At 37.1% G+C, this 115,343-nt stretch carries 106 protein-coding genes, 2 pseudogenes and 1 other annotated feature (1 of these 109 running past the window's edge); of the genes and pseudogenes, 9 read left to right on the top strand and 99 right to left on the bottom strand.

The features are described from left to right. From ACODS7_RS01705 to ACODS7_RS01510, 40 genes are all read right to left on the bottom strand, one after another. A protein-coding gene (locus ACODS7_RS01705; RefSeq protein ID WP_088115011.1) for a PolC-type DNA polymerase III crosses the window boundary here: on the bottom strand, positions 1 to 2,245 show its 5' portion. 2,057 nt of this gene lie to the left of the window's left edge; 2,245 of the gene's 4,302 nt are visible here — the first part of the coding sequence; it begins with the start codon at positions 2,243 to 2,245; its stop codon lies off the left edge, out of view. A 124-nt stretch (positions 2,246 to 2,369) separates the two neighbouring features. After that, positions 2,370 to 4,070 carry a proline--tRNA ligase gene (locus ACODS7_RS01700; protein ID WP_050844449.1) on the bottom strand — a complete coding sequence of 567 codons (1,701 nt, stop codon included), beginning with the start codon at positions 4,068 to 4,070 and terminating at the stop codon, positions 2,370 to 2,372. A gap of 109 nt (positions 4,071 to 4,179) precedes the next feature. Beyond that, complete coding sequence (gene rseP / locus ACODS7_RS01695; protein WP_016080533.1) at positions 4,180 to 5,436, bottom strand: RIP metalloprotease RseP; 1,257 nt, start codon at positions 5,434 to 5,436, stop codon at positions 4,180 to 4,182. Between the two features lie 17 nt (positions 5,437 to 5,453). After that, positions 5,454 to 6,596 carry a 1-deoxy-D-xylulose-5-phosphate reductoisomerase gene (dxr, locus tag ACODS7_RS01690; protein ID WP_000790358.1) on the bottom strand — a complete coding sequence of 381 codons (1,143 nt, stop codon included), beginning with the start codon at positions 6,594 to 6,596 and terminating at the stop codon, positions 5,454 to 5,456. A gap of 23 nt (positions 6,597 to 6,619) precedes the next feature. Continuing rightward, on the bottom strand, positions 6,620 to 7,411 hold the full coding sequence (gene cdsA, locus ACODS7_RS01685; protein ID WP_000813592.1) for a phosphatidate cytidylyltransferase: 792 nt from the start codon (positions 7,409 to 7,411) through the stop codon (positions 6,620 to 6,622). Between the two features lie 17 nt (positions 7,412 to 7,428). After that, positions 7,429 to 8,205: an undecaprenyl pyrophosphate synthase gene (gene uppS, locus ACODS7_RS01680; protein ID WP_000971296.1), complete on the bottom strand. Its 777-nt coding sequence runs from the start codon at positions 8,203 to 8,205 to the stop codon at positions 7,429 to 7,431. Between the two features lie 85 nt (positions 8,206 to 8,290). Further along, positions 8,291 to 8,848 (bottom strand): ribosome recycling factor, encoded by a 558-nt coding sequence (gene frr / locus ACODS7_RS01675; RefSeq protein WP_000531505.1) that lies wholly within the window; start codon positions 8,846 to 8,848, stop codon positions 8,291 to 8,293. Between the two features lie 2 nt (positions 8,849 to 8,850). Beyond that, positions 8,851 to 9,573 (bottom strand): UMP kinase, encoded by a 723-nt coding sequence (gene pyrH, locus ACODS7_RS01670; RefSeq protein ID WP_000042669.1) that lies wholly within the window; start codon positions 9,571 to 9,573, stop codon positions 8,851 to 8,853. A 66-nt stretch (positions 9,574 to 9,639) separates the two neighbouring features. Next, complete coding sequence (tsf, locus tag ACODS7_RS01665; protein ID WP_016080531.1) at positions 9,640 to 10,527, bottom strand: translation elongation factor Ts; 888 nt, start codon at positions 10,525 to 10,527, stop codon at positions 9,640 to 9,642. A 103-nt stretch (positions 10,528 to 10,630) separates the two neighbouring features. Beyond that, the gene (rpsB, locus tag ACODS7_RS01660; RefSeq protein WP_000111485.1) at positions 10,631 to 11,332 is read right to left on the bottom strand and encodes a 30S ribosomal protein S2; all 702 of its coding nucleotides are present in this window, start codon (positions 11,330 to 11,332) and stop codon (positions 10,631 to 10,633) included. Positions 11,333 to 11,681: 349 nt separating this feature from the next. Continuing rightward, complete coding sequence (gene codY, locus ACODS7_RS01655) at positions 11,682 to 12,461, bottom strand: GTP-sensing pleiotropic transcriptional regulator CodY (RefSeq protein WP_000421290.1); 780 nt, start codon at positions 12,459 to 12,461, stop codon at positions 11,682 to 11,684. A 77-nt stretch (positions 12,462 to 12,538) separates the two neighbouring features. Next, positions 12,539 to 13,930 (bottom strand): ATP-dependent protease ATPase subunit HslU, encoded by a 1,392-nt coding sequence (gene hslU, locus ACODS7_RS01650; protein ID WP_000550084.1) that lies wholly within the window; start codon positions 13,928 to 13,930, stop codon positions 12,539 to 12,541. A 22-nt stretch (positions 13,931 to 13,952) separates the two neighbouring features. Further along, a complete protein-coding gene (gene hslV / locus ACODS7_RS01645) occupies positions 13,953 to 14,495 on the bottom strand; it encodes an ATP-dependent protease proteolytic subunit HslV (protein ID WP_000526274.1) in 543 nt (180 codons plus the stop codon). Positions 14,496 to 14,537: 42 nt separating this feature from the next. Then, on the bottom strand, positions 14,538 to 15,437 hold the full coding sequence (xerC, locus tag ACODS7_RS01640) for a tyrosine recombinase XerC (protein ID WP_048564394.1): 900 nt from the start codon (positions 15,435 to 15,437) through the stop codon (positions 14,538 to 14,540). 65 nt (positions 15,438 to 15,502) lie between these two features. After that, positions 15,503 to 16,807, bottom strand: coding sequence for an FADH(2)-oxidizing methylenetetrahydrofolate--tRNA-(uracil(54)-C(5))-methyltransferase TrmFO (gene trmFO / locus ACODS7_RS01635; protein WP_016080528.1), 1,305 nt, complete (start codon positions 16,805 to 16,807; stop codon positions 15,503 to 15,505). Between the two features lie 48 nt (positions 16,808 to 16,855). Continuing rightward, entirely contained in the window at positions 16,856 to 18,934 is a 2,079-nt protein-coding gene (gene topA / locus ACODS7_RS01630) for a type I DNA topoisomerase (RefSeq protein ID WP_243168094.1), read from the bottom strand. A gap of 144 nt (positions 18,935 to 19,078) precedes the next feature. Beyond that, complete coding sequence (dprA, locus tag ACODS7_RS01625) at positions 19,079 to 19,948, bottom strand: DNA-processing protein DprA (RefSeq protein ID WP_016080526.1); 870 nt, start codon at positions 19,946 to 19,948, stop codon at positions 19,079 to 19,081. Between the two features lie 87 nt (positions 19,949 to 20,035). After that, positions 20,036 to 20,938, bottom strand: a complete 903-nt coding sequence (sucD, locus tag ACODS7_RS01620) for a succinate--CoA ligase subunit alpha (RefSeq protein WP_000115178.1) — start codon at positions 20,936 to 20,938, stop codon at positions 20,036 to 20,038. Positions 20,939 to 20,957: 19 nt separating this feature from the next. Further along, positions 20,958 to 22,118: an ADP-forming succinate--CoA ligase subunit beta gene (gene sucC, locus ACODS7_RS01615; protein WP_001020790.1), complete on the bottom strand. Its 1,161-nt coding sequence runs from the start codon at positions 22,116 to 22,118 to the stop codon at positions 20,958 to 20,960. A gap of 193 nt (positions 22,119 to 22,311) precedes the next feature. Next, positions 22,312 to 23,085, bottom strand: coding sequence for a ribonuclease HII (gene rnhB / locus ACODS7_RS01610; protein WP_029443116.1), 774 nt, complete (start codon positions 23,083 to 23,085; stop codon positions 22,312 to 22,314). A gap of 56 nt (positions 23,086 to 23,141) precedes the next feature. Then, complete coding sequence (gene ylqF, locus ACODS7_RS01605; RefSeq protein ID WP_000236702.1) at positions 23,142 to 24,032, bottom strand: ribosome biogenesis GTPase YlqF; 891 nt, start codon at positions 24,030 to 24,032, stop codon at positions 23,142 to 23,144. A 20-nt stretch (positions 24,033 to 24,052) separates the two neighbouring features. Further along, on the bottom strand, positions 24,053 to 24,604 hold the full coding sequence (gene lepB, locus ACODS7_RS01600; protein ID WP_000711853.1) for a signal peptidase I: 552 nt from the start codon (positions 24,602 to 24,604) through the stop codon (positions 24,053 to 24,055). Between the two features lie 101 nt (positions 24,605 to 24,705). Continuing rightward, positions 24,706 to 25,050 carry a 50S ribosomal protein L19 gene (gene rplS, locus ACODS7_RS01595; protein ID WP_001186516.1) on the bottom strand — a complete coding sequence of 115 codons (345 nt, stop codon included), beginning with the start codon at positions 25,048 to 25,050 and terminating at the stop codon, positions 24,706 to 24,708. Between the two features lie 146 nt (positions 25,051 to 25,196). Beyond that, positions 25,197 to 25,931, bottom strand: a complete 735-nt coding sequence (gene trmD, locus ACODS7_RS01590) for a tRNA (guanosine(37)-N1)-methyltransferase TrmD (RefSeq protein ID WP_016080524.1) — start codon at positions 25,929 to 25,931, stop codon at positions 25,197 to 25,199. Further along, on the bottom strand, positions 25,931 to 26,446 hold the full coding sequence (gene rimM, locus ACODS7_RS01585; protein WP_000170272.1) for a ribosome maturation factor RimM: 516 nt from the start codon (positions 26,444 to 26,446) through the stop codon (positions 25,931 to 25,933). Before rimM ends, trmD begins: the two co-directional genes overlap by 1 nt. A 120-nt stretch (positions 26,447 to 26,566) precedes the next feature. After that, on the bottom strand, positions 26,567 to 26,794 hold the full coding sequence (locus ACODS7_RS01580) for a KH domain-containing protein (protein ID WP_000737399.1): 228 nt from the start codon (positions 26,792 to 26,794) through the stop codon (positions 26,567 to 26,569). 14 nt (positions 26,795 to 26,808) lie between these two features. Next, positions 26,809 to 27,081 (bottom strand): 30S ribosomal protein S16, encoded by a 273-nt coding sequence (gene rpsP, locus ACODS7_RS01575; protein WP_243168095.1) that lies wholly within the window; start codon positions 27,079 to 27,081, stop codon positions 26,809 to 26,811. A gap of 101 nt (positions 27,082 to 27,182) precedes the next feature. Next, positions 27,183 to 28,532, bottom strand: coding sequence for a signal recognition particle protein (gene ffh, locus ACODS7_RS01570; protein WP_002173106.1), 1,350 nt, complete (start codon positions 28,530 to 28,532; stop codon positions 27,183 to 27,185). Positions 28,533 to 28,544: 12 nt separating this feature from the next. Continuing rightward, on the bottom strand, positions 28,545 to 28,877 hold the full coding sequence (locus ACODS7_RS01565; protein WP_000891061.1) for a putative DNA-binding protein: 333 nt from the start codon (positions 28,875 to 28,877) through the stop codon (positions 28,545 to 28,547). Positions 28,878 to 29,009: 132 nt separating this feature from the next. Then, positions 29,010 to 29,999, bottom strand: coding sequence for a signal recognition particle-docking protein FtsY (ftsY, locus tag ACODS7_RS01560; RefSeq protein ID WP_000007655.1), 990 nt, complete (start codon positions 29,997 to 29,999; stop codon positions 29,010 to 29,012). A gap of 15 nt (positions 30,000 to 30,014) precedes the next feature. After that, positions 30,015 to 33,584, bottom strand: coding sequence for a chromosome segregation protein SMC (smc, locus tag ACODS7_RS01555; protein ID WP_029443117.1), 3,570 nt, complete (start codon positions 33,582 to 33,584; stop codon positions 30,015 to 30,017). A 146-nt stretch (positions 33,585 to 33,730) separates the two neighbouring features. Next, a complete protein-coding gene (gene rncS / locus ACODS7_RS01550) occupies positions 33,731 to 34,468 on the bottom strand; it encodes a ribonuclease III (protein WP_016080522.1) in 738 nt (245 codons plus the stop codon). 58 nt (positions 34,469 to 34,526) lie between these two features. Beyond that, a complete protein-coding gene (acpP, locus tag ACODS7_RS01545) occupies positions 34,527 to 34,760 on the bottom strand; it encodes an acyl carrier protein (RefSeq protein ID WP_000786062.1) in 234 nt (77 codons plus the stop codon). Between the two features lie 69 nt (positions 34,761 to 34,829). Continuing rightward, positions 34,830 to 35,570 (bottom strand): 3-oxoacyl-[acyl-carrier-protein] reductase, encoded by a 741-nt coding sequence (fabG, locus tag ACODS7_RS01540; protein ID WP_016080521.1) that lies wholly within the window; start codon positions 35,568 to 35,570, stop codon positions 34,830 to 34,832. After that, complete coding sequence (gene fabD / locus ACODS7_RS01535) at positions 35,570 to 36,514, bottom strand: ACP S-malonyltransferase (protein ID WP_029443118.1); 945 nt, start codon at positions 36,512 to 36,514, stop codon at positions 35,570 to 35,572. Before fabD ends, fabG begins: the two co-directional genes overlap by 1 nt. Before the next feature lie 14 nt (positions 36,515 to 36,528). Beyond that, complete coding sequence (gene plsX / locus ACODS7_RS01530) at positions 36,529 to 37,521, bottom strand: phosphate acyltransferase PlsX (protein ID WP_016080519.1); 993 nt, start codon at positions 37,519 to 37,521, stop codon at positions 36,529 to 36,531. Further along, positions 37,518 to 38,111, bottom strand: a complete 594-nt coding sequence (gene fapR, locus ACODS7_RS01525) for a transcription factor FapR (protein ID WP_000747349.1) — start codon at positions 38,109 to 38,111, stop codon at positions 37,518 to 37,520. The genes plsX and fapR overlap by 4 nt, the downstream gene beginning before the upstream one ends. Positions 38,112 to 38,199: 88 nt before the next feature. Further along, on the bottom strand, positions 38,200 to 40,248 hold the full coding sequence (gene recG / locus ACODS7_RS01520; RefSeq protein WP_029443119.1) for an ATP-dependent DNA helicase RecG: 2,049 nt from the start codon (positions 40,246 to 40,248) through the stop codon (positions 38,200 to 38,202). A gap of 290 nt (positions 40,249 to 40,538) precedes the next feature. Next, complete coding sequence (locus ACODS7_RS01515; RefSeq protein ID WP_000027131.1) at positions 40,539 to 42,215, bottom strand: DAK2 domain-containing protein; 1,677 nt, start codon at positions 42,213 to 42,215, stop codon at positions 40,539 to 40,541. A 22-nt stretch (positions 42,216 to 42,237) separates the two neighbouring features. After that, positions 42,238 to 42,600 (bottom strand): Asp23/Gls24 family envelope stress response protein, encoded by a 363-nt coding sequence (locus tag ACODS7_RS01510; RefSeq protein WP_000021109.1) that lies wholly within the window; start codon positions 42,598 to 42,600, stop codon positions 42,238 to 42,240. Between the two features lie 376 nt (positions 42,601 to 42,976). On the opposite strand from ACODS7_RS01510, the gene rpmB reads away from it, so the two are divergent. Beyond that, positions 42,977 to 43,165, top strand: a complete 189-nt coding sequence (gene rpmB, locus ACODS7_RS01505; RefSeq protein ID WP_000124776.1) for a 50S ribosomal protein L28 — start codon at positions 42,977 to 42,979, stop codon at positions 43,163 to 43,165. Positions 43,166 to 43,238: 73 nt separating this feature from the next. Here rpmB and spoVM read toward each other — a convergent pair whose 3' ends face one another. The 17 genes from spoVM to ACODS7_RS01420 all read right to left on the bottom strand — a co-directional run bounded on the left by spoVM (position 43,239) and on the right by ACODS7_RS01420 (position 61,318). Then, positions 43,239 to 43,319 carry a stage V sporulation protein SpoVM gene (gene spoVM / locus ACODS7_RS01500; RefSeq protein WP_001213599.1) on the bottom strand — a complete coding sequence of 27 codons (81 nt, stop codon included), beginning with the start codon at positions 43,317 to 43,319 and terminating at the stop codon, positions 43,239 to 43,241. Between the two features lie 66 nt (positions 43,320 to 43,385). Then, positions 43,386 to 44,066, bottom strand: coding sequence for a thiamine diphosphokinase (locus ACODS7_RS01495; protein WP_029443120.1), 681 nt, complete (start codon positions 44,064 to 44,066; stop codon positions 43,386 to 43,388). A gap of 206 nt (positions 44,067 to 44,272) precedes the next feature. Continuing rightward, positions 44,273 to 44,917, bottom strand: coding sequence for a ribulose-phosphate 3-epimerase (gene rpe / locus ACODS7_RS01490; protein WP_000589974.1), 645 nt, complete (start codon positions 44,915 to 44,917; stop codon positions 44,273 to 44,275). Between the two features lie 2 nt (positions 44,918 to 44,919). Beyond that, complete coding sequence (gene rsgA / locus ACODS7_RS01485; protein WP_001113932.1) at positions 44,920 to 45,801, bottom strand: ribosome small subunit-dependent GTPase A; 882 nt, start codon at positions 45,799 to 45,801, stop codon at positions 44,920 to 44,922. Positions 45,802 to 46,047: 246 nt separating this feature from the next. Next, positions 46,048 to 48,021, bottom strand: coding sequence for a Stk1 family PASTA domain-containing Ser/Thr kinase (pknB, locus tag ACODS7_RS01480; protein WP_088115007.1), 1,974 nt, complete (start codon positions 48,019 to 48,021; stop codon positions 46,048 to 46,050). An 8-nt stretch (positions 48,022 to 48,029) separates the two neighbouring features. Further along, on the bottom strand, positions 48,030 to 48,782 hold the full coding sequence (locus ACODS7_RS01475; protein ID WP_016080515.1) for a Stp1/IreP family PP2C-type Ser/Thr phosphatase: 753 nt from the start codon (positions 48,780 to 48,782) through the stop codon (positions 48,030 to 48,032). 4 nt (positions 48,783 to 48,786) lie between these two features. Next, positions 48,787 to 49,875: a dual-specificity RNA methyltransferase RlmN gene (gene rlmN / locus ACODS7_RS01470; RefSeq protein ID WP_000450550.1), complete on the bottom strand. Its 1,089-nt coding sequence runs from the start codon at positions 49,873 to 49,875 to the stop codon at positions 48,787 to 48,789. A gap of 4 nt (positions 49,876 to 49,879) precedes the next feature. Beyond that, positions 49,880 to 51,214 (bottom strand): 16S rRNA (cytosine(967)-C(5))-methyltransferase RsmB, encoded by a 1,335-nt coding sequence (gene rsmB, locus ACODS7_RS01465; RefSeq protein ID WP_016080514.1) that lies wholly within the window; start codon positions 51,212 to 51,214, stop codon positions 49,880 to 49,882. After that, positions 51,211 to 52,155 (bottom strand): methionyl-tRNA formyltransferase, encoded by a 945-nt coding sequence (gene fmt / locus ACODS7_RS01460; RefSeq protein ID WP_088115006.1) that lies wholly within the window; start codon positions 52,153 to 52,155, stop codon positions 51,211 to 51,213. Before fmt ends, rsmB begins: the two co-directional genes overlap by 4 nt. 23 nt (positions 52,156 to 52,178) lie before the next feature. After that, the gene (gene def / locus ACODS7_RS01455; RefSeq protein ID WP_000279455.1) at positions 52,179 to 52,649 is read right to left on the bottom strand and encodes a peptide deformylase; all 471 of its coding nucleotides are present in this window, start codon (positions 52,647 to 52,649) and stop codon (positions 52,179 to 52,181) included. Between the two features lie 11 nt (positions 52,650 to 52,660). Further along, positions 52,661 to 55,066 (bottom strand): primosomal protein N', encoded by a 2,406-nt coding sequence (gene priA / locus ACODS7_RS01450; RefSeq protein WP_048564398.1) that lies wholly within the window; start codon positions 55,064 to 55,066, stop codon positions 52,661 to 52,663. Further along, positions 55,063 to 56,268, bottom strand: coding sequence for a bifunctional phosphopantothenoylcysteine decarboxylase/phosphopantothenate--cysteine ligase CoaBC (gene coaBC, locus ACODS7_RS01445; protein ID WP_043937038.1), 1,206 nt, complete (start codon positions 56,266 to 56,268; stop codon positions 55,063 to 55,065). The genes priA and coaBC overlap by 4 nt, the downstream gene beginning before the upstream one ends. Before the next feature lie 172 nt (positions 56,269 to 56,440). Then, positions 56,441 to 56,653, bottom strand: a complete 213-nt coding sequence (rpoZ, locus tag ACODS7_RS01440) for a DNA-directed RNA polymerase subunit omega (protein ID WP_000933961.1) — start codon at positions 56,651 to 56,653, stop codon at positions 56,441 to 56,443. A gap of 2 nt (positions 56,654 to 56,655) precedes the next feature. Then, positions 56,656 to 57,273, bottom strand: a complete 618-nt coding sequence (gene gmk / locus ACODS7_RS01435) for a guanylate kinase (RefSeq protein ID WP_001257742.1) — start codon at positions 57,271 to 57,273, stop codon at positions 56,656 to 56,658. A 13-nt stretch (positions 57,274 to 57,286) separates the two neighbouring features. Then, entirely contained in the window at positions 57,287 to 57,550 is a 264-nt protein-coding gene (remA, locus tag ACODS7_RS01430; protein ID WP_001251456.1) for an extracellular matrix/biofilm regulator RemA, read from the bottom strand. A gap of 68 nt (positions 57,551 to 57,618) precedes the next feature. Next, on the bottom strand, positions 57,619 to 58,494 hold the full coding sequence (locus ACODS7_RS01425; RefSeq protein ID WP_016080510.1) for a YicC/YloC family endoribonuclease: 876 nt from the start codon (positions 58,492 to 58,494) through the stop codon (positions 57,619 to 57,621). Positions 58,495 to 58,594: 100 nt separating this feature from the next. Continuing rightward, on the bottom strand, positions 58,595 to 61,318 hold the full coding sequence (locus ACODS7_RS01420) for a calcium-translocating P-type ATPase, SERCA-type (RefSeq protein WP_048564399.1): 2,724 nt from the start codon (positions 61,316 to 61,318) through the stop codon (positions 58,595 to 58,597). Between the two features lie 105 nt (positions 61,319 to 61,423). On the opposite strand from ACODS7_RS01420, the gene ACODS7_RS01415 reads away from it, so the two are divergent. Then, positions 61,424 to 63,133 (top strand): Rqc2 family fibronectin-binding protein, encoded by a 1,710-nt coding sequence (locus tag ACODS7_RS01415; RefSeq protein ID WP_243168096.1) that lies wholly within the window; start codon positions 61,424 to 61,426, stop codon positions 63,131 to 63,133. Positions 63,134 to 63,183: 50 nt separating this feature from the next. Here ACODS7_RS01415 and ACODS7_RS01410 read toward each other — a convergent pair whose 3' ends face one another. Beyond that, positions 63,184 to 64,365 (bottom strand): lysozyme inhibitor LprI family protein, encoded by a 1,182-nt coding sequence (locus ACODS7_RS01410; protein ID WP_243168097.1) that lies wholly within the window; start codon positions 64,363 to 64,365, stop codon positions 63,184 to 63,186. 306 nt (positions 64,366 to 64,671) lie between these two features. Between ACODS7_RS01410 and ACODS7_RS01405 the strand changes: the two genes are divergently transcribed. Together ACODS7_RS01405 and ACODS7_RS01400 are read left to right on the top strand one after the other, a co-directional pair. Then, complete coding sequence (locus tag ACODS7_RS01405) at positions 64,672 to 65,742, top strand: M24 family metallopeptidase (RefSeq protein ID WP_016080506.1); 1,071 nt, start codon at positions 64,672 to 64,674, stop codon at positions 65,740 to 65,742. An 82-nt stretch (positions 65,743 to 65,824) separates the two neighbouring features. Further along, a complete protein-coding gene (locus ACODS7_RS01400; RefSeq protein ID WP_016080505.1) occupies positions 65,825 to 66,349 on the top strand; it encodes a DinB family protein in 525 nt (174 codons plus the stop codon). Positions 66,350 to 66,381: 32 nt separating this feature from the next. On the opposite strand, the gene ACODS7_RS01395 is transcribed toward ACODS7_RS01400, so the two are convergent. Together ACODS7_RS01395 and ACODS7_RS01390 are read right to left on the bottom strand one after the other, a co-directional pair. Then, on the bottom strand, positions 66,382 to 66,750 hold the full coding sequence (locus tag ACODS7_RS01395) for a YoqO family protein (protein ID WP_016080504.1): 369 nt from the start codon (positions 66,748 to 66,750) through the stop codon (positions 66,382 to 66,384). Positions 66,751 to 66,765: 15 nt separating this feature from the next. Next, positions 66,766 to 67,128, bottom strand: coding sequence for a YoqO family protein (locus ACODS7_RS01390; protein ID WP_029443125.1), 363 nt, complete (start codon positions 67,126 to 67,128; stop codon positions 66,766 to 66,768). Between the two features lie 166 nt (positions 67,129 to 67,294). Between ACODS7_RS01390 and ACODS7_RS01385 the strand changes: the two genes are divergently transcribed. From ACODS7_RS01385 to ACODS7_RS01375, 3 genes and pseudogenes are all read left to right on the top strand, one after another. Continuing rightward, positions 67,295 to 68,680, top strand: coding sequence for a hypothetical protein (locus ACODS7_RS01385; protein WP_224980686.1), 1,386 nt, complete (start codon positions 67,295 to 67,297; stop codon positions 68,678 to 68,680). 167 nt (positions 68,681 to 68,847) lie between these two features. Next, positions 68,848 to 69,102, top strand: coding sequence for a YbeF family protein (locus tag ACODS7_RS01380; RefSeq protein WP_088115001.1), 255 nt, complete (start codon positions 68,848 to 68,850; stop codon positions 69,100 to 69,102). A gap of 16 nt (positions 69,103 to 69,118) precedes the next feature. Further along, positions 69,119 to 69,796: pseudogene (locus tag ACODS7_RS01375) on the top strand (HAD family hydrolase). A gap of 38 nt (positions 69,797 to 69,834) precedes the next feature. Here ACODS7_RS01375 and pyrE read toward each other — a convergent pair. From pyrE to panE, 39 genes are all read right to left on the bottom strand, one after another. After that, positions 69,835 to 70,467: an orotate phosphoribosyltransferase gene (gene pyrE / locus ACODS7_RS01370; protein ID WP_243168098.1), complete on the bottom strand. Its 633-nt coding sequence runs from the start codon at positions 70,465 to 70,467 to the stop codon at positions 69,835 to 69,837. After that, positions 70,464 to 71,180, bottom strand: coding sequence for an orotidine-5'-phosphate decarboxylase (gene pyrF / locus ACODS7_RS01365; RefSeq protein ID WP_000083496.1), 717 nt, complete (start codon positions 71,178 to 71,180; stop codon positions 70,464 to 70,466). Before pyrF ends, pyrE begins: the two co-directional genes overlap by 4 nt. After that, positions 71,165 to 72,094, bottom strand: a complete 930-nt coding sequence (pyrD, locus tag ACODS7_RS01360; protein WP_001081057.1) for a dihydroorotate oxidase B catalytic subunit — start codon at positions 72,092 to 72,094, stop codon at positions 71,165 to 71,167. Before pyrD ends, pyrF begins: the two co-directional genes overlap by 16 nt. Next, positions 72,091 to 72,870, bottom strand: coding sequence for a dihydroorotate oxidase B electron transfer subunit (pyrK, locus tag ACODS7_RS01355; protein WP_243168099.1), 780 nt, complete (start codon positions 72,868 to 72,870; stop codon positions 72,091 to 72,093). The genes pyrD and pyrK overlap by 4 nt, the downstream gene beginning before the upstream one ends. Beyond that, complete coding sequence (gene carB, locus ACODS7_RS01350) at positions 72,867 to 76,085, bottom strand: carbamoyl-phosphate synthase large subunit (protein ID WP_029443130.1); 3,219 nt, start codon at positions 76,083 to 76,085, stop codon at positions 72,867 to 72,869. Before carB ends, pyrK begins: the two co-directional genes overlap by 4 nt. Beyond that, positions 76,070 to 77,167, bottom strand: a complete 1,098-nt coding sequence (locus ACODS7_RS01345; RefSeq protein WP_243168100.1) for a carbamoyl phosphate synthase small subunit — start codon at positions 77,165 to 77,167, stop codon at positions 76,070 to 76,072. The genes carB and ACODS7_RS01345 overlap by 16 nt, the downstream gene beginning before the upstream one ends. After that, entirely contained in the window at positions 77,164 to 78,450 is a 1,287-nt protein-coding gene (gene pyrC, locus ACODS7_RS01340) for a dihydroorotase (RefSeq protein WP_016080487.1), read from the bottom strand. Before pyrC ends, ACODS7_RS01345 begins: the two co-directional genes overlap by 4 nt. Beyond that, positions 78,434 to 79,348: an aspartate carbamoyltransferase gene (pyrB, locus tag ACODS7_RS01335; RefSeq protein ID WP_243168101.1), complete on the bottom strand. Its 915-nt coding sequence runs from the start codon at positions 79,346 to 79,348 to the stop codon at positions 78,434 to 78,436. The genes pyrC and pyrB overlap by 17 nt, the downstream gene beginning before the upstream one ends. Positions 79,349 to 79,496: 148 nt before the next feature. Then, positions 79,497 to 80,780, bottom strand: a complete 1,284-nt coding sequence (gene uraA / locus ACODS7_RS01330) for a uracil permease (protein ID WP_029443132.1) — start codon at positions 80,778 to 80,780, stop codon at positions 79,497 to 79,499. A gap of 146 nt (positions 80,781 to 80,926) precedes the next feature. Next, entirely contained in the window at positions 80,927 to 81,469 is a 543-nt protein-coding gene (gene pyrR, locus ACODS7_RS01325) for a bifunctional pyrimidine operon transcriptional regulator/uracil phosphoribosyltransferase (RefSeq protein ID WP_243168102.1), read from the bottom strand. Positions 81,470 to 81,673: 204 nt separating this feature from the next. After that, the gene (locus tag ACODS7_RS01320) at positions 81,674 to 82,582 is read right to left on the bottom strand and encodes an RluA family pseudouridine synthase (RefSeq protein ID WP_016080485.1); all 909 of its coding nucleotides are present in this window, start codon (positions 82,580 to 82,582) and stop codon (positions 81,674 to 81,676) included. A 4-nt stretch (positions 82,583 to 82,586) separates the two neighbouring features. Beyond that, positions 82,587 to 83,045: a lipoprotein signal peptidase LspA gene (lspA, locus tag ACODS7_RS01315; protein ID WP_000642180.1), complete on the bottom strand. Its 459-nt coding sequence runs from the start codon at positions 83,043 to 83,045 to the stop codon at positions 82,587 to 82,589. A gap of 124 nt (positions 83,046 to 83,169) precedes the next feature. Continuing rightward, positions 83,170 to 83,499 (bottom strand): TraR/DksA C4-type zinc finger protein, encoded by a 330-nt coding sequence (locus ACODS7_RS01310; protein ID WP_001002956.1) that lies wholly within the window; start codon positions 83,497 to 83,499, stop codon positions 83,170 to 83,172. A 158-nt stretch (positions 83,500 to 83,657) separates the two neighbouring features. Beyond that, entirely contained in the window at positions 83,658 to 86,423 is a 2,766-nt protein-coding gene (gene ileS2 / locus ACODS7_RS01305; RefSeq protein WP_016080483.1) for an isoleucine--tRNA ligase, read from the bottom strand. 71 nt (positions 86,424 to 86,494) lie between these two features. Further along, positions 86,495 to 86,717, bottom strand: a binding site (T-box leader). 51 nt (positions 86,718 to 86,768) lie between these two features. Further along, positions 86,769 to 87,275, bottom strand: coding sequence for a septum site-determining protein DivIVA (gene divIVA / locus ACODS7_RS01300; protein WP_001131611.1), 507 nt, complete (start codon positions 87,273 to 87,275; stop codon positions 86,769 to 86,771). Between the two features lie 89 nt (positions 87,276 to 87,364). Beyond that, positions 87,365 to 88,132, bottom strand: a complete 768-nt coding sequence (locus tag ACODS7_RS01295) for a YlmH family RNA-binding protein (RefSeq protein WP_016080482.1) — start codon at positions 88,130 to 88,132, stop codon at positions 87,365 to 87,367. Between the two features lie 15 nt (positions 88,133 to 88,147). Next, positions 88,148 to 88,411 (bottom strand): YggT family protein, encoded by a 264-nt coding sequence (locus ACODS7_RS01290; protein ID WP_000214324.1) that lies wholly within the window; start codon positions 88,409 to 88,411, stop codon positions 88,148 to 88,150. A 6-nt stretch (positions 88,412 to 88,417) separates the two neighbouring features. Further along, complete coding sequence (locus ACODS7_RS01285; protein WP_000119129.1) at positions 88,418 to 88,888, bottom strand: cell division protein SepF; 471 nt, start codon at positions 88,886 to 88,888, stop codon at positions 88,418 to 88,420. Positions 88,889 to 88,907: 19 nt separating this feature from the next. Further along, positions 88,908 to 89,582 carry a YggS family pyridoxal phosphate-dependent enzyme gene (locus ACODS7_RS01280; RefSeq protein WP_016080481.1) on the bottom strand — a complete coding sequence of 225 codons (675 nt, stop codon included), beginning with the start codon at positions 89,580 to 89,582 and terminating at the stop codon, positions 88,908 to 88,910. Next, positions 89,579 to 90,397: a peptidoglycan editing factor PgeF gene (gene pgeF, locus ACODS7_RS01275; protein ID WP_029443134.1), complete on the bottom strand. Its 819-nt coding sequence runs from the start codon at positions 90,395 to 90,397 to the stop codon at positions 89,579 to 89,581. The genes ACODS7_RS01280 and pgeF overlap by 4 nt, the downstream gene beginning before the upstream one ends. 119 nt (positions 90,398 to 90,516) lie before the next feature. Further along, positions 90,517 to 90,798 carry a YlmC/YmxH family sporulation protein gene (locus tag ACODS7_RS01270; protein ID WP_016080480.1) on the bottom strand — a complete coding sequence of 94 codons (282 nt, stop codon included), beginning with the start codon at positions 90,796 to 90,798 and terminating at the stop codon, positions 90,517 to 90,519. Positions 90,799 to 90,961: 163 nt separating this feature from the next. Beyond that, positions 90,962 to 91,741 (bottom strand): RNA polymerase sporulation sigma factor SigG, encoded by a 780-nt coding sequence (gene sigG, locus ACODS7_RS01265; protein ID WP_000197753.1) that lies wholly within the window; start codon positions 91,739 to 91,741, stop codon positions 90,962 to 90,964. 157 nt (positions 91,742 to 91,898) lie between these two features. Beyond that, complete coding sequence (gene sigE, locus ACODS7_RS01260) at positions 91,899 to 92,618, bottom strand: RNA polymerase sporulation sigma factor SigE (protein WP_000976947.1); 720 nt, start codon at positions 92,616 to 92,618, stop codon at positions 91,899 to 91,901. A gap of 19 nt (positions 92,619 to 92,637) precedes the next feature. Then, entirely contained in the window at positions 92,638 to 93,555 is a 918-nt protein-coding gene (spoIIGA, locus tag ACODS7_RS01255; protein WP_000261975.1) for a sigma-E processing peptidase SpoIIGA, read from the bottom strand. 260 nt (positions 93,556 to 93,815) lie between these two features. Continuing rightward, positions 93,816 to 94,970, bottom strand: a complete 1,155-nt coding sequence (gene ftsZ / locus ACODS7_RS01250) for a cell division protein FtsZ (RefSeq protein WP_000888984.1) — start codon at positions 94,968 to 94,970, stop codon at positions 93,816 to 93,818. Between the two features lie 39 nt (positions 94,971 to 95,009). After that, positions 95,010 to 96,323, bottom strand: coding sequence for a cell division protein FtsA (gene ftsA, locus ACODS7_RS01245; RefSeq protein ID WP_243168103.1), 1,314 nt, complete (start codon positions 96,321 to 96,323; stop codon positions 95,010 to 95,012). A 400-nt stretch (positions 96,324 to 96,723) separates the two neighbouring features. Beyond that, positions 96,724 to 97,494, bottom strand: a complete 771-nt coding sequence (divIB, locus tag ACODS7_RS01240) for a cell division protein DivIB (protein ID WP_043937055.1) — start codon at positions 97,492 to 97,494, stop codon at positions 96,724 to 96,726. A gap of 98 nt (positions 97,495 to 97,592) precedes the next feature. Continuing rightward, the gene (gene murB, locus ACODS7_RS01235; protein WP_016080478.1) at positions 97,593 to 98,498 is read right to left on the bottom strand and encodes a UDP-N-acetylmuramate dehydrogenase; all 906 of its coding nucleotides are present in this window, start codon (positions 98,496 to 98,498) and stop codon (positions 97,593 to 97,595) included. A 212-nt stretch (positions 98,499 to 98,710) separates the two neighbouring features. Next, positions 98,711 to 99,805 carry an undecaprenyldiphospho-muramoylpentapeptide beta-N-acetylglucosaminyltransferase gene (gene murG, locus ACODS7_RS01230; protein WP_043315791.1) on the bottom strand — a complete coding sequence of 365 codons (1,095 nt, stop codon included), beginning with the start codon at positions 99,803 to 99,805 and terminating at the stop codon, positions 98,711 to 98,713. Between the two features lie 105 nt (positions 99,806 to 99,910). Continuing rightward, on the bottom strand, positions 99,911 to 101,002 hold the full coding sequence (gene spoVE / locus ACODS7_RS01225) for a stage V sporulation protein E (protein WP_016080476.1): 1,092 nt from the start codon (positions 101,000 to 101,002) through the stop codon (positions 99,911 to 99,913). Between the two features lie 90 nt (positions 101,003 to 101,092). After that, positions 101,093 to 102,445: a UDP-N-acetylmuramoyl-L-alanine--D-glutamate ligase gene (gene murD / locus ACODS7_RS01220; protein WP_016080475.1), complete on the bottom strand. Its 1,353-nt coding sequence runs from the start codon at positions 102,443 to 102,445 to the stop codon at positions 101,093 to 101,095. Next, positions 102,446 to 103,420, bottom strand: a complete 975-nt coding sequence (mraY, locus tag ACODS7_RS01215) for a phospho-N-acetylmuramoyl-pentapeptide-transferase (protein ID WP_000893060.1) — start codon at positions 103,418 to 103,420, stop codon at positions 102,446 to 102,448. 22 nt (positions 103,421 to 103,442) lie between these two features. Continuing rightward, positions 103,443 to 104,918, bottom strand: a complete 1,476-nt coding sequence (gene murE, locus ACODS7_RS01210; protein ID WP_224980670.1) for a UDP-N-acetylmuramoyl-L-alanyl-D-glutamate--2,6-diaminopimelate ligase — start codon at positions 104,916 to 104,918, stop codon at positions 103,443 to 103,445. Positions 104,919 to 105,103: 185 nt separating this feature from the next. After that, complete coding sequence (locus ACODS7_RS01205; protein ID WP_016080473.1) at positions 105,104 to 107,020, bottom strand: stage V sporulation protein D; 1,917 nt, start codon at positions 107,018 to 107,020, stop codon at positions 105,104 to 105,106. Between the two features lie 81 nt (positions 107,021 to 107,101). Beyond that, the gene (locus ACODS7_RS01200; RefSeq protein ID WP_080117117.1) at positions 107,102 to 109,252 is read right to left on the bottom strand and encodes a penicillin-binding protein; all 2,151 of its coding nucleotides are present in this window, start codon (positions 109,250 to 109,252) and stop codon (positions 107,102 to 107,104) included. A 21-nt stretch (positions 109,253 to 109,273) separates the two neighbouring features. After that, positions 109,274 to 109,636: a cell division protein FtsL gene (gene ftsL / locus ACODS7_RS01195; RefSeq protein WP_016080471.1), complete on the bottom strand. Its 363-nt coding sequence runs from the start codon at positions 109,634 to 109,636 to the stop codon at positions 109,274 to 109,276. A 15-nt stretch (positions 109,637 to 109,651) separates the two neighbouring features. Beyond that, positions 109,652 to 110,584: a 16S rRNA (cytosine(1402)-N(4))-methyltransferase RsmH gene (gene rsmH / locus ACODS7_RS01190; protein WP_000472508.1), complete on the bottom strand. Its 933-nt coding sequence runs from the start codon at positions 110,582 to 110,584 to the stop codon at positions 109,652 to 109,654. Between the two features lie 370 nt (positions 110,585 to 110,954). Next, positions 110,955 to 112,571 (bottom strand): bacillithiol biosynthesis cysteine-adding enzyme BshC, encoded by a 1,617-nt coding sequence (gene bshC, locus ACODS7_RS01185; RefSeq protein WP_098640930.1) that lies wholly within the window; start codon positions 112,569 to 112,571, stop codon positions 110,955 to 110,957. 79 nt (positions 112,572 to 112,650) lie between these two features. Then, positions 112,651 to 113,535, bottom strand: coding sequence for a 2-dehydropantoate 2-reductase (panE, locus tag ACODS7_RS01180; RefSeq protein WP_050844872.1), 885 nt, complete (start codon positions 113,533 to 113,535; stop codon positions 112,651 to 112,653). 295 nt (positions 113,536 to 113,830) lie between these two features. Between panE and ACODS7_RS01175 the strand changes: the two genes are divergently transcribed. Together ACODS7_RS01175 and ACODS7_RS01170 are read left to right on the top strand one after the other, a co-directional pair. Then, positions 113,831 to 114,304, top strand: coding sequence for an N-acetyltransferase (locus tag ACODS7_RS01175; protein ID WP_000506690.1), 474 nt, complete (start codon positions 113,831 to 113,833; stop codon positions 114,302 to 114,304). Between the two features lie 135 nt (positions 114,305 to 114,439). Then, positions 114,440 to 115,343 (top strand): annotated as a pseudogene (locus ACODS7_RS01170) (IS1182-like element ISBth7 family transposase); the annotation flags it as partial.

Here is a 115,343-nt window from a genome sequence, read left to right as displayed (position 1 = left end):
TAACTAAAATTTTACGATACATTGCATCTTCTGGATCTAAGTAATGCACGTTCCCTGTAGCGACAACTGGTTTATCTAACGTCTCACCTAGTTTTACTAAGTTAGAGATAATTGTTTTTAATTGTCCTTCATCTCGAACGAGTTCACGCTCTACTAAATGACGCAACACCTCTGGAGGCATTACTTCAATGTAATCATAGAACTGTGCAATTTCTTCTACCTCTTCAGGAGCTTTTTGCATCATCGCCTCAAATACTTCACCTTTATCACAAGCCGTTCCTACTAAAATTCCTTCACGGTATTTTTTTAATAGCGACCTCGGTACTCGTGGTACACGGTAAAAGTAATTAAGGTGAGAATATGAAACAAGTTTATATAAATTTTTCAACCCAACATCTGATGTGGCAAGTAACGTCATATGACTTGGACGGCCACGCTTATACGCATCCCCTTGTCCCATGCTATCATTTAATTGATCGTGATATTCAAATCCCTTTTCAATTACATCTTTCAACATTTTCACAAGCAAATATCCCGTCGCTTCTGTATCATAAATCGCACGGTGATGTTGCGTTAATTCAATATCAAGTTTTTTACACATCGTATTTAATCGATGATTCTTCATTTCCGGGAATAAGAATCGTGCAAGTTCTAACGTATCAATAACTGGGTTATTCGTTTTTTCTATCCCAGCCTTTTTAAAACCTACATTAATAAAGCCCATATCAAAGCTTGCGTTATGGGCAACAAGTGTATGGTCACCCATCCATTCTTCAAACTTTTTAAACACTTCGTCCACTTCTGGCGCATCAGTTAACATATCATCTGTAATACCTGTTAATTCAATAATCGTCGCTGATAATGGTTGATGTGGATTTGCGAAAGATTCAAAGCGATCAATGATTTCGCCACCCTTTACTTTTACGGCAGCCAACTCAATGACTGTATCGTATACAGCTGATAAACCTGTCGTCTCAACGTCGAAAACAACATACGTTTCCTCCGCAAGTAAACGATGCGCTTCGTTATATGCTATCGGTACACCATCATTAACTAAATTCGCTTCTACACCGTATATAACTTTAACTCCAGCTTTTTTTCCCGCAGAATATGCCTCTGGAAACGACTGAGCCACAGCATGGTCTGTAACCGCAATAGCTTCATGTCCCCATTTACCTGCTTGGGCAACAAGCCTAGAAACAGGAGTAACAGCATCCATTTGGCTCATCGGAGTGTGCAGATGAAGTTCTACACGCTTTTCACCTTCTGGCGCTTTATCTTTACGAGACGGCCCTGTTATTTCATTAATATCATTTGCAATCATTACTAAATCTCGAACGAATGTATCGTTTTGAACAGAACCACGTGCTTTCACCCACATTCCTTTTTTCAAGGATTGCAGCATTGGAATATCTTCTTTGTCACGTGAGAACATTTTAATCATAATAGAATCCGTATAATCTGTTATTTTTAAAGTTAATAACGTACGGCCACTACGAAGCTCTTTTGTCTCTACATGGAAGACATATCCTTGAACCGTTTTTCTTCGTTCTTCATCTTGAATTTCTCGCATCGGTGTAATCTCTTCATCCGGCTTAATAAGATACCCGAGTGTAATCGGTCCTTCATACACAACGCTACTTTCTTCAGCTTGCTTCTTCGCCATTTCTTCCATAGCTTGTATAACACGCTCGCGGTCTTCTTGCTGAGTTTGCTCACGAAACTTTTGCATTTCTTCTGCATTTTGCTGTATATGTGTGTCTAACTGGAAACGCGGGAATCCAAAAACTTCGTATTGATCCCCCACTGGTTTCGCAACGTTTTTCTTTAAAGCAGTAGACTCCAGCTCATTATTCACATTTATTAGCAACTTCACTCCATTCACCTGCGGAAGTTGCTTCTTTAAGTACGCGAACATGGGTGAAAATGTAATTCGTTCCGTACAAAGTGGCCAATACGCCCTTACTTCTTCTTCTGTAAATTGTTTATTCTCTGTTTCTAATGCAAATGTTGTTCTTGCAATATGAGAAAATGATTGCTTAAGCTTTGTTTCTAGCAATTCATATAATTCTGTAGGCAAAATACGTGGCACTTGTAAATCAAAATGCCAACTTTTATTCGCTTTATCAATAACGAGTCTTTCAATACCACCGCCTTGTAAATATTGATTTATAAGGTCGTCTGGTATTTGCAACTGCTGGAGCAAAATTTGAAATCGCTCTTGTTGTTCATTTGTTAAAGACATAAGCACTCTCCTTCCATTTGCTATTATAAATTGAAACGTACTACAAAGAAAGATTTCTTCCTTCTTCTTTTACAAAATACGTTTACAAAGAAAGAGAAGGTACCCCATTACGAGGTACCTCTTCTTATTTTAAAATATTTGCAATATATGTTTGAAGTTCTTCTACTTTTACTTCTTCAGACTCACCTGTAGCACGTATTTTCACTTCTACAATACCTTCGTCTGCTTTTTTACCAACTGTAACGCGAACTGGAAGACCGAATAAATCTGCATCTGCAAACTTAACACCTGCACGTTCTGCACGATCGTCTAATAACACTTCATAGCCTTGTTCTTGTAATGAGTTGTAGATATTTTCACCCATTTCACGTTGTGCATCAGATTTCATATTTACTGGAATTACATGCACATGGAACGGTGCTACAGCTTTTGGCCAAACTAAGCCGTTCTCATCGTTAAACTGCTCTGCAATTGCTGCCACTGTACGAGATACACCGATACCGTAACAACCCATAATAAGTGGTTGTGTTTTTCCGTTTTCATCTAGGAATGTTGCGTTCATTGCTTCACTATAACGAGTTCCTAATTTGAATACATGACCAACTTCAATTCCGCGTGCGAAAAGAATTGTTCCGTTCCCATCTGGAGATTGGTCTCCTTCTTGAATGAAGCGTAAATCTGTATATTGACTTACTTTAAAGTCACGTTCTGGATTTACATTTACATAATGGAATCCTTCTTCGTTCGCTCCTGAACATCCGTTAACAATTGATGCTACAGCGTGATCAGCAATAATTTCAATATCACCTGTTACACCAATCGGTCCTAATGAACCAATTTCACAATTTAATAATTCTTTTACTTCTTCATGAGAAGCAAGCTCAACAACTGAAGCGCCGTATACATTTTTCACTTTCACATCGTTTACTTCGTGATCACCACGAACAAGTACAACTACTAATTTCTCATCTACTTTAAATACCATAGACTTAATGCACTTGTCAGCTGCAATGTTTAAGAATGCAGATACTTCTTCAATTGCTTTTTGGTCTGGTGTTGCTACTTTTTCAAGAGCTTTTTCTGCTTCGTCACTCTTCGTATACGTATCTACAACAGGAGCCATTTCGATGTTTGCTGCATAATCAGATGTGTCAGAGTATGCAATTGTATCTTCACCAACATCAGATAATACCATAAATTCATGTGTATCTTTTCCGCCCATTGCTCCAGAATCAGCAATAACTGCACGGAAATTCAAGCCACAACGAGCAAAAATGTTAGAGTATGCTTTATATAAGCGATCGTATACTTCATCTAAGCTCTCTTGTGTAGCATGGAAAGAGTATGCATCTTTCATTAGAAACTCTCTTCCGCGTAATAAACCGAAACGAGGTCTTTGCTCATCACGGAATTTTGTTTGAATTTGATATAATGTTAACGGTAATTTTTTATATGATTTCACTTCATCACGCACAAGATCCGTAATTACTTCCTCATGTGTCGCTCCTAATGCGAATTCACGAGCGTTACGATCTTTCATACGCATTAATTCAGATCCGTATGAATACCAACGACCTGATTCTTGCCATAATTCTGCAGCTTGCATAGCTGGCATTAATAATTCTACAGCTCCTGCACGCTCCATTTCTTCTCGAACGATACGTTCTACTTTGTGTAATACTTTTAATCCAAATGGTAGAAAACTATAAATACCAGAAGCATTTTGACGCATAAAACCTGCGCGAAGTAATAATTGATGACTCTTAATTTCAGCATCAGCTGGAACTTCACGTAATGTAGGACTGAATACCATACTTTGTTTCATTTATTTGCACCTCTTCATTTTACTCTTACACGCAGTAAAACCCCTCACCTCGAATTAGGTGAGGGATTTTATTCTACGAGCTCTATTTCATTATTAGTTTCATTCTATTTTACAAGAAAAACTTACGAATGTCATTCCATGTTACAACTAACATTAATAACATTAATAATGCAAAACCAATAAAATGAACCATTCCTTCTTTTTGACGGTCAATTGGTTTCCCTCGTAACGCTTCAATTAAGAAGAAGAATAAACGGCCACCATCTAAAGCAGGAACTGGTAATAAATTAAATAAACCAAGATTAATGCTTAGAACTGCCGCTAAACTTAGTACACGCGTAAATCCATAATCTACAACTTGATCTGTTAGATTATAAATTCCTACTGGACCTGACAACTCATTAATAGAAAATTGACCAGTTACTAATTTCACAAGAGATTCAAAAATTAGTTTCGTCCATTGGTACGTTTGTTCAAATCCTGATTTAATAGAACCCATTACTGTTTTCTCTACAGGAGAATAAACACCAATTCTACCAACTTCGTCTTTTCCTTCTTTATCAAGTGTTGGCGTTACTTTCACATTAAACTGTTCATTATCACGCTTTACTTGTAACGTAATTTCTTTATTCGGGTTTTCACGTACAATATTAACAACATCTTTCCATGTACTTGTGTTTTTCCCATCAATCGCTTGAATTGTATCATTCTCTTTCAGGCCAGCTTGCTGTGCTGCACTATTATCCATCACTTTTCCGACCATTGGTTTGTCAATAGGAACCCCTTGTACAAATCCAAGAATCACAAAAATAACAAATGCTAAAATGAAGTTCATTGCAGGACCCGCAAAGATTGTTAAAGCGCGTTGACCCAATTTTTTAGAACCAAATTGCCTGTTATACGGAGCAATTTGGATTTCTTCTCCAGCAGTAATGATACGAGCCTTTTCATTCACTCGGAATGTTTGAAGCTCTTCCTCATACTCTTCATAGCCTGAAATCGTTAGATTATGCTCTAAATCAGCTTGTTCGACTTCAATAACACGAACATTTGGATATTTTTCATATCCATCAAAAACTAATTTCACAGCTTCGTCTTTTTCATTTAGCACAAGGCCAACCTTTTTCCCTGGCTTTAACTCCACTGTATCTGCATCCTCGCCAGCCATTCTTACATAGCCACCAAGAGGCAGTAATCGAATCGTATACACCGTTTCATTCTTTTCAAATGAGAATATTTTCGGACCAAAACCAATCGCAAACTCGCGGCATAAAATGCCTGCTCTTTTCGCGAAATATAGATGCCCTAGCTCATGGAAAAATACGAGTGCACCGAAAATTAATATAAAGGCAATCGCTGTATTCAATTCCATAACCACCTTTGCTAAATTTGTTCCATCACAAACCGTCTTGTGGCTGCATCAATTTCCAGAATTTCCTCTAAGCTCGGACGTGCAATGACATTGTGATGGTTCATTGCTTTTTCAATGAGGTCTTCCACTGTTAAGAAACCAATTCTCTTTTGTAAAAAAGCTTCAACAGCTACTTCATTTGCTGCGTTCATTACAGCTGGCATACTTCCACCTGCTTTTCCAGCTTCATACGCAAAACGTAAACAACGGAATCGTTCTTGGTCCATTTTCTCAAAATGCAACGTCCCTATTTCCCATAAGTTTAACTGTTTTGTGTCTGAAAGAGGCAATCTATCAGGATATGTAAGTGCGTATTGAATTGGTACTCGCATATCAGGTGAACCAAGCTGCGCCATTACACTACGATCTTCAAATTCAACCATAGAATGGATAATACTTTCTTTATGTAAAACAACATCGATTTGCTCATAAGGGATACCAAAAAGCCAATGTGCTTCAATTACTTCTAGTCCCTTATTCATCATTGTAGCAGAATCAATTGTAATTTTCGAACCCATTGACCAGTTTGGATGTCGAAGCGCATCTTCTACGGTCACATGATGCAATTCATCTCTCGTTTTATCACGGAAACTTCCACCAGAAGCCGTTATAATAAGACGAGAAATTCTTTTTTCATTTTCACCATTCAAGCATTGAAAAATAGCCGAATGTTCACTATCTACTGGAAGTAACGAAACATTATGTTTTCGTGCTGCTTCCATTACAAGATGTCCTGCAGTTACTAACGTTTCTTTATTTGCAATTCCAATTGTTTTTTTCGCCTCAATCGCACGAAGTGTCGGTAACAACCCTACGCTACCTACAACAGCATTTACTACAATCTCCGCATCTGGATGTAATGCTACTTCTAAAAGTCCTTCACTACCATATACAATTTTTGTATTACCAGAAACAGCTTGTAATTTTAAAACATCTTCCTCTCTTTGCACAGAGACGATTTGCGGAGAAAATTCTTGAATTACCTTTACTGCGTAGTCAATATTTTTCCCTACAGAAAAAGCAACGAGACGGAATTGGTCTGGGTGCGAGCGTAATACATCTAAAGTTTGTGTACCAATTGATCCGCTTGCACCTAATAAACTAATGTTTTTCATGACTCCAACCCCTCGTTCATTTATTAATTGTATTGTAATAAGAAGTAGAGAATTGGTAAAACGAATAACCAACTATCTGTTCGATCTAATATACCACCATGCCCAGGTAAAATTGTACCTGAATCCTTTACGCCATAATGACGTTTAAAAGCAGATTGTACTAAATCACCAATTTGTCCAAAAATAGAAATGATAATTGTCAGCACAATTAAAATTACTACATTCGATTCGACTGGGAAGAACACGTTGTAAACAAGTGCCACAATAATTCCACAAACGATGCCGCCTAATGAACCTTCAATCGTTTTATTTGGACTAATTTCTGGCCACAATTTTCTCTTGCCCAATGCTTTCCCTACGAAATATGCGCCTGAATCAGTAGCCCATATAACAAATAATGCACAAAACACATATTTAATTCCTAATATTCTCGTTTCATTTAAATATAAGAATCCCATTGCCACATATGTCGTTGCCATTAGTAAAAATGAAGCATTATCAAAAGTAAATGTATTCTTAGAAAGGACTGTATATGATAAAAGTAATAAAACAATCACAAATGTGATTTCCAATTTACCTAATCCAATCCATGTAAACAGTTCTGATGCACTACTTGGAATTAAAAGAATCCACAATAATACTGCAGCTAAAACTGTCGGTACTGAAATAAGCGTAAGCTTATTCATACGAATTAATTCATATAAACCTATAGAAGCAAGTGCATACACTAAAACCGTAAAAGGCACGCCACCGTATATTACGATGGGAATGAATAGCGCGGCAGCAACCACTCCAGTAATAATTCTCTGTTTCACTACCAAACCCTCTCTTTCTACACGCCTCCGAATCTGCGCCCTCTATGTTGAAAGTCAGTAATCGCATTTAGCAAATGTTCTTCTTTGAAGTCTGGCCAATACACATCTGTAAACCAAAACTCCGAATATGCAATTTGCCATAACATGAAATTACTAATACGTAGCTCTCCGCTTGTTCGGATTAACAACTCTGGATCAGGTAAAGAACTCGTCATTAAGTAGGAGGAAAGCATTTCTTCACTTACCTCTTCAGAACGAATTTTTCCTTCCTCATTATCTTTCATCATATGTTGCACAGCAGAAACGATTTCATCTCGACTTCCATAGTTTAACGCGAAATTAAGAATTAATCCCGTATTCTCTTTCGTATCTTCCATGGCTTTCTCCATCGCTCTGCGTGTATGCGTAGGAAGACGATCTTTTTGCCCTATTACTCGGACTTGTACGTTTTCTTCAATCAATTCTGGTAAAAATGTACCTAGAAATTCTTCTGGAAGCTTCATTAAATAATCAACTTCCTTTTTCGGTCTTTTCCAGTTCTCAGTTGAAAAAGCATAAAGAGTTAACACTTTCACATTAAGTTTACTTGCAAATTTTGTAATTTTCTTTACAACTTGCATACCTTCATGATGTCCCGCAATACGAGGCATTGCTCTCCTCTTTGCCCATCTTCCATTCCCATCCATAATGATGGCAATATGTTCTGGGATATATCCTTTTTTCACTTCTTCAACGAGATGATCAAACGATGTGTCCTTTTTACCTTTAAAAAAAGGAAAGTTTTTAAACATCATTCATACCCTCCAACAAGCAGACGTATGCCTAAAAGTGTAAAAAGACCCCCTTAAGAAGAGGGTCATATTTGCGAAGTTATCGCTATTACACTTCCATGATTTCTTTTTCTTTGTTTTTTGCGATTTCGTCAACTTTTGCAATATATTTATCTGTTTCTTTTTGGATATCTTCAGTATATCCTCTTAAATCATCTTCTGTAATCTCGCCAGCTTTTTCAAGCTTCTTAAGATCATCATTTCCGTCACGACGTACGTTACGAACAGCTACTTTTGCTTCTTCAGCATATTTTTTCACAACTTTAACAAGATCACGACGACGCTCTTCTGTTAATGCAGGGAATGCAATACGAATTACAGTTCCATCATTAGAAGGGTTTAAGCCTAAATCTGCTTTTAAAATTGCTTTTTCGATATCACCGATAGAAGTTTTATCATAAGGTTGAATTACAAGTAAACGTGCTTCTGGAACTGTAATGTTCGCTAATTGCACAACTGGTGTTGGTGCACCATAGTAATCAACTTGTACCTTATCTAATACAGACGAGCTTGCACGACCAGCGCGAACTGTTGCTAGTTCACGAGAATAAGCAGCAACTGCTTTTTCCATTTTTTCATTTGAAGATTTCAATACTTGTTGTCCCATATTTATTTCCCCCTTACAACTGTTCCAATATTTTCGCCTAAAACGGCACGTTTAATATTACCTTTTTCCATAACTGAGAATACAATTAATGGAATATCATTATCCATACATAGAGAAGAAGCTGTAGAATCCATTACACCTAAACCTTCTTTTAATACATCTAAGTAAGTAAGCGTTTCGTATTTCGTAGCTGTTGGGTCAATAGATGGATCTGCGCTATATACGCCATCCACATTATTTTTCGCCATTAAAATAACGTCTGCTTCGATTTCCGCTGCACGTAATGCTGCTGTTGTATCTGTTGAGAAGTATGGATTACCTGTACCTGCTGCAAAGATAACAACACGTTTTTTCTCTAAGTGACGAACTGCTTTACGGCGAATGTAAGGCTCTGCCACTTGACGCATCTCAATTGAAGTTTGTACACGAGTTTGGATTCCAATATTCTCCAAGCTATCTTGAAGAGCTAATGAATTCATAACTGTAGCTAACATGCCCATGTAATCTGCTCCTGCACGATCCATGCCCATTTCACTTCCAATTTTCCCACGCCAAATGTTACCGCCACCAACAACAACAGCAACCTCTACATCAAGTTCTGCAATTTCTTTCACTTGTTCTGCAACTGACTTAATAACAGTTGGATTAATTCCAAATCCTTGCTCTCCAGCTAAAGCTTCTCCACTTAGCTTTAAAACGACACGATTATATTTCGGTTTACTCATAATGAACCTCCAATTGCTTACATCTTTATTTTAAAAAAGGGAACACAATGTGTTCCCTAATCTGTATTAGTTACTACCTTTTACTTGGTTCATTACTTCTTCAGCAAAGTTGTCTTCGCGTTTTTCGATACCTTCACCAACAGCGTAGCGAACGAATCCTTTTAATGTTCCGCCTTTAGACTCAACGAACTGACGAACTTTCATATCAGGGTTTTTAACGAATGCTTGGTCAAGTAAGCAAATCTCTTCGAAGAATTTGCCTAGACGGCCTTCAACCATTTTTGCAACGATTTTTTCAGGCTTGCCTTCGTTTAATGCTTGTTGTGTTAATACTTGACGCTCATGCTCAACTTCTTCAGCTGTTACAGCATCGCGGTCGATGTATTTAGGGTTAACTGCAGCGATGTGCATTGCAACATCTTTAGCAGCAGCTTCATCAGTAGAACCTTCAAGAACTGTTAATACACCAATGCGTCCACCCATGTGTAGGTAAGCGCCGAATGCATCTGCATCAGTTTTTGATACGATTTCGAAACGACGAAGTGTAAGTTTTTCACCAATTTTAGCGATTGCTTCGTTGATGTGCTCTTCAACGTTTTTACCGTTTTCCATTGTTTGAGCCATAGCTTCTTCAACGTTAGCTGGTTTGTTAGTTAATAAGTGAGCAGCTAATTCTTTAATTAGTGTTTGGAAACCTTCGTTTTTCGCAACGAAATCAGTTTCAGAGTTTAATTCTAAGATTAAAGCGTCGTTACCGTTTGTTTCGATGAAAGTTAAACCTTCAGCAGCAATGCGGTCTGCTTTTTTAGCAGCTTTCGCAATACCTTTTTCGCGTAAGAAGTCAATTGCCTTCTCCATGTCGCCGTTAGTTTCTGTTAAAGCTTTTTTGCAGTCCATCATACCTGCGCCAGTTTTTTCACGTAATTCTTTTACCATTTGAGCAGTGATTGCCATATTTTTCATCCTCCTAAAATATGTATTTATACCTTTTATAAAGGTGTTTATACCTTAAAAAAGGTGATAAAAGGCCGAACCCCTTATCACCTTTCCAACTTTGTTACGCAGTAACAGTTTCTTCACCTTGTTTTGCTTCAAGGATCGCGTCTGCCATTTTAGATGTAAGAAGTTTTACAGCACGAATTGCATCATCGTTTGCTGGGATAACGTGATCGATTTCGTCTGGATCACAGTTTGTATCAACGATACCGATGATTGGAATGTGTAATTTGCGCGCTTCAGCAACTGCAATACGCTCTTTACGAGGGTCTACTACGAATAATGCACTTGGAAGACCTTTCATATCTTTAATACCACCTAAGAATTTCTCAAGACGCTCTAACTCTTTTTTAAGTTGAACAACTTCTTTCTTAGGAAGTACTTCGAAAGTACCATCTTCTTGCATTCTTTCGATGTCTTTAAGACGCTTGATACGCTTTTGGATTGTTTGGAAGTTTGTTAAAGTTCCACCTAACCAACGTTGGTTAACGAAGTACATACCAGCACGAGTTGCTTCTTCTTTAATAGCTTCTTGTGCTTGTTTTTTAGTACCTACGAATAAGATGTCTCCACCTTCAGCAGCGATGTCACGCATCGTTCTGTAAGCTTCCTCAACTTTTTTCACAGTTTTTTGTAAGTCGATGATGTAGATACCGTTACGCTCTGTGAAAATGTAACGCTTCATTTTTGGGTTCCAACGACGAGTTTGATGTCCGAAATGAACACCAGCTTCAAGCAATTGCTTCATAGAAATTACTGACATAATATAGTTCCTCCTAAATGGTTTTTGATATCCTCCGTTTACTTCATCTCTAAGCGAAACTACAACCGTAGCACCAACACTTAAATCAGTAAACGTGTGTACTTTGTACTGACACCACTGCTTACTATATCATACTGAAATATTACAATCAAGTCGAAAATGCGAACAATGTAAAACTTTCTTTGTTCATACTCGAATTCTAGTATTACCAACCTTCATTTCTTTTAAGCAAAAAAGTAAAACACAATTAATAGTTTTCCCAGAAAACACGCTTATGGCACTTTTCACAAGCGCCATCAATCCATTGCACAAAAAAAACTCTCCTCGATCGAGGAGAGTTTTTTATAAATTAGTTTGTTTTTAATTTAGCAAGTTCCTGTAGAAACTTGTCGTTTAACACTTTAATGTATGTTCCTTTCATACCTAAAGAGCGAGACTCAATAACACCAGCACTTTCTAATTTACGTAGTGCATTTACGATTACAGAACGAGTAATTCCTACACGATCAGCGATTTTACTTGCAACAAGTAAACCTTCTGTTCCATTTAATTCTTCGAAGATGTGCTCAATTGCTTCTAACTCACTGTAAGATAATGAGCTGATCGCCATTTGAACAACAGCTTTACTACGTGCTTCCTCTTCGATTTCTTCTGCTTTTTCACGTAAGATTTCCATACCTACAACAGTTGAGCTGTACTCAGCAAGGATTAAATCATCATCTAAGAACTCTTGACCAAGACGAGCTAATACTAATGTACCTAGACGCTCACCGCCACCAACGATTGGTACGATTGTAGTTAAACCTTGACCAAATAATTCTCTGTTTTCTACCGGGAATGCTGTATAAGCACTGTTCACATCTAAATTTGAAGATGTTTCTGTAATGTTGAATAAGCTTTGTGTATATTCTTCCGGGAACTGACGCTCTGCAAGCATTTGTTTCATACGCTCATTTTCGATTTGTTGGTGAATTGCATAACCTAGTAATTTACCACGACGACTTACAACGAACACGTTTGCTTCAATTACTTCACACATTGTGTCAGACATTTCTCTAAAGTTTACAGGCTTCCCTGCAGCGCTCTGTAATAACGCATTTAATTTTCTCGTTTTTGCTAATAATTCCATTTCAAAAGTTCCTCCTACATGTTACTTACATATTTTTTCATCACTTGGAAACTAGGGCGAGTCACCTGATGACACTATTACAAAATAAACTGGCTCACATCTTTATTTTTAGCAATTGTTGCTAATTTCTCCTCAACGTATTGAGGTGTTATCGTTATTTTTTCTAACGTAATTTCAGATGCTTCAAACGATAAATCTTCAAGGAGCTTCTCCATAATCGTATGAAGTCTTCTTGCTCCAATATTATCTGTATCCTGATTAACTTGATAAGCAATCTCAGCAATCTTACGAATAGCTTCGTCTGAAAATTCAATTTCTATACCTTCAGTCGCTAATAATGCCATATATTGTTTGATTAACGCATTGTCAGGCTCGATTAATATTTTAACAAAATCATCTGTTGATAATTTTGTTAACTCTACTCGAATCGGAAATCTCCCTTGCAATTCCGGAATTAAATCCGACGGTTTAGACATATGGAACGCTCCAGCTGCAACGAATAAAATATAATCCGTTTTTACTGATCCGTATTTTGTCGCAACATTCGACCCTTCTACAATCGGCAAAATGTCACGTTGCACACCTTCACGTGATACATCTACGCTATTCGACTGCTTACCAGCAATTTTGTCAATTTCATCGATAAAAATAATCCCGAGCTGTTCAGCACGATAAACAGCCTCTTGTGTAACTTCATCCATATCAATTAAGCGCTGTGCCTCTTCATTTGTCAAGAGTTTTCTTGCTTCTTTTACAGAAAGTTTACGTTTTTTCGTTTTTTTCGGCATAAAACTTCCTAATGCATCTTGGAAATTCATTCCCATTTGCTCCATGCCAGTTCCTTGTAACATATCAAACATAGAAGACTGTTGCTCGGTCACTTCAATCGATACAATTTCGTCTTCAAGAAGCCCTGCAGCAAGCTTTCTCTCCACATCTTGACGTTTCTTTTCGATTTCACCATCTTCTTGTGTATCAGACGTTTGACTCGAATTTTGAGCACCACCAAAAAGCATCTCTAATGGATTTTTAAATCCAGATTGCTTCTCCGGACTCGGTACTAAAATTTCAACAAGACGTTGATTCGCTTGCTCTTCTGCTTTATCTTGAACTTTCACTACCATTTCTTCTTTTACAATGCGAACAGACGTTTCTACGAGGTCACGTACCATCGACTCTACATCTCTACCCACATATCCAACTTCTGTGAATTTTGTAGCCTCAACCTTAATAAAAGGTGCTCCAACGAGTTTCGCCATTCGTCGTGCTACCTCTGTTTTCCCAACACCTGTCGGTCCAATCATCAAAATGTTCTTAGGTGCTATTTCATCACGTAAATTTTCAGCCAATTTACTGCGACGGTATCGATTTCTCAACGCTACAGCAACCGCTTTCTTTGCGTCTTTTTGGCCGATGATGTATTGATCTAATTTTTCCACAATTTGGCGCGGAGTAAAATGTAAATGCATATAAAATGCCTCCCTTACGATTCTACAATTCTTCAACAATTATGTTGTGATTCGTGTAAACACAAATATCGCCAGCAATCTCTAAACTCGCTTTCGCAATTTGTTTCGCTGTTAAGTGTTCACTTGCATATTGCTTTAAAGCACGACCTGCAGAAAGTGCATAATTCCCACCAGATCCAATTGCTAAAATACCATCATCCGGTTCAATCACTTCTCCTGTACCTGAAACAAGGAGCATAGTTGTTTTATCCATGACAATGAGCATCGCTTCTAGCTGACGTAACATTTTATCGCCACGCCATTGTTTTGCCATTTCAACAGCAGCACGCTGCAAGTTGCCATTATACTCTTCTAATTTTCCTTCAAACATTTCAAAAAGAGTAAATGCATCAGCAACTGAACCTGCAAAACCAGCTAAAACTTTACCTTGGAAAAGCCTGCGAACTTTACGAGCTGTATGTTTCATTACAACAGCATTTCCCATTGTCACCTGGCCATCTCCAGCCATTGCACATTCTCCATTATGATGAACTGCAAATATCGTTGTAGCGTGGAAATTCCCCATAGAAAAAACTCCTTTATTTGTTTTTATAGCTTTTAAAGCAATTTATGCCCGCGGGTGATGCTTCATGTAAACAGAACGCAATCTTTCTTTAGAGACATGCGTATAAATTTGTGTCGTCGACAAATTCTCATGGCCTAATAGCTCCTGTACAGTACGTAAATCCGCCCCTTCATCTAACATATGTGTAGCAAATGTATGCCTTAACACATGGGGACTTATCCGCATTGTCAGTGAAGCCTTTTTAATGAGTTCGTTTAAAACATAACGAACTCCACGACTTGTTAGCGGCGTACCTTTCGCATTTAAAAATACCATATGAGAGTCTTCTTCAGTCTTATTAACTAACTGTTTTCTCCCATTTTCTATATAGGTAATTAAAGAATCTTGTGCATAGCTTCCGAACGGAATATATCTTTGTTTTTTTCCTTTTCCCATTACTAAAATTGTTCCCACCGCAAAGTCAATATCGGTAAGTTGTAAATTGACACATTCACTCACACGGATCCCAGTCGCATACATCAACTCTAATAAAGCTTGATTCCTTTGACCGAGTGGCGTTCCCGTGTCAGAAACTTCGAATAATTCTTCTAACTCTTCAGCATATAAAAACTTTGGGATTGACAATTCTTTTTTGGGGAGTGACGCAAGTGCAAACGGATTATCCTTCCGATAACCTTCACGCATCAAAAAACGATATAAACTTCGTAAGCTTGATACTTTTCTTGCGACAGATTTACGGGCTAACTTTTCATCGTGCAACGTCGTTAAGTACAAACGAACATCCGCGTATGTAACGTCTAAAAAAGAGGATATGCTTTCTCGCTCCATAAATTGCACAAAATGTTCTAAATCATTTTGATAACTTGCAATTGTATATTTTGAATAATTTCTTTCAATTTGTAAATATCCAACGAATAATTGTAACAATTTCTTCACATTCACACAATTCACCTCAATAAAGGCTACTAAATCGTATCACAACTTAGTAGCCTTTGCAAGAAATTTAACTAAATATTTACAAAATTTTGAATCGTTTCTAAAGCACGTGCTGCGTATGCTTCATTTCGTTCTGCTTTCTTTTTGAGTTTCTTCTCTAACGGTGCAAATAGACCGAAGTTCGCATTCATCGGTTGGAAGTTTTTAGCATTCGTTGCCGTAATGTAATTTGCCATGCTACCCATTGCAGTTACTGGCGGTAATACAATCGGCTCTTCACCTTGCACAAGACGTGCAGCATTAATTCCTGCTAATAATCCTGATGCTGCTGATTCAACATATCCCTCTACTCCAGTCATTTGACCAGCGAAGAATAAATCATCACGTTGTTTATATTGATATGTTGGACGAAGCAAATTAGGTGAATTAATAAACGTATTACGATGCATTACACCATAACGTACAATCTCTGCATTTTCCAATCCCGGAATTAACTGTAGCACTTCTTTTTGTGGTCCCCACTTTAAATGCGTTTGGAAACCTACGATATTGTATAAAGTTCCCGCTGCATCATCTTGACGTAACTGAACAACAGCATATGGCGTTTTCCCTGTTTTTGGATCTTCTAATCCAACAGGTTTCATAGGTCCAAATACTAGCGTCTGTCTCCCTCTACTTGCCATAACTTCTACCGGCATACAACCCTCAAAGAAAATTTCTTTTTCAAACTCTTTTAAAGGCACTGTCTCAGCGGCAATTAAAGCCTCATAAAAACGATCAAATTCTTCTTCTGTCATCGGACAGTTTAAATATGCCGCTTCCCCTTTATCATAGCGAGACTTTAAATATACTTTGTTCATATCAATGCTGTCTTTTTCAACGATTGGCGCTGCTGCATCGTAGAAATAGAAATAATCTTCACCTGTTAGTTCTTTTAATTGCGCAGCAAGATCAGGAGATGTAAGTGGACCTGTTGCAATAATTGTTGGTCCTTCTGGAATTTCAGTAAGCTCTTCATTCACTACAGTTACATTCGGATGATTCTTTACGTATTCAGTCACTTTAGCTGCGAATTCATGACGGTCAACCGCTAAAGCTCCTCCAGCTGGTACAGAGCACTCATCAGCTGCACGAATAATGACAGAATCCATCAAACGCATTTCTTCTTTAATAACTCCAACAGCATTTGTTAATGTGTTTGCACGTAATGAGTTACTGCACACTAATTCAGCAAATTTATCTGTATGATGAGCTGGCGTTTGCCTTACTGGTCTCATTTCATATAATTTTACTTGGACACCACGTTTTGCAATTTGGTAAGCTGCTTCACTTCCTGCAAGACCTGCGCCAATGACGTTTACTACTTGTGTTGTCATATATATCACCTTTCCTTTTCTTCCCGAAAAAAATGTGAGCAGTTACGCTCACATTTGTTGTTCTTCTTCATAATCGCACGAAATACATTGTACTTGCACGCCTTTTTTCAACTTCTTCTCTACAAGCATGCCTTCACACTTCGGACATTTACGACCAATCGGCTTATCCCAAGATACAAAGTCACATTCTGGATACGTACCACATCCATAGAAAAGACGTTTCTTTTTGTTACTACGACGCTCAATAATTTGCCCTTCTTCACATTTCGGACAAGTTACACCGATTTCTTTCACAATCGGTTTTGTATTACGACAATCAGGGAAATTCGAACAAGCCATAAACTTCCCGTATTTACCCATTTTAAAGACCATTGGATGTCCGCATAATTCACAGTCTTCCCCAGCTGGCTCATCTTTAATTTCCACTTCACGCATTTCTTTTTCCGCTTTTTCTAAGCGCGGTTCAAATCCTACGTAGAAATCATCAACAATTTTCACCCAATTGGCATTTCCTTCTTCCACTTCATCAAGGCTTTGCTCCATATTGGCAGTAAATTCAATGTTAATAATTTCCGGGAAAAATTCTAAAATAAGTTCAATTACTATTTCACCAAGTTCAGTCGGAACGAAGCGTTTATTATCTAAGCTTACATACCCACGCTTTTGAATCGTTTCAAGTGTAGGTACATAAGTCGACGGTCTTCCAATTCCAAGTTCTTCAAGCGTTCTTACTAAACGAGCCTCTGTATAACGCGGCGGTGGTTGAGTATAGTGTTGTTTCGGCTCTATATCTTTTGAAAATACCGTTTCTCCCACTTCTAACGGTGGCAACATCTTATCCTTTTCTTCCGCACCATCATCTTTTGACTCTACATACACTTTCATAAATCCTGGGAACTTTACAACCGATCCACTTGCACGGAACTGAACATTATTATTAATGAGTCTCGCTGTCACAGTATCCATTATAGCAGACGCCATTTGACTTGCAACAAATCGCTCCCAAATCAATTTATATAATCGAAGTTGATCACGACTTAAGAAACTTTTTAGTTCCTCTGGCTTTCTCATTACCGAAGTAGGACGAATTGCCTCATGCGCATCTTGTGCATTTGACTTTTTCGTTTCTTTCTTCTTTTCTGTTCCTATGTATTCCGTACCATACGCTTCAGTGATGTAAGTACGAGCCTCTGTTTGAGCTGTTTCTGAGATACGTGTTGAATCAGTTCTCATATACGTAATAAGACCTACAGTTCCTTGTTTTCCAAGATCTATCCCTTCATACAATTGCTGTGCAAGCATCATCGTTTTCTTTGCTCGCATATTTAACTTACGTGCTGCTTCTTGTTGCAAGGAAGATGTTGTAAACGGTAATGCAGGATTACGTTTTCGCTCTTTGCGCGTTACATTTTCAACTGAAAACGCATTGTCTTTCATCTGTTCAATTATTTCATTCACTTGCATTTCATTCGTTAATTGAACTTTTTCACCATCTACACCGTAAAAACTTGCTTCAAATGTGTCTTTTCCTTTTACAAATTCTGTTTTAATTGTCCAGAATTCTTCAGGTTCAAAGCTTTGAATTTCCTTTTCACGTTCGATGATTAAACGAACTGCTACAGATTGTACACGCCCTGCACTTAATCCTTTTTTTACTTTCTTCCATAATAAAGGACTAATATTGTAACCAACAAGACGATCAAGTATGCGTCTTGCTTGTTGTGCATCTACTAAATCCATATTAATTGCGCGAGGATGTTTAAATGATTCTTTGATTGCATCTTTCGTAATCTCATTAAACACAACCCGACAATCTGATTCAACGTCCACATTTAACGTATTCGCTAAATGCCAAGCAATCGCTTCCCCTTCGCGGTCTGGATCGGCCGCGAGATAAACTTTCTTTGCTTTTTTCGCCGCTGATTTTAAATCTTTTAAGACGGGACCTTTACCACGAATGGTAATATACTTCGGGGTGAAGTTGTTCTTTACTTCTATCCCCATTTGACTTTTTGGCAAATCGCGAACATGTCCCATAGACGCGACAACTTTGTATTTTTTCCCTAAATATTTCTCAATGGTCTTCGCCTTAGAAGGCGACTCCACGATTACGAGGTAATCTGACATGCTAGTGCCTCCTTAAGAGGTGGATTCAAGTCTTCATTAATCTTATTGATTTCTCTTGTTTTTGTCAATCAAGAATGAATATACCATACAGCGCCAATCTACCATTTGTCAATAATTGTTTAATAAAAACATAAAAATATAAGGTTAATTTAAAATCTCTTCAAAGATATCTTCTGCATTTCTTACTAGTTTTGCCCCTTGTTGAATAAGATGATTCGTTCCCGATGCCCCCTCTATAAATATAGGTCCAGGGAGCGCAAACACCTCTCTATTTTGCTCTAACGCAAGGTCTGCAGTAATAAGGGTTCCACTTCTCGATTTCGCTTCTACAACTAAAACACCTTTACTTATGCCACTAATAATCCGGTTCCTTTTTGGAAAATACCACTTTTTCGGTGCATAGTGCGGTGGATACTCTGTCAATAACAATATATATTCCTTCCACGTTTCATATAAATGCCTATTTTCTTTCGGATACATAAAAGATAATCCATGTCCTAATATCGCAATAGTCGGGCAATACTGCCTTACTGTAACCTCATGGGACATTGTATCTATCCCTTTTGCAAACCCGCTGACAATAACCCACTTTCTTTCTAATAAAGGGTGCAAAATAAATTTCAAACTCTCATGACCATATAATGATGGCTGCCTCGTTCCAACAACTGCCAATTTATTTACTTTATTCAGAAAATCTTTCTCTCCTTTTCCATATAAAACGAAGGGAGGGTCTTGTATTTCACGTAATAATTGCGGATAAATTTCATCCCATATCGTTATATAAAAGATACGATTTTTCTCTAAATAAGATATATATTGCGGAAGATTTGAACTTTGAAGGAATTTCACTAATTCTGAAGATTTTTTCGAGGATATTCCAGTGTATTGTTCCATTTGTTTTTCGTTAAAAGTATATATGTTCTTTAATTCTGGATCGACATATAGTAGCCTCTCCATCGCTTTCCAATAATCTGCTAGCAAGTAATGAAGATGTAATAATCGCTCTCTTTTCATCTCAATTCTCCTTACCCATAATTTTTATTATGTAAACAGAAAAAGTGTAAAAAGACACCCTCAAGCAAGAAGGTGTCTTTCAACAGATTAATAGTTTTTGCAAGTCTCAAATAGACCTTTTTCTTTTAAAACAGAGATTAGCGTTTCTCCCATAACTGCTGGAGTTTCAGCTACTTTAATGCCACAAGCTTCCATTGTTTTAATCTTTTCAGCAGCAGTTCCTTTACCGCCAGAAATGATTGCACCAGCATGGCCCATACGTTTGCCAGCAGGCGCTGTTTGACCACCAATGAAGCCTACAACAGGTTTTGTCATATTAGCTTTTACCCACTCAGCTGCCTCTTCTTCTGCTGTACCACCGATTTCACCAATCATAATTACAGCATGTGTTTCTTCATCTTCATTAAATGCTTTTAACGCATCAATAAAGTCTGTACCGTTAACAGGGTCCCCGCCGATACCTACAGCAGTAGATTGGCCAATACCTTCTTGTGTTAACTGATGTACAGCTTCATACGTTAATGTACCAGAGCGCGATACGATACCTACATGACCTTTTTTATGAATGTATCCTGGCATAATACCGATTTTACATTCATCAGGCGTGATAACACCTGGGCAGTTTGGTCCAAGTAAACGTGTATGTTTACCAGCCATATACCTCTTTACGTTTACCATATCTAATACAGGAATTCCTTCAGTAATACATACTACTAAATCAATTTCTGCATCAACTGCTTCCATAATTGCATCAGCCGCAAAAGCGGGTGGAACGTATACAACTGAAGCGTTTGCGCCTGTTGCTTTCACTGCATCTTCTACAGTATCAAATACTGGTACACCTTCAATATCAGTGCCACCTTTACCTGGCGTTACACCACCGACAATTTTCGTACCGTATTCAATCATTTGTTTTGTATGGAATAAACCTTGAGAACCTGTAATACCTTGAACAATAACTTTTGTATCTTTATTAACTAATACGCTCATTTTTCTCCCCCGCTTTCTATTAGCCCACTAGTGAAACAATTTTTTGTGCACCGTCTGCCATAGATTCTGCTGCAACAATATTTAAGCCAGACTCATTTAAAATTTTCTTACCTAGTTCTACGTTTGTACCTTCAAGACGTACAACTAAAGGTAACTCAAGACCTACCTGTTTCGTTGCTTCAATAACACCTTCTGCAATAACATCACACTTCATAATGCCACCAAAAATGTTAACAAAGATACCTTTTACATTTTTGTCAGAAAGGATAATTTTGAATGCTTCTGTAACTTTTTCAGCAGTTGCACCGCCACCAACATCTAAGAAGTTAGCTGGGTCACCGTGGTAATGTTTAATGATATCCATTGTAGCCATCGCTAAACCTGCACCATTAACCATACAACCGATATTTCCATCTAAAGGAATGTAGTTTAAGTCGTATTTTGAAGCTTCAATTTCTTTTGCATCTTCTTCATCAAGATCACGAAGCTCTAAAATGTCTTTATGGCGATATAACGCATTAGAATCAAAGTTTAATTTTGCATCTAATGCCATAACTTTACCTTCACCTGTTGTAACAAGTGGGTTAATCTCAGCGATAGAGCAATCTTTTTCGATAAACGCACGGTATAAGCCCATCATAAACTTCACAGCTTGTCCTACAAGCTCTTTTGGAATATTGATGTTAAATGCAATTCGGCGCGCTTGGAAACCTTGTAAACCTACTGCCGGATCAATATATTCTTTAAAGATTTTTTCAGGTGTTTTTTCTGCTACTTCTTCAATTTCTGTTCCGCCTTCTTCAGAAGCCATTAAAACAACTTGAGAAGTTGCACGATCTAAAACTAGACCTACATAATATTCTTTTTTAATATCGCAACCTTCTTCGATAAGTAAGCGTTTTACTTCCTTACCTTCAGGACCTGTTTGATGTGTCACAAGTGTAGTTCCTAAAATGCTTTCTGCATATGTACGAACTTCATCTAAATTTTTTGCAACTTTTACTCCGCCAGCTTTGCCGCGTCCACCAGCGTGAATTTGTGCTTTCACTACACATACATCTGTTCCTAATTCTTTCGCTGCTTCTACAGCTTCTTCTACTGTAAATGCAACCTTCCCGTTCGGAACGCTAACCCCATAGCTTCTAAGGACTGCCTTACCTTGGTACTCATGGATATTCATGGTCCCATCCTCCCCTGTTTTCCTGTTTTACTCGAAAAGTTTTTTAATGTTTAAAAAACATTACATTGCCATTGTATAAGATGATTGGCACGCTGTCTACAATAAAGTGTCAGAAAACTGAAATCGCTTTATTCTTTTTCGGAAATAGTAATGTTTATATGCCAAAATAAAAAATAAGCTGTATATTTACAGCTTATTTTTGAATCATATCTTTAATTGGCGCGAATGACTTTCGGTGTTCATCTAATACTCCATGCACTTCAATTGCCTCTAAATGTTGCTTTGTGCCATATCCCATATGTTGCTCAAATCCGTATTCAGGATGCTTCTCTCCCAGTTCTTTCATCATACGATCTCTCGTCACTTTTGCAATAATGGATGCAGCTGAAATCGAAACACTTTTCGCATCACCTTTAATAATTGAAGTTTGCGGAATTGGTGTAGGAAGCTTCATCGCATCAATTAATAAATGTTGGGGTGTACAAGATAAATTCGCAACAGCATCTAACATCGCTTGTTTCGTTGCTTGGTAAATATTAATTTCATCAATAACTTGCGGTGATACAATCCCTACTCCAATTGCAATTGCTTGTACTTTTATTTCATCATAAAAACGCTCACGTTTCGCTTCACTCAGCTTTTTCGAGTCATTTAACCCTGGAATATAAAAATCCTCAGGAAGAACGACAGCCGCCGTCACAACAGGCCCAGCCAATGGCCCGCGCCCTACTTCATCAATACCTGCGATATATGTGATCCCTTTTTCACGCAAAGCATTTTCATACTTGGACATTTCAAAAAACTTCTCTTTTTCTTTCTGTTCTAACTCTTTTTGTTTATACCACTTCAAAATAAGTTTTTGAACTCCTTTTCGCTCATCTTTCATTAGCAGTTGAAAACGATCTTCTTCTTCATTCATAATTTCTTGCAATACATTTTCCGCTTCTTTTATCGTCATTTTTTGCATATATACAAGCTCCTTTTTAAACGTATCCAAAAAGAAAAGACGCACAAACGCACGTCTTATACTTCTTCTATTTTTTCCACATCTTCTACTTGCTCTGCAAACTCTTCCGGTGTTTCAAACGTCATTTTTCCAAGTTTGCCACCACGAAGCTCACGAAGTACAAGCTCAGATGTCTTATCATAATCAATCATTCCGCCGCCCATTAAGCAGCCTCTATTTTTTCCAATTGCATCGAATAATTCCACAATATCTTCTGGAATCTCATTTAAATTATAGCGTTCTTTCAAGCGTTCTGGATAATGTTTCTCCATAAAACGTAATGCGTAAACAGCTACATCTTGTAAATTTAAAATTGAATCTTTAATTGCACCCGTTGTCGCTAAGCGAAGACCCACTAATTGATCTTCAAATTTAGGCCACAGAATACCTGGCGTATCTAACAATTCCATTTCCTTCCCAACTTTAATCCATTGTTGAGCTGTTGTCACACCTGGACGATCTCCTGTTTTAGCAATATTTTTCTTTGCCAATTTATTAATTAATGTAGATTTACCAACATTTGGTATCCCTACAATTAATGCACGAATCGCTCTCGGTCTAATACCTTTTGCAACCATTTTATCAAATTTTTCTTTAACAAGCACCTTACAAGCTGCTGCAATTTCCTTCATACCTTGTCCAGCTTGCGCGTTAATCGAAATTGCCATATGGCCTTTTTCTTTAAAATATGCGATCCATTGTTTTGTTAAACGGTCATCTGCCATATCCGCTTTATTTAAAACAACAAGCCTCGGCTTATGTGTAATGATTTCATCAATCATTGGGTTTCGAGATGATAATGGTAATCGAGCATCTACAAGTTCAATTACAACATCAATTAATTTTAATTTCTCCGTTACTTGGCGTCTAGCCTTCGCCATATGCCCTGGAAACCATTGAATTACCATGTTGCCACCTTCTTTTTCATTTATTTCACAATACGTGCGTCTTCTAACGGCCAATATAACATATTAGCTTTACCAATTACTTGATCCATTGAAATCGTACCGATTGAACGGCTATCTTTACTAAAACGACGATTATCACCTAAAACAAATAATTGATCTTTTGGAACGGTTTTCTTGCCTGTCATTTCTTCAAGATTAAAATCATATGTAAGCGGTCCGTCAGCAATTTGCTTTTTCTGCTTGTCTAAATACGGCTCCTCATAAGCCTTTCCGTTAACATACAGTTTATCATTACGATACTCTATTTCATCGCCTGGCAGGCCTATAATGCGCTTAATGTAATCTTTATCTTCTGTTGCTCGAAATACGATAATATCAAAGCGTTTTGGATCTCCAATGTGATAACCAATTTTATTCACAATCATTCGATCACGATCATGTAAAGTAGGTGCCATCGATACCCCGTCTACGAGAATTGGCGCAAAGAAAAACTGTCTAATAACACCAGCTAATACAACAGCAATCAAAATTGCTTTAATCCATTCCCAAAGTGAACTCTTCTCTTTTTTCATGCATTTCCCCTCCACGGTTATGTAAGCTGTTCGTATTATACCAAAATTTCATATAGATTGGAAAAAGGGAGCTTGTGCATTTACAAGCTCCCATACATGTCTTATCGAATTTCTTTAATACGTGCTTTTTTACCGCGAAGGTTACGTAAGTAGTATAACTTAGCACGACGTACTTTACCACGGCGAAGTACTTCGATTTTCGCGATTCTTGGCGTGTGAACTGGGAATGTACGCTCAACACCTACACCGTAAGAAATCTTACGAACTGTGAATGTTTCACTGATTCCGCCACCACGACGTTTAATTACAACACCTTCGAAAAGCTGAATTCTTTCACGAGTTCCCTCAACAACTTTTACGTGTACACGTAAAGTGTCACCAGGACGGAATGAAGGAAGGTCAGTTTTTAATTGGCCTTTTGTAATTTCTGCGATTAATTGTTGCATATTAAATTCTCTCCTTTAAACAGATGCTCTTATAAAGTCTTAATAAATTACAGCGGAACATCGTTAATACGGCTACTGATTTCAGTAGCACAAATGTTATAATAGCATATTACTAGGCCTGTTGCAATAGCAAATATATGAAGTTATTACTGCTCTCGCTTTATTTCCTCAAGCCATTTTTTCTCTTGTTTAGATAGATCTCTTTCATCTAACAAATCAGGTCTACGCGTATACGTACGGCGCAAAGATTCCTTATGTCGCCATTCGTCAATATTTTTATGATTCCCTGACATTAATACATCCGGTACCTTCATACCACGAAAATCAGCCGGACGTGTATAATGAGGATGCTCTAATAAACCTGTACTAAACGAATCCTCTACTTGTGAAGCATGATTTCCTAGCACGCCTGGCAAGAGACGTACAACACTATCAGTAATAACCATAGAAGCTAATTCTCCGCCCGTTAATACATAGTCACCAATAGAAATCTCATCCGTTACGAGATGCTCACGAATTCGTTCGTCATACCCTTCATAATGCCCACATACAAAGATCAAATGTTCTTCCTCTGCAAGCTCTTCCGCTTTCTTCTGCGTAAATCTTTCGCCCTGCGGACACATTAAGACAACTCTTGGCTTACGCTCTGTCTCTTTCGTCAAATCTTCTACAGCATCAAAAATAGGCTGAGGAGTAAGCACCATACCAGCTCCTCCGCCGTAAGGATAATCGTCTACGCTATTATGCTTACTTGTTGTATAATCACGAAAGTTAACAACACGAAGGTTTACCGCTTCTTTTTCTTGTGCCTTCTTTAATATAGAAGATCCAAATACACCGGTAAACATGTCTGGGAACAACGTTAAAATATCAATTTTCATTATAGCAACCCTTCCATTACATGAATGGTTACTAATTTATTTTCAATATTAACTTGAAGTACAACGTCATCAATATAAGGAATTAAGAGATCTTGACCCTTCGGACGTTTAATCACCCAAACATCATTTGCACCAGGAGAGAGAATTTCTTTAATTGTCCCTAGCGCTTCTCCTTCTTCCGTTACAACGCTGCAACCAATAATTTCGTGATAGTAGTATTCACCTTCAGCAAGTTCGCCTAACTGCTCTTCTGGTACTTTTATTAAAGAACCTTTAAACTTCTCTACTTCATCTACATTGTTATATCCTTCAAATGTTAATAAATCGAATGTCTTATGTTGGCGATGAGAAGTTACCTTCACCGGAAGGTAGTCTGTGTCTTTCTCATTCGATATGTATAGCGTGTTTCCTACTTTATATCGCTCTTCTGGAAAATCAGTACGAGAAATAACACGGATTTCTCCTCTTACGCCATGAGTATTTACAATTTTCCCTACGTTAAACCATTTTGTCATAAATAGTATGTCACCCCTGGTTTCTATATAAATTAAGCATCTCCATTTCATAGATGGAACATGCAATCTCTATTTAAATGTTAAAAAAGGGAGAGGAATAACTCCTCGCCCTTTTTACGTTTATTGAATTTCCAGTGTTACTTTTTCATCATTATGATGTCCCACTGAATACAAGAGCATTCGAATCGCTTTCGCAACTCTCCCTTGCTTTCCAATGACTTTTCCAACATCCTCAGGATGTACAGTTAATCGATACTTTATCTCTCCGTTGTAAAGTTCCTGTGTAACTTTTACATCTTCAGGATGATCGACAAGAGGCTTGACAATCGTCTCGACTAACTTCTTCATAGTCATTGCCTCAATTACTTACCTTGTTTAGATAAGTGGAATTTCTCCATGATACCTTGGTTAGAGAATAAGTTACGAACTGTATCAGATGGTTTAGCACCATTTCCTAACCATTTTAATGCTGCTTCTTCGTTGATCTTAACTTCAGCTGGTTGAGCAACTGGATTGTAAGTTCCGATTTCCTCAATGAAACGTCCGTCACGAGGAGAACGAGAATCTGCAATAACTACACGATAGAAAGGAGTTTTTTTAGCTCCCATACGTTTTAAACGAATTTTAACTGCCATTTATAAAGCACCTCCGAATTTATTTCACACAGATAATTATATTAGCAAAAAGACTATTGCTTTGTAAAGTATTTTTTCTTAACAGAGCCATCTTTTTTTCCTTACATGAATGGAAACTTCAATCCACCTAGTCCTTTTTTCTTGCCTTTTTGCATTCCCGTCATCGTCTTCATCATTTTTTTCATGTCATCGAATTGTTTGATTAGACGATTGATTTCTTGTACCGTTGTACCGCTACCTTTGGCAATGCGCTTTTTGCGACTAGCATTGATTATTTCCGGTTGTTCTCGTTCTAATTTAGTCATAGAACGAATAATTGCCTCAATATGCCCAATTTGTTTTTCATCAACTTGCGCATTTTTCAGCCCTTTAATTTTATTTGCACCAGGAAGCATTCCTAACAATTCATCAAGCGGCCCAAGTTGACGCACTTGTCCAAGTTGTTCTAGGAAATCGTCAAGCGTAAACGAAAGCGTACGCATTTTTTGCTCAAGTTCTTTTGCTTTCTCTTCATCAACTGTAGCTTGCGCTTTTTCAATTAATGTTAAGACATCGCCCATCCCTAAAATACGGGATGCCATACGCTCTGGATGGAACGCTTCAATTGCATCTAGTTTTTCACCCATACCAGCAAATTTAATCGGTGTGTTTGTTACAGCCTTAATAGATAATGCAGCACCACCGCGCGTATCACCATCTAATTTCGTTAATACAACACCTGTTAAACCTAACTGTTCATGGAAACTTTGCGCAACATTTACCGCGTCTTGTCCCGTCATCGCATCGACAACAAGGAAAATTTCATCCGGTTTCGCAACTTCTTTAACTTTCGCTAATTCATCCATTAGTTCTTCATCAATATGCAGGCGACCCGCTGTATCGATTAAAACATAATCGTGATGATCTTCTTTTGCTTTTGCAATCGCTTGTTTCGCAATTTCAACAGGACTTACTTGATCTCCTAAAGAAAATACAGGCATGTCCAATTGCTTCCCTAATGTTTCAAGCTGTTTAATTGCTGCTGGACGGTAAATATCCGCTGCAACAAGCATCGGTTTACGATTATGCTTTTTACGAAGCAAATTCGCAAGCTTACCTGTCGTCGTCGTTTTACCCGCACCTTGCAGACCAACCATCATAATAACAGTCGGTGGCTTATTAGCAACAGCAATTTTGCTTTGCTCTCCGCCCATAAGTTCTGTAAGTTCTTCCTGTACGATTTTAATTACTTGTTGTCCAGGTGTCAAACTTTTCATTACATCTTGTCCGACAGCACGCTCAGACACACGCTTTATAAAATCTTTTACTACTTTAAAGTTAACATCTGCTTCTAAAAGAGCCAGACGAACTTCTCTCATCATTTCTTTCACATCGGCTTCAGAAACTTTTCCTTTGCCGCGGATTTTTTGCATTGTCTGTTGAAGTCGGTCGGCTAATCCTTCAAATGCCATATTGCCGCCCTCCTAATCTAATTTTTCGATAGCTTCAACAACTTGTTTCATTTCTTCATTCACATGCTCTTCTTCGCTGATTAGCTGTTTTAGCTTTGCAACAAGTCGCTGTCGCTCTTGAAACTTTTGAAGTAATACTAATTTATCTTCATATTCTTCAAGCATCGCTTCAGTCCGTTTAATGTTATCATACACGGCTTGGCGACTTACATCAAATTCTTCCGCAATTTCACCAAGAGATAAATCATCTAGATAATAAAGCGACATATAACTTCTTTGTTTTTGCGTTAACAACGATTGATAAAAATCAAATAAATAGTTCATTCTCGTTGTTTTTTCGAGCATGTTGGATCATCCTTTGTTAAGTGATTTCCCTTTACATGAATTAGTTTACATGGAGTACAAAAGAGTGTCAAGTTTTTTTCTTAACATCATATATTTTTATAGAAAAAGAAGCGGAAATACCGCTTCTTTCGCTTATACTTCTTCTGTTTCTACTAAGTTCGCAAATAAACCATACACATATTGTTCTGGATCAAACTGCTGCAAGTCATCCATTTGCTCTCCTAATCCAACAAACTTCACCGGTACATCCATTTCGTTACGAATCGCTAATACAATACCACCTTTAGCAGTTCCATCTAACTTCGTTAAAACAATACCAGTAACATTCGTCGCCTCGCGGAATGTTTTCGCTTGGCTTAAACCGTTTTGTCCTGTTGTTGCATCAATAACAAGCAATACTTCATGAGGAGCACCTGGTACTTCACGCTCAATTACGCGCTTCACCTTCTCTAACTCTTTCATTAAGTTGACTTTATTTTGCAAGCGTCCTGCTGTGTCACATAGTAATACGTCTACCTTACGTGCTTTCGCAGCTTGTACAGCGTCATACATAACCGCCGCTGGATCAGAGCCAGATCCTTGTTTAATTACTTCTACACCAACGCGATCGCCCCATACTTCTAATTGTTCAATCGCTCCAGCACGGAATGTGTCTCCTGCCGCTAATAGGACAGACTTACCTTCTGATTTAAACTTATGTGCCAGTTTACCAATTGTCGTCGTTTTTCCTACACCGTTAACACCAACAAATAAAACAACCGTTAATTGGTCCTCTTGCATATTAATTTCGTTACTAAAATCGCTGTCGCCTTTGTAAATTCCTACTAACTTTTCTGAAATAACAGCTTGTACTTCTTTTGGATCTTGAATGTTACGGCGTTGCACTTCTTCTTTCAATTGATCAATTAATTCCATTACCGTCGCAACTCCGACATCTGCACCGATTAAGATTTCTTCTAGCTCTTCGAAGAAATCTTCATCCACTTTACGGTAACGATACACTAAATCATTCACTTTATCCGCAAATGAATTTCTCGTTTTTTCTAATCCTTGTTTAAATTTCTCAGTAACTGTATCCGTTTGTTTTGAAATTTTTTCTTTTAGTTTTTTAAAAAAACTCATACTTTCCCGTCCTTTCTATTCACTTGTAATAAGTTCTTCCCCGTCATCTAAACGAACCGAAACAAGTTTAGATACCCCTGATTCTTGCATTGTTACACCGTACAACACATCAGACTCTTCCATTGTACCTTTTCTATGTGTAATTACAATAAACTGCGTCTCATCACTGAATTTCTTTAAATACTGTGCAAAACGAGCTACATTCGCCTCATCAAGGGCCGCCTCTACCTCATCTAGTACACAGAACGGTACTGGGCGCACTTTTAAAATACCAAATAAAAGCGCAATTGCCGTTAAAGCACGCTCTCCACCTGAAAGTAAACCTAAGTTCTGCAATTTCTTCCCTGGCGGTTGCGCTACAATATCAATACCCGTATTTAGTAAATCCTCTGGATTGGTCATTACTAAATCCGCTCTACCGCCTCCAAATAATTCAGAGAATACCGATTGAAACTCCATTCGAATGCCTTCAAACGTAGTAGAAAAGCGTTTTTTCATTTCTTCATCCATTTCGGTAATAAGCTGGTGCAATGTCGTTTTCGCTTCTTCTAGGTCGTCTCTCTGCTCTAGTAAGAATGTATGACGCTCCGCTACACGTTCATATTCATCAATTGCCCCTAGGTTCACTGTACCTAACTCTTCTATGGATAATTTAATTAATTTTACTTTCTTACGTGCATCTTCTGCAGGCATTGTCATTGTATATTTTAGTTTTGCTGCTTCAAATGAAATCGTATATGTTTCACGCAAATGTTGTAATCTATTTTCCAACTCGACATCAAGTCGGTTTATTTTCACTTCTTGATCTTTCAACATTTCAAGAATATATTTATGTTTACCTGTCGTTTCTTTCAAATCGCGTTCTAAATGTTCTACTCTCTCTTGCAACGATATACGTTGTTCACGACGAGAGCGAATTAACTCTGAAGTTTGATTACGATCATACGCTTTCTTCTCAATCATATTCGTAATTTGCTCTTCACCACTTGAATTAGATGTCATTTCTTGTTTTAAGAACGCTAAATCCTCTTTCGTTTTTACAAGTGTCGCATCCGTTTCTTCTTTTTCCTTCGTCAATCGTTCAACTTTTTCTTTTTGATTAGATAAGCGTTGTTGCTTTTCAGCTGCCAGTACTTTTAACTCAGTCATTTCTTTTTGAACTTTTTCTTTCGAAGAATGTTGCTCACTTTTTTGTTTTGTTAAAGCTACAATTTTACTATCTAACTCAGTGATATCAGCTTGAAGATTCGTTAAAATCCCTTCTAACTCCTCTTTACGCCCTTGTATTTTTACTCGATCTTGTAAAAACCCTTCAATCTCTAAATCATAAATAGATAAGCGGTCATTAATACGATGTTCTTCTAATTCTAAACGATTAATCTCTTCTCTTAATTTCTGCTCATCTACACGCTCTGCTTCTACAGTTTGCCTTAGTTCGCGTATTTTCACTTCTTTTTCTTGAATCTCTTGTTTTACTGCTTTAACAAAGTTTTCTAACTTCGTTGTTTTTTCTTCCATATCAGTTAACTTGCGAGTCCACTCTTCTAGTTCACGTTGGCGTCCTAATAAAGAAGATTTCGCTTGTTTTACCGCCCCACCAGTCATAGAACCGCCAGGATTCACTACGTCACCATCGATTGTTACAATGCGATAACGGTATTGCAGTTGTTTCGCTAACTCATTTGCTCCGCGTAAATCTTTCGCAACAATAACAGTTCCTAATAAATTTGAAACTACATTTTCATATTTATTGTTGTACTGCACAAGTTCTGCCGCCACACCTACAAACGATGGGTGTTGATTTACAATACGTAATTGCTCAAATGATAACGATCTGCTTTTAATAACAGCTTGCGGTAAAAACGTTGCACGTCCATGTTTATTTTGCTTTAAAAATGCAATCGCATTACGAGCATGTTCCTCTGTTTGTACAACAATATGCTGCATCGCTGCACCTAGAGCGATTTCCATTGCAACTTCATATTCTTTCGGTACCGTTAACAGTTCCGCAACAGCACCCTCGATACCTTGCAACCTATTTTCTCTAGCTTTCAATACTTCACGTACACCTTGATAGAAGCCAGAATAATCTTCTTGCATCTCTTCAAGCATTTCTTTTCGAGAACGTGCCTGTTGCACAAATTGATATGCTTGATACAGTTTTGTTTCATTTTCACTATACTGCGTCTTACATTTCCCAAGCGCCGCCTCTGTCTTCTGTATGTTCGAGATAATGCCAGCTACTTTTTCTTTCACTTGTTCGTAACTTTCTACAAGTTTCGTCTTTTTCGCTGTAATTTCCATACGCATTTCTACATATTTCGCATTTTCTTCATCCAGACGCTCGTTTTTAGACGTTTGCTGTTTAGATTGTTCTTCGATCATAGATAATTCATTACGATGACTAGCTTGTTGATTTAAAAGTTCAATATAGTCACCTTTTAAATTCTCAATCTGTTCCTCTAAATTGTCAGCAAAAGTAGCAAGCAATTGCTCATTATCATGCAATTTTTGCTCCAACTCTTTTACTTCATTTACAAATTGCATTAAAGCTTCTGTACTTGACTCAATTTCACCATCATAACTTTTAGCTTTCTCTGTTAATTCAACAATTAACTGCTCAAGTTGCGCACAATGCGTCGTAGCATTTTGCTTTCTCTCTTTTAGCAACTCACGCTGCCCTTCTAGTTTTTCTAGCTCTTTACTAGAAAGAAGAAGTACTTCTTGTAACGAGTCTACAGACTCATCTACGGCTTGTAATTGTCCTCGTAATTCCTCAAGCTCTTCTTCACTTTTTTGTAAATTCGTTGACATTTTAACTTCTTCGTTTTTATTATGCCCAAACTGATTTCGAAGCGCTTCCCATTTCTCATGCAATTCTTCAATTTCATGGACAATAAGCGCCGCTTCTACTTTCTCTAATTCTTCTTTATTTTCGAGATAATCTTTCGCAATAGAAGCTTGTCTTTCTAAAGGTTCTACTTGACTACTTAATTCATGAATTATATCTTGTACACGATTTAAGTTTTCTTGTGTTTCTGCTAATTTCCCTTCAGCTTTCTTTTTGCGAAGTTTGTATTTCAGTACACCTGCCGCTTCTTCAAATACACCTCGACGCTCTTCTGACTTACTACTTAAAATCTCTTCCACTTTCCCCTGGCTAATAATTGAAAAAGCTTCTCTTCCCATACCAGAGTCCATAAATAAATCGATAATATCTTTCAATCTACATGATTGTTTATTAATATAAAAATCACTATCACCTGAACGAGATACACGACGTGTTACACACACCTCATTGTATTCAATTGGTAACCGTTGATCTTCATTATTTAAAGTTATTGTTACTTCAGCAACATTAACTGCTCTCCTCGTATCACTACCTGCAAAAATAATATCCTCCATCTTTGCACCACGTAATGATTTTGCAGATTGTTCACCAAGTACCCAGCGAATTGCATCAGTAATATTACTTTTCCCGCTTCCATTAGGTCCTACTACAGAAGTTACACCTGGGACAAAATCAACAGATACACGCTCAGCAAAAGACTTAAACCCTGCTATTTCTAATCTTTTTAAAAACACGAAAGGCCTTCCTCCTATTCTCCGTCGTTATAAATGTTCTCTATACAAAAACAAGCTATTATACGGATTTACTTTCTTTTTATTTACAAAAAAAAGAAAGTTTCATTCTATGCATAAGGAATCCCCCTCATTCAAAGGGGGATTCCTTATAGTTGTTCTTTTAATTTTTTTAATGCTTCTGCAGCAGCTTGTTGCTCTGCTTCTTTTTTCGACTTACCACTACCAAGACCTAAAGCTACGTTATTTAACGTAACACGTGACACAAATTCACGATTGTGAGCTGGTCCTTTTTCTTGCAAAATTTGATACTCAACATTACCACTACCATCACGCTGAATCAATTCTTGTAACTGACTCTTATAATCCATCACATGAGAAAAAGCACCTTCATTAATTTTCGGATATACAATTTCTTTTAAGAATTCCCAAACTGTTTCTAGCCCTTGATCAAGATAAAGGGCACCAATAAACGCTTCAAAGACATCCGCTAATAAAGCTGGTCGTTCACGTCCACCTGTCATTTCTTCACCTTTTCCTAATAAAACTAGGCTACCAAATGACAATTCGTTCGCAAAACGAACAAGAGATGGCTCACATACAATAGCTGCACGTAGTTTTGTTAACTCTCCTTCGCTCATTGTCGGATATTTTTGAAACAGATACTGCGATACAGTTAGTTCCAATACTGCATCTCCAAGGAATTCAAGACGCTCATTATCTTCATGCGGTTTTTTTCGATGCTCATTCACATACGATGAATGCGTAAATGCTTGAATCAATAATTTTTCATCAGTAAACGTAATACCTATCTTTTCTTGAAATACTTTAAATGCTTCACGATATTTTGTTTCGTATTTTTTTTCTCTATGTTTTCGGTACGGCATAGGTCCCTCCAGATATAAGCCGAGAAGCCCCGCTAAAAAACGGGACTTCACTTAAGCATTATAGATGACTCTCTATGTAAGTCACAGCATCGCCAACAGTAGCAATCTTTTCAGCATCTTCATCAGAAATTTCCATTTCGAATTCATCTTCCAATTGCATTACAAGTTCTACTACATCTAGGGAGTCTGCGCCTAAATCTTCTTTAAAGCTCGCAGCTGGTACTACTTCAGTTTCTTCTACACCTAAACGATCAACGATGATTTTTGTTACACGCTCTAAAACATCTGCCATTCCATTCACCTCCCCTCAAATATTATATTAAATATTGTCCAAAAAAACTAGTTGAAATCGATTCTTTTATTACATTACCATTCCGCCATCAACATTTAGCGTTTGTCCTGTAATATATTTGCTTTGATCAGAAGCGAAAAATGTTACAGTATTTGCGATATCTTGTGCTTCACCAAACTGAGCTGCAGGAATTAACTTTAACATTTCAGCTTTTATATTTTCATCTAATACATCCGTCATATCAGTCGCAATAAACCCTGGAGCAATTGCATTCACTGTAATATTTCGGCTCGCTAATTCTTTCGCTGATGTTTTTGTTAATCCAATTACACCAGCTTTAGCAGCTACATAATTCGCTTGTCCTGGGTTTCCTGTTACTCCGACAACAGAAGCGATATTAACAATACGTCCATGACGTTGACGCATCATATAACGAGATACTGCCTTCGTACATAAGAATACACCTTTTAAGTTTGTATTAATAACTGTATCCCATTCTTCTTCTTTCATACGCATTAATAAATTATCTTTTGTTACACCAGCATTATTTACAAGAATATCAACTTGTCCAAATGTATCTACTGTTTGTTTCACCATATTTGTAACATCATCAGCATTTGCAACGTCTGCTCTTACTGCAATTGCATCCGAACCTAATTTCTTAATTTCATCAACTACTTCATTTGCCTTTTGTTCATTACCAGCATAATTTACTACTACATTTGCCCCTTGTTTCGCTAAATCGATCGCAATCGCGCGACCAATTCCACGTGAAGCGCCAGTTACTAATGCTACCTTCCCTTTTAACATCAGTTTTCTCCTCTCAAATTTGAAATGGTATCTTTTAATGTCTCTTCATCGTATATCGCATATGCTTTCACTGATGAATCAATTGACTTCATAAGTCCAGCAAGTACTTTTCCAGGTCCAATTTCAATAAATGTATCTACTCCCTGCTTCACCATACATTCAATAGACGGGTACCATAATACAGGCGAATAAAGCTGTTCGATTAACTTTTCTTGAATGTCTGCACCACTTGTAATAACATCCGCCGTAACATTTGCAATAACAGGAATATTCGTGTCATGAATTGTAATTTCATTTAAAACACTTTGGAACTTCTCAGCTGCCGGCTTCATAAGTGACGAATGGAATGGCCCACTTACTTTTAGTGGAATTGCTCTCTTTGCACCATTTTCTTTCGCTCTTTGAGAAGCAATCTCTACTCCTTGCTTCGTTCCAGAAATCACAAGTTGCTTCGTACTATTCATATTAGCGATTTGCACTACATATCCTTCACTTGTTACTTCTTCTGTAACTTGTTTCAGCATATGTGGATCAGCACCTAATATAGCCGCCATTGCACCTTCCCCGCCTGGAACAGCTTCTTCCATATATTCCCCGCGTTTCCTTACAGCATATACAGCATCTTCAAAAGTTAATGCACCAGCCGCTACAAGAGCGCTATATTCACCTAAACTATGACCAGCGACAAAGTCAGGTGTAATGTCATACTCTTTTAAAGCTGTCAAAACAGCAAAACTCGTTGTTAATAATGCAGGCTGCGCATTTGTTGTTAATGTAAGCTTTTCCTGCGGCCCTTCAAAAATCACTTCCGAAAGTGAATCTTGCAACACCTCATCTGCTTTTGCAAACACTTTTGCAACCTCTTTATTATTCTCTGCTAATTGTTTACCCATTCCAACTGCCTGTGAACCTTGGCCCGGAAAAAGAAATGCTATTTTTCCCATTTCAAATCCTCCTCTTATTGGAGTGGCTCTTTCTCCATTACGTTTGAAATCGTAGGAATTACTTCTTTCGCTACCATTTCTCTCGTTTGACGAATCGCACTAAATATCGACTGGTCATTAGAAGAACCGTGAGCCTTAATGACAGGTGCTTTCAATCCAAATAATGCAGCTCCCCCATACTCCGAATAATCCATTTTATCTTTTAATACCATAAGTTTTGGCTTTAATACTGCCGCTGCTAATTTACTCGTAAACGAACTCATTAGTTGTTCTTTCAACATAGAGAATAGCGCAAGTGCTGTTCCCTCTAATGATTTCAACGCTACATTCCCTGTAAAACCATCACATACAACAACATCTGCTACACCTTGCAATAAATCTCTTGATTCAACGTTCCCAACGAAATTAATTGGCGCATCCTTAAGCATTGCAAATACTTGCTTTGAAAGCTCGTTTCCTTTTCCATCCTCTGTTCCAACGTTTAATAGTCCAACGCGAGGATTTTCAATTCCTCTTACCTTCTCAGCGTAAACAGATCCCATTACTGCATATTGATATAAATGAATTGGTTTTGCATCAACATTTGCTCCAACATCTAACATAACAAAACCTTTTCCATCAACAGTTGGCATTGTAGGTGATAAAGCTGGTCGTTCAATTCCTTCCATACGACCGACAACAAATAATCCAGCTGCCATTAAAGCTCCTGTACTACCTGCGGATATACAAGCGTCTGCTTCTCCATCCTTTACTTGCTGTGCCGCAAGTACCATTGAAGCTTGTTTTTTTCGACGAACCGCTCTTACTGGTTCCTCCGTCGATTCTATTTTTTCGTCTGTATGAAGAATAGTAATTCGTTCATCACTCGTTAAGTATTGACGAATTTCCTCTTCTTTCCCTACTAACGTAATATGTAAATCAGAATATTCCTTAATAGCTTTCATTGCCCCTAATACTACAGCCTTTGGAGCGTGATCTCCACCCATTGCATCTATTGCGATTTTCATAAGTTGTTACCTTCCTCACTATAATTACTAGATCGATACATTTCAAAAGTGCCTGTAAAAACAAGTTCTTCTCCAACGAAGCTACGCACTTTGACAACCGTCCGTCCCTTATCATTCTCTACATCTTCAACGCGCGCTTTTGCAACAACACGCTCTCCTAATTTTACAGGGCGAATGTAGCGAATGGTAGACTTTGCAGTTAAAGCTAATTCTTCATCAATAACCGCAACAGCTAGTGAGTTTGCTTGCGCAAACAGATGATGCCCACGGGCAATTTGATTTCTTTTAAATACATGTTCTACCTTCACTTCAAAGATAGAGATTGCATGTCTATCTAATTCAATGTCAATAATTTCTCCAACAACCTCTTCTAGCGGTAAAGATTTTACATCTTCTTCATGTTGCTTTGTAGCTACATGTTTAATTCTCTCTCTTAATTCAGGAATAGACAATTCCATACGATCAAGTCGTACTGTTTGTATACTCACTTGAAATTTTTCCGCTAAATCTTCATCCGTAATAAAAGGATTTGATTCGATTGTTTGTTGTAATAACTCTTGTCTTTCTTTTTTACTTCTTCTTTTTTTCATACCGCACCATCCATTTTTATGACTAGGTACTAACAGTAGTATATAATCATTAAAAGTAGAATGCAACAAAATTTTTTGTTGACTCCCTTTAATCGAGCTTCTCTCCTTGGAACACACCTGTCCCATCAAGATACGTACGCAAGGCAGCGTACTGATCATTGTGCCAAAACGCTTCTGAATCTACTAGTATCGCCGCATCTTGCCTTGCTGTTTCTAACGCTCGATAATCGTGTACCATGTCAGCAACCTTAAATTCTGGTAAGCCACTTTGCTTACTCCCAAAGAAATCTCCAGGACCTCGTAATTCTAAATCTTTTTCTGACAATACAAATCCATCATTTGTTTCAGTCATTATGCGCATTCTTTCTTTTCCTGTTTCTGATTTAGGGTCTGCTATTAATAAACAATATGATTGTTCACTACCACGCCCGACACGCCCTCTAAGCTGATGAAGCTGCGATAAACCGAAACGTTCTGCATCATAAATAACCATTACAGTCGCATTCGGTACGTTCACACCCACTTCAACAACTGTTGTCGATACAAGAATTTGCACTTTATTTTCACTAAACTGTCCCATTATCTCTTCTTTTTCCTGAGAAGATAATCTCCCATGCATCAATCCAACTTGGCATTTCCCTTGGTAATGATGCGTCAGCATACTATGTAAGTCGATAGCATTTTGCACATCAAGTTTCTCAGATTCTTCAATTAGAGGACATATAACGTATGCCTGTCTTCCTTTTTTTATTTCCTTCTCAACAAAACCGAGAACGCGATCTAACATATCATGCTTTGCCCAGTATGTTTCAATCACCTTTCTACCTGCTGGCATCTCATCGATTATCGAAACATCCATCTCTCCAAACGCAGTAATTGCTAGCGTACGCGGAATCGGTGTCGCTGTCATAAATAATACATCTGGACTTTCACCTTTCTCCCGTAAAACCCGGCGCTGCGCTACACCAAATCGATGCTGTTCATCTGTAATAACGAGACCCAACCTATGAAATATAACTTCATCTTGAATTAAAGCGTGCGTTCCAACAAGAATATCTATTTCTCCTTGTTCTAACTTCGCTAAAATTTCTCGGCGTCTCGCACCTTTAACAGAACTTGTTAGCAGTTCCACTTTCATACCAAAATGCGAAAACGTTTCAGCAAGCGATTGATAATGTTGCTCAGCTAAAATTTCTGTAGGAACCATTAGAGCACCTTGATAATGAGCTAATTTCGATGCATAAAGGCCAATCGCAGCAACAACTGTTTTCCCAGAACCAACGTCACCTTGTAATAGTCGGTTCATCCGATAAGGAGATGTCATATCTTTTAAAATTTCATCTACAACTCGGCGCTGCGCACCCGTTAACGGAAACGGCAGTGCATCGATAAATTCTTGTAATTCTACTGACGAAATCTCTTTCTTCGTCCCTTTTGAATTTTCCCTCTCCATTTTCCTCAGCGTTTGCATTTTCAGCTGAAATAAGAAAAATTCCTCATATACAAAACGGCGACGCGCTTGCTTTAAATCCTCCTGTCCTACCGGAAAATGCAAGGCCCTAAGCGCTTCATATCTTGGTAATAATTTATATCGACCTAACAAACCATCCGGTAACACTTCGACTATAGAATCTCCATATTCCTTTAACGCTTGAGCAATAAAACGACGCATCTGTTTTACTGTAAGTTTCCCCTTTACTGAGTAAACAGGCTCCACTTCTTGTTGACGTACAACTGGCCCAAAATGAAGTTCTGATACAGCAATTGTTTGACGATGTTGATCCCATTTACCAGTAATCGTTACCGTTTCATCTAACGTTAATTTTTGCTTATAGTAAGGCCTATTAAAACATACCGCCGTAATTAAATAACGACCGACGAGAACACGAACTGTTAGACGCGATTTCTTCTTACCATAATATTGCAGCAAAGGAGCACTATGAACCTTCCCTTCAACCGTTACACGTTCATCATGCTTTACTTCAGCAAGATCTTTCATCGCATAATCTTCATAACGGTACGGAAAATGTTCTAATAGATGCGAAACTGTATAAATCCCCATCTCATGTAGTAATTCAGATGTTTCTCCTCCGATCCCCTTTACATCCGTAACAGGAACTTGTACAACATCATTCAAGATTCTCACACCCCGTCACATTATTTTCTTTATTGCATTCTATTTGAGTATCAATTAGCATCTGTAATCGCTCTCTTTCACCTTATATATTCTATCATAGGCATTCTAAGAGAAACTACTCAAATCCCTTATATAAAACAAGTAAAAAAGAGCCTCACTATTAGCAGCAAGGCTCTTTTCTCTCTTCAATATGCTAGCCTTTTGAATAAAAACTAGTAATAAACTTCATATTACTACTTCTTATCCATTAGCAAGTAAGTAATCCATTTATTTTCAAAACGAATCTTATCTTATTCTACAGAGAAGATGAAAGAATACACTGGTTGGTTTCCAGCATGCACTTCTACTTCTGCATCTTCAAATTTCTCTTCTACAAATTCAACTAACTCCGCTACTTCTTCGTCAGTTGCATCTTCACCTTGTAGAATCGTTACGATTTCAGAATCTTCATCAATAAGCGCTTCTAGTAATTGCTTCGCAGCTCCTACTTTTTCAGCATTTGTAGATACAATTTTCCCATCTGCAATACACATGAAGTCATCTTTTTGAATTGCTACACCATCAATTTCCGTATCACGTACAGCATACGTAATTTGACCTGTTTTCACATGAGATAAAGCTTCTTGCATGTTTTCTTCATTCTCTTCTAACGTTCCAACTGGGTTAAATGCTAACATTGCTGCCATACCTTGAGGAACTGTTTTCGAACGAACAACAATAACTTCTTGATCTACAACTGATGCCGCTTGTTCTGCTGCCATTACAATATTTCCGTTATTCGGTAAAATAATGATTTTTTCAGCATTTGCTTCTTCAATTGCCTTCACGATATCCTCCGTACTTGGATTCATCGTTTGACCACCTTCGATAACTTTCGTTGCACCGATGCTCTCAAATAAAGTTTTAATACCAGACCCCATTGCCACAGTTACGATACCATATGGTTGTTTTTCTTTCGATTGAGCTGGTTGTTCAGGAACCATAGCAGGTTCATCTAATAAAGCAGTATGCTGTTCACGCATATTTTCTACTTTAATCTTAATTAAACTACCGTATTTTTGCCCGTAGTTCATAGCGTCTCCAGGATGTTCTGCGTGGATATGAACTTTTACAATTTCATCATCAGACACAACTAGTAGAGAATCACCATATACACTAATATCTTCACGGAATTTTTGTTCAGAGAAATTATGCTCTTTCACCTTTTCAGCCTCTAATTTCACCATGAACTCCGTACAATATCCATACTTAATATCTTCTGTACTCAATTGGCTTTGTACACTACGGTGATGTTCTGCGCGTACCATCTCATTCATAGATGTTTGCGTCGGTGCATCAGAAGAAATCGTTTCTCCTTTTAAGTCAGCTAAAAATCCTTCGTATACCACTACAAGACCTTTACCACCGCTATCTACAACGCCAACTTGTTTTAATACAGGTAATAAATCTGGCGTACGATTTAACGATGCGTTTGCTTCTTTCACAACGTCTTCCATAAACAAAACAAAGTCGCGCTGTTTTTTCGCAACTGTCACTGCATATTTACCCGTTTCTCTTGCAACCGTTAAAATCGTTCCTTCAATCGGTTTCATAACCGCTTTATAAGCCGCCTCTACTCCAGCTTCTAGTGCTGCAGCAAAATCAACTGTTGTTAACTCTTCTTTTTGTTCAATGGATTTAGAAAAACCACGGAACAACTGAGATAGAATAACTCCAGAGTTACCACGAGCTCCCATTAATAATCCTTTGGCTAAACTTACGCCGACTTTACCAGCATGCTGTGAAGGATTTGCTTTCACTTCACGCGCACCTGAAGTCATAGATAAGTTCATGTTTGTACCGGTATCGCCATCTGGAACTGGAAATACGTTTAATGCATCAACAAGCTGAACATTATTTGTTAAATTATTCGCTCCTTGCATGATCATTTGTGATAAACGTTTTCCATCAATTTTTTGAATTGACACAGATTTTCCTCCTTAATGCACATTACAAGTTTATTACTTTAACTCCTTGTACGTAGATGTTTACAGAATCTACTGCTAGTCCTACAGTTTGATCTAATGTATATTTCACTTTCGTCTGCACATTATGTGCCACTTCTGAAATTTTCGTACCATAGCTCACAATAATATACATATCAATATGTACTTCATCTTCATCTTTACGAACAATAACACCTCTAGTGAAGTTTTCTTTTCGTAAAATGTCTGTTAATCCATCTTTTAACTGATTTTTTGATGCCATACCTACGATACCGTAGCAATCTACCGCGGCACCTCCAGCAATTGTTGCAATTACATCTGTACTAATATCAATTTGACCGTACTTCGTTTTAATTTCAATTGACATCTCGTTTCCCCCTTCATAAATGGTGAAAGTGAGCTAGACTACTTTAGTTACTATCATATAATCTTTTTAAAGAAAATTCCATCGTTCTTTCTTTTCACTCTCATATTTTATGTTTTAAATTACACTTTTTTATGATGAGCAAAATAGTCCATTGTTATTATACAACATGTACCACTATAATATGTCAAGCAATTTTTATGGATTTCAACTTTTCTTCATTGACATATAGTGTCAAGTAAATTTTCTTGATTTCTTTTTTCTACGGTGTTGCATTCTCTTTTTAGTTGTGTTAAATTATAGTAGTGTTTTTAGCATCGCATAAAAGACTAACATTGAAAAATTACGTATGGTAAGGTATCAAGGGAGGGAAATATAAATGGCTCGTGTTTGTGCTATTACTGGAAGAAAAGCTCGTTCTGGTAACTCTCGTTCTCACGCAATGAACGCTACAAAACGTAAGTGGGGCGCTAACCTTCAAAAAGTTCGCGTACGCATCGACGGAAAAGTTCAACGTGTTTACGTTTCTGCTAGAGCATTAAAATCTGGCAAAATCGAACGTGTTTAATAATAAAAAAAAGAGCCGATAGGCTCTTTTTTTACTATAACAATGGAAAAAGCACCGGTGATAGGTGCTTTTTTTAATCTTTTTTGAAGGTATTTAACATTGCACGAACAATTCCACCAAGAAATTTAGGTAACTTAATTGTATAAAATCTCATGGTTTCCCTCCTAATCCCCATTACTCCACTTGGTCACTATATGATGTAAGGAGCAAAATTGTTTCTTCAATCAGTGCTTCTTATCAACATTAATATGCCAGAAGTAAATGAAAAAGTACCTTTTTCCTCAACGAGTTCGTTACTAATACAAAGCGTTGATCCCCACTCTATTGTTTTATTAGTAAGAGGGTACTTAAAACCAAACAATGTAATCCCTTCCACTATTTCAGTAACTGGTACAAAAGATACATAAGGAAAATTTTTATTTTCTTCAATTATATGTGTACCCACTTTTTTAACTGTTATTTCATTTTTATTGTCCACAATACACATTTCTATCTCTACTTCTAACCCTTTTAAAAGCATTTGTATATTTGCCAAACCGTGATCAAGCCTTCCACCGGTAGCACCAAAAATACGAATTAGTGCCGGCTTCTGTCCTAATGCCCAGTTGATTGCAATTTCTAAATCCGTTTGATCTTTTTCCCGCGGAACAATATGTAATTCGTTCGTTTGCTGTCCCATCCATACTAATTCTTCTTCAGTAACTGAATCGTAATCTCCAAACGCAGCAGCCGGGGTAATCCCTTTCTTTAATAGACGGTATACTCCCCTATCAACCGCTGCCCACACTACTTCCTCATTCTCATATCGAGCAAAATCTGCGCAATATTCCAAAGGTCCTCCTGCCAAAATATGAATAATCATTTTTTCTTCCCCTTCCATTGTAAAAAGGCAATCTGCCATTCGGTAGATTGCCTTTTTACATATTTTTACCCTATCCTATAAATACCTTACTAGGATAAAGTGAAACTTTAATCAGTGGGGGTTTTGTTCATCCCCACTGATTATTAGTTGAACCAATCGGGCTTTTATGGGCAGCCTGATCCCACCTAACTTCTTAGCTTCCGCTGAATTTTAAGGTGGGGGGCTTACTGCCCGTTAGTTCATCACTACCCACGAATTACGCGAATTGCTTCACCGCGGTCTTTTTGATTGTATACTGCTGACCCAGCTACAAGTACATTTGCTCCTGCTTCCACACAAAGTCTTGCTGTTTCAGCATTCACACCACCATCAACTTCAATTTCTACTTCTAGATTACGCTCTTTCACCATGTCTGCAACTTGTTTAATTTTCGGTAATACAGAATGGATAAACTTCTGTCCACCAAATCCAGGGTTTACTGTCATAAGTAATACCATATCTATATCTTCTAATACATGCTCAATCACTGAAACTGGCGTATGCGGATTTAATACAACGCCCGCTTTAATACCATGAGATTTAATTAACTGAATTGTACGATGTAGATGCGGACACGCCTCTACATGAACAGTAATAATATCCGCTCCCGCTTGTGCGAAAGTTGGGATATAGTTATCAGGATTTTCAATCATTAAATGTACATCTAATGGTAATGATGTAATCGGACGGATAGCTTCTACAATTAACGGTCCAATCGTAATATTTGGTACGAAATGTCCATCCATTACGTCAACGTGAATGTAATCCGCTCCGCCCTTTTCTACATCTTTAATCTCTTCCCCTAATTTTGAAAAATCTGCTGATAAAATCGATGGTGCAATTTTAATCATAACTAATACCTCGGCTTTCTCTCTCTAATTTCTTCCACGAATTGTTTATAGTTCTTATAGCGATATTCTGTAATCTTCCCTTCTTCAACCGCAGCTTTCACAGCACATTTCGGTTCAGAAAGATGTGTACACCCTCTAAATTTACAGTATTGACTCGCTTCTTTCAACTCTGGAAAACAATATGTAAGATCTTCTACTTCTATATCTATGAAATCTAACGAACTAAAGCCAGGTGTATCTGCAACTAGTCCACTCCCAATTGCAATTAATTCTACGTGCCTTGTCGTATGCTTCCCGCGTCCTAAATGGGAGGAAATATCATTTGTTTTCAGTTCTAATTCTGGACGTAGCACATTAAGCATTGAAGATTTCCCAACACCTGATTGACCCGCAACGACAGAAACACAATTTTCTAAGTATGGTTTTAATATATCAATACTTTCTGACGTATTGATAGAAGTAAATAACACATCATAACCCATCTCACGATAATCGTTCGCATAAGCTTCAACAGTTGCTTTCATCTTTTCATCCACTAAATCCATCTTGCTAATACAAATAATCGGCTTAATGTTATGATATTCAATCAGCACTAAAAATCTATCTAACAGTCCAGGATTAAAATCTGGTTCTACTGCAGAGAACACGAGGATCGCTTGATCAACATTAGCAATAGGAGGTCTAACAAGTTCATTTTTTCGATCAAACACCTCAAGCACATAACCTTCAGTTGGATTATCCGCCTGAAAAACAACTTGGTCTCCTACAAGTGGTGTAATTTTATTTTTTCTAAATACACCTCGCCCACGACATTGCGTAACCCCTTCTTCATGCTGCACGTAATAAAACCCACTTAAAGCTTTTATAATTTTTCCTTCTGGCATAGAATTCTCCTTTTTTGTATAAGGTGATGCTGAATTTAAAAATGAATGGATTTTAATTTTCCAAATAACGATTTCAAAATCTACCATATATACTTTCGCTAATATACATTAATTTTTTTCATTAAATGTAAAAAACATCTACAGCTGCATCACTTTACTAGCTTTTTGAATCATATATTTTTGCCTGCTATACCGTCCACTTTGTAGACAGCATAACAGGCAATAATAATAAGTAGACTTTCACTATTATTGAGTTGGATATGGTACTTCTTTGTCAATAATCGTTACTCCATCTCGTACAATTTTATAGTGTCCCTTTGAACCTTCTTGAATTACAAATTCTAAAGAAATAGTCGCTGATTCAGTAATCGTTCTCGTTTCAACCGGTCTATCCATTTTTTGCTGCATATCTTCTTTATAAATTTCTATTGTTTGCGGCTTTTTCTCACCTGTTGCAGCAGGCTCATATGGGACAGAAATATTGTCCACTTTTACCGTTTTAGTCACTTTAGGCTTTGGACCATCAGAGATAATAATAGTTACTTTATCTCCCTCTTTTAATGGCGTACCTGGCTTTGGAAATTGCGAAATTACAAGTCCTTTTTCAACTGTATCTGAATACTCTCGTTTTATATCCGAAGTTAGTTTTCTCTCATTCAAATAACCAGTTACACTATTTTCGGTCCACCCCGAAAAATCACCTGGTCTAATTTGATAAGGACCTTTACTTACCCAGATTTTCAGTTCTTGCTCCGCTTCTATAACCATTTGATCAGGCGTCGGGATTTGCTCTACAATTTCACCTTTCGGCTTATCATTTTCAATATAATTTACTGTAACTTGTTTATATTTTTCTTCTAACTCAGTTTTTACACTCTCAAAGTTTTGTCCTGTGAAATTCTTCATCTTACTTTTCTTTTTTCCACCTGATTGATAGATAGTAATTTTAGCGTTTTCTTTTACGACTCTTCCTGCTATAGGATCTGTTTTTATTACATTCCCAACCTCAACATCATCTGTATATACAATATTAGGCTCCGTCACCTCAAAGCCCTTTTCTACTAATGTATTCACAGCTGTCGTGTATTTCATACCAGCCACATCAGGAACTTTCACATCTTTCGGAATAAATAATCCTGGAATAACCGTAAGCGCTAATGTTATCCCTATTGCTAAAAATAAAAATGTTGAAATTAAAACTTTAAGCCACTTGTTACTCCGTTTTTTCTTCTTATCTAACTCAGCTGCTTCAGCTCTTATTGGTTCCTCCACCTTACTCCCTTTTAAAACAATCGTTTCATCACTTACATTTGCAAATAATTGTTCTTGTTGAATAATCGGAATCGCTTTCGTCGCTTCCATATCTTCCGGTATGTAAAATGGTTGCTCATTTATCCTCTCTGGATATAGCGCAGTTTCAATATCTCGCTTCATCGCATTGGCAGATTGATATCGATGGAACGGATCTTTTGCAGTTGCCTTTAATATAATATTTTCAACACTTTGCGGAATATTTTCATTCCACCTTTTTGGTGATGGGATTTCACTTTGTAAATGTTTTAAAGCTATAGCAACAGCAGATTCGCCAGAAAACGGTTGTCTTCCTGTTAACAATTCAAACATAACTATTCCAAGAGAATAAATATCCGATTGTTTATTTGCTATCCCGCCGCGTGCCTGTTCTGGTGATAAATAATGGACTGAACCGAGTACTGAATTTGTATGTGTAATTGTTGTTGCACTTGTAGCTGTCGCAATTCCAAAATCTGTTACTTTTATTATTCCATCAGCTCGAATTAAAATATTGTGCGGCTTTATATCACGATGCACAATTTCAAAATGATGGGCGTGTGCCATGGCGGAGGTTAACTGCTCCATAATATCAAGAGCTTCTCCTATAGGTAACATACCTCGCTCAATTATGTATTGCTTCAATGTTTGCCCAGGTACATATTCCATGACAAGATAATATATACCATCTTCTTCTCCGACATCATACATATTCACAATATTTGGATGCGACAACGTTGTAACAGACTGCGCTTCTCGATGGAAACGTTTAATAAACTCTTCGTTATTTGAATAGTCGAGTCTTAATATTTTTACCGCTACATCTCGGCCAAGTATATCATCATGAGCTAAATATACATTGGCCATTCCGCCACCACCAATCATTTTCAGCAGCTTATAACGGTCATTTAAGCGTTTTCCAATCAGCACGTTGCACTTCACCTACTTTCGTTTGTCGAACCCGCATAATCAATAAGAACAAGTGTGATATTATCTTCTCCACCGCGATCATTCGCCAATTGAATGAGACGCTGCCCTTTACCTTCAAGCTGTTCATTTAACTGTAAAATTTGTTGCATATCATCAATAGAAACTTTGTTTGATAACCCATCAGAGCAAAGAAGCAACTGATCATCTTCCTCAAGCACCAACGTTTTAACATCCAATCCAACTTTTTCTTCTGTTCCTAATGCTCTTAATAAAACATTCTTTTTCGGATGATACTCTGCATCTTCCTTTGAAATTTCACCATGTCTCACAAGCTCATTTACAAGCGAATGATCTTCCGTTACAAGCGTCATTTCTCCTTCTGATACCATATAGCAACGACTATCTCCTATATGCCCTATTGTCACAAAACTTGGTGTACAAACAGCTATTATAAGCGTTGTTCCCATACCATTACATTCTACATTTTGCTGAGCGTATTCATATATACGCTCATTAATAATCCCAACACTAGTATGTAACCATTGTTCTACTTTTTTCGGTTCATTCATATTATGCGTTTGCTTCCAATAATCATGGAATAATTGAATAGCCATCGAGCTAGCTACATCACCAGCTCGATGACCTCCCATTCCATCTGCTACTACCGCTAAAACATTTCCATCTAAATTGCGAAAAACTCCTGCACTATCTTCATTATGTTGACGAACTTTTCCTTTATCCGATAGAAATACGGCTTTCATCTCGTCACCTCGTCTCTTCTTTGCGCTCCTTCGCACGCAACTGACCGCAGGCTGCGTCAATATCATGACCTTGTTCACGGCGAATCGTTACATTCACTCCACGATCTTTTAACGTTTTCTCGAACAAGAAAATTTGCTCACGTGGTGTACGTACATAATCACGTTCAGGTACGTAGTTTACCGGGATTAAGTTTACATGACATTTTACACCTTTTAAGAGCGCAGCAAGCTCTTCAGCGTGCTCAACTTGGTCATTTTCTCCTCCAAATAATCCATATTCAAAAGTAATACGGCGCCCTGTTCTATTTACATAGTATTTAATAGCTTCCATTAAATCCGGTAATTTATAAGCACGGTTAATCGGCATTAATTTTGAACGTAATTCTGAGTTTGGAGCATGCAATGAAATCGCAAAATTAATTTGTAGTTCTTCTTCAGCAAACTTATAAATTTTCGGGATAATTCCACTCGTCGAAACAGTCATATGTCTAGCACCAATATGAAGTCCTTTTTCATGGTTAGTGATGCGTAAGAATCCCATTAAATTATCGTAGTTATCAAATGGTTCTCCAATTCCCATAACAACAAGAGAACTTACACGTTCTTCTGTTTCATCAAGCGCACGCTGAACTTCTACTACTTGCGCTACGATTTCTCCAGCTTCTAGGTTTCGTTTTAGTCCACCAAGTGTCGAAGCACAGAACGTACATCCAATACGACAACCAACTTGCGTTGTTACACAAATGGAATTTCCATATTCATGTCGCATTAATACCGTTTCAATAGAATATCCGTCATATAGTTGGAATAAGAATTTAATCGTTCCATCCGAAGACGTTTGTTTTACTAACGTGTTTAAAGTAGTAATATCAAAGGAATTCGACAATTTATCACGCAATCCTTTAGAAAGGTTTGACATATCCTCATAATTTTTTACACGTTTTTTATATAGCCAGTCAAAAATTTGTCCAGCGCGGAACTTCGGTTCTCCTTGTTCCTTTAACCAATCTTGCATTTCATGAAGTTGTAAAGAGTAAATTGATGGTTTCTTCGTTTCTACATTTTTCTTTTGTTTTCTTACAGTTGTTTCCATGATGCTACACCTTCTTCCTTAAACAAGCAATATAAAAGCCATCCGTTGCAAAATAATGCGGTAAAATTTGTACTTGACCTTCATTAATATACGGACTTAATTTTTCTGGCATACGTTCTTTTATCGTAGTATCCCATTCAAATTCAGGATGTTCTTTTAAAAATTTATCTATTACTTGTTCATTTTCTATTTTCTCAATTGTGCACGTACTATAAACAAGACGACCGCCTTGTTTTAATAATGGTGCTATTTTTTCTAGTATCGCAAGTTGAATCGTCGATAATCTTTCACTATCGCCTTTATCTTTTCCTAACTTAATATCAGGCTTGCGTCTAATTACACCAAACCCAGAACACGGTGCATCTACCAATATTTTATCAAACGTTTCATTTGCAAAGTGCTCTTGCACTTTTCTAGCATCTAGCGCTTTTGTTTCGACATTTTCTAAACCAAGTCGCTCTGCTTGCTGTTTAATTAAACGTACTTTGTGTGCATGTAAATCAAGGGACATTACTTTACCAGTTCCCTTTAAACGCTCTGCTATATGCGTAGTTTTACCACCAGGAGCCGCACAACTATCAAGAACTGTCTCTCCCTCATTTGGTTCTAAAGCGCGTGCTACAAGCATAGAACTTTCATCTTGAATAGAAAGAAATCCTTTTTTAAACGCTTCTGTATGCGCTACATTTCCTCTTTCAATCTGAATTGCATCATCTGACAAGTCACCACGTTTTGCTTCTATACCTTCACTTGCCAACAACTCAATCGCTTCTTCTACCGTTATCTTATCAACATTCACACGTGCTGTTGGTACAGGTGGTAACATGTTTACTTCGCACATTTTCTCTGCAGTTTCTAAGCCAAATGCAGAAGTCCACTCTTGTACAAGCCAAACTGGATGACTCGTCGCAATTGCAAGACGTTCTACTGGATCCTTGATTTCATCTACAGAAGGTACACCTTCTCTCTGAATCGAACGTAATACACCGTTCACCATACCAGCAATTCCTTTATGCCCGCGACGCTTTGCAATCTCAACCGCTTCATGAATAGCCGCTCTTTCTGGCACTCGGTCTAAATAAATCATTTGATATAAAGATAAACGAAGCAATACTCTTACCCACGCCTCAACCTTCTTTTTTAAAAAAGGCTGTAAATAATAATCTAATGTGTCACGACGTTGAATCGTTCCATATACAATTTCAGTTAATAAACCAATATCTTTTCGATCAATTGCACTTTTTTCAATTAGATTATTTAAAAGTAAGTTGCTATATGCACCACTTTTTTCCACTTGAATTAAACCATCAAGAGCTAATTCACGAACATTTTGTCTCATGCATTTTCTCCTAACTTCGTTCCAATTTCAGGTTTTGTTCCACGTAAAAATTGTGAACAACTCATACGCTTTTTACCAGAAGGTTGCAATTCAGTAATTTTAACACCTGTTTCATTACTAGTTGCTACAACAAAACCATCTTCTTCGATTGCAACAATCGTACCTGCTTCAGCCGGTTCAGCTACAGGTACTTTTTCTCCCCACCATACTTTAACAACTTGTCCTGCTAAAGTTGTATAAGCAACTGGCCATGGATTCAATCCGCGAATGTGATTGTATACTTCTTCACCTGTTTTTGTCCAATCAATTTTCTCTTGTTCACGTTTTATATTGTACGCAAACGTTACTTCTTCTTCGTTTTGTTTAATCGGTTCTAACTTACCTTGAATTAATAAAGGTACTGTTTTAGATAGAAGGTGTGCTCCAGCTTCACTTAATTTATCAAATAATGAGCCTGTCGTTTCACGCTCTTCAATTTCGACTTCCACTTGCGTTAAAATATCACCAGCATCCAATTTTTCTACCATATACATAATTGTAATACCAGTTTTTTCTTTACCTTCCATAATTGCATAATGAATTGGTGCACCACCACGAAGTTCAGGAAGTAAAGAAGCGTGGACATTAATACATCCATACTTCGGTGCTTCTAAAATTTCATTTGGTACAATCTGACCAAATGCAGCTGTTACAATTAAATCTGGCTCTAATGCCAATACTTTTTCATATTCATCTTGTTCACGAATTTTTAACGGTTGTAACACAGGGATACCATGTTTTTCCGCTTCAACTTTAACAGGTGTAGGTGTTAATACTTTTTTTCTACCTACTGGACGATCAGGTTGCGTCACAACACCTACTACCTCATAGCCATCTTCAATAAGACGACGAAGCACCGGCACTGAAAAGTCCGGTGTTCCCATAAACACTACTTTTATCATTTAAAAACCGCTCCTTTTAACACCTATTCTAGTTCGTTTTCTTCATAATATCTTGTCACTTTCGATGTAAATAAAACACCGTGTAAATGATCGATTTCATGTTGAATTGCACGCGCTAAAAATCCTTCCGCTTCCAATAAAAATACTTTCCCACGGCGATTTTGCGCTCTTACTTTAATATAATCGGCACGTTCTACTTCACCATAAAGTCCCGGGAAGCTTAAACAGCCTTCGGGACCTACTTGTTCACCACGTTTTTCTAATATTGATGGATTGATTAACTCGATTTTCCCAGTATCATCATCGACATCAACAACCGCTACTTGCAAGCTTACACCTACTTGAGGCGCAGCTAAACCGACTCCGTCCGCAATTAACATTGTTTCATGCATATCTTTCAACAATTTCACTAACTTTTTATCAAAGTTAATTACTCTTTCGCATGGTGTTTCTAACACTTCATTTGGATGCTTTATTATTTCTAAAACTGCCATATTTCCCTCCGCTACATTAACATTGTTGGATTAAAATCAATTGAGATTTGTAGCTCTTTTTGCATTTCTGCTTGATAATGTTCATTTACCATTTTGAGCACGTTCTTTAAGTTTGGTTCCCGTTTGTATTTTATCATGCATTGATAACGATATCTATCTTTTATCCTTGGAATTGCTGAAGCAACTGGTCCTAACACCATTGTTTGCTGTGAGCAATGCGTTCGTAAATACGAGGCAATTTTTTCCGTCACTTGCACCGCTTTTAATAATTCTGGATGAGATACGGTTACGAGTACAACATAGTAATATGGGGGATATTGTCTTGTTCGTCTCATTTGCATTTCTTGGTCAAAAAACACATCATATTGTTGGTTCTTCGCTAACTCTATACTGTAATGTTCTGGCGTATACGTTTGAATCACAACTTCCCCTGGCAATTCATGTCTACCCGCTCGTCCACTTACTTGCGTCAATAACTGATATGTCTTTTCACTTGCCCGAAAATCAGGTAAGTGAAGCATCGTATCCGCAGTTAAAACCCCAACAAGCGTTACTTTCGGAAAATCTAATCCTTTAGCAATCATTTGTGTTCCAAGTAATATATCTGCTTTTTCTTCCCCAAACGCCTTTAATAATTTTTCATGCATTCCTTTTCTACTTGTCGTATCTACATCCATTCGAATGACTCGCGCCTCTGGAAATAGTTTTGTAATTTCTTCTTCTACCTTTTGTGTACCTGTACCAAAGAAACGAATGTATGTACTTTGACAAGCTGGACACTCAGTTGGCATATTTTCTTCGTGACTACAATAATGACATTTTAAACGATGATTCATTTTATGATATGTCAATGAAATATCACAATGCGGACATTGTACAACATACCCACAATCACGGCACATAACAAATGTAGAATGACCTCTTCTATTTAAAAAGAGTACCATCTGTTCTTTCTTTTCTAATCGATCTGCTATTTTTTCATGCAGCGCCTTAGAAAACATCGATCGATTCCCGTCACGAAGTTCTTCTCGCATGTCAACAATCTCTACTGTTGGTAAAGCTTGTTCATTCATACGTTTTTCCATTGTTAGTAGTTCATAAACACCTTTTTTCGCCCTTGCAAACGATTCAAGTGTTGGTGTCGCACTACCAAGAACGATAGGACATTTATGATATTGCCCTCTCCAGACAGCTACATCTCTTGCATGATACCTCGGATTATCTTCTTGTTTGTAACTTGATTCATGCTCTTCATCAATAATGATAATCCCTAAATTCTCAAAAGGCGCAAAAACGGCTGAACGCGCACCAACTACAACTTTCACTTCTTTTCTTAAAATCTTACGCCACTCGTCATACTTTTCTCCAACAGACAACGCACTATGAAGAACTGCAACTTGCGAACCAAACCTACCTTTAAAACGATCCACCATTTGGGGCGTTAGTGCAATTTCAGGAACAAGAACGATAGCTTCTTTTCCTTTCTCGAGCACTGCTGCTATAGATTGTAAATATACTTCTGTCTTTCCACTTCCTGTAACACCATATAGTAAAAATGGATTATAAGTTTCATTTGTAATTGATGATAAAATCGGTGTAATAACTTGTTTTTGTTCCTCCGTAAGTGGAAATGGTTTCGTTTGTTCAAAATCATCATCGTCATACGGATTTCGGTATACTTCCACATACTTTTCTGAAATGAAGCCCTTTTTAACAAGTGCTTTTATTGGAGCATCTGTTATTTGTAACTCTTCTGTAATTATTTTCAACGGTACACTTTTATAATTTTCCACAAAATAATAAAGTACATCTTGTTGTTTTTTACTTTTCAGTTCAAATGCTGCTAATTCCAATTTATCTTCTGGCAACTCCGGCTGAACAACTCTTTGCTTCTTCTTTTGTACTTTATCTTTCACTTGATAAACGACTTCAACCGTACCATTTTTAATTTCTTGTTGAATAGTCCGGTATAAATGTGGCTGCTGCTCGATTACTTCAAAATCAATTGCTTCTTTATCCTGAAATAAATATAGTATTTCAGGTGCTATTTCTTCCTGCTTACAAATTTGTAGACGTTTTTTATACGTTGCTTTTATCGCAGTTGGAAGCATCACTTGAAAAGCTGAAATCATGTAGCATAACGTTTCACTTGTAAGCCAATATCCAAGCTTTAATAATTCATCATTTAAAACCGGTGTTACATCTAATATTTCATGGATTGTCTTTAACTTCTTACTTTCTACATCCACCGAATCTTTAATCCCAATAATAAAACCTTGCAATTTCCTTGGCCCAAACGGAACTACTACACGCATTCCTGTCTGTACAATATCTTCCCATTTTTCAGGGATAATGTAATCAAATGGTCGATCTGTCTGACGGGCAGGTACATCAACAATTACACTTGCAAATTTCATAAACGATCATCTTCTAACATCATTTCAATTTGCTTTAATATTTCACTAGCTACCTCTTTTTTCAGTAAAAGTGGTAACTCAATAACTTTTCCATCTTTTCTATACATTGTTACAATATTCGTATCCGTGCCAAATCCAGCTCCTTGCGCTTTTACATCATTCGCGACAATCATATCTGCATTTTTCTCACGTAGTTTTTTCGTTGCATATTCCTCTACATTTGTCGTTTCAGCAGCAAAACCGATAAGTAACTGTTTATCCTTTTTCTGACCTAACGTTTTTAAAATATCCACCGTTCTTTCGAGTTCAATGACAGCATCACCATTTTGCTTTTTCATTTTATTATCATGAACATATTTCGGACGATAATCTGCAACTGCTGCTGTTTTAATGACAACGTCTACGTTTTGATAATGTTGAAGAACTGCTTCTAACATATCTTGTGCAGATTCCACTTGCACTGTCGTTACATGTAACGGTGGATTTAATGCTGTCGGTCCTGAAACGAGTATAACATCAGCGCCTAAATTCGCCGCCACTTCTGCAATCGCATACCCCATTTTTCCAGAAGAAAAATTCGTCATAAAACGAACTGGATCAACTTTTTCACGTGTTGGGCCAGCAGTTATTAATATTCTTTTTCCCTGCAATGGTTTGTGTTCTGAGAAAGCTTCCTCTAACCTTGCAATAATTGCTTCAGGTTCTTCTAGTCGTCCCTTCGCTACATATCCACATGCTAAAAAGCCTTCCCCAGGCTCAATAAATGTATATCCTAGCGTTTTCAATGTCATCATATTTTTTTGAACAATTTTATTTTCATACATATGCACATTCATAGCAGGTGCAATCCATACCGGGGCTGTAGTAGCTAACAGAGTAGTTGTAATCATATCATCTGCAATACCACCAGCTAACTTTCCAATACAATTGGCAGTAGCAGGTGCGACAAGTACAACATCCGCCCAATCTGCTAAATCAATATGAGCAATAACAGCCGAGTCTTTCTCATCAAACGTATCCGTATATACATCATGGCGAGAAAGCGCTTGGAATGTAAGAGGCGTAACAAACTTCATTGCCGACTCACTCATCATTACTTTTACAATCGCGCCAGATTGTGTCAATTTACTCGTTAACGCAGCTGCTTTAAAAACCGCAATGCCTCCTGTTACACATAGAAGTATCTTTTTCCCTTTTAGCATATGACTCGTCCTCTTTCTTTTTCAAACTTATAATACTGAAATAGAATTCCCAGCTCGTCAGTACCAATATTTCATTCCTTTCGTAAAAAAATAACAACCTACTTGTAAATAGGTTGTTACCGTTACATAGAAAATTATAAAGTCTATGTTTTATTTTGTCGAAGGCAAAGGCTTATTCAGCTACTTTATCTTCACTTGGTACGTAGCTTAATGCTTCTGCATCGATTTCTTCTAATGCTTTACCTACACATTTATGAGAAACAGGTTGCTCTACAACACAGTTATTAGCAAGTTGCATTTCACGTGCGCGTTTTGCAGCCACTGTTACTAATGTGTACTTAGAATCGATTTTTTGTAGTAATGAGTCAATTGATGGATTTAACATAATTATAGACCCTCCGTCATTTCTTTATAATATTTTGCTACCCTTTCGCGGCGGCAATGTTCGCCAACCACAATTGCTTTAATTCTATCACAAGCTAATTCAACTTGATCGTTTTCTACTACATAGTCGTAAGCGTCCATCATCTCGATTTCTTCTTTCGCTACAGTTAAACGATTTTCAATAACATCTTCAGTCTCTGTACCACGTCCGACAATACGGCTCTTTAGTTCAGATAAACTTGGAGGTGCTAAGAAAATAAATACACCTTCTGGGAAAGCTTTCTTAACTTGAATTGCTCCTTGCACTTCAATTTCTAAGAATACATCTTTTCCTTCTTGTAATGTTTTTTCAACATAGTCAATCGGTGTTCCGTAATAATTACCTACGAACTCAGCCCACTCAAGTAATCTTTCATTACGAATCATTTCCTCGAATTCTTCTCTTTCTTTAAAGAAATAATCCACACCATCTACTTCACCTTCACGCGGCTTACGTGTCGTTACTGAAATAGAGTATTGAAAACGTGTATCCTCATGGCTAAACAGCTCTTTACGAACCGTTCCTTTTCCAACCCCAGAAGGCCCTGAAAGAACGATGAGCAATCCTCTTCTACTTCTCATAAATATGTAAAACCTACCCTTCCTCACTTAAATCTTCTTTATTATTCAAACGATGTGCAATCGTCTCTGGTTGAATTGGACTTAATACAACATGCCCATCATCCATAACAATAACCGCCCTTGTTTTTCTCCCATACGTAGCATCAAGCAAAGCATTATGTTCGCGTGCTTCCTGTACTGTTCGTTTAATAGGAGCTGACTCCGGACTTACAATAGCAATAATTCGATGAGCAGATACAATATTTCCGTATCCAATATTTAAAAACCGCATGGCCATAGTTTGCGCCTCCTAGTAAGTCTATCCGATTTCTCCACCACGTATAACTTTATATATTTTTTTGAAAGCTACTCAATATTTTGTACTTGTTCACGAATTTTTTCAAGGTTATTTTTCATTTCTACAACATATTTTGAAATTGTTAAGTCATTTGCCTTAGAACCAATCGTATTAATTTCTCTATGCATCTCTTGCACGATGAAATCCATTTTCCTTCCAACAGGCTCTTCAATCTGCAATGTTTCACGAAATTGCTCTAAATGACTTTGCAAACGAACTAACTCTTCATGAATATCACAACGCTCTGCAAAGATTGCGACTTCTGTTAGCAATCTTTGTTCATCTAACTCTTGATTATGTAATTCTTTTAAGCGATTTTCTAATCGTTCACGATATTTTTGTGTAACAATTGGTGCATGTGGAATAATTGCATTTACACAATTGCTAATCTCTTGTAAACGATACGCTATATCTTTATGTAATCGTTCTCCTTCGCCATCTCTCATCGTTTTCAACATATGAGCAGCTTGACGAACAGCCTCATATAAACTGTTCTCAAAATGTTCATTTACATTTTCTATTTCTTCAATTGCTGTTACTTCTGGCATTGCCATTAATTGCTCGAGTGTAATAGAATCTTGTAATTGAAACTTTCCTTTTATATCTTCCATCATCGATTGGTACTGCTCAAGAAGTGACCAATTCACACTTAATTTTCTTTCAACAAGTCCTTCACCTGCTATACTAATAGACACTTCAATGCGTCCACGTCGAACTTGCTGTGCAATTATTTTACGAATTTTGTCCTCAAATACCATCATTTGCTTAGGAAGTCGAATACTCATCTCTAAAAAACGGTGGTTCACCGATTTCATTTCTACTGTAATTTGAAAAGTATCACTTTCTACTTTCGATCTTCCAAACCCTGTCATACTAGAAATCATTTTTTATCACATCCAAGCCATAAAATAACTCAATGAAAAAGGTAATAGAGACAAGGCTCTACTACCTTCTGTAAATTATATCACATTTTCATAACATTGACTATTTCAAGTTTAATCCCTTCTTATATAACATTGGCTTTTTCTTTTTCGCCTTTTTCCCTGTTAATAAAGAACCTACTAGTAAGAAAGTCGGAATTGATGACAAACCTCCAATTAATAACCAATCTCTTACTTGTATCGGCATTGTGCTAAAAATCGGTTGTAACGGTGGATAATATATCACCACTAGCATGAGTAGTAATGAAATGATAACCGCCCCTACTAAATACACGTTCCCAAATGGATTACGATGAAAGACAGAATGCTCACTACGACAATCAAATACATGAATAAGCTGAGCAAGTACCAACGTCGCGAACGCTACAGTTTGTGCATATTTCAGTTCATTTGGATGTTGGTTATACGCAATAATAAACGCTACTAACGTCACTGCCCCAATTAAAAAACCTCGACTTATTATTTTCCACGCAAGCCCTCTAGCGAACACCCCTTCTTTCGGGTGGCGCGGCGTTCTCTTCATCACATCTCCTTCAGCCTTATCCAAACCTAATGCCATCGCTGGTAAACCATCAGTAACTAAGTTCACCCATAAAATTTGAATAGGAACCATCGGCAGTGGTAATGCAAGTAACATCGCAAATAACATAACTAAAATTTCTCCAACATTTGATGCTAATAAATATCGGATGAACTTACGTATGTTCTCGTATATATTTCTTCCTTCTTTAATCGCTGACTTAATTGTAGCAAAATTATCGTCTAGTAAAACAAGTGAAGAGGCTTCTTTTGCAACATCTGTCCCTGTAATCCCCATCGCTATCCCAATATCCGCTGTTTTTATAGCTGGAGCATCGTTCACTCCATCACCTGTCATCGCTACTATATGCCCTTGATTTTGCAGTGCCTTAACAATTTTTAATTTATGTTCAGGTGATACACGAGCGAATACATACGTATCTTCTACAACATTTTCTAATTCCTCCACATCCATATTCGCGAGTTCTACTCCTTCAACAACGCGTCCATCTGGTGGCAAAACTCCTAATTGTTCAGCAATCGCCATTGCTGTCACTTTATGATCACCTGTAATCATTACTGTTCGAATACCAGCTTCTTTACACTCTTTTACCGCCTGCGCCACTTCTGGTCTTGGTGGGTCAATCATACCTTGTATCCCAACCAACATAAAACCTTTTTCAACGTCTCTTTCATGTTCAATAGAATCCGTTATTTTTAAAGGTTTAAACGCAACTGCAATTGTTCGAAGCGCTTGACTACCTAAGCTATGAATAGCCGCCTGTACTTCTTTTCTATATAGCTCACTTAACGGCTGTTGCTTATCCCCCCATAAAATCGTTTGACTCATTTGTAAAAGAACATCCGGTGCCCCCTTCGTAACAATAAACTTTTTCCCCTCTCGATCTCGTACAATAACACTCATCATTTTTCGAGTTGAATCAAATGGAAATTCACGAATAACTTCAAATTTCCCTTTCAATGCCTCACGCGTTATCCCAGCTTTCATTGCTGCAGCTACAAGCGCTCCCTCTGTTGGATCTCCATCTAATACATACGCCTTTTTCTTTTGAATAATATTTGCATTGTTACATAGTGAACCAAATGTAAGTAGCTGATAAAGTGCTTTTGTCTTAGCTGGATTCACTTCTTTTTCACCTTTCATAAAAGAGCCATTAGGTTCATATCCTTGCCCTGTCACTTTCCACAATTCTCCGCCTGACCACATATGTGTTACCATCATTTTGTTTTGCGTCATTGTTCCCGTTTTATCAGAACATATAACGGAAGCACAACCTAACGTTTCTACGGCTGGTAACTTTCGTACAATTGCTCTCTTCTTTATCATACGCTGTACACCAAGTGATAAAGCTACTGTAACAATTGCTGGCAATCCTTCTGGAATAGCCGCAACAGCTAGCGATACGCCAGCTAAAAACATATGATATACTTCATTCCCTTGATACACACCAGCCAATACAACGAGTGCTGTCAAAATAAGAGCCACAATAATTAATATTTTTCCGAGCTGTTCTAACCTTCTTTGCAGTGGTGTTTCCATTTGCTCTGCATTTTGCAACATATTGGCAATTTGCCCCATCGCTGTATTCATACCAGTTGCTACAACGACTCCTGTACCAGATCCTCGCGTAATCATTGTCCCCATAAAAGCCATATTTTTTTGATCACCAATTGCAACATCTTGCCCTTGCAATGCTTCGACCTTTTTTTGTACAGGTACGGACTCCCCTGTCAAAGCAGACTCTTCAATATATAAACTTGATGCTTCAACAAGACGCACATCAGCCCCAATACGATCACCACTGGAAAACTTAATAATATCACCTAAAACAAGTGCTTTAGATGGTGCTTTTACCCACTTTCCATTCCGCATTACAGTAACTTGCGGAGCGGCTAGTTCCTTTAAAGCTTCCAATGATTTTTCAGCTTTTCTTTCTTGAAAAAAGCCGAGAATACCATTGATAATAACAATGGCAACAATAGCAATAGAATCAATGTATTCACCTAAAAACGCAGAAACAATTGTTGCTCCAAACAAAACGAGTACCATGAAATCTTTAAACTGTGCTAAAAATACCATTAGTGCAGAAGGCCTTTTTGCTTCTTCTAATTCATTAGTACCAAATTTCTTTACTCGCCCTTCTGCTTCTTTCTCTGTAAGTCCAACCTTTACATTCGTATTCGTTCTTTCTTCCACTTCATGTGCCCGCATTCCATACCAGTTCATCCTGCCATCGACCTCCTGATTCCAGACATACTCTATTGAAAGCTTATTCAGCCTCGTCCAAAAAAATGCTATAATTAACTTTTAGTTAGAAAGGAGTGTTCATTTATGGCATTCGATGGATTATTTACAAGAGCAATTACACATGAAATTGCAAATTCTCTTTACACAGGAAGAATTTCCAAAATATATCAACCTTCAAAGTATGAGATTTTATTACATATTCGAGCAAACGGAAAGAACCAAAAACTAATTCTTTCGTCTCACCCTACATATGCGCGTCTGCACTTAACGAATCAAAACTACGATTCACCAGCAATACCGCCAATGTTTTGTATGCTTCTTCGTAAACATTTAGAAGGTGGGTTTATTGAAAAAATTGAACAAATTGACTTAGAACGTATTATTCAAATTACAGTTCGCAGTCGGAATGAAATTGGAGACGAATCATTAAAAACATTAGTAATCGAAATAATGGGCCGACATAGTAACATTATCTTAGTAGATACGAAAACAAACGTTATTTTAGATAGCTTAAAACACATATCTTTAGCGGTAAACCGCCATCGTACTGTATACGCTGGAGCTGAATATATTGCACCACCAGCACAACATAAAATTAACCCACTTCAGATTGAAACAAATGATGAATTTATTAGACCACTAGACTTTCTATCTGGAAACATGGATAAACAGCTTGTCGGCACCTTTACGGGAATATCCCCGTTATTCGCAAAAGAAGTAGTGAAAAAAGCTGGTATGGTAAATGAAAAAGCATTAGCGGATGCATTTTTCTCCATACTAAAACCATTATTAACTCATACATATTCACCAGCGATGACTACTTCAAATGGGAAAGAATTCTTTTATCTTTTCCCTCTTGCACACTTGCAAGGAGAAGATAAGACGTTCTCATCTGTTAGTGAATTGCTAGATCGTTTCTTTTTCGGAAAAGCAGAGCGCGATCGTGTAAAACAACAAGCTCATGATTTAGAACGCTTTATGCAAAATGAAAAAAATAAAAACGAGAAAAAACTCATTAAACTTGAAAAAACACTGCAAGATGCTGGAAAAGCAGATAAATATCAACTATTTGGAGAGCTACTTACAGCTAATATGTACGCTGTGAAAAAAGGGGATAAAGATATTGAAGTCGTTAACTATTACGACGAAAATGGCGGAACTGTAAAGATTACATTAGATCCATTAAAAACACCATCTGACAATGCACAACGCTATTTCCAAAAGTATCAAAAAGCAAAAAATTCAGTTGTTGTTGTAGAAGAACAAATCGAAAAAACAAATGAAGAAATTCTTTATTTTGATAGCTTACTTCAACAAATGGAAGCTGCTTCTTCAAAAGATATTGAAGAAATTCGTGAGGAATTAGCTGAAGAAGGTTATGTGCGCAATCGTAAAACGAAAAACGCAAAGAAAAAGCCTACTAAACCATTATTAGATAAATATTTAGCAAGTGATGGCACAGAGATTTTCGTTGGTAAAAACAATAAACAAAATGATTATTTAACAACGAAGTTTGCCCGCCGTGATGAAATTTGGTTACATACGAAAGACATACCTGGCTCTCACGTTGTCATTCGTTCTTTAGAGCCTGCTGAAGAAACTTTACTAGAAGCTGCCAAAATTGCTGCCTATTACAGTAAAGCGAAAGAGTCTAGCTCTGTACCTGTTGATTTCACGAAAATACGCCATGTCAAAAAACCGAGTGGTGCAAAACTTGGTTTTGTTACGTACGACAATCAGCAAACCGTATATGTAACACCAGATGCTGATATTGTAATGAAATTAAAAGCGTAAATACAAAAATGCGTTGCTTATAAGCAACGCATTTTTTATATTCGTTCACACTAGTTCATATACCCATTTACTAATTCATAACATCTTGCTTTTGTCATCTTATATTTCTCTTCTGAAGCTTCTATACGCCTCATCGTTCCGTTATTTGTATCAGTACCAATTGCTTTAACTTTACTTTCTTTTTCTTTAACCCACGCAATTTGTTTCGTTTTTAACGACTGAAACGCATCAGGTGACATCGTACTTTTTAATGTACTGTAAATTTCATTTAGTTTATTATCCCACAGTTCATAATTTCCTTCTATTTCATTTACTATGTCATTATCTGACGCAACGTTTGCATGTGTTTCTTGATTTTCTAGAGCAGATAATTCATTTAGAGCCTTAGTTTTACCTGCAGCTGTTGAAGATTCTTTTGTAATTTTTTTCTCTTCTTTAGAAGTAACTTGTGAACTCACATTATCTTCCTTAACCGTTTCTTGACCTTGACTACTATTTTCTTTCGCTACCTTTTCCTGTTTTTGTTCATTTATATCATATGTAATAGTCGATGTTTTTGCATCTACAGCAATTGATCTAGTATTTTCTTTGAAAATATATTTTTTGTCACCACTGTATTCTTCTTTAACAAAATCAACATTCTTAAAGCCTCGAATTTTCAAAAATTCACTAGCTTCTTCCTTCGTAAGTTTTAAATCGCTCGGTGTATGCGATGACCATTTATCTATTAACCATTTTCCATCTTTATAAACGAAAATAAATTCCCATATCTCTGCTTCATTTCCCATATCATTTGAAGGTGTGATAGTTTCAATCGTTAAAATATCTTTTTTCTGTGAATACGTTAATCTCATTTTTGGTTCAATATTAATAGGGAATGGTAACATATCCGTCTCTCTAGATCGATTAAATGTTGCAAGCGACTTAGGAAGCTGATTCTCTACAAACTTTTCTGAAACCAATCCTTTAACTCCTTTTTTAGCTGTCTCTAAATCCCCAGGATTATTTCGGCTCCATCCATTTTCTTTTTCCATCTCACTAAACGCATTTGCTATTCCATCTACACTCTTTCTTACAATCTTTTTCGCTTCTTTTTCTGTCACTTCTGGCGCTTCATCAAGCTGTTCAATCGTTTCATTTACTTGAACTTTGTGTTCACTTGTTTCACACCCCGTTATAACAAGCATACTAGCGGCCAAACAAAATGACATTACTTTACTTAATTTCTTCATACACTCACATTCCTTAACCCAGTTTTTTTCGTTACATCTCTTTACCTATAAAAAACGTAACAATCCCTTATTATACCAATTAACTTAATTTGTTTATATAAAAAACATATATTTAAATTAAAAAAGGTTTTCGTTTGCGAGTTTATATTATTGTTCAGTCACATAAAAACTTACTGTAAAAATTTTATATATATTTATTTTACATTCGTCTAGTTTTTTTGACACACAGCTACCCTCTTCTCTTTTATTCTAAATAAATATACTGGCACAATTCTTGCTTTATTAATGTAAAAAGGAGGAATTAAAATGAATGTAAGAATAACTAACATCCAAAAACAACTACATAATTACGGAATCGACGGGTTACTTATTACAAAAAAAGAAAACCGTCAATACGCAACAAACTTTACAGGTAGCGCAGGCGTTGTCTTAATCGCTGCGCATAAAGCTATTTTCATTACTGATTTCCGTTACGTAGATCAAGCAAAAACGGAAATAAAAGCAGCAGAAATTATTATGCATAAAGGAAATTTAGAAGAAGAAGTTGCAAATCAAGTATCAAAATTAAACATTCAAAAACTTGGTATAGAAGACAATAATATGACTTTGCAACAATTTAAGAAACTACAAAAATATATACATACAGAAATGGTTCCAGTGTGTGAGATCATTGAAGATATTCGACTTATTAAAGACACATCTGAAATAGAAACAATGAAAATCGCAGCTACGATCGCTGACGAAGCATTTCACCATATTGTTACATTTCTAAAGCCTGGAATAAGCGAGACTGACGTTCGAGATGAGTTAGAATTTTTCATGCGAAAAAAAGGGGCTACATCTTCTTCATTCCAAATCATTGTAGCCTCAGGCGTTCGTTCTTCACTTCCCCATGGAGTTGCATCAAATAAAATAATCGAACGAGGCGATATCGTTACATTAGACTTCGGTGCACTTTACGACGGATATTGTTCCGATATAACACGTACCGTAGCAATCGGGGAACCATCGGAAAAATTCCAAAAAATATACAATGTTGTACGCGAAGCATTAAAACGTGGAACGGAAGCAATTAAGCCTGGAGAAACTGCGAAAAGTATCGATGATATAACGAGAGATTACATTACAGAACATGGATACGGTCAATACTTTGGCCACTCTACCGGGCACGGTCTTGGGTTAGAAATACATGAACCACTTCGCCTATCCCAAGAAAGCAAGGCAACTTTACAAGAAGGTATGGTTGTTACAGTTGAGCCGGGCATTTACATACCGAACTGGGGCGGTTGTAGAATCGAAGATGATATTGTCATCACCAAAGATGGTTATGACGTTATTACAAAATCAAATAGAGAACTAATTATAATCCCTTGTTAATATTATGAAGGTTTAACAAAACTTTTTCTTTGCACATAGAATTCCTTCTCTGGAGTATTCATTTAAAGAGGGGGAATTTTAATTGAATTTTGTAATTGATAAATTGGAGGGTTTACATGTAGAATTTTCAAAGCTTGTTTCCATGATGAATTACGCTCGCTATACAACAATGCAAGCAGTGGAAAGTTTAACAATTGAAGAACTTGATTATTTATATGATAAGGAAGCAAATTCAATTGGCATGTTATTGTATCATATGGCTGCTATTGAATTTTACTACCAGATTCATACTTTTGAAGACCGTGAACCAACGGAGGCTGAATTAGAACGCTGGTTACCTGGCATTGAATTAGGCGATCTTGGGCGTGAGAAAATAAAAGGAAACGCTATAGAATTTTATATAAATACATTACAAGAAGTACGTTCCAAAACAATCGAGACTTTTCAATCGTTATCTGATGAATGGTTATTTAAAACGACAGACTTTTGGTATGACAAACCAGCAAATAACTATTTTAAGTGGTTTCACGTTTTTGAAGATGAAATCAATCATCGTGGACAAATTCGTTTAATTAAAAAGATGCAAAAAGCTCATGCAGTAAAATGAGGAAATGCCACCGAATAAGGTGGCATTTTCTTTTATTCATTAACGAATAGCTTTTCGTTTACTATTTTAGTGACTACCACTACCAACATTAAAATGCATATTAAATATAGCATTTTCGCAATAAACAACCACCCTTGAAACATTACAATTCCATCTATTATCTCATTTCCTTTCCATAACAAAAACGGAATTGTGCTGATTATAATGACAAATTCGATGCTGAAAACAATTTTCTTTTTGGGGCTATATGCTTTCCATTCATTCCAGCGATACATAGGAGCAAAAATCAATACTCCTATACATAATATAACTGGTACCCATTCACTGTTAAGAAATTGTCCTGAAATAACTGATAATAGTAAACAAACTAGCACACCATAATATCCTATTTTTTCTCTCATTCGTACTCCCCCATTCTACTTCTCCTTTAATATGTAACTTGCTATACTTATAACAATTCTTAGAAAAATAACAACTATAATTACAAGATAAAGACCGTTTGCAGAAGACATCCATTCTTGAAAAATAGACATTTTCTCCATTTGTTTCTGACCCTCTATTAAAATAACCCCTGCGAACAATGAGCAAACAACGATGATACCTATCATAATTCCAATGCTTTTCTTATTATGTTGTTTCATGTCATCCCATCGGTATAACAGTATAAAAACAAACCCAAAAGGAGGGATGATACTTATCCATTCATTGTTTGTAAATAGATTTAAAATAATTAATAGACTACAAGAAATAATAAATCCCCAAAAACCAATTTTTTGCACATACGCCCTCCTCTAATTCCATTTTTAGGATTAATTGTATTGTATCATCCATTTTTATTCTTACCATTACAGTACATGAAATTTCACTTCTTTCTGTTTCTTATACTCACATACTTTCCCTACTTTCATACAATAAACTACACGATTGCCTAAGGATGTGAATGTTATGGGAGTTGAATTAACTCTGTTGCACGCTCTCTATATTCTTTGTTTACTCACTATTATTACCTTTTTTATTCTCCGGAAAGATACGACGATTATTTGTATCGTTTTCATCTTTTTATTAGCATTAACCGCTACAAGCTCTATCCCTCTTGCTATTAGCAATATTTTCCAAAGTTTCATTTACGCCATCACTGAGCTATTACCAACTATATTAATCATCTCCATTATCGTATCAATGAGCAATCTACTCGTTCATACCGGCATAAATGATACGATGATTTCACCATTTACAAAGATGATTCGTACACCTACCCTCGCCTACTGGATTATCGGCCTTTTGATGATGACAATTTCTTTCTTCTTTTGGCCTTCTCCCGCTGTCGCCTTAATGGGAGCTATTTTATTACCGGTTGCTGTACGCGTCGGTCTCCCCCCAATTGGAGTAGCAATTGCTATGAACTTATTCGGTCATGGGATTGCTTTATCCGGCGACTTCGTTATACAAGGCGCACCAAAATTAACCGCAGACGCTGCTGGTCTCCCTGTTTCCAGCGTCGTATCTGCAAGTGTTCCACTCGTTATCGTTATGGGCGTTGTGACAACTTCCGTCGCTTTTTTCTTCTTACGAAAAGAGTTTCATACAGGCTTAGCTATACAAGAATCTATTCTATCAACTGAGTCTTCTAAAACGCTCACTTCATTATCTCCTCGCACAAAGAAATGGCTCGCTATTTGTATCCCTATCGTATATATCATTGATATCCTTTGCATGATTCAATTTCAACTACAAGGAAGCGACGCAACTGCACTTATCGGCGGAACAACTGTTATTATGATTATCATCATTTCTCTCATCGCCTACAAAGGTAATGGACTGAATAAAACGACCGATTATTTCATAGAAGGGCTCCAATTTGGCTTTAAAATTTTCGGACCAGTTATTCCAATTGCTGCACTTTTTTATTTAGGAGATAGCGGCTTTGCGAAAATTATCGGGGACTATTTACCGAAAGGTTCACACGGAATCATTAACGACTTAGGAATCGACTTATCTCAAACTGTTCCTTTAAATCAATATGTATCGGCAGGGACATTAACCATCGTTGGTGTCATTACCGGCTTAGATGGATCAGGTTTTTCAGGTATATCACTTGCTGGTTCCATTGCCAATCTTTTTGGAACAGCACTTGGTCACGGAACAGCTACATTAACAGCACTCGGGCAAATTGCAGCTATATGGACCGGGGGCGGGACGTTAATTCCTTGGGCACTTATTCCTGCTGCTGCGATTTGTAAAGTCGATCCATTTGAACTTGCACGCCGAAACTTTTTACCGGTTGTTATCGGTTTAATTGTCACCACAATCGTTGCGATGTTTATCCTATAACGTAAGCAAGTGTTCTCTTGCTTACGTTTTTTGCTTGTAAAATTCATCATGAATTATCAGTTTTCAAGAGGGATTCGTTATTACTTAGCGAAGTTATATTAGGAGAGTAATTATTTCAAAACGTTTACGAGACACAGATTACCGCAATTAGAAAAGGGGACATACCCATGAATGAATTGATTTTCGTCTTATTAATTTGTCCATTATTTATCTTTATCGTATCTGTTATTGGAACACGTAAAACGAAAACGTATTACGTAATGCCGATTGTAACGTTTGCTAGTTTTTTAATAATAGGTGTTATCGCCTTTACTCCAAAATTTTTCTTTTGGGTTGGCATGTATAGCATCTTCTCATTTATTGTTTCTTATATGACTTTATTGTTTGTAAGAGGATATGAGCTTGCAGAAAGCGCTAAGTAGTTAAGGAGATTGTAATATGATTTTCTTTGATATTGATGGAACTTTACTTGATTACGACACTGCTGAGAAAAATGGTATCTCACATTTCTTCCAAAAATATAGTGATATTTTTTCAGGAAACGAATTAGAGACTATGAAGCTATGGCATGAATTATCCGAGAAATATTTCAACAAATTTTTATCCAAGGAATTATCTTTTCAAGAACAACAAGGGATGCGAATGCATCATTTATTTAAAGCATATGGGGTAAACTTATCACTCTGGGAATCTCAGCACAGATTCAAACAATATATGGAACTATATAAGAACAACTGGACCGCGTTTGAAGATGTACACTATACATTACAGACCTTGCAGCAAGGCGGTCACTCATTAGGTATCATTAGTAATGGTGACTATAAACAACAAGTCGAAAAATTAACTGCCCTAAACATTTTAAAACATTTCAAATATATATTTACTTCTAGTGAACTTGGTATATCGAAACCAGATCCTGAAATTTTTCACAGAGCCGTATTACAATTGAATCTTGAAATGAAAGATTGCTATTATATTGGCGATTGATTAGAGACTGATGCGATTAGTAGTACAGCAGCTGGGATGCAAGGGATATGGTTAAATCGAGATAACTCACAACTCAAGTACGATATTCCTACTATCTGTTCTTTACATGAAGTTTTAACAATAATATAAAAAGACGACCGCGTTCCCCCGCGGTCGTTTTTTTCATGTTACGCTGTGATCCAAGCTTCGTTAGCTGGATTTTTACGCCACTCTTGTAATTTTTTCGTTTCAGCTTGTCCGATCATACCTTTTTCTGCTGCAACTTCAGTTAATGCACTGTAATCACTTAAAGAATATGATGCTTCGTTAGCTGCTTCTAGCTTTTCTTTTCCTGCTTCTAGCTCGTATGTGAAGATTGATACGATTCCTAATACTTCACAGCCAGCTTCGCGAAGTGCTTCTACACATGTAATTGCACTTCCGCCAGTTGAAATTAAGTCTTCTACTACTACAACTTTTTGACCTTTTTCAGCTTTTCCTTCAATTTGATTCCCTTTACCGTGGCCTTTTGCCTTACTACGTACGTAGCACATTGGTAAATCCATACGATCGCTTACCCATGCAGCGTGCGCAATACCAGCAGTTGCTGTTCCTGCAATAACTTCTACAGTTGGGAAGTGCTCTTTAATTAACTCTTCTAATCCAGCTGCAATCGCTTGACGTACTTTTGGATAAGATAAAGTTAAACGGTTATCACAATAAATTGGTGATTTCATACCTGAAGACCATGTGAATGGATCATTCGGTTGTAAAAATACTGCTCCAATTTCTAATAAATGCGATGCGATTTCTTTTTTCATACTGTTACACCTTCCCACTGTTGTTTTACTGTTTTATACGCTTCAAGCGGATTTTCTGCTTTTGTAATACTACGTCCAACTACGATGTAGCTTGAGCCAAGTTCCCTCGCACGTTTCGGTGTTGCTACGCGCACCTGGTCATTTACATCATCGCTTGCAAGACGAATCCCCGGTGTTACTGTTACAAATTCATTTCCGCATACTTCACGTAATTTTGGAACTTCAAGCGTTGAGCAAACAACGCCATCAAGTCCACTTTCTTTCGTTAGTTTTGCATAATGAGCAACCGCTTCTTCTAACGTCTTCTCAATGCCGATCTCTTTTTTCATCATAGCTTCCGAAGTGCTTGTTAGTTGTGTAACTGCAATACAAATCGGTCTCTCTTTTCCTTCTTGCTTACCTTCCTCTAATCCCTCAATCGCAGCTTTCATCATGCTGCTTCCCCCAGCAGCATGAACATTTACCATATCAACATCTAGACTAGCTAGGCTACGCATAGCGCTTTTTACTGTATTCGGAATATCATGAAGTTTTAAATCTAGAAAAATCTTATGTCCTTTTTCTTTTAAGTACGTAATAATTGCAGGGCCTTCTTTGTAAAATAACTCCATACCAACTTTGACAAATAACTCTTCCCCTTCAAAGTGGCGCAAGAATTGTTCTACATCTTGTTTCCCTGGAAAATCTAGTGCAACGATTAACGACTGTGACATGTTTGCTTCCAGCTCCTTCCTTGACATTCCGAAATGTGATCAAATCCTAATTCATCTAGTAATGCTGGTAACTCTTCAATAATTGTCGGACATACGAACGGATCGATAAAGTTCGCTGTACCTACTGCAACTGCGCTTGCGCCAGCGTAGAAGAATTCAATTACATCTTCCGCTGTTTCAATACCACCCATTCCGATAATTGGAATGTTAACCGCTTGGCTTACTTCATGTACCATACGAATTGCTACTGGCTTAATCGCAGGACCTGATAATCCACCTGTACGGTTTGCTAAAATTGGTTTAGCTGTTTTTAAATCTAGACGCATACCAAGCAATGTATTAATCATCGTTAAACCATCTGCACCTGCATTTTCAATCGCTTTTGCAATTTCCACTATGTTTGCCACGTTCGGTGACAACTTCACGTATACAGGTACTTCAGAAACCTCTTTTACTCGCTTCGTTAAATCAGCAGCAATTTCAGGATTTGTACCAAAGGCGATACCACCTGTTTTTACGTTCGGACAAGAAATATTTAATTCTAGTGCATGGACATTAGGCGCTTTAGAAATTTCCTTTGCAACCGCTACGTAATCCTCAGCTTGTGAGCCTGCAACGTTCGCAATGATTGGAAGGTCAAATTGTTCTAACCATGGTAATTCAGAATTCATTACTTTTTCTAACCCTGGGTTTTGAAGTCCGATTGCATTTAACATGCCGCCTGGTGTTTCAGCAACACGAGGCGTTGGATTTCCATAACGTGGTTGTTCTGTCGTCGCTTTAATCATGATTGATCCTAGTACACTTAAATCGTAAAACTGTGCATATTCACGACCAAATCCAAAGCATCCAGATGCCGGTATAATTGGATTTTTTAATGATAATCCTGGTAATTCAACTTGCAATCTGTTCATAGTACAACCTCCCCGATTGGAAATACTGGTCCGTCGCTACACACCTTCTTGTAAGAATGTCCACTTGGATCTTCTTGTAAATGGCATACACATGCGAAACAAGCTCCAATACCGCAGCCCATACGCTCTTCTAATGAAATATAGGCTTTTTTCTCTTTGTAACGTCCTTCTAATGCACGAAGCATCGCTAACGGACCACATGAATAAAGAATGTCAAAGTCAATTCCGTAATTATCAATTACATCTGTGACAAATCCTTTTGTACCGTGTGTACCGTCTACTGTCGCAACGTACGTATCACCAAGTTCTGCAAATTTTTCTTCATAGAAAACTACATCTTTCGTTTGAAAACCTAAGATGTGAATTACACGTACACCTTTTGCAACGAGGCGCTGTGATAGTTCATAAAGTGGTGGTACACCAATTCCCCCGCCTACTAATAAAGCTGTTTGACCAGCTTCTGCTTCTTCTACAGGAAAACCGTGTCCTAATGGTCCTAGTACATCTACCATTTCACCTTGTTTTCTAGTTGCTAATGTTTTTGTCCCTTGTCCTTCGGCACGATATAGCATTGTAAATTCGTTCTTCTCTTGATCTATATTACAAATACTAATTGGGCGGCGCAGAAGGGGCGCAATGCCCTCTGCTACCTTAATGTGTACAAACTGCCCTGGTTCGTTCATTTGCTGTACTAACGTTCCTTGAAGCACTAATTCGTAAATGTTTTTTGCGATTTCTTTTTGGTTAACGACGATCATATTTTGCTTTTGCATCATGCATGTACCACCTCGTGACGCTTTGTTTGCGTAATTTCTTTCATTGAATGAGCTGAGAATGTCATAGATTCTAATACTCGTAAGATTGCTCTCGTTGTATCAAGTGATGTTAAGCAAGCCACACCATTTTCTACTGATTCACGGCGAATGCGGAAACCATCACGCGCTGGTTGTTTGCCTTTTGTTAATGTATTGATTACAAACTGTGCTTTTCCTTGACGGATAATATCAAGTAAGTTATAGTCTTCAGAATCAATTTTGTTTACCACTTGCACTGGAATATTTTGCTCTGCTAACGATTGTGCTGTTCCAGCTGTTGCTAATAAGTTATAACCAATTTCGTGGAAACGTTTTGCAATTTCCATTGCCTCTTCTTTATCTTTATCCGCTACAGTAATGATTACTGATCCGTGCGTTGGGATGTTAATTCCAGAAGCAACTAATCCTTTATATAATGCTTTTTCAAGCGTTAAGTCTTTACCCATTACTTCCCCTGTTGACTTCATTTCAGGTCCTAATGTTGTATCAACTGAGCGTAGTTTCGCGAACGAGAATACCGGTGCTTTTACATATACTTCTTTCTCTTCTGGGTGATAGCCAGTTCCGTATCCTTGCTCTACTAGGTCTTGACCTAAAATAACTTTCGTTGCAACATTCGCCATCGGTACGCCCGTAATTTTACTTAAGAACGGTACTGTACGACTCGCACGTGGGTTTACTTCAATTACGTACACTTGATCTTTGAATACTACAAACTGGATATTTAGTAATCCAACAATGTTTAAACCTTTTCCAAGTGCAATTGTATGTTCAATGATTTGTTCTTTTAGTTTTTCAGATAAGCTTTGTGGTGGGTATACTCCAATTGAGTCACCAGAGTGAACTCCAGCGCGTTCAATATGTTCCATAATACCTGGAATGAATACATTCTCACCGTCTGAAATTGCATCTACTTCAATTTCTTTACCTACCATGTAACGGTCGATTAATACAGGATGCTCTGCATGAACTTTAACTGCATTTTTCATGTAGTGCAGTAGTTCTTCTTGACGATATACGATTTCCATCGCACGTCCACCTAGTACGTAAGATGGTCTTACTAATACTGGGTAACCAATTTCTTCAGCAATTGCTACCGCTTGTTCTACAGTTGTTGCTGTTTTACCAACTGGTTGCGGGATACCTAATTGTGTTAATGCAGCTTCGAATTTATCTCGATCTTCTGCACGGTCTAAATCTTCAAGTGATGTTCCTAGAATTTTCACACCGTGTTCTTCTAATTTCGCCGCTAAGTTAATTGCCGTTTGTCCACCGAACTGAACGATAACACCTTCTGGCTTTTCTAAATCAATGATGTGCATTACATCTTCGATTGTTAATGGTTCAAAGTATAATTTGTCAGAAATACTGAAGTCTGTTGAAACTGTTTCTGGATTGTTATTAACAATGATTGCCTCATATCCAGCTTCTTTAATCGCCCATACAGAGTGAACTGTTGCATAGTCAAACTCAACACCTTGACCGATACGGATTGGTCCAGACCCTAGTACAACCACACTCTTACGATCTGTTATAACCGATTCATTCTCGTCACCATATGTGCTGTAGTAGTAAGGTGTTGCAGATTCAAACTCTGCCGCACAAGTATCTACCATTTTATAAACAGGAGTCATATTGTTTTCTTTACGCATATCGTAAATTTCACGCTCTGTTTTGTTCCAAGCAGCTGCAATGTAGTGATCACTGAAGCCCATTTCTTTCGCAGCTTGTAGTACTTCCATATTTCCTACATTCGCTTTTACTTCGCGTTCCATGTTTACGATGTTTTCAACTTTTTGTAAGAAGAAGAAGTCCATTTCACACCATTCGTTAATTTCTTCTTTCGTTACACCTTGACGAATTGCTTCTGCTACAATAAACAGTCGCTCGTCATCTGCTTTAATGATGCGTTTTTTCATTGTTTCTTTATCAAGTTCTTTTAAATGGTCTAATTCTAAGTGATAAACACCAAGTTCTAAAGAACGAACTGCCTTTAATAACGATTGTTCTAAGTTACGTCCGATTGACATAACCTCACCAGTTGCCTTCATCTGTGTTCCAAGCGTTCTGTTCGCTGATTCAAACTTATCAAATGGCCAACGTGGAATTTTTGAAACGACATAGTCTAATGCTGGCTCGAAGCAAGCGTATGTTTTTTGCGTTACTGGGTTTATAATTTCATCTAATGTTAAGCCAACTGCAATTTTCGCTGCTAATTTTGCAATTGGATAGCCAGTTGCTTTAGATGCTAGTGCAGATGAACGACTTACACGTGGGTTCACTTCGATTACATAGTATTGGAAGCTATGTGGATCTAGTGCAAGCTGAACGTTACATCCACCTTCAATTCCTAGTGCACGAATAATTCGTAATGAAGTGTTACGTAACATTTGGTATTCACGGTCACTTAATGTTTGGCTCGGTGCTACAACGATTGAATCACCTGTGTGAACCCCAACTGGATCGATATTTTCCATATTACATACTACAATCGCGTTATCATTCGAATCACGCATTACTTCATATTCAATTTCCTTACAACCGGCAATGCTCTTTTCTAATAAACATTGTGTTACTGGACTATGTTTCAATCCGCCTGATACGATTTCAATTAGTTCTTCTTCATTACTACAGATTCCACCACCTGTTCCTCCCATTGTAAATGCTGGGCGAACAATAACTGGATAACCAATTTCTTTTACAAATTCATGTGCTTCTTCCAGCGTATGAATAATCGTGCTAGATGGAATTGGTTCATTTAAATCCTGCATTAATGTACGGAATAAATCACGATCCTCCGCTTGCTCGATTGCTGATAATTTTGTTCCTAAAATTTCAACTCCACACTCTTCAAGTATGCCTGATTTCGCAAGTTCAACAGCCATATTTAAGCCTGTTTGACCACCTAATGTTGGTAAGATTGCATCTGGACGTTCTTTACGAATAATGCGGCTTACGAATTCTAATGTTAATGGCTCGATATATACTTTATCTGCTGTTGCAGTATCTGTCATAATTGTTGCTGGGTTAGAGTTAACAAGGATTACTTTGTAACCTTCTTCTCTAAGAGATTGACAAGCTTGTGTACCAGAGTAATCAAACTCTGCTGCTTGCCCAATTACAATTGGTCCTGATCCGATTACTAAAATTGTGTTAATGTCTAGGCGTTTTGGCATAACTCTTCCCCTTCTTTCTTGAAGTTTTCGATCATTGCTAAGAAATCTTCGAATAAATCATTTGCATCTTCTGGTCCTGCAGAAGCTTCTGGATGGTATTGTACTGTAAATGCTGGGAACTTCGTATGACAAAGACCTTCTACTGTTCCATCGTTTAAAGCAACATGTGTAATTTCAAGGTCTGTATTTTCAACTGATTCTTCTTCTACTGCGTAACCATGGTTTTGAGATGTAATTGCTACTTTTCCAGTTGCAAGATTTTTTACTGGATGATTTAAACCACGGTGACCAAATTTCAACTTACTTGTATTTGCACCTGATGCTAGAGCGAATAACTGATGTCCTAGGCAAATTCCGAATAAAGGAACTTTACCGATAATGTCTTTTAACATTTCAATTGCTTCTGGTACATCTTTCGGGTCTCCAGGTCCATTACTTAACATAATTCCATCTGGACTAAGGCGTAAAATCTCTTCTGCTGTTGTGTTGTAAGGAACTACAATTACATCACAGTCACGCTTATTTAATTCTCGTAAAATACCATGTTTCATACCGAAGTCTACTAGTACAACTCGGTGGCCACGACCTGGGCTTGGGTATGGATCTTTCGTTGATACGCGTTTTACATGATCTGTAAATACTGTCGCTTTTAATTGGCTCACAATGTACTCTACATCTGCCTCCATGTTACAAAGGCGTCCGCGTAATGTACCGTATTGACGAATTTTTCTCGTTAATTTTCTCGTATCAATTCCTGCTAATCCTGGGATGTTTCTTTCTTTTAAGTAATCATTTAACGAAATTTCATTACGGAAATTTGATGGGTGATCACAAATTTCGTTTACGATTAAACCATTTACAGATGGGTGAATCGATTCAAAATCGTCACGGTTAATGCCGTAGTTTCCGATTAATGGGTACGTGAATGTTACGATTTGACCGCAATATGATGGATCAGATAATGTTTCTTGATATCCAGTCATTCCTGTTGTAAATACAACCTCACCTGACTTTTCGATTTCGCCTCCGAAACCTGTTCCAATTAATACTGTTCCATCTTCTAAGATAAGTTGTCTTTTCATACTAATGCACTCTCCTTTTGCCATGCGATCTTACCACCAACGATTGTCATTACCGGCCATCCTTGGCATTTCCAACCTGCGAATGGTGTATTTTTTCCTTTTGATAAGAATGTTGTTGGATCAATCTCTTCTTCTTGTTCTAAATCAATGATTGTAATATCAGCTGCTCTACCTTCTTTTAGGCGACCTGCTTCTAAGCCGAATGTATCAGCTGGCTTTTCTGTTAAGAATTGAATTAACTGTTCTAGCGTAATAACTCCCTTTTTCACAAGGTTTGTGTATAGAAGCGGGAATGCTGTTTCAAAACCAGTAATTCCGAATGGTGCTCTTTCAATTCCTTGTGCTTTCTCTTCCGCTGTATGCGGTGCATGGTCAGTTGCAATCATATCGATTGTTCCATCTAATAAACCTTCAATTAATGCTGCATGGTCTTCTTTCCCACGAAGCGGTGGGTTCATTTTAAAATTAGGATCAGCTGATGGGATATCATCTTCACATAATACTAAGTGATGCGGTGTTACTTCTGCTGTTACTTTAATTCCAGCGCGTTTCGCATCACGGATTACACGTACAGAACCTTTCGTACTTACGTGACATACGTGATAGTGACAATCTGCTGCTTCAGCAAGCAATATATCCCTTGCAATATGTACAGATTCACATACTGATGGGATACCGTTTAATCCGTGTTTCTCAGAAAACTTCCCTTCATGTACACAACCTTTATTAATAAGCGTATTCTCTTCACAGTGCGCAACTACTGCCATATTTAATTTTGCTGCACGTTTCATAGCCGCTAACATCATGCTCGCATCTTGTACGCCTACGCCGTCATCTGTGAAAGCAAATGCTCCAAGTTCTTTTAATGTTTCGAAATCTGTCATTTCAGAACCAGCTTGACGTACTGTAATTGCTCCGTATGGTAGTACGTTAACATGAGCTTTTTCTTTAATACGTTTTTGCAAGTCTTCCATATGTTCCCTGCAATCTGGTACTGGGCGTGTATTTGGCATTGCGCAAATTGTAGTGAATCCACCTTTTGCCGCTGCTAGTGTACCTGTTTCAATTGTTTCTTTATGTTCACCACCTGGCTCACGAAGATGTACGTGTACATCTACTAATCCAGGTGCGATTAACTTTCCGTTCACATCGATTACTTCAGCATTATCTGCCGTAATATTTTCTGCTACCTTAGCGATTTTACCGTCTTGTACGAGAAGATCTGTTGCTACGATTTTTCCTTCTTCATTCATATAACGACCATTTTTAAACAAATAATTCATGTTTCATTCCTCCTAATACATTTGGTAAGGCGCGTTTTAGTACAGCCATTCTTACGTAAACTCCATTTTCCATTTGTTTAAATATGCGTGAACGCTCACACTCAACAAGTTCACTTGCAATTTCAACATCACGGTTTACTGGAGCTGGATGCATAATAATGCTTCCTTCTTTCATACGTTTTTCTCTTTCCACTGTTAATCCATGTTTCTCATGATACTCTTTCATAATGTCTGTTTCATAATGATCATGACGTTCATGTTGTACACGCAGTAACATCAATACATCCACTTCTGGAACAAGTTCATCTAATGGTTTGTATGTTCCAAATGTGTTGTCTTCATCTTTCCACTCTTCTGGACTTGCAAAGTAAATTGTTGCACCAAGCTTCGTTAATGCTTCTGCATTAGAACGTGCTACTCGGCTATGACGAACATCTCCTACTATTGCAATCTTCAAACCTTCAAATCTTCCAAACTCTTGTTGAATTGTAAGAAGGTCGAGTAGGCACTGCGTTGGGTGGTTTCCACATCCATCTCCAGCATTTAAGATCGGGATATTCACCTGATCTTTTAGTTCATCGAAGTAGCGATCTTGCTCATGGCGGATGACCACTGCTTTTGTTCCGATTGATTCCAGTGTTCTTATCGTGTCGTATAAAGTTTCTCCTTTTTGTACGCTAGATGCATCAGCTGAAAAGTTTAAAACATCTAGTCCTAATCTCTTCTCAGCAACTTCAAAGCTAAATCTCGTTCTCGTACTATTCTCAAAGAACAAGTTTGCAACAAAAGTTTGCTCTGTCGTTTTGCTCTCTTTTCCATTCGCAAAATCTTCTGCGTCTTTTAGGATTTCTGAAATTTCTACTTCCGATAATTCACTCATCGTTAACAAATGGCTCATCGTCATCCCTCATCTTTCTGATTTTTATGTTACCACTTTTGTATATTTATAACAACCTTTGTATAAAAATACCCTAGTCATGTAAGACTAGGGTGCAAGGAAGAAGCCACCCTTTTCTGTCTCACAGGACTGAATTAAAAGGTTATTATTATGAAGCAATCTGCTTAGGTTGTTTTATTTGTTTCGTTTCCGGTAGTAGTAGATTTAACAGTACACCTACAATTGCTGCTAGTGCCATTCCTTCTACTTGGAACGATTCCCCTACGTGAAGTACCGCTCCACCAATACCGATTACTAGTATTACTGATGCAATCATTAAGTTTCGTTTGTCACTTAAATCTGTTTTATCATCTACCATCATGCGTAATCCGCTTGATGCAATTACACCGAATAGTAAGATTGATACACCACCCATAACTGGTGTTGGGATCGAATGTATCAGTGCAGAAACCTTACCGATAAATCCGAACATGATTGCGAACACTGCTGAACCGATGAATAAGTATACACTGTATGCTCTCGTAATTGCTAGCACACCGATGTTTTCACCATACGTTGTATTCGGTGGTCCACCGATAAGTGATGCGATTAATGTTGCTACTCCATCACCGAAGATTGAACGGTGTAAACCTGGTTTTTCAATTAAATCTCTTTTAATAACATTTCCTAGTACAATTTGATGTCCGATATGTTCTGATATTGTTACTAGTGCAACTGGTACCATCAAGAGTACAATCTTCCATGAAAACTCTGGTGTGTATGTTACAAATGGTACTGTGAAATCTGGTACAACAAACCATTTCGCCTCAGCTACCGGCTTTAAGTCGACTAGCCCTTGGAAGTAAGCGAAGATATATCCGCCGATAATGCCAAGTAACACTGGTATGATACTGAAAAATCCTCTTCCGAATATCGAGCAGATAATTGTAATTGCTAATGTTACTAATGCTACTGAAAAGTGTGTAAAGCTATATTTGCCATCCGCACCGTTCATCGCCATGTTAACTGCTGTATGTGCTAAAGCTAGACCGATTACCATTACTACTGGACCAACTACGATTGGTGGTAGTAATTTCATAATCCACTCTGATCCTGATTTCTTAATTCCGAGTGAGATTAAGATGTACACAAGCCCTGCTAGCAAACCGCCAAGCATTGCTGCTCCCGGTCCACCTGCCGTTTTCGCTGTTATAATCGGTGCGATAAAGGCGAATGATGATCCTAGATAGGCAGGTACTTGACCTTTCGTTATAAGAAGAAACGCTAGCGTTCCTAATCCACTTGATATTAATGCTACTGATGGATTCAATCCTGTTAAAAACGGAACAAGCACTGTTGATCCAAACATCGCGAACAAATGTTGTATACTTAAAAATAACCATTTTCCCGGTTTCGGTACTTCATTAACGTCTAACACTGGCTTTTGTTCCATTGTTACATCCTCCTTCAGTTTAAATCTTTGCAATAAAAAAACTCTTTGTGCCTGTGCACAAAGAGTCCTACACTTTCGTATGCCAAATTTGACATATGAAAGCCAAGACCCTTTGGCAGCCTCACAGGACTACATTTAAAAGGGCTTTACTCATCGTATATGCTTACTCGATCTTGTTGATCTGTCTCTTGCAAATCAACTTCGATACGCTCTTCACTTGATGTTGGAATGTTTTTTCCTACATAATCAGCGCGAATTGGTAGTTCACGATGACCTCTATCAACAAGAACCGCTAGTTGGATTTGAGATGGTCTACCTAAATCCATAAGAGCATCCATTGCTGCTCGAACTGTTCTTCCTGTATATAATACGTCATCCACAAGGATAACTTTTTTCTTCGTAATATCTACAGGGATATCAGAACCTTTTACAAGTGGTTCTTTATTTTTCGATTGTAGTGTTAAATCATCACGATATAACGTAATGTCTAACTCTCCAACTTCCATTTCTTTTCCTTCAATTTGACCAATTCGTTCTGCCAAACGTTGTGCAATAAAAATTCCACGAGTTTTAATTCCGACAAGAACACAATTATCGACACCTTTATTTCGTTCCACGATTTCATGACTAATTCGTGTTAAAGCGCGGCGAATCATTTGGTCATCTAAAACGACAGCTTTCTCTTGCATGCTCTACACCTCCAAGCTTTTTTTCTTGCGTGAGAGTAATGGTATAAAAAAAGTCCTCTCAGCGTGTGCGAGAGGACTTTTGAAAAAAGGGTACAGCATACCCTAAGTATTTCAAACCGTTACCTTCTCAACCTCACGGGGCTGTGTTAAAGGATCATTATTTAACTGTTGTCAGTATCTCAGTTTTCTTATGATTTGTCAATACTATTTCCGTAAAATATTTAATGCTTCTTCAAATACTTCTGGAATCGGTGCCTCAAACTGAATATATTCACCAGTACGAGGATGATCAAAGCCTAAAATACCCGCATGAAGTGCTTGCCCATTCATATCTAACGTTTTCTTCGGACCATACTTCGGATCTCCCGCAAGTGGATAGCCAATATATTTCATATGAACACGAATCTGGTGCGTACGTCCCGTTTCTAAGCGACATTCTACAAGTGTAAAGTCTTTAAAACGATCTAACACTTGGAAGTGCGTAACAGCGTTTTTACCATTTTCATCAACTGTCATACTTTGACGCTCTTTCTTATCACGAGCAATCGGAGCATCTATCGTTCCCTTATCATGCGGAATCACACCGTGTACAATCGCTTTGTAACGTCTCGTTACTGTTTTGGCTACAAGCTGATTTACAAGCGATTCATGTGCCATATCATTCTTAGCAACCATTAATAATCCAGATGTATCTTTATCAATACGATGCACGATACCCGGACGCATTACACCGTTAATGCCTGATAGATCTGTACAATGGTGCATAAGGCCGTTTACAAGTGTACCACTTGTATGCCCTGGTGCTGGATGTACAACCATACCGCGTGGTTTATTTACAACAAGCACATCTGCATCTTCATAATAAATTTCTAAATTTAAATCCTCTGGTTGAATATCTAACTCTTCCGGCTCAGGAATCGTTACTGTAATTTCATCTTCTTCTTTTACTTTATAATTCACTTTTACTGCTTTCCCGTTTACCGTCACAACATCATCTTTAATCCATTGCTGTACTTGTGAACGTGACCATTCGTTATTTATTCCTGCAACGAATTTATCAATTCGCTCATTTTTTTGCTCTTCTGCAACTGTTACTTGTACTACTTCACTCATTCAATTACTCCTTCGCTTTCTTGCCTTCTAATAATGTTTGAATAATAATTAATACAACACCAATACATAATGCTGAATCAGCTATATTGAATACTGGATAGTTGTACGAGAAAATATACACGTGAATGAAATCCACTACTTCTTGTCTAAATACACGATCAATAAAGTTACCAATTGCCCCGCCCAAAATTAGGCCTAACGAAATACCTAGAAGCTTGTCTGTTTTCGCATACTTTTTCATATAAAATACGATAAACACTACAAAAACAACTGTAATAATGTAGAAGAACCACATTTTATTTTCTAAAATACCCCAAGCAGCGCCTCTATTTCGATGTGATGTTATGTATAATACATTGTCGATAATCGGAATACTCGTACCCAATTCCATGTTCTTTACAATTAACCACTTCGATATTTGATCGATAGCAATGACAAATAACGCTATTACATAATATATCATTTTCATTTCCCCCACAAAGACAGTGTACCTCAAAATTTTAGCATAGCTGCTACCTTTTCACAATGAACCTTTATAGAAGAATAAAATAAATTAAAAAAAGGTAATATAATATCGTTGTGCGTATTCATACATTTACCTTTTCATAGAAGAATTCATGAATCGTACGGGCAGTCGGCATTGTCTTCATTTGCTTTGTCGAAATTAATCTCCCCGTCTCTTCACAAATACCATACATGTCTATTTCCATTTTAAATAATGCGCGTTCTACATCCTTTAAATCCTCTTTTATATCATGTAATAGCAATTTTTTCTTTATCTCTTCCTTAATTTCATATCCAAGCTCTTGGCTGAACTCGACATCATATTTGTGCATTACTTCTTTAGCTAGTCTCTCTTGCAACTCTTTTCTCATCAATTGCAATTCTTCTTTTATTTCCATGTAAATTTCATTCACGTGTACATTCCTCCTAGCTGTAATGTACAGTTAGTGTGTCCGAAATTTATTTGCTTACCTCACACACATTTTTCCTTCACAGGAAAGAGCCTGAAAGTTATTTTGATATATCATCAAAATAAAAAAACTGACTGCATGAATAGCAGTCAGTTTTTTTATTATTTTACATAGTTTTCTTTAACAACTGTTGCACAACGCTCACATAATGTTTCATGTTCAGCATCTTTACCAATTGTTTCTGAAACTACCCAACAACGTTCACATGTTTCACCAGTTGCTTGAGCAACAACAACCGCTGTATGTTCATACTTCGGTGCATCTGCTGGCGCTTCTTCCATCATACCACCAAGTTTATACTCAGAAACGATGAATAATTGCTTTAAGTCTTCGCTAATAGACTCTAACATAGCTTTCATTTCTGCAGTTGGATATAGCGTAATGCTTGCATTTAATGACTTACCGATTACTTTTTCATTACGAGCTACTTCTAGTGCTTTTAACACGTCATCACGTAATGTCATAAATGCATCCCATTTTGTTTTTAATGCTTCCGCGTCATCTAATTGTACAGCTTCTGGCATATCAGTTAATTGTACACTTTCTTCTGTTACGCCTGGAATGTATGGCCATACTTCATCAGCTGTATGCGGTAAGATTGGTGTTACAAGTTTCGTTAACGCAACAAGAACATCATATAATACAGTTTGAATTGCACGACGATCTTCGTGGTTTGCACCTTCAATGTATAAAATGTCTTTTGCAAAGTCTAAGTAGAATGAGCTTAAATCAATTGTACAGAAGTTATGAATTGCATGATACACAGCAGCGAAGTCGTATGTCTCATATGCTTCTTTAACTTTTGTAATTAAGTCATTTAATTTCACTAACATGTAACGATCTACTTCACGAAGTTCAGCTACAGCTACTGCATTTTCACTTGGCTTAAAGTCGTCTAAGTTTCCTAATAAGAAACGGAATGTGTTACGGATTTTACGATACACTTCTGCTACTTGTTTTAAAATATCATCTGAAATACGTACGTCAGATTGATAGTCAACAGAAGATACCCATAAGCGTAAAATATCTCCGCCTAATTGATCCATAATTTTCTTCGGTACGACGATGTTTCCAATCGACTTACTCATTTTACGCCCTTCACCATCTAGTACGAAACCGTGACTTAATACGCCTTTATATGGAGCTTTACCTGTTACAGCAACTGCTGTTGATAATGAAGAGTTAAACCAACCACGATACTGGTCAGATCCTTCTAAATATAAATCAGCTGGACGCTGTAAATCTTCGCGCTCTTCTAATACCGCTTGGTGAGAAGAACCTGAATCGAACCATACATCCATGATGTCTGTTTCTTTACGGAATTCGCCATTTGGGCTACCTAGATGTGTAAATCCTTCTGGTAATAGATCTTTCGCTTCACGCTCGAACCATACGTTTGAACCGTGTTCACGGAATAAATCTGCTACATGGTTAATTGTTTCATCCGTAATAATTGGATCACCATTCTCAGCATAGAATACCGGAATTGGCACACCCCATGCACGCTGACGAGAAATACACCAGTCACCACGGTCACGAACCATATTATGAAGACGAGTTTCTCCCCATGCTGGTACCCATTTTGTTTCCGCTACAGCTTCTATTAATTCTTTACGGAATGCTTCAATAGATGCAAACCACTGTGCTGTCGCACGGAAAATAATTGGTTTTTTCGTTCTCCAATCATGTGGGTATGAATGCGTAATGAATGTTAGTTTCAGTAAAGCGCCTACTTCTTCTAATTTTTCTGTAATTGGCTTGTTAGCTTTATCATAGAATAAGCCTTCAAATCCAGGTGCTTCATTTGTTAATACACCTTTATCATCAACTGGGCAAAGTACTTCTAATCCATACTTTTTACCAACAATGAAGTCATCTTCCCCATGTCCTGGTGCTGTATGAACACAACCTGTACCTGCATCTGTTGTTACATGATCTCCTAGCATAACTAATGAATCACGATCGTAGAATGGATGTTTTGCAACTGTGTACTCAAGTTCGCTACCTTTTACTGTCTTCACAACTTCAGCATTTTCCCACTCTAACGTTTTTGCAACTGTCTCAAACAGCTCAGAAGCAATAATATATTTCTCATCATTTACTTTTACAATGCTATATTCAAGCTCTGGGTGAACAGAAATACCTAAGTTTGCAGGTAATGTCCAAGGTGTCGTTGTCCAAATGATGTACTTTTCATCACCTTCTAATACGTTCTTTCCGTCTTTTACAGGGAATGCTACGTAAATAGATGCTGATTTTTTATCTTGGTATTCAATTTCAGCTTCTGCTAAAGCAGATTCACTCGTTGGAGACCAGTAAACTGGTTTTTGACCTTTATAGATATAACCTTTTTTCGCCATGTCACCAAACACTTTAATTTGTTGTGCTTCATAAGCTGGCTCTAAAGTAATATATGGATTATCCCAATCTGCACGTACACCTAGACGCTTAAATTGTTCACGTTGACGTTCTACTTGTTCATATGCATACTCTGCACATAACTTACGGAACTCAGCAACTGTCATTTCTTTACGTTTTACACCTTTATTTGTTAAAGCTTGTTCAATTGGTAAACCGTGCGTATCCCATCCTGGAACATATGGCGCACTAAAACCAGTCATTGATTTATAACGAACAATAAAGTCTTTTAATACTTTATTTAATGCATGTCCCATATGAATGTCACCATTCGCATATGGAGGTCCATCATGCAATACAAATAAAGGACGACCTTTTGTATGTTCTTGTACTTTTTCGTAAATATTCATTTCAGCCCATTTTTCTTGCATTGCAGGCTCACGTTTTGGTAAATTCCCACGCATTGGGAACTCTGTTTTCGGCATCAGTAATGTATTTTTGTACTCCATGCTCAATTCCTCCTTACATGTATAAAAGAAATACTTAAAAAACGGAATAAAAAAGAGACTTTCTCATCCCAAAAAGGGACGAGAAAGTCTCCCGCGGTACCACCCTAGTAGATTTTATACATATGTATAGAATCCTCTTATATTCTTAACGCGAATACACGCCTACGCTTACTCTATTTGTTCAGCGCGGAACTCCAGGGTGATATTCCCACTATCTCCTTATCCTGAGCTTACACCATCCTCAGTTCGCTATATAAGGTTTGAAAAGGTACTTATCCCTATCTTCGTTTTTCTTAATAAATATGTTGTTTAAAATTATATGTAATAATGAGAAAAACGTCAAGCTTACACTGTTTCTTCTTTCTTCAACAGTTCATCTACTTCGTCTTCTAACTCAATTAGTTTATCCCAATCATCGTTGTTTAACATTTCAAGCTGTGTTTCTAATAACATACGGAAACGAGTTCGGAATACTTTCGCTTGTTTCTTTAGCTCTTCAATATCAAAAGCAACTTTTCTTGATTTTACTAATGCTTCGTTAATAATACGATCTGCATTCTTTTCAGCTTCACGCACAATTAATTTCGCTTCTTTTTGCGCATTACGTTTTACTTCTTCCGCTGCTTCTTGTGCAACAACGATAGATTTGTTTAACGTATCTTCAATATTAGAGAAATGATCTAACTTCCCTTCTAACTGCGCAACTTTTTCTTCTAAAGCTTTTTTCTCACGAATGACCAATTCATAATCTTTGATAATTTGATCAAGAAACTCATTTACTTGATCTTCATCATAGCCACGGAATCCGCGACCAAATTCTTTGTTATGAATATCTAATGGTGTTAACGGCACAACGCCACCTCCAAGTAGTTATCTAAATTTCCTCTTTCAATTATATCTTTTCTTCGACAAAATAGGAGGATTTCCTTCTAAAAAACCAATCATTTTAGTATACCATACAAAATTCTCCATTTGTCGCGTTTTGTTCTACCTTCTACAGAAAATAATTTGCTTCGTCCATATCCTCTAACAGAAAAAACATCTCCTGGATAACATTCATAAGAAGTTTGCTCCACTGTTTTCCAATTGACTTTTACTAAACCATTTTTTATGAAAGGTTGTACTTTCTGTCTAGATAAATGTAACATTTCAGCTAACATAACATCTAAACGAAGTGAAGAAACCGTTCCAGATTTCTCCCCCCACGTTTCATGTATCTGTAGAATTTGTTCTCCTTGCACTGACACTAAAGAGACTTTTACTTTCCCTATTGATTGTAAGTTCATCTCAATATACGATACGATTTCTTTCGCAACTACAATTTGGGCACGATTTTCTTGCAGCAAAATATCACCACATTTTTCTCTCGTTAAACCAAGTGACATAAATGTACCTAATATTTGCCTATGTTCTAGCGTATAAAACTTGGAAGGATAGTCAATTTCTAATACTTCTACTTGAAATTCTTCTTCATTTAATTCTAGATAGTCTGGATAAATGAGTGCTCTTTTACGCTCTGCATTAGGCGTTGCACCACCAAATTGCACAGCAACATCTCCTTGTCCAATTACCATAGAAACAATTTGTTGCTGTCTTGGATCAAGGAAGTCTGTTAATTTCACTTGATGGTACTCCGCCGTTCGCTTCCACTCTAGCACTTTATCTACAAAGACCTCTTCATCAGGCCTAAAATGTTCGTAAATGCTCATGTATTTAACCTCTTACTATAAGAAATAGCTGAACAAACTGAACAAACCACTTTTAGCAAGTTTTAACGCAAAAATCGCAACGAGTGGAGAAATATCAATCATACCAAGCGGCGGAATAAATCTGCGGAATGGTTCTAAATACGGTTCACAAATTCGCGCCAAGAACTCTCCAAAAGATGATTCCTTTGCACCAGGAAACCATGATAGGAGAATGTAAATAATCAGTGCCCACGAGTAAATCTCGATAGCAGAACTTAACACCATTAAAACTGTTGTCATGGCGTATTACCACCTCTTTATATTTGTTTCTTCTTCTTCACCGAATAACTCTGAAATTGCACCAACAATATCTACATTTTCAGGTGTACACATAAATGTTTTCGGTCCTATTTTTTGAATGTCCCCGCCTATAGCGTATACAGTACCACTTAAAAAGTCAACGATACGTACCGCTTGATCAGTAGACATTCTCTGCAAATTAATTACAACAGCTCGTCTACCTTTTAAGTGGTCCGCAATCCCTTGTGCTTCCGAATATGTGCGTGGTTCTAATAAAACAACTTTTGAAGATTGTTTTGCTGTTTCAATACTCACAACATTTTGCTTCGGTTGCGCTTTCGGAAACGTAACATCTTGTTGTTCTGGTGGATCTTGCTGCTTTTTCATGTCTGTTTGCTCCTTTTCATAACCATATTGAGCTGCCTCTTTTTCTTCCGGTGTATCAAAAAAGAAGTATTTTACTTTTGACCAACTCATAATAAGATTCTCCTTCCTTTTACGCTTTTCCTACTAAAATCGTTCCCAAACGAATATATGTAGCCCCTTCTTCAATTGCAATCGTGTAATCGTTGGACATTCCCATTGATAATTCTTTACATGGCGCATGTAATAACTCTAGCTCCTGCACCTCTGTTTGTAGCATACGTAATTCCTTAAAACAGCGTCTGATTTCTTCCTCTTCTTCTGTAAATGGAGCCATCGTCATTAGTCCAACCACTTCAATTTTATCGAATTCTTGCAAACTTTGAATAAAAGAAACAACCTCTTCTATTGCCAATCCTTGCTTCGATTCTTCAGATGAGGTTTTCACTTGAATAAAGCATTTCACTTTCTTATCAGCACGTTTCTGAATTTCTTTCGCCAGGGAAAGACGATCTAACGAATGTAAATAATCAATTTCATTAATAATTTCTTTTACTTTTCTCGTTTGTAATGAGCCAATAAAGTGCCAATTAACTTTTGAACCGAAATGCTCATATTTCTGTAAGAAACCTTCATTTCTATTTTCACCTAAATCGATAATTCCAGTTTCAATTACTTCGTTTGTTTTTTCAATCCCTACAGTTTTTGTAACTGCAATAAGTTTAACATCTTGCAACGAACGTCCAGCTCGAGCGCAAGATTCTTTAATAGCTTCGTTTACAATTACTAAATTTTCTTGTACTGTCACTTGCTTCCTTCCTCCTTAAAACCTATGAAACTCAACATTCTTCCTGTCTTACCTTGATCACGACGATGAGAGAAAAATAGTTGCTCTTCACAGCTTGTACAAAGAGATGACATTACAATATGCTCTTCTTTTATGCCTGCTTGTACGCATAATATACGATTAATTTCTTTTAAATTAATTGCGTACTGCCCGTCAGAAATTTTTTGATGAGGAACAGCACCGTTAATTACTTTCTGTGCTGCTGTTAATACACGATCATCCACAACATAACAACAAGATCCGATCGACGGCCCAATTGCAACATGAATTTCATCACTTGAAATACCTTCTGCATTCCACTTTTGAATCATTTCCTTTGCAATCTCTTGTACAGTGCCTTTCCATCCAGCATGCGCAAGTCCTATCATACCATGTGATGGTGCATAAAAATAGAGCGGAACACAATCCGCGTAACAAGACGTTAACAGAACATCTTCATTACTCGTATAAATGCCATCTGTTTTTGAAATGCCGTCCTCATATGAATAGACGCCACTTCCCTTTTCCTGTTGCCCTACTTTTTCAACATGATGATCATGAACTTGTTCAGAGCAAACCCAGTTTTCTAATGGTTTTTGTAACTTATTTGCTAAAATGCGTCTGTTTTCATGAACGTTCTCCACGATATCATTCACATGTAATCCTAAATTCATCGCATGAAAGGAGCCCGTACTTATCCCACCATCTTTTGTCGTAAATCCAGCAGTAATGTTTCCAAGTTCTTTCCACGCTTGTAAATACAGTATACCGTCCACATATTTAAATGGTTCTCTCATAATAAAGCGGCTCCTTTTAATTAAAATAACAGAAAAAGCATGGTACTTCCTGTCTATTTTACCATACTTTTATTTTTTCATAATCCTAACAGAAAAAAAAGAGGAATTTGTAATATTCTTTATGAAATTGTCGGTGTTTGTATTGATTCTGTTACAGTATTAACAGGATCTACTCTTACAAGTATGACATCCTCCCCAATTTTCACAATTTCCTTCCAAGGAATTACAATTTCAACATCTTTTCCAAAAATACCCAGCATACGTGTCTGTTTGGAAATAATAACAGAACAAACTTTCCCTGTGTTCATATCAATTTCAATATCTCCAATATTCCCAATCCTTTTTCCATCTGAAATATTTATAACATCCTTCATCTGTAACTCTGAAATTCGTATCACCATTTTTATCCTCTCCCTTATATGACGAATTGGAAGCTGTTTCTCATATTTACAGGAACCCACCTATACGAAACACCATGCTAGTTTCATTATATGAACACTAATCCCCTACTATGAGCACAAACCATATTACATATAAAAAGGTCTCACCATAATTGGTGAGACCTTATCCTTGAATCGTTTTATTCATTTGTTTAATAGCTGACTTCTCTAAACGTGATACTTGCGCTTGGGAAATCCCAATTTCTTCTGCAACTTCCATCTGTGTCTTTCCTTGGAAGAAACGTTTTCTAATAATCATTTTCTCTCGATCATTTAAACGCTTCATTCCTTCTTTCAACGCTAGTTCTTCAACCCACTGCTCGTCCTTTTGTTTTTCATCACTTAACTGATCCATAACAAAGATAGGATCTCCCCCATCATTATAAATCGGTTCAAATAATGAAACTGGATCTTGAATCGCGTCTAATGCAAAAACAATTTCTTCATGAGTCACTTCAAGCACTTTTGCAATATCCATTGCTGTTGGTTCTTTTGAATTTTCTGCAATCAATTTCTCTCTAACTTGTAACGCTTTATACGCAATATCTCGTAATGATCGAGATACGCGAATCGGGTTGTTATCACGCAAATATCTGCGTATTTCCCCAATAATCATCGGCACAGCATACGTTGAAAATTTTACATTTTGGCCTAAATCAAAATTATCAATGGATTTCATAAGTCCGATGCAACCAACTTGAAATAAATCGTCAACATATTCTCCTCTGTTATTAAATCTTTGGATGACGCTCAGTACAAGACGTAAGTTTCCATTCACTAATTTCTCTCTTGCGCTTATCTCTCCACTTTGCATTTCACGAAATAATTTACGCATTTCATCATTTTTTAGTACGGGAAGTTTAGCTGTATCAACACCGCAAATTTCTACTTTGTTTCTCGTCAAAGTGTTCCCTCCTATCGGGAGTTGCTGTACAGTGTAAAGTATTTCCTTTGAAGGGGATTTTATGCATACGGTTTTCTCTTCATTTTTCATTTTCGTTATCTCTTCCCATACAACGAAAGAGAATAAGACCAGCCTAGATAACGGCTGGTCTTATTCTTTACACCATTTTATTAAATTCTTTTCGTAATCTTTTTATGATTCTTTTTTCTAAACGTGAAATGTATGACTGTGAAATCCCAAGCATATCCGCCACATCTTTTTGCGTCTTTTCCTCTTCTCCAGCAAGCCCAAACCGAAGTTCCATAATTTGTTTTTCACGATCATTTAATTGGTGTAATGCTTTCATTAAAAGGTGACGATCTACAGTAGCTTCTAAATCTTTTGTAATAATATCATCATCTGTACCTAACACGTCAGACAACAACAGTTCATTCCCATCCCAATCAATGTTTAGCGGTTCATCAAAAGAAACTTCCGAACGATTTTTGTTATTCCGACGTAAGTGCATTAAAATTTCATTTTCTATACAACGCGATGCATATGTTGCTAATTTTATTTTCTTTTCTGGATTAAATGTATTTACCGCTTTAATAAGGCCGATTGTTCCTATACTAATTAAATCTTCAATATTTATCCCTGTATTTTCAAACTTTCTTGCTATATATACAACGAGCCTTAAGTTACGTTCAATAAGTAATGACCTTGCTGCCTGATCTCCTTTTGGCAATTTATTCAAAAGAACTTCCTCTTCTTCTTTCGTTAACGGTGGTGGCAACGCTTCACTTCCACCAATATAATAAATTTCATCGGTCTTAATTCCTAATTTCAGCAATACTTTATACCAAAGGTATACTAAATAAAATTTTAATTTCATCATATTATCCCGCCTCTCATTATTAAGCGATCACCATTTTTTGTGAAATCAACATTTTTGGATGCACAATACATTGATACTCCCCATTAGTAGACAGTTGTTGTGTATTTAATCCAATTAATACTTTGTTTACAACAATAGAACTACCTTCATGATCAACTTGCACACTGTCAGGCTTAATTGCCCACAAAAATTGACTTTCTACTCCTACTGCACGGAAAGGAATTAAACGTAATTTTGTCGCCCAACCAGAATCATTTTCTGGTATTTGAGGAATTTCTGTTTTGGAATAAATTTGTTCTGTTAACCAAGATGGTAAGCAATGTTCTAATGATGAAACATGCATAATCATAACGGGTGTTTTTGTTAATGGGTCGTAAAGTTGATTCCCACTGTCAATAAGACCTGCCAGTTCTAGTTCTTCCTCGGCCAATTGAATTTTTACTTTCACAATTTGGTCATAGTGTATTTTCGTGACCTCTACGCTTTCAATACGCTTTTTAGAAAAATAATAAATTACCGGAAAACCAAAAATAACAAATAACCAACTAATTGGATCGCCGTAAGAAATTGACTGAGATTGAACCAATCCATTTACCATTTCATTCGTTTGCAAAAAGAAATGAGTTCCAATTAATCCTCCGCCAACCATAAAGGTTACAAAGTAAAAAGTAAAAACAGTTTGTGCATAATTTCTAAATGTTGTAAACCCAAATGCTGTATACACAATAAGCAGCGAGTACAGTAGTTTCATAATTGGATGTGTCATCATAGAAGCAAAAGGAGTAAAGGCAAAAATAACAATAGTTGAACCTATAAATGCCCCTAACACAAGCCTCCATCTTTTGATCTTCTTTTTTAACACGGTAGCTGTTAATAAAAGCAAAAGAAAATCAATGCAGGCGTTTAACAACCAAACAACGTCGGCGTAAACAACCAAACAATTCACCTCTTTTTTCAAGTTGAGACTAGTATAATGCATATCCAATAGGAAAGTGTGTCAATTTGCGGAGGTGTTTTTTTGTTATTTTGTGATTTCTAGACAAAATCTGTCGGTAAAAAATAAAAGTACAAATTCATAGAATGATATACTCTTATTTTCACCAACAAAATATATTGAAATATACGAAATAAAAAAAGACCTGCTAAGCAGGTCTTTTCCATTTAAAAAACAAAAAAGGAGCATAAAAGCTCCTTTTTTTATCGTCTACGACGGTTACGTAAAAATGCTGGAATATCGATATCATCTGAATCTGAATGACGCTCATGTACAACTGGCTCTTCACGCTTCATTTCACGTTTTACTTCACGTTGTTTTGAAGGTTGAGCTACTGGTTGTTGCTGTTGTTGAGTGTGGTTCGCATTCGGACGAATAATTGGTTTTGGTGGTTGAGTTGCAATGCTATCATCAAAACCAGTTGCAATTACAGTTACAACGATATCATCTTTTAATCCTTCGTTAATAACAGAACCGAAGATCATATTTACTTCTGGATCTGAAGCTGAAGCTACGATATCTGCCGCTTCTTGTACTTCATATAAGCTTAAGTTAGCGCCACCCGTAATGTTCATGATAACACCTTGAGCTCCATCAATAGATGTTTCTAGTAATGGACTAGAAATCGCTTTTTTCGCTGCTTCTGCAGCACGATTTTCCCCGTTACCAGAACCAATACCCATTAAAGCAGAACCTCTATTAGACATAATTGTCTTTACGTCTGCAAAGTCTAAGTTAATTAAACCTGGCGTTGCAATTAAATCCGAAATACCTTGAACACCTTGACGTAATACGTTATCAGCTTCACGGAATGCTTCTAACATTGGCGTATTTTTATCAACAATCTCTAATAAGCGATCGTTTGGAATTACAATAAGAGTATCTACATTTTCTTTAAATGCTGCAATACCAGATGCTGCTTGCGTCGCACGCTTACGTCCTTCAAAAGTAAATGGACGTGTTACAACACCAACTGTTAAAGCACCTAATTCTTTTGCAACTTGAGCAACAACTGGAGCTGCACCAGTTCCAGTTCCACCGCCCATACCAGCAGTTACGAAGACCATATCTGCACCACGAAGTGCTTCTTGGATCTGTTCTTTACTTTCTTCTGCAGCTTTTTTCCCTACTTCAGGGTTTGCGCCTGCACCAAGTCCACGCGTTAATTTTCCACCAATTTGCATTTTCGTTTCAGCTTTTGATAGATTTAATGCTTGTGCATCAGTGTTCACAGCGATAAAGTCTACACCTTGTACACCGTGTTCAATCATACGGTTTACAGCATTGTTTCCGCCACCGCCGACACCGATAACTTTTATATTCGCTAATTGATCTTGAGTAGTATCAAACTCTAACATGTCGAAATCCCCCTAGAACCTCATTTTTCGTGTCCAATTTTAATCCCATAAATAACGGAATACACGTTTTACTTTTGACATCATGCGGTCATCATTTTGATTATTATTGTTTTGATTACGAGTTTTTTGTTTTGCAGGTTGCTGTTGTACCTGCGTTGGTGTTGGTGCTGGTGCTGGTACTGGTTCAAAATGCTCTTGCTTTTCCTGCACATTTTTCCCACGTAATTTAGCTTTTTGATAAGAATGTTTAATTAATCCAACTCCACTTGTATATTGGGGCTCACGCACACCAATATAATCAGGAGTTGCTACACGAACATTTTCATGTAAAATATCATATGCAAGATCAAGAACACCCGGCATAGAAGCAATTCCGCCAGTTAGTACATAACCAGAAGCCACTTGCTTTACTCCTAACTTACGCACTTCATCTTGAACAAACATTAAAATTTCCTCTACACGAGCCTCTATTATATCCGATAATTCCAACTGAGAATATTGTTCTGTTTGATCACTTCCCATAATAGGAACCGTAAACATCTCTTCTTCAGATGCTGTATCATAAAAAGCATGTCCATATTTCAACTTAATTTGATCTGCATTTTCTGTTGAAGTTTTCAACCCAATCGCAATATCCTTCGTTATATGGTCTCCACCTAATGGTAATACGCTCGTCGCTTGTAACTCTCCATCTTTAAAAATAGATAGAGTTGTAGATCCTCCCCCCATATCAACAAGGGCTACTCCTCTATTTTTTTCATCTGAAGATATAGCAACTGTTGCAGCCGCTAAAGGTTGAAGACAAATATCAACAATTTCAAGACCTGCTTTTTCTACACAACGAAGTAGGTTATGTAGTAAAGTTCTCGAGCCTGTAATAAGTGTACCTTCCATTTCTAATCTTACACCGATCATCCCGCGTGGATCGTTAATCTCGTCAAGACCGTCTACGATGAACTGTCGAGGTACCACATCAATAAACTCACGTTCTGGAGCAATTGACACAACTTGTGCTGCATCTAGAACGCGTAAGACATCTTCATTCCCGATTTCACGATCTTCATTTGAAACAGCGACTACTCCGTGACAAGGAAGTAGCTGTACCTGGTTTGCATTGACACCTACTACAACTTGCTCAATGTGGATTCCCACCATGCGCTCAGCTTGTTCAATTGCTTTTTTAATTGATCGAACAGTCTCGTCTATATCAACTATCGATCCCTTCTTTAAACCATTTGATTTTACATTTCCAACACCAATAATGTTTAAGCTGTCATTAACCATTTCACCAATGATGACTTTAACATTGGATGTACCGATGTCAAGACTAACATATATTTCATTGCTGTTCATTCTTTGGCACCTCCTTCTTTATTTATACCATACAACTCAATATATGGAACAACAATCGCAACTTTACTATTTATAAGAAAAATATTCAACGTCTTTATACGTTTCCCTTTTTTAACCCTATATTTTTCTTATTTTTATTTAGCATTTCAATTAAGAATATCGCAGTAAACTATAAATAACTGCTTATCTTGAAATAATTCTATTTCGAGTGTAAAGTTTACCGCCAAGTATAAGTCTACACTAAGATGTACTCATAGAAAAGTGAAACTTGTACCAATACTAGTATGAATCTAAGAATTTTTACATATTTTTCATCAAATGAACCATTCTTCTAAATTCGTATACATATAATAGAACATTCGTTTCGTTTTTTCTGCTATAAGCAACGAAAACTACCATTCTATTCTTTTTTTTCTTCCGCACCTAATTCTTTCGTATATGCACCTACTTCTAAGTCAATTAATACCTTCTTACCTGGATCAATTGTTTTTAAAATAAGTGGATAGGCTTCCATACGTTTTGCGAAATTTTGAATCGTAGTGCTCACTTCATAACCTTCATTCATATATAAAGTAAGATGATCTTCATTCGCATTCGTTGGTGAATAGCGAATCTCCGAAATAGATTTTAAAATAGCTGGTGTTAATTTTTCTAGTTCAGCGATTAACTCCTTCATTTTCTCTTCTTTAAAAGGTTCGAAAATCGGTGCTGCAACAGGAAGTTTTCCATTAGGTAGTACATCAAGCGTTTTTCCATTCTCTAATAACGGTTGTAATTTTCCCTCTTTATTTATATAACCAATCGTTAAATATTCTTCGATATGAATATCAATCTTGTTTGGAAAACGTTTTTTTACATTTACTGCTTTAATTTCTTTTCGCTTCGTTAAGTTTTCTTCAGCTTTATGTGCTGTCACTCGGAAATAACTTGTATCATATGTCACGCCTGAATCCTTCATTACTTGCTCATCCGTCATATAGTGATTTCCAAACACACTAATCTTTTTTATATTACTAAGCGGAGACCGAAAATAAATTAAAAAGAGCACTAATAAAAATAAAATTGATATGTATAAAATCAATCGATGATTAACATTTTTTTTGTTTTTTTTCTTTTGATTTTTCAATTTTGGTACACGATCTTGTAGTTTAATCACTTTACTATTATTCATGTACGATCCCCCTATGTAACATAAAGAACGGCATGTTCCTCATGCCGTTCTTATCTTCTTATTATAACATAAATGATAATGAGCGGAACGAATAACCGTTATCTTCCAATGATTTCTACTTCTGTGTGCATATCTACATCAAATTTATCCTTAATTGTATATTTTATTAATTCAATTAAAGACAATACATCTTGCGCTGAAGCTCCCCCGGTATTAACAATAAAATTGCCATGCATTTCAGAAATTTGAGCTCCACCAATCCTATAACCACGAAGCCCTGCTTTTTCTACTAAATCTCCTGCAAAATGTGGGATTGGATTCCGAAATACACTTCCTGCACACGGGTGATTCCATGGTTGCGTTTCACGGCGGTAATCTTTATTATTTTGCATGCTGCGTACAATTTCTTCACGTTTTCCCGCCTTTAATTGAAACTCCGCCTCTAAAACAATACCAGGACGTTTCGTTTGCAATACAGATGCCCGATAAGAAAACTCCAGTTCTTTATTCGTTAACCAGTCAATTGTACCGTCTTCAAACAGAATGAGAGCCTTCGATAATACACTCGATATATCCGATTTATGTGCACCTGCATTCATATATACTGCACCACCGACACTTCCTGGAATACCGCTTGCAAACTCCAATCCAGCTAGCCCTTGACGACTAAGTAAAGTTGACAATTTAATAAGAGGATATCCACTACCAACTCTTACCTTATGTTTTTCGACCTCTAAGTGATCTAATCCTTCTCCTAAACGAATAACAACACCTTCTATGCCTTGATCAGATACAAGAAGGTTTGAACCGCGCCCAATTACAGTCCACTTCGTTTTGTATTGCTTTACTAACTGTAATGTTTTTTCAATACCGGCTACATGCTTTGGCACAATTAAAATATCCGCTGGTCCACCTATTTTCATAGTTGTATAACGTGCTAACGACTCGTTAACTAAAACACGACCAACATCTGCTTCTATAAGCTCATTTACTAATTGTTCCATAGACAATCTCCCCCATATTAAGTCTCCTTATGACAATAATATGCAGGGCGTTCACCTAACGTTATCCCTCTATTTACGGGCAGTACAGCTCCTAAATCAAAATTCGGCGGTAACAAAGAAGTTAAGTGGTATCGGGATGCCAGTAAACATCCGATTAGTAAAAGGTAATAATCAACGAGAGAGAATCACTCCCCACTGATTAAAGCCTCACTTTATTTTTTTACAAGCTTATTCATTACTTCATACAGCTTATTTGCTGCATCTGGAATACCTAGTTGCTTAGCAGCTAGCTTCATATTTTGTAATGTTTGTGCATCCAATAAAATCTCATCAATATCACGAATAAGCGTTTCAGCTGTTAAATCTTTTTCAAGTAACATTTTTGCTGCTCCTTTATCAACAACTGAACGTGCATTCTTTTCCTGATGATTATTTGTTACGTACGGACTCGGTATTAACACACTTGGTTTTCCTAACGCTGTTAATTCTGCAAGTGTTGTTGCCCCAGCCCTTGAAACAACAAGGTCTACACCAGTTAGTACCTCTGGCATATTATGAATGAACGGCTTAATAATAACATTGTTCGGGTTCCCTTTTTGCTTCACGGCTTCCATCACTTTGTCATAATGCACTTCACCTGTTACATATAGTATTTCGTAGCTTTTGTTCCCAAACTGTTCAATCGCTTCAACAAAGGCATCGTTAATCGGTCTAGCCCCGCGACTTCCACCAAATATAAGTACAGACTTTTTAGGAAGAGAAAGTCCAACTGAACGTTTCCCTTTCATTCCACTTTGATCCATTACCTCTGATGCTCGTGGATTACCTGTCATTACTACTTTTGACTCTGGAAAATGCTCTGTAGCTGCTTCAAAACAAACAGCAACTTTATCAACATAACGGCTTAAAAATTTGTTCGTTACACCTGGTACACTATTTTGTTCATGTACAATAGTTGGAATACCCAATTTGGCTGCAGCGTATACAACTGGTCCACATACATATCCACCCGTTCCAATTACGATATCTGGATTAAAACGACGAATATATCGTTTACTATCTTGTACACCTTTTAGAAAACGCATTACTGTTTTCACATTATCTAATGATATTTTTCGTTTAAATCCACTTATAACAATAGATTGAAATGGTATACCTGCTTTTGGAACGATTGTACTCTCTAGTCCATTTTCCGTACCAATATATAAAAATCTTGCTTCTGGATTTAACTTTTTTATTTCTCTAATTAAAGCAAGAGCTGGATAAATATGACCACCAGTACCCCCACCACTCACTAATACACGCACTACTAACTCCTCCGCTTCTCTTTTCTTATTTCCATTATATTTATTTCTATATACATATTGCATTTTTACACACACATACGAAAAACCCTGTCTTATAAACAGGGTTTAGTAGCGAGAATGGCGACTTATATTTAATAATACACCTACTGCCATTAACATTAATGTCAAACTTGATCCACCATAACTTAAAAACGGCAAGGTAATACCCGTAACAGGCATCAGCCCTGTTACAACACCAACATTAATCATTACTTGAATCGCAATCATCGCCACAATACCTACTGCTAAAAACGTACCATATAAATCTGGCGCTCCTAATGCGATACGAATCCCGCGCCATAATAATAGACTAAATAATAATAACACAAATGAACCACCAATAAAACCTAATTCCTCGGATAAGATCGCAAATATAAAGTCAGTTTGTGGTTCAGGTAAGTAAAGAAATTTTTGTCTACTTTGTCCAAGTCCAAGCCCAAATAATCCACCAGGTCCAATTGCGAGTAGTGATTGGATAATTTGAAATCCACTTCCAAGCGGATCTGCCCACGGATCTAAATATGATGTAATGCGTTTCATTCGATACGGTGCTGATGCGATTAACGCTACAAATCCTGCTACACCAAGTAAACCAAACATTGCAAAGTGAAAGACCCTCGCTCCCGAAATAAATATCATAATTATACATGTTCCAACCATTACCGTTCCTGTCCCAAGGTCTGGCTGTAACATAATCATCCCAAAAGCAAGAAACACAAAACTAAGAGCCGGTAATAAACCACGTTTAAAAGATGTAATCAATTTTTGCCGTTCCGCTAAAAACTTTGCCAAGAAAATAATCATCGCAAACTTCATAAATTCTGACGGTTGAATCGAAAAGGCTCCGATCCCAATCCAACTTCGTGCTCCTCCTCGGACAAGACCTACTCCAGGGATAAGAACGAGAATAAGAAGAATGAAGCAAACTAGCAAAATTACTTTTGAATACGTACGCCACACCCAATAATCAATTTTCATAATAAAAAACATAGCTACTACACCAAGACCCGCAAACAATAATTGTCTTTTGGCAAAAAAGAATGAGTCCCCCATTTTATAAGAGGCCCAAACCGCACTCGCACTATAAACCATAATCATTCCGATTGTCAACAAAGAAAGTGTTACGATGATGAGAATAAAATCAGGCGTTTTCTTCATTACCCACAAACACCACCTCTTTAGGCAGAACCTTTTGCCCTATGTAACAAAACATCAGTAGGTGTTAGCCTACTGATGTTTTGATTTACTTTATATAAGTTTATGCACAGCTTGTATAAAAATGTCTCCTCTTTCTTCAAATGTTTTAAATTGATCCCAGCTTGCACACGCTGGAGAAAGAAGAACAACATCACCATCTTTAGAATGAGCATAAGCTTTCACCACTGCTTCATCTAAAGTATCGACACTTTCAATTATATCTAATCCCGCTTTTTCTGCCGCTCTTACTAGTTTGGGAGCTGTTTGTCCAAATGTTACAATCGCTTTTACATTTTTGAAATACGGAATTAAATCATCGAATTCATTTCCGCGATCAAGCCCACCTGCTAGTAACACAATCGGTTGTGTAAACGCAGATAATGCTTTCTCAGTCGCTAACATATTCGTTGCTTTTGAATCATTATAAAACTTACGGTTGTTAATCGTTGTTACATATTCTAATCGATGTTTTACACCCGTAAAACGTTTTAACACGACCGTAATTGCTTCATTAGAAGTACCTAATAATTTCGCAATACTCATCGCAGCTAAAATATTTTCTAGATTATGTTGACCAGGTAAAACGATATCGCTTACTTCAACAACTTTTTCACCTTTGAAATAAAGAGCGTTGTCTTTTATACACGCGCCATCTTCAATTTCTTTCGTTGTCGAAAACAGGATTTTTTGGCCTTTAGTATCTGCAGATAAAGCCATCACGTCTGCATCATCCGCATTTATTACACTATAGTCGTTTTCTGTTTGGTTTTTAAAAATATTTGCTTTTGCTAAACCATATTCCTTCTTCGTCCCATGATAATCTAAGTGGGCTTCAAATAAGTTTAAGAACGCTGCAATTTTAGGTTGGAACGATTCTACTCCCATCAATTGGAATGATGAAAGTTCTGTAACTATAACTTCATTTTCTTTTGCATCCTGTGCTACTTCACACGCTACTGTTCCAATGTTCCCTGCAATTACAGGATGCTTTTGTCCTTCTTTTAGCATTTCAAATGTAAGCATTGTCGTCGTCGTTTTACCGTTAGACCCCGTAATCCCAACAAATGGTGCTTTTGAAATACGATATGCTAATTCAACTTCCGTAACAATTGGAATTTGCTTTTCTTTCGCAGCAACTAATATTGGATTAGAATACGGAATTCCTGGATTTTTTACTACAAGAGAAATATTTCTCTCTAATAATTCTAAAGGATGACCACCGCATACAACGTCCATTCCTTTTGCTTGTAATTCTGCAGCAAGTACATTGTCTGCTAAAGGTTTTCCGTCATTTACAATAACATTTGCCCCTAACTTTTGTAACAATGTAGCTGCTGCATAACCACTTTTTGCAATGCCTAATACAAGAATATTCTTATTTTGAAATTCAGTTACAGTTTTCAATTACATCCACACCCCGATATAAATTCCTAACACAGCTAATAAAAATCCTGCAGACCAAAACGTCACAACAACACGCCACTCTGACCAACCACATAATTCATAATGATGATGTAATGGACTCATTTTAAAGACACGTTTTCCTGTTGTTTTAAATGAAATGACCTGAATAATAACCGATAAAGTTTCCATTACGAATACTCCGCCAATAATTACAAGTAGCAATTCTTGTTTTAATAAAATCGCTACAGCTGCAATGGCTCCACCTAAAGCTAATGAACCTGTATCTCCCATAAACACTTTTGCTGGATTCGCATTGAATACTAAAAATCCAAGTACAGCTCCTACAACTGCCATACAGAATATCGCTACTCCAAATTGCTCTTGTGCCACAGCAATAATACTAAATGCTCCAAATGCAATAGCCGCTGTTCCTGATAATAAACCATCTAAACCATCAGTTAAGTTAACTGCATTTGATCCACCAATAAGCATAAATAGTACAAGTACAAAATACGCCCAACCTAATTCAAACTTAACATCCGTTCCCGGAATCATGATGTATGTGTGGAACGCTTGCCCTTTTCCAATTAAAAAGAACGCAATAGCAATAACAAGCTGACCTACTAATTTTTGTTTTGATGTTAAACCAAGATTTCTCTTCTTAACTACCTTTATGTAGTCATCTAAAAATCCGATCAACCCGTAACCAAATGTCACTAATAGTAATAACGAAACCTCTGCACCTAAATAATTAAACTTAATCGCCATAATAAGTGAAGTTACCATCATAGATACGTATATGACGATACCACCCATTGTCGGTGTCCCTGATTTTTTTTGATGTGACTTTGGTCCCTCATCACGAATACTCTGTCCGAACTTTAATTTTCTTAAAAATGGAATAAACAATGGCGAAAGGGCAACAGAAATTAAGAATGCTACTCCAGCCGTTACTAATAAACCTTGCTCAAGCACATGTAGTCCTCCTCTCACGTTGTTACTCTTCGTTGTTTAAACGCCCTATAATTGCTTCTTTAGCAACTTCACGATCATCAAAATGATGAACTTCTTTACCAATAATTTGATACGTTTCATGACCCTTACCAGCAATAATAATGATATCATCTGCTTTCACTTTAGCAATTGCATGGTGTATTGCTTCTTTTCTATCAATAATCACTTCATAATTATTCCCACTTGCACCATGTACCATATCATCTAAAATAGCCGCTGGATCTTCACTTCTTGGATTATCTGATGTATAAATTGCATGAGTTGCATATTTCGTTGCAACACTTGCCATTATCGGTCTCTTCGTTCGATCCCTATCGCCGCCACAACCAACGATACAATACACATCACCTTTTGCAAATTGTTTTGCAGTTTTTAATACATTTTCTAAACTATCCGGCGTATGTGCATAATCAACAATAACTGTATAATTTTGTCCGCCATCAACAACTTCAAAGCGTCCTGGAACCCCAGCTAGTTCCTTTATAACAGCAATGATTGTTTCTAATTTCACACCCGAAACAAGTCCTGCTGCTGTTGCTGCAAGTACGTTATATACATTAAATTTACCTATTAATTTCATCGTAACATTTACACTTTCATACGGTGTGACAAGCGTAAATGTAGTCCCGCCACTCGTCATAACGATATTTTTGGCCATAATGTCACTTGTTGTGTCAATACCATATGTTAGAACTGTTGCTGCAGTACTTCTCATATACTCTTCTGTTACATTATCATCGCTATTCAGCACAGCGTATTTTTCACGATTATGATTATAACTATTGCCAAGCTGTGCAAATAGTAACCCTTTTGCATGTTTATATTCTTCCATCGTTTTATGATAGTCTAAATGATCTTGTGTTAAATTCGTAAACACCGCTACATCGTAATCACATCCATGTACACGCCCAAGATCTAACGCATGTGACGAAACTTCCATTACCGTGCTGTCCACACCTTGTTCAACCATTTTTGAAAACGTCTGTTGAAGTGTTAGTGCATCTGGTGTTGTATTTTTCACCTCAAATGTTTCATCACCGATTTTCATATTAATCGTTCCAATTAGCCCTGTTTTATGACCATGTGCTCGCATAATCTCATCCATAATATGCGATGTTGTTGTCTTTCCATTTGTACCTGTAATTCCGATTAAATGTAACTTGTGTGTCGGTTGACCATAAAAATAATCAGCTAAAACCGCTAACGAACGAAAAGTATTTTTCACAAGTACAACTGGAACGTCAACATCAATTGGTCTTTCCGCAACAATAGCAGCCGCCCCTTGTGCCGCTGCTTGCTTAGCAAAATCATGGCTATCAACCGTATATCCTTTCATACATACAAATAAGCTTCCTTCTTTCACTTTACGTGAATCAGCTTCTATAGATGTGATTTCTGGATTTTCTTTTGGAACAACTGGAAAATCATGCAAACATGATAAAAGTGTATGCAACTTCATTTCACTAAACCCTCTCTACATTGTTTATTTATCTTTTTTTCAGTAAGCAACACATTACCTCCTATATAAGGAGGTAAGTGCTACTGGCCTATTTATGAATGAGACACTTATTGTCTCAAATTAAGTAACTGTTCTATAAAGAACTCACTTCCACCAATTGTACCATAAAACGTACTATGTTACCTTTAATTCCCGAAGTAAATTCTAATTTTTGAGCCTTCTTTTACTTTAGCTCCCGCTTCTGGTGATTGCTTAATTACTTTCTCTCCATCTCCACTTATATCAAGCTTCAAATCGACGAGTTGTGTTTGTAAGTCTTTCTTTTTCATTCCAATTAAATTCGGAACTTCCACAGTTGGTGTATCGCCCCATTTATATTCTTTCTCAACTTGTTCTTTTCTCGGTTTCACTCCCATAACAGGAAGCGCATCTCGAAGGATATTCCCGACAATTGGAGCTGCTACCACTCCACCAAACTGTGTAACTCCTTTTGGATTATCAACAGCAACATACACAACAATCTCTGGATCATCCGCTGGAGCAAATCCGATAAAAGATACTATATAATTATTCTCTAAATATTTACCATCTTTCACCTTTTGAGCAGTACCCGTTTTTCCACCTACACGATATCCATCAATATAAGCTCCTTTACCAGAACCTTTCGCTACAACATTCTCTAATGCATAACGAACTTTTTCTGAAGTTTCCTTGGAAATAACTTTTCTTTTCTCAACAGGTGTCTTTTTACTAACAACTTGATTATTTTCCGGATCAATAAATTCCTTAGCTATATACGGCTGGTACAATGTTCCACCATTTACAGCCGCCGCTACAGCTGCCACTTGTTGAATTGGTGTAACAGAAACCCCTTGGCCGAATGAAGTTGTTGCTTGCTCTACTGGACCAACTTTATCTAAATTAAATAAAATCCCACTGCCTTCACCTTGCAAGTCAATTCCTGTTTTCTGTCCAAAGCCGAAATTACGAATGTATTTAAATAATCGGTCTTTACCAAGGCGATCACCAAGTTCAATAAATCCCGGGTTACATGAGTTTTGAACGACTTCTAAAAACGTTTGACTGCCATGACCTCCTGCTTTCCAGCATTTCAATCTAGCTCCACCGACTTCAGCTGCTCCATCATCATAAAACGTATCCTTCTCTAAGTCTACTAAATTTTCATTCAATGCTGCAGCTAGTGTAATGATCTTAAATGTTGAACCAGGCTCATACGTACTCCACACAGGTAGATTTCTGTTATACACTTCTGGAGAGACACTTTGAAAATCCGCTGGATCAAAACTCGGCCGACTAGACATACCTAAAATTTCACCATTTTTAGGATTCATTGCAATTGCAATCATACCGTCTGGATTATAAGTTGACTCCGCAATATTCATTTCTCTTTCCATAATCCTTGTAATACGCGCATCGATTGTTAATCCTAAATTTAAACCGGCTTCTGGTTTTTTGAAATCATCCCCAACATTAGGCATCCTTTGTCCTTTCGCATCTGCAAAAAAACGCACATGACCTTTGTCCCCATTTAGCTCTTTATCATAATATTTTTCTAGTCCCATAAGACCTTGGTTATCGCTACCTGCAAAACCTAATACATGTGATAAAAAGTTTCCAAATGGATAGTACCGGATAGAATCTTCTGCGATATACACGCCCTTCAAACTTAATCCTCGTACTTCTTTCGCTTTGTCATGTGATATTTTCCTTCCGCCTTTATCTAACCTTACAATCGATTCTTTTTTTGTAATCCTTTTATAAATCTCATCTTTTTCCACACCTAATACTGCAGCTAACTTCTCTGCAGTCTCTGCTGGTTTTTCAATTTGCCTCGGTACAACAAAGACAGTTGGAGCACTTTTATTCGTGGCAAGTTCCACACCATTTCGGTCTAAAATTTTCCCACGTTCGGGTTCAAAAGTAATATTACGACTCCATGAATCTTTCGCACGATCCGTTAACATATTCCCAAGAAAAAATTGCACATATCCAAGACGAATATCGATAATAGTGAAAATAAGTATACCTGATATAAGTATAAAAATAAGTCGTTTTCTAACTGTTACATTTGATACACGCATATCGGAACAAGCCTCCCTTACGCCTAGCTTGTTCCAATATATGCTTGTACTTATTTAATTAGAACTTCTTCTCTTTTACCATTACGGCTTTTCTGCTTCTTGTTGTGGTTCGAGTGGCGGTACGAGTGTGACACCTAATTCTGTACCAGGTTGTAATAACGTTCCTTCCGCCACACTTTGTTCTGTTACGTATCCAGTACCAGAAGGCTTCAAGTTAAGCTGTAATGTCTTCGCTAAATTCATAACATCACGTAATGCCCATCCTTGTATATTTGGCATTGTAGGCTTATCTCCTACCAAGAAGACTCGGTCACCTTTCAATGTTTGTTCAGTCGCTTTTGGTACTTGTTGCTGTACTTTCCCTTCACCTAATACGATTGGACGAAGTTTTGCTTTATCAATTGCTTTCCCCGCTTCAGCCATCGTTTTACCAGTTACATCTGGAACAGTAGTTTGTTGCTCTTTCAGATGTTTTTTCGGGTCTTTCACTTCATTTGGCTTAATCTTTAAATACTCTAAACTATTTTTTGTTACATATTTAAAAATATCAGCTAAAGGCTGTGCACCGTTCTCATCATCTTTTAATTTCGGCTGTTTAACAGCTACATACACAACAAGTTGTGGGTCGTCCATTGGTGCCATACCTAAGAATGAGAATATATAATTCTGTCTTCCTGTCATATAGCCGCCTTTTCCATCCGGAATTTGCGCTGTTCCTGTCTTACCACCAACTGAATATCCATCAATTTTATAAGCTGTCCCTGTACCTTTCGGAGATGTAACAACGCGTTCTAATAACTGTCTTACTTGCGCTGCTGTTTCCTTTGTAACAGGTTTTCCTACTTCTTCTGGCTTATGTTCTAATTTCACTTTCCCTGTTATCGGATCTACAATTTTATCAATTGCATAAGGTTTCATCATTTTCCCATCATTTGCAATGGCCGTTGCAGCTTGTACAAGCTGAATTGGTGTTACAGTGGAACCTTGTCCAAAAGCTGTTGTCACTTGTTGTATTTGCTGATCGAATAAAATTGTATTCGATCCTTCACCTGATAAATCAATGTTCGTTTTTTCATCTAATCCAAAACTATGAATATATTTTCGGAAACGTTCTGGACCAAGTTTTTGGTCTCCTAAAATTGCAAACGCTACGTTTGAAGAACGCTCTACCCCTTCATCAAAGGTGATAGAACCCCAACCAGCACCACCGTTATGGTCTTTTATTTTCCTATTTCCGACTTGATATGTCCCAGACTGATAATAATCTTGTCCTTTGTACACACCTTCATTAATAGCTGCCGCTAACGTAAAAATTTTCATTGTTGATCCAGGTTCAAATGCATTTGCAATTGCATCATTGAAGAAATATTTAATTTGACGATCATTAGGGTCATAACTAGGTTTAGTAGACATCGCTAATATTTTTCCAGTTTTCGGATCTGCAACAATCCCTATTAAACTTTCTGGCTCATATTGCTTACTTGCTGCTTTCATCGCGTCTTCTAAATAACTTTGGACACGTTGATCAATTGTTAAATACGCGTTATCTCCATTTTTAGGTGCCTTTACGTTAACTTTTCCACCATCAAGGGATACACCTTTACGATCACCTGTATATGCTACTTCTCCGTTAGAAGCACTTAAATATTTATCCAAGCTTTTCTCTATACCAAATTGACCTACCGAGGTCCCATTCTCATTTGGTTTTGCATGACCTATAACGTAAGATGCAAAATCACCGTTTGGATACACCCTTGCATTTTCTGTAATAAAAGATATTCCCGGCAACTTCAACGCTTCTATTTGTTCCTTCTTTTCTTTCGTCAAATCCTTACCTAACGTTCCAAATTCGACTTGACTTCTACCTTCCTTATTCAAGGAAGCTAAAATATCCTCTTCGCCTTTTCCAAGTACTCCTGCAATTTTCTTTGCAGTATCTTCTTTATTCTCAACAGAGTTAGCACCTTTTAGCGCAGCTACTATTTTATAAGAGTTTGCGTCTTGCGCTAACACATGACCATTTTGATCATAAATGGTGCCTCGGTTCGCTTCAAGAACTCCTTTTTTACTATGCTTTTGTTTAGCAAGTGCATCTAAATCTTGATTATGCACTGTTCCTGTTGATTGTATGTAAAAAAATCGGGCTAATAACAGCAAAAAGAGCAGGAGGAAAAATATCATAAAATAACCTGCTCCCTTATTGGTATGAAATTTAGTCATATTCTTCTTCATCTTTCCTTCACACCTATTGCCTTATTTGAGGCCTTTCACATTATTCGCATTAATTTCTAGCCCGTGTTTTTTTGCAACTTCAGCGATTCGTTCATAGCGACTTAACTTCTCTACTTCAGCTTGTAATTCTTGATTTTCTTTTTGCTGCTGTACAATTTTTTCTTCTATCGTCGCTGCTTCTACATTAACTTGATAAAGGCCTGCTTTATTTCCAATAAACGCGACACAGGCATACAATAAAAAGCCAATAAACGCTACATACAACATTTTTTCGATTCTTGTAATTTTTGCTTTAACCTTCGGCTTAGCCATCTGCTGTGGGGGCGTTTGAATTTGCACCTCTTCTTGCGCTTGTTGTTTGTACTTTACAGCTAAATTAGTCATACCTCTCTCTCCCTTTTATCGTTTTTCAGCGATTCTCAACTTCGCAGAACGCGCACGATTATTTTCTTCTAGCTCTATATCAGAAGGTAAAATCGGTTTTCTTGTAATAAGCTTTAATTTCGGCTTAAATTCATCAGGAATAATCGGTAATCCTGGCGGCAATTGTGGCGTTGTACTATTTCGCTTAAACGTTGTTTTACAAATGCGATCTTCTAATGAATGGAATGTTATAACACTAACCCTTCCACCTGGTTTAACCATCTCAATAGCAGATTCCAATGCTTCTTCAAATACTTTTAATTCATCATTTACAGCTATACGAATTGCCTGAAACACTCGCTTAGCAGGATGCCCACCAGTTCTACGAGCAGGAGCCGGAATACCTTCTTTAATTAGCTCTACTAATTCTCCTGTCGTTTCAATAGCTTTATTCTCACGATAAGCTTCAATTTTTCTTGCAATTTGTTTTGAAAATTTCTCTTCACCGTATTGGAAGAAAATCCTTACAAGTTGTTCATATGACCAGCTATTTACAACATCATATGCTGTTAATGGGGCATCTTGATCCATCCGCATATCTAACGGTGCATCATGATGATAACTAAAGCCTCGCTCTGGTGTATCTAATTGTGGGGATGAAACACCTAAATCAAATAAAATACCGTCTACTTCTGTTATACCTATTTCTTGCAGTTTTTCAGCTAAATAACGGAAGTTACTCTTTACTGTTATAAACTGTTCACCGTATGAAGAGAACTTTTCTTTCGCGTTTTGAATCGCTATCTCATCTTGATCAAACGCTATTAATTTTCCACCTTCAGTTAATTGGGATAATAAATAAGAACTATGTCCTCCTCCCCCCAGTGTACAATCTACATATGTACCATCTGGCTTTATATCTAAGCCGTCTACTGTTTCCTTTAAAAGCACTGTTACGTGTTTAAACATTGTTGCACCTACTCTTTTTCCAATTAATTATGTTGAATGTATCCCTTCCTCTAAGCACATATTTCACGCTTAGAGAATGAAATAATACGAAAGAACGACTCATTTAACTTACCAACAAAGGCAACATACTATACAAATCGCTATTTTCTTTTATTATATACTAAATTTTATCATCTTTTGCGGGAATTTAAATAAAAAACTGTCGAAAAAGCGAATAATACGTTTACATTTTGTGCTATTTTGTCATATATTTAAGTATCCAACACAATTACCATATCCAACACTTTTTTTGATTGATAATTCAGAAAAAAATCACTTCACAGTAAATTCAACGGAATAAAAATAAAATCCTGCTCCAAAGAGCAAGATTTTACAGTTTTATAACATGATGTTTTCCGTCCCAAGAAAAAGGGTTTTCCATTACACGATCAACGAAATCCAAACCAAACTGATTTAAATAATAACATACATTCCACACACGTTCTTGCGGCGCACCTAATGGACGAAGTGCGAATTGTATACGGCGGAATTTATTTAGTTGAACCTCATACTTTTTCTCAACATTTCTTTTCAACATTCTTTCCAGCAGTTCAATTTGTTCATTAATTTTCAATTCGTTTTTCCCTGCAAACGCACCTAACCCTGGCTCTATTTTCTTTACAAATTGCTGTAAAGATGTATGAATATCAGCAATTTCTTTTTTTGCCTTTTCAAAATGATCATCAATCGGTTCCTCTATTCGATTAGACAACCAGTTTTCACGCAGTTTATCGACACCATTTAAAAACGGATCACTTTCTCTCAATTGCAGATCGAATAAATCTGTCGCTATATCTCTCTCCACATAAGTAATTGTAAGACGAGGAACGACAGGTGGCATTTGAAAACCGACAGTATGGAATACTTGTTGTAATTCACTCCAATAAGCTAATTCCCCTGGACCTCCAATAAATGCAAGCGTAGGAAATACATACTCTTGCATAAGAGGACGCGTTACAACATTATTACTAAAACGTGCCGGATTTCTCTCCATTTCTTCAATCAACTCTTCATATGAAAAGGAATGCGCCCCATCCTTTCCAACAAACTTACCTTGATGCTCTTCAAGCAATATTCGTTCATTATCTATTTCCATGAATATATGCACTGCATGAGACTTCGTTTCAATAATCGGTTTGTATCCTAGTTCTTTAATTACTTCCTGCTGATTACGAAGCCCCTCTTGCACCTCTTTATACTTACTTATAATTCGCTTAAAAAATGGAATTTCTAACTTTCTTAATTCAGGATGATGTGAATCAACAAGGATTAAACCAGAATTAGCAAAGATTTTCGTAATAAGATGAGCAAAGAAATCTACATACGTATTCGATTTTTTCAAAGCATCATCAACAAATTTTAATACATCCTTTGTAAAATTTGTTTCTGGGTATGTTTTAAAAATCTCTTCAATCCAACTTCTACAATCTTCAACAGAAAGTTCAGACTCAGAAGCACTCGCCTTTTTCGGATTACGATCATAAAAAATAGTTTTTTTCATCTTTTTATTTTTCGCTACAAAAGTATGGTTAATCTCATCCATATCATGGTCTTCACCCGCAATCCAGAAGACAGGGACAACTTTAACTCCTAAACTTTCTTCCTTTTCCTTTGCAAGCTGTAAAATTGAAATAACTTTATGAATTGTATAAAGCGGTCCAGTTAATAATCCCGCTTGTTGTCCAGCTATAACAACATATGTATTTTCATCTCCAAGCGCTTTTACATTTTGAAGTGTAGATTCTCCCGCTTGTAATTTTGTATTATATTCTAATAAATGCGCTACTAAATCTTGGCGGAAAAACTCCCTTTCACGCAAATCATGTAAACGTTGTTTAAAAGCATCTTCTGTTAACATATAATCAAAACATGACTGTATCTCTTTTTTACCGTTCATATAGTCCGCTACAACACCTTGTTGCGGAACAGAGATTTCTTTTATCTCCATATAATTCTTCCTTTCGTATCCAGTTCTCTCACCAATCCACATTGTAGTCAATGTTTCACGTAAAAGCAAAGAATAACACTTATACTCTTGTTTCTAACCCTTTTATTGCATCGAACAAAAATTGAAGTGTCGGAACTGGTCGTTGCTGTTTCTTAGCCTCTTCTAATACATACCCAACAATCGCATTAATTTCCGTCTGTCTATTCGCTCTTACATCCGCTAACATAGAGGATGTATTACGAGACGTTCCTTCACACACATTTCGTACCATTTGCCATACCATCGCTTTTTCTTCTCTAATAAGAAATGCGACCTCCTGAAACACTTGCTCCATCATCTGATAAAAAAAGCGATTCGTGATTAATTCACCATTCTTAACTCCCAATAGCGCTGTCAACGGATTGATACATACATTTACTACTAATTTTTCGCGCATAATCTCTTCCCAATCCGTTTCTATTTGAACTGGGAAATAAGCAACAGGAAAAGAATGAAATATTTTTTTAAAATGTATAGATTGGCCACAAACCACGCCAAATTTTGTTACACCTACTCCAGTATGATGAACGATATGCCCTGCCTCTTTTTTCGCACCATGTTCTACAATACCAACAGCTATATTTTCACTCCCTATTTGCAGCATCTTTGGAAGATGCGACATTCCGTTTTGCAAAAAGATTAATGATGATGCACCTTCCAAAAACGGTAGTATGTCATCTATATGATATTGCTTCACAGCAATAAATATATAATCTAAATTTTGCGCTACCATACTTTCTATCGGTAAAACAGCTGGATATACCGTTTCACATCTTCCATCTCTAATACAAGTTATACCTGTTTCATTTAACTCTTCAGCTTGCTTAGCTGTTCTTGTAAACAACGTAACATCTTGGTTACTTTTTTGTAAATAAAATGTATACAATAGACCAATAGCACCTGGTCCGACAATTCCAATTTTCATTTTCACACAAGGGATTCACATTAAGCGCCCTTGCCTCCCCCCTTTTTTATATCTTTTTAAAGTACATAAGCACACCCTCTAATTTCGTTGTCCTCTGCCAAACAAATACACTCTCATTTTTCACTATGTATATACTGCCTATTAATACACTTATACTCTTAGTTTAGCAAATCCTCAAAAAAATAATAAAAGAAATATACTATCTTCTTCATAAAAATAAAAAAATGAGTTATACTATTATTATAAATATTTTTACTTTTCTGCATTCAACGAGATAAGAAAAGGATGTGATGTAATGGGATTCCCAAAAGTTGAGCGCTTGCTCATCAATTATAAAACGTTAGATGAATTCAAAAAATTTAAAGGGTGCGGAGCCCAGGAACTATCTATGCTGGAAGAATTACAAGCAAACATTATTGAAAACGACAGTGAATCTCCATTTTACGGTATTTATTATGGCGGATCACTAATCGCACGTATGAGTCTATATATGAAAAGAAACGGCGGAGAACCATTCGAAATTACAGGTCCTTACCTAGAACTTTATAAACTTGAAGTATTACCAACTTTTCAAAAACAAGGATTCGGACAAATGCTTGTAAATCATGCGAAACAACTGCAATTTCCTATTAAAACGATAGCGCGTATTCATTCAGCTGGTTTTTGGGATAAATTAAATTTCAGCCCCGTATCAGTAACTGATGGAGATTTTTATATTTGGCATCCAGAAACAAATTTGAATGCGGTTACAAACGAAGAATCGGCTTAAGAAATAAAAAAACAGCTGTATAACAGCTGTTTTTTACAGGCTGTGGAGAAAGTCTTCTCTACAGCCTGTTTTTGTGTCTGAACCTCTTTTTATGTGTCAACACTGATAAAAAAAGAGGAAAAGGAGAGAGTTTTTATGATGGGTGCTTTAAAAAATCATCGTGATGAACGTGTATCTGTTTCTGTAGAAGAGTTGGTTCCACAAGATCATTTCCTTCGTGCGATTGAAGCGACAATTAGTTTTGATTTTATTGAAGAGAAATTACGCCCTTATTACTGTGAAAACAATGGACGTCCGTCAATCCATCCTATCGTTTTATTTAAAATGATGTTTATTGGATATTTTTACGGTATTCGTTCGGAGCGTCAATTGGAAAAAGAGATTAAAACGAATATCGCCTACCGTTGGTTTTTAGGGTTTTCTCTATCAGATACTATTCCAGATCATTCTACAATCAGTTGGAATCGCCGTACCCGCTTTATTCATACAAATATTTTCGAAGAAATTTTTGATGAGATCGTGAGGCAAGCGACAGAGCACCGGATGGTGGGAGGACGTGCGCTAATGACAGATTCTACGCACATTAAGGCCAATGCCAATAAGAATAAATTTGTACATAAATATAAAAAAGAAAAAGCAAAGTTTTATATAGATGAGCTAGAAGCTGCGGTAATCGAAGATCGTAAGGTACATGGAAAAAAGAATTAAAACCTAGAGAGGAAAGTGATACCCCTACCAAAAAAACTCGTATAAGTACCACGGATCCAGATAGTGGATTTTTAATGAGAGATGGAAAACCGAACGGTTTTCATTTCTTAGACCATCGTACGACTGATGCGAAGTACAATATTATTACAGATACCTATGTAACGGCTGGAAATATGGCAGATTCCGAGCCATATTTAGCACGCCTCCAAGCTCAAATTGATAAATTCGGGTTCAAAGTAGAAGCTGTAGCTCTTGATGCAGGCTATTTTACGAGCTATATCTGTAAGAAATTATCGGAGAGAAATATATTTATGGTGATGGGGTATCGCCG

This window comes from Bacillus sp. FG16, assembly GCF_057809515.1.
This window is presented reverse-complemented; position numbering and strand designations above follow the sequence as displayed.

Bases quoted from the DNA above. Each gene is read 5' to 3' on its own strand.
- topA (WP_243168094.1), bottom strand. From the start codon at position 18,934: ATGTCAGATTACCTCGTAATCGTGGAGTCGCCTTCTAAGGCGAAGACC.
- pgeF (WP_029443134.1), bottom strand. From the start codon at position 90,397: ATGAGAGAACCATTTAAATATGTGGACGGTATACTGTATTTACAAGCG.
- hslU (WP_000550084.1), bottom strand. From the start codon at position 13,930: ATGCATTTACATTTTACTCCGCGCCAAATTGTGGAAAAATTAGATCAA.
- rncS (WP_016080522.1), bottom strand. From the start codon at position 34,468: ATGCCGTACCGAAAACATAGAGAAAAAAAATACGAAACAAAATATCGT.
- murE (WP_224980670.1), bottom strand. From the start codon at position 104,918: ATGAAGTTGCATACACTTTTATCATGTTTGCATGATTTTCCAGTTGTT.
- ylqF (WP_000236702.1), bottom strand. From the start codon at position 24,032: ATGGTAATTCAATGGTTTCCAGGGCATATGGCGAAGGCTAGACGCCAA.
- panE (WP_050844872.1), bottom strand. From the start codon at position 113,535: ATGAAAATTGGAATTGTCGGACCAGGTGCTATTGGTCTATTGTATACA.
- ftsY (WP_000007655.1), bottom strand. From the start codon at position 29,999: ATGAGTTTTTTTAAAAAACTAAAAGAAAAAATTTCAAAACAAACGGAT.
- pyrB (WP_243168101.1), bottom strand. From the start codon at position 79,348: ATGAGCCATTTGTTAACGATGAGTGAATTATCGGAAGTAGAAATTTCA.
- bshC (WP_098640930.1), bottom strand. From the start codon at position 112,571: ATGGAGATAAAAGAAATCTCTGTTCCGCAACAAGGTGTTGTAGCGGAC.
- coaBC (WP_043937038.1), bottom strand. From the start codon at position 56,268: ATGCTAAAAGGGAAAAAGATACTTCTATGTGTAACAGGAGGCATTGCG.
- def (WP_000279455.1), bottom strand. From the start codon at position 52,649: ATGGCAGTTTTAGAAATAATAAAGCATCCAAATGAAGTGTTAGAAACA.
- fabG (WP_016080521.1), bottom strand. From the start codon at position 35,570: ATGTTAAAAGGGAAGGTAGCATTAGTAACTGGCGCTTCACGTGGAATT.
- divIB (WP_043937055.1), bottom strand. From the start codon at position 97,494: ATGAATAATAGTAAAGTGATTAAACTACAAGATCGTGTACCAAAATTG.
- ACODS7_RS01495 (WP_029443120.1), bottom strand. From the start codon at position 44,066: ATGGCAGATTGCCTTTTTACAATGGAAGGGGAAGAAAAAATGATTATT.
- ACODS7_RS01285 (WP_000119129.1), bottom strand. From the start codon at position 88,888: ATGAGTTGGTCAAAAGTAAAATACTTCTTTTTTGATACACCGGAAGAA.
- pyrD (WP_001081057.1), bottom strand. From the start codon at position 72,094: ATGAACAGATTGCAAGTTGAATTACCAGGATTATCATTAAAAAATCCA.
- rplS (WP_001186516.1), bottom strand. From the start codon at position 25,050: ATGCAACAATTAATCGCAGAAATTACAAAAGGCCAATTAAAAACTGAC.
- ACODS7_RS01205 (WP_016080473.1), bottom strand. From the start codon at position 107,020: ATGCGTGTATCAAATGTAACAGTTAGAAAACGACTTATTTTTATACTT.
- uppS (WP_000971296.1), bottom strand. From the start codon at position 8,205: ATGATGTTTAAAAACTTTCCTTTTTTTAAAGGTAAAAAGGACACATCG.
- ftsL (WP_016080471.1), bottom strand. From the start codon at position 109,636: ATGACTAATTTAGCTGTAAAGTACAAACAACAAGCGCAAGAAGAGGTG.
- ACODS7_RS01395 (WP_016080504.1), bottom strand. From the start codon at position 66,750: ATGAGAGAAAAAATAGGATATTATGGTGTGCTAGTTTGTTTACTATTA.
- remA (WP_001251456.1), bottom strand. From the start codon at position 57,550: ATGGCCATGCGGTTTTTAAATATTGGATACGGAAATATTGTATCTGCT.
- lepB (WP_000711853.1), bottom strand. From the start codon at position 24,604: ATGAAAAAAGAGAAGAGTTCACTTTGGGAATGGATTAAAGCAATTTTG.
- sucD (WP_000115178.1), bottom strand. From the start codon at position 20,938: ATGAGCGTATTAGTTAATAAAGATACAAAAGTTATTGTTCAAGGTATT.
- dprA (WP_016080526.1), bottom strand. From the start codon at position 19,948: ATGAAAAGAGAGCGATTATTACATCTTCATTACTTGCTAGCAGATTAT.
- codY (WP_000421290.1), bottom strand. From the start codon at position 12,461: ATGGAATTATTAGCAAAAACGAGAAAATTAAATGCGTTATTACAGAGC.
- rpoZ (WP_000933961.1), bottom strand. From the start codon at position 56,653: ATGTTAAATCCATCAATTGACTCATTACTACAAAAAATCGATTCTAAG.
- spoVM (WP_001213599.1), bottom strand. From the start codon at position 43,319: ATGAGATTTTATACAATTAAGTTACCTAAATTTCTTGGTGGAATTGTT.
- ileS2 (WP_016080483.1), bottom strand. From the start codon at position 86,423: ATGGAGTACAAAAATACATTACTGATGCCGAAAACAGAGTTCCCAATG.
- ACODS7_RS01405 (WP_016080506.1), top strand. From the start codon at position 64,672: ATGAATGTAAGAATAACTAACATCCAAAAACAACTACATAATTACGGA.
- ACODS7_RS01320 (WP_016080485.1), bottom strand. From the start codon at position 82,582: ATGAGTGAAGTAGTACAAGTAACAGTTGCAGAAGAGCAAAAAAATGAG.
- pyrH (WP_000042669.1), bottom strand. From the start codon at position 9,573: ATGAGTAAACCGAAATATAATCGTGTCGTTTTAAAGCTAAGTGGAGAA.
- uraA (WP_029443132.1), bottom strand. From the start codon at position 80,780: ATGGAACAAAAGCCAGTGTTAGACGTTAATGAAGTACCGAAACCGGGA.
- frr (WP_000531505.1), bottom strand. From the start codon at position 8,848: ATGGGACAACAAGTATTGAAATCTTCAAATGAAAAAATGGAAAAAGCA.
- acpP (WP_000786062.1), bottom strand. From the start codon at position 34,760: ATGGCAGATGTTTTAGAGCGTGTAACAAAAATCATCGTTGATCGTTTA.
- rimM (WP_000170272.1), bottom strand. From the start codon at position 26,446: ATGACAAAATGGTTTAACGTAGGGAAAATTGTAAATACTCATGGCGTA.
- ACODS7_RS01175 (WP_000506690.1), top strand. From the start codon at position 113,831: ATGGGATTCCCAAAAGTTGAGCGCTTGCTCATCAATTATAAAACGTTA.
- rpsB (WP_000111485.1), bottom strand. From the start codon at position 11,332: ATGTCAGTAATTTCTATGAAGCAATTGCTTGAAGCTGGTGTTCATTTC.
- pyrC (WP_016080487.1), bottom strand. From the start codon at position 78,450: ATGAATTATTTGTTTAAAAATGGTCGTTATATGAATGAAGAAGGAAAA.
- ACODS7_RS01345 (WP_243168100.1), bottom strand. From the start codon at position 77,167: ATGAAAAGACAACTTATCTTAGAAGATGGAACAGTATTAATTGGAACA.
- fabD (WP_029443118.1), bottom strand. From the start codon at position 36,514: ATGGGAAAAATAGCATTTCTTTTTCCGGGCCAAGGTTCACAGGCAGTT.
- pyrE (WP_243168098.1), bottom strand. From the start codon at position 70,467: ATGAAAAAAGAAATCGCATCGCATTTATTAGAAATTGGAGCAGTATTT.
- ACODS7_RS01580 (WP_000737399.1), bottom strand. From the start codon at position 26,794: ATGAAGAAGTTAGTCGAGACGATTGTCAAGCCTCTTGTCGATCATCCT.
- ACODS7_RS01420 (WP_048564399.1), bottom strand. From the start codon at position 61,318: ATGAACTGGTATGGAATGCGGGCACATGAAGTGGAAGAAAGAACGAAT.
- dxr (WP_000790358.1), bottom strand. From the start codon at position 6,596: ATGAAAAACATTAGTTTATTAGGTGCAAGCGGATCAATTGGTACACAA.
- ACODS7_RS01200 (WP_080117117.1), bottom strand. From the start codon at position 109,252: ATGAAGAAGAATATGACTAAATTTCATACCAATAAGGGAGCAGGTTAT.
- rpe (WP_000589974.1), bottom strand. From the start codon at position 44,917: ATGATTAAAATTGCACCATCGATTTTATCAGCAGATTTTTCAAAATTA.
- fapR (WP_000747349.1), bottom strand. From the start codon at position 38,111: ATGAAAAAAAGAAGAAGTAAAAAAGAAAGACAAGAGTTATTACAACAA.
- ACODS7_RS01565 (WP_000891061.1), bottom strand. From the start codon at position 28,877: ATGCTCGAAAAAACAACGAGAATGAACTATTTATTTGATTTTTATCAA.
- carB (WP_029443130.1), bottom strand. From the start codon at position 76,085: ATGCCAAAACGCCTAGACATTAACACAATTTTAGTAATCGGATCAGGA.
- pyrR (WP_243168102.1), bottom strand. From the start codon at position 81,469: ATGCAAGAGAAAGCTGTCGTTTTAGATGACCAAATGATTCGCCGCGCT.
- ACODS7_RS01475 (WP_016080515.1), bottom strand. From the start codon at position 48,782: ATGAAAGCCGTATTTCTATCGGATAAAGGAAAAGTTCGTCAACATAAT.
- murB (WP_016080478.1), bottom strand. From the start codon at position 98,498: ATGGAACAATTAGTAAATGAGCTTATAGAAGCAGATGTTGGTCGTGTT.
- tsf (WP_016080531.1), bottom strand. From the start codon at position 10,527: ATGGCAATCACTGCTCAAATGGTAAAAGAATTACGTGAAAAAACTGGC.
- rpmB (WP_000124776.1), top strand. From the start codon at position 42,977: ATGGCTCGTGTTTGTGCTATTACTGGAAGAAAAGCTCGTTCTGGTAAC.
- ACODS7_RS01295 (WP_016080482.1), bottom strand. From the start codon at position 88,132: ATGAGCATTTACGAACATTTTAGGCCTGATGAAGAGGTCTTTGTAGAT.
- hslV (WP_000526274.1), bottom strand. From the start codon at position 14,495: ATGGGGAATTTCCACGCTACAACGATATTTGCAGTTCATCATAATGGA.
- rpsP (WP_243168095.1), bottom strand. From the start codon at position 27,081: ATGGCAGTTAAAATTCGTTTAAAACGTATGGGAGCTAAAAAAACTCCT.
- ACODS7_RS01510 (WP_000021109.1), bottom strand. From the start codon at position 42,600: ATGTCAATTGAAATTAAAACGAAGTACGGTCAAATTGATATTAGTACA.
- ACODS7_RS01290 (WP_000214324.1), bottom strand. From the start codon at position 88,411: ATGACAACAGTTTTAATGGTGTTAAGTTCTGCTATCGAGATTTACTCG.
- rsgA (WP_001113932.1), bottom strand. From the start codon at position 45,801: ATGCCAGAAGGAAAAATTATAAAAGCTTTAAGTGGGTTTTATTACGTG.
- rlmN (WP_000450550.1), bottom strand. From the start codon at position 49,875: ATGGAAACAACTGTAAGAAAACAAAAGAAAAATGTAGAAACGAAGAAA.
- gmk (WP_001257742.1), bottom strand. From the start codon at position 57,273: ATGAGAAGTAGAAGAGGATTGCTCATCGTTCTTTCAGGGCCTTCTGGG.
- ffh (WP_002173106.1), bottom strand. From the start codon at position 28,532: ATGGCATTTGAAGGATTAGCCGACCGACTTCAACAGACAATGCAAAAA.
- trmFO (WP_016080528.1), bottom strand. From the start codon at position 16,807: ATGACAACACAAGTAGTAAACGTCATTGGCGCAGGTCTTGCAGGAAGT.
- ACODS7_RS01425 (WP_016080510.1), bottom strand. From the start codon at position 58,494: ATGATTTCTAGTATGACAGGGTTTGGAAGATCGAAAGTAGAAAGTGAT.
- ACODS7_RS01700 (WP_050844449.1), bottom strand. From the start codon at position 4,070: ATGAAACAAAGTATGGTATTCAGTCCTACATTACGTGAAGTTCCAGCT.
- priA (WP_048564398.1), bottom strand. From the start codon at position 55,066: ATGAAATTTGCAAGTGTAATTGTTGATGTACCTGCCCGTCAGACAGAT.
- rsmB (WP_016080514.1), bottom strand. From the start codon at position 51,214: ATGAGACAAAATGTTCGTGAATTAGCTCTTGATGGTTTAATTCAAGTG.
- ACODS7_RS01385 (WP_224980686.1), top strand. From the start codon at position 67,295: ATGGGAGTTGAATTAACTCTGTTGCACGCTCTCTATATTCTTTGTTTA.
- spoVE (WP_016080476.1), bottom strand. From the start codon at position 101,002: ATGAAGAAAACGCCTGATTTTATTCTCATCATCGTAACACTTTCTTTG.
- pyrF (WP_000083496.1), bottom strand. From the start codon at position 71,180: ATGTCACAGTCGTTAATCGTTGCACTAGATTTTCCAGGGAAACAAGAT.
- trmD (WP_016080524.1), bottom strand. From the start codon at position 25,931: ATGAAAATTGATATTTTAACGTTGTTCCCAGACATGTTTACCGGTGTA.
- lspA (WP_000642180.1), bottom strand. From the start codon at position 83,045: ATGATATATTATGTAATAGCGTTATTTGTCATTGCTATCGATCAAATA.
- sigE (WP_000976947.1), bottom strand. From the start codon at position 92,618: ATGATGAAATTAAAATTTTATTTAGTATACCTTTGGTATAAAGTATTG.
- plsX (WP_016080519.1), bottom strand. From the start codon at position 37,521: ATGAAAATCGCAATAGATGCAATGGGTGGAGATCACGCTCCAAAGGCT.
- ACODS7_RS01410 (WP_243168097.1), bottom strand. From the start codon at position 64,365: ATGAAGAAATTAAGTAAAGTAATGTCATTTTGTTTGGCCGCTAGTATG.
- sucC (WP_001020790.1), bottom strand. From the start codon at position 22,118: ATGAATATCCATGAGTACCAAGGTAAGGCAGTCCTTAGAAGCTATGGG.
- ftsA (WP_243168103.1), bottom strand. From the start codon at position 96,323: ATGAACAGCAATGAAATATATGTTAGTCTTGACATCGGTACATCCAAT.
- rnhB (WP_029443116.1), bottom strand. From the start codon at position 23,085: ATGCAAAAAATGACGATAAAAGAAGCGGAAAATGTATTGCAAGAAATT.
- ACODS7_RS01270 (WP_016080480.1), bottom strand. From the start codon at position 90,798: ATGGTGATACGAATTTCAGAGTTACAGATGAAGGATGTTATAAATATT.
- ACODS7_RS01380 (WP_088115001.1), top strand. From the start codon at position 68,848: ATGAATGAATTGATTTTCGTCTTATTAATTTGTCCATTATTTATCTTT.
- ACODS7_RS01415 (WP_243168096.1), top strand. From the start codon at position 61,424: ATGGCATTCGATGGATTATTTACAAGAGCAATTACACATGAAATTGCA.
- pyrK (WP_243168099.1), bottom strand. From the start codon at position 72,870: ATGATGCAAAAGCAAAATATGATCGTCGTTAACCAAAAAGAAATCGCA.
- fmt (WP_088115006.1), bottom strand. From the start codon at position 52,155: ATGATAAAAGTAGTGTTTATGGGAACACCGGACTTTTCAGTGCCGGTG.
- rsmH (WP_000472508.1), bottom strand. From the start codon at position 110,584: ATGTTTAAACACGTAACAGTGCTTTTAAAGGAAACAGTAGACGGCTTA.
- ftsZ (WP_000888984.1), bottom strand. From the start codon at position 94,970: ATGTTAGAGTTTGATACTACTCAAGATCAATTAGCGAATATAAAAGTT.